Origin of the sequence: Stappia indica (assembly GCF_009789575.1) — a bacterium.
Classification (GTDB): domain Bacteria; phylum Pseudomonadota; class Alphaproteobacteria; order Rhizobiales; family Stappiaceae; genus Stappia; species Stappia indica_A.
On sequence record NZ_CP046908.1, the window covers coordinates 1,349,467 to 1,464,809 of the forward strand.

The window sequence follows — 115,343 nt, forward strand, 5'->3', positions numbered from 1 at the left end:
CCCGCGCGGCGAGGGCGTCGCCAATGACGCCGCCTACGATCTCGGCCAGGGCGCCGGCTTCTATGTCGATGCGACTGAGGCTCCCTGGGCGCCCCATTTCGCGATGGAAAGCTACGTCGCGCGCGAGCTCTTCGACCTCGTCGCGGCCGAGTTGCCCGTGTGGGAAGGCACCGTCGGCATCACCGGCCACTCGATGGGCGGCCACGGCGCCTTGACCCTTGCGATGAAGCATCCCGACCGCTTCCGCTCGGTCTCGGCCTTCGCTCCCATCGTCAATCCGCTCGAGTGCCCCTGGGGCGAGAAGGCCTTCACCGCCTATCTCGGCGCCGATCGCACGGCCTGGGCCGCCCACGATGCCTGCCACCTGGTGAAGCAGGCCGGCTGGTCCGGCGACATCCTGATCGACCAGGGCACCGCCGACGGTTTCCTCGACGAGCAGCTCAAGCCCTGGAATTTCGAGCGGGCCTGCCGCGAGGCCGGCGTCGACCTCACCTTGCGCATGCAGGGCGGCTACGACCACTCCTACTATTTCATTTCCACCTTCCTCGCCGACCATGTCGCCTGGCATGCGGCACGCCTGACCGGCTGAGGGCGGATGCGGTGAGCGACTACGACGTCATCGTCATCGGTGCCGGCGCGGCCGGACTTGCAGCCGGCGAACGCCTCGCCGCCAGCGGGCTGAGCTTTGCCGTGCTGGAAGCCAAGGAGCGGGTCGGCGGACGCGCCTGGACGGACCGGCATGTCTTCGGCGGCATCCCCTTCGACCGGGGCTGCCACTGGCTGCACAGCGCCTCGCGCAATCCCTTCCGCGAGGCGGCCGACCGGCTCGGCATGCGCTACATGGTGCGTGCCACCCGGCGCTCCGCCGATCTCTTCCTCGGCACGCAGAAGGCCGACGAGCAGACGGCGCGCGAGGCCTGGAACGCCGTCGAACAGGCCTTCGAGGCGGCCGCTGCTGCGCCCAGTGAGCCCGACCGGCCGGCGATTGCGGGCTGCGACACGTCAGGCCCCTGGTGGCGGCTTGCCCGTCACTGGCTGACGCTGCTCTCCGCGCTGCCGCCGGAGCGGATTTCGGCCGTCGATCTCGCGGCCTATGCGGACACCTACGAGAACTGGCCGGTCTCCGACGGCTACGGCGCGCTGGTCGCCCGCACCTCGGCGCATGTGCCCGTGCATCTCGGCGTCGCGGTGCGTAGCATCGACACGCGCGAGGCGCTCATCCGGGTCGAGACCAGCCGCGGCACCTTGCGGGCGCGCCATGTCATCCTCACCGTTTCCACCAATGTGATCGCCAGCGGCGCGATCCGCTTCCTGCCCGCCCTGCCGGCGGAGATCGCGGACGCGGCCGCCGGATGCCCGACCGGCCTTGCCGAGAAGGTCGCCTTCCTGCTCGATGCCCCGCTGGCTGAGTTCGGCGAGAACGTCTATGTCGACACGCTCGATCCCGACCGGCCGGATCGCCCGCCGGTGAACTTCGTCGCCAACCATCTCGGCTGGCCGCTCGTCGTCGGCCAGCTCTGCGGCGAAACGGCAGAGGCGTTGGAGCGCGAGGGCGAGGCGGCCATGACCGCCTTTGCCCTGGAGGCGCTGAAAGACATGCTCGGCAGCGGTATCGCCCGGCGGGTCCGCGGCGCAACCGCCACCCATTGGGGATCCGACCCGCATGTGCTCGGCGCCTATTCCTGCGCCCTGCCCGGCCATGCGGGCGCGCGCGCAGTGCTGCGCCGCCCGGTCGGCGACCGGCTTTTCATCGCCGGGGAAGCGGTCTCGGAAGCCGCATTTTCCACCGCCCACGGCGCCCGCGAGACCGGTCTTGCGGCAGCCGCGCAGGTGATTGCGGCGCAGCCGTAAACCATCCGAGCGCCAATTCGTCACCGGCGACGGCGGAACGGCTGATTTCCGCCGCGCGCGCATTGACATCGCTTGGGCGCGTCGCCAATTCGAAGGGGTGGTGCAGACACCGGCTTTCGTTGAAAGGCGGGGGCAATCTCCCTATAACCCGACAAGGCCCGCGTGGCGTGTCGACGAACAACCGGAAACGGCACCGTGCCGTTTCCCCAGTGAAGGATGTCTTGATGCCTTGGAGCAACCAGAACGGTGGCGGCGGCTGGAAGGGCGGCGGGGGCGGTGGCCCCTGGGGCGGTTCCGGCGGTGGCGGCCCTTGGGGGGGCGGCCCGCAGCGTGGCGGCGGTGGAGGCGGTAACCCGCCGGACCTGGAAGAACTGCTCAAACGCAGCCAGAACACGCTGAAAACCGTGCTGCCCGGCGGCGGCAATCTCGGCTTCAAGGGCATCCTGCTGGCGCTGATCATCGCAGCCGGCATCTGGCTCGCAACCGGGTTTTACCGGGTCGATCAAGGACAGGTCGGCGTCGAACTGGTCTTCGGCGAGGTCGCGGGACAGACGTCTCCGGGCCTGAACTACAACTGGCCCTATCCGGTCGGCAGCGTCTATACGCCTGAAGTCCTGCGCATTCGCGAGCTCACCGTGGGCCTGCGCGAAAGCGTCAGCGGCACCCGCGTAACCAGCCAGGACGTCGTCGAGGAAAGCCTGATGCTGACTGGCGACGAGAACATCGTCGATGTCGATTTCAAGGTGCAGTGGCGCATCCGCAATACGCCGGAAGGCGTGTCCAACTTCCTGTTCAACATCCAGGATCCGGACGGCACGGTGAAGGCCGTCGCCGAGAGCGCCATGCGCGAGGTCGTCGGCGAGAGCAACGTCGACGCCATTCTCGGTGAGAACCGCACCCCGATCCAGGTCGCCGTGCAGGAGCTGATGCAGACCGCGCTGGACAGCTACGGCGCCGGCGTCGAGGTCACCGAAGTGCAGATGCAGAAGGTCGATCCGCCGCAGCAGGTCATCGAGGCCTTCCGCGACGTGCAGGCCGCGCGTGCCGACCAGGAGCGCATCCAGAACGAGGCCCAGGCTTACGCCAACCGCGTCGTGCCGGAAGCCCGAGGCGAGTCCGCCCGCATCCTCGAAGCCGCCAATGCCTATCGCGAGCAGACGGTCGCCGAGGCCAACGGTCAGGCCCAGCGCTTCGTGAAGATCCTGGACGAGTACCAGAAGGCTCCGGACGTGACCCGCGAGCGTCTCTACCTGGAGACCCTCGAGCAGGTGCTCGGCCGCAATACCAAGATCATCATCGACGAGAGCGCCAGCGGCTCGGGTGTCGTGCCCTACCTGCCGCTCGACCAGCTCAACCGAAACCAGGGCGCCGCCCGTAGCGGAGGCAACCAGTGATGAAAAACGGTCTTTTCGGGATCGGCGGCATCCTCGTCGCCGCAGCCGCCCTCGTCTTCTATCTGTCGGTCTTCATCGTCAACCCGGCCCAGCAGGTGCTGGTGCTGCAGTTCGGCGAGATCAAGCGGGCAGAGCAGGAACCGGGATTGAAGTTCAAGATCCCCTTCGTCCAGAACGTGGTCTATTTCGACAAGCGCGTGCTTGATCTGAACATGCCGCTCATCGAGCCGATCCTGTCGGACAAGAAGCGCCTGGTCGTCGACGCCTTCGCCCGCTATCGCATCACCGATCCGGTGCTGTTCTACCAGACGGTGAACAATATCGGCGAAGCGAACCAGCGCCTGTCCACCTTCCTGCAGTCGAGCCTTCGTTCGGTGCTCGCACGCGCCACCTTCGTGCAGATGGTGCGTGACGACCGTTCCGGCCTGATGGACCAGATCCGACAGGACGTCGCCTCGCGCGCCGCCCCCATCGGCATCGAGGTGGTGGACGTGAAGATCCGCCGGGCCGACCTGCCGCAGACCAACTCCGACGCGGTGTTCCGCCGCATGCAGACGGAGCGTCAGCGCGAGGCGACCGAGATCCGCGCGCAAGGTGCCGAGCAGGCGCAGCGCATCCGCTCGCGTGCCGAGCGCGATTCCACCGTCATCGTCGCCGAGGCCAATCGCGACGCCGAGGTGATCCGCGGTGACGGCGATGCCGAGCGGAACCGGATCTTTGCCGACGCCTATACCCGCGATCCGGAGTTCTTCAGCTTCTATCGCTCGATGCAGGCGTATGCGGAAGGTCTCAAGGCCGGCGACACCTCCATGGTCCTGTCGCCGACTTCCGAGTTCTTCCGCTACTTCCGCGATCCCAGCGGCACTCCGCGCGCGCCGGCGCCCGCCGCCTCCGGCGACGCGCCCGTCGCCCGGGGTCCGCTCGCCCAGTGAGCGATCTCTGGGTCGCACTGGGCCTCGTCCTGGCTCTCGAGGGAGCGCTTTACGCGCTCGCCCCGGGAGCCATGAAGCAGGCGATCCGGCAGATGCTGGAATTGCCGGAAGGGATCCTGCGGACAGGCGGACTGATTGCCGCCATAATCGGCGTTTTCATCGTCTGGCTTGTCCGCGGTTAGCCCTTGCGCGAAACTTAGCCCTTGCGCGAAACACGGACGCAGACTTTGCCAGGGCCGGCCGGGGCGCATACCGCTCCGGCCCGCCGCCAGTGATCGCGGGGTGCGCCCCCCGAACCCAGATGGAGGACAACGGCCGATGGCCCTGTTGAACACCCACCAGCGTCAGGCCAGCCCGTCCGGCACGACCGGCTCCCGCCCTGTCGCGCGCCGGCTTGCCGCCGCCGCCCTTGCCCTTGCCCTTGCCGTGCCTGCCACCCTCGCCGACCACAGCGCGGCCCGGGCCCAGGCGCCGGAGTCGATCCCCGATCTTGCAGAATCGCGGCTCGACGCGGTCGTCAATATCTCGACGGCGCAGAACGTCACCGCGCAGCGCTCCGTGCCGCTGCCGCAGGTGCCGGAAGGCTCGCCCTTCCAGGAGTTCTTCGACGAGTTCTTCAACCGGCAGAACCGCGACAACAATCGCCCGCGCCGGGTGCAGTCGCTCGGCTCCGGCTTCGTCATCGATGCCGAGGAAGGCATCATCATCACCAACAACCACGTGATCGAGGGCGCCGACGAGATCACCGCCAATTTCAACGACGGCAGCAAGCTCGCCGCCGAGGTGATCGGCCGTGACAGCAAAACCGACATTGCCGTGCTCAAAGTGAAGCCGGAGGCCCCGCTCAAGGCCGTCTCCTTCGGCGATTCCAAGAGCCTGCGCGTCGGCGAGTGGGTGATGGCGATCGGCAACCCGTTCGGCCTCGGCGGCACGGTCACCACCGGCATCGTCTCGGCCCGGAACCGGAACATCAATTCCGGTCCCTACGACAACTACATCCAGACCGACGCCTCCATCAATCGCGGCAATTCCGGCGGCCCGCTGTTCAACCGCAACGGCGAAGTGATCGGCATCAACACCGCGATCATCTCGCCCTCGGGCGGCTCCATCGGCATCGGCTTCGCGATCCCTTCCGAGACCGCGACCAAGGTCATCGCGCAGCTGCGCGAGTTCGGCGAGACCCGCCGCGGCTGGCTCGGCGTACGCATCCAGGAAGTGACCGAGGAAATCGCCGAAAGCCTCGGCATGGACAAGGCCGAGGGCGCACTGATCGCCGGCATCACCGAGGGTGGTCCGGCCGAGGACGCAGGCTTCGAGGCCGGCGACGTGGTGCTGGAGTTCAACGGCTCCCGCGTTCCGGCCATGCACGACCTGCCGCGCATGGTCGCCGACACCCCGGTCGGCGAGGAAGTCTCGGTCATCGTCCTGCGCAAGGGCGAGGAAGTCACGCTCCAGGTCACGCTCGGCCGTCTCGAGGAGGCCGATGCCTCCGCTGCCGCCGACAGCGTGGCTCCCTCCGACGAGGCTCCGGCCAACGACACCCCGACGGTGCTCGGCATGACCCTGTCGGCGCTCACCGAGGAGCTGCGCACGCAGTACACCATCGGCGCCGACGTCAAGGGCGTGGTGGTCACCGCCGTCGAGGAGAGCTCGGGCGCGGCCGAAAAGCGCATCACCGCCGGCGACGTGATCGTCGAGGTGGCGCAGGAGACCGTCTCCTCGCCGGCCGACATCACCGCGCGCGTCGAGGCCCTGAAGGGCGAAGGCCGTCGCCTCGCCCTGTTCCTGATCTCGAACGCGCAGGGCGAGGTCCGCTTCATCCCGCTCACCATCGAGCCGTAAGGCGAGCGGAAGGGCCGAAGGGCCCTGCCCGAACGAAAAACAAAGGCCGCGGGCATGCCCCGCGGCCTTTTTCGTGCCCCGACGAAGAGTTCAGATCAGCCGGCGGCGAACTCGCTCGCCCGGTACCCCTGGAAATACAGCAGCGCGGTCAGGTCGCCATGGTCGACCCGCGCATCGGCCGCCGCCGCAACCGCCGGCTTGGCGTGATAGGCAACGCCCAGCCCCGCCCGCTCGATCATCGCCAGATCGTTGGCGCCGTCGCCGACGGCAATCGCCGCCTCCGCCGCCAGCCCCTTCTCGGCGAGCAGTTCCTCCAGCCGCTGGCGCTTGGCCTCGCGTCCCAGGATCGGCTCGCCCACCTTGCCGGTCAGCCGCCCGTCGGCAATGCCCAGCGTATTCGCCCTGTTCTCGTGGAAGCCCAGCTGTTCGGCGATCTCCGCGGTGAAGGCGGTGAAGCCCCCCGAGACCAGCGCGCAATAGGCGCCATGCGCCCGCATCGTGCCGACCAGCGCGCGCGCGCCCGGCGTCAGGGTGATCTGGTTCTGCAGCACCTCGCCGATCACGCTCGCCGGAAGGCCCTCCAGCATCGCCGCGCGCTCGCGCAGGGCCGGCTCGAACTCCAGCTCGCCCCGCATCGCCCGCTCGGTGATCGCGGCGATCACGTCCTTCTTGCCGACGGCGTCGGCCAGTTCGTCGATGCATTCCTGGCCGATCATGGTGGAATCCATGTCGGCGATCAGCAGGCGCTTGCGTCGGCCCTCGTGCTTCTGCACAAGGACGTCGACAGGCGCATCGGCAAGCACTTCGCGCAGCCGCGCGTCGAATTCGCCCGCCTGCTCCGGCCTGCCGCCGAAGGCAAGGTCGCAGGCGATGCCGGCGGCCAGCCAGTCGGCCGCGGAGCCTGCCGGCAACACATGGAGCGCCCGCGCGACGAGCATCTCGTCGAGGGCAGGGCGCGAGGGATTGGCGACGAGGGTTGCGACGAGCGACATCGTGAAGCGCCTTGAAAGGGAATGAGGAAGACGTGGCGAAACCGGTGACGTTGATAGCCGGACCCACGGCGAGCGGCAAGTCGGCGCTGGCCCTGGATCTGGCGGAGCGCGATGGCGCCTGGGTCGTCAATGCGGACAGCATGCAGGTCTATGCCGATCTCGACGTGCTGACCGCGCGCCCCTCGCCGGCGGATCTTGCCCGCGCGCCGCACCGTCTCTACGGCCATGTCGATGCGGCCGAGCCCTGGTCGGTCGCCCGCTGGCTGGAGGACATCGGCAAGGTGCTGGACGAGGCGCGCGATGCCGGCCGGCCGCTCGTCATCGTCGGCGGCACCGGCCTTTACTTCCGCGCGCTTGCCGGCGGGCTGTCCGCCGTTCCGCCGATCCCGGAAGACATTCGCGCCCGCCTGCGCGCCGAGGCCACGGACGCGCCCGCTGGCGCGCTCCACCGAAGGCTGGCCGAGGCCGACCCGCTGGTCGCCGCCCGGCTGGAGCCCGGCGACACCCAGCGCATCTTGCGCGCCCTGGAGGTGATCGAGGCGACGGGCCGCTCGCTCGCCTATTGGCAGCAGCAGCAGGGCCCGGTCCTGGTCGGCCCGGAGGCCGCGCGCGTGGTGCTCGCTCCGCCCCGCCCCTGGCTGCACGAGCGCATCGCCCGCCGCTTCCGCATGATGGTGGAGGCCGGCGCGGTGGACGAGGCGCGCCGCCTCCTCGCCCGCAAAATCGACCCGGACCTGCCGGCGATGAAGGCCATCGGGGTACGGGATCTCGGCCCCCTTCCCGCCTCTCTCGACGGGCTGGACCAGGCCATCGAGAAGGCCACCGCCGAGACCCGCCGCTATGCCAAGCGCCAGGAAACCTTCTTCCGCGGCCAGCTCGGCGACTGGCCGCGCCTCGACCCGGCCGACACCGCCGCCTGGCAACGCCTTCTGCGCGGGCACTCGTAATTTTACACCCCTTGATTGAATCGCCATCATTTGCGCATAAACTTCTCGTAAACGAAGTCAGGCCTGTAGCGCTCCCGCGCGAATCCTTGCAGGCACTGTCCGGTACATCCCATCATGTGCCCCAGGCTCGACGCGGCGCAGATCGCGCGACAGCCATTCTTCCGGAGGACGGGCCGCAAGGTCCCGATCCCGCCAGACCGTCTTTTACGGACAACGCGCCGCCCCATCGGCGCCGGACCCGCGAGGAGAGAGACATGGCGGACAACGCGATTCTCAAGACGCCGCGCCTGCGTCTGTCGACCTTCAGTGACGCCGACGCCGGCGACCTCCACGCCCTGCATTGCGACGAAAGCGTCAACCGCTTCCTCGCTTCGCACGAGGCGATCCGCACGCGCGAGGATGCCGAACAGCACCTGCGCGACTATATCGAGGGCCAGGACCATCGCGGCTTCAGCCAGTGGAAGGCGACGCTGCTCGACGGTGGCTTTGCCGGTCGCGCCGGCTTTTCCGTCTATCCCGAAACCTCGGAAGTGGCGCTCAGCATCTGCCTGAAGCCGAATTTCTGGGGCAAGGGCTATGCATCCGAGCTGGCCCGCGCCTTGGTGCCCTGGTTCTTCGAGAACACCTATTTCACCCATCTCATCGCCTTCGTCGCCGCCGGCAACGATCCTGCCCGCCGCATGGTGGAAGGCATCGGTTTCTCGCAGCGCCAGCGCACGGTGATCGACGGCAACGCCTTCGACTGCCTGCAGGTGCTCTCGCCGGCCCTTGCCCGCTACGCCCGCGCCAGCGCCTGAGCGAAGCTGACGGCCAGGACCCATGCCGGGTGAGCGCAATAGCTCTCAGCTTTCGCCGCGCGCCGAATATCGGTGATGCGGTGGCAGCCTGGGGCGGTGCGCGCGATCTTCCTCATCCCCCCAACCAGCGCTTTCTTGGTACGGACACTGAAAAGTCGGTAGCGTTGCGCTTATTTCAGTTGTTGCGTTTATTTCGATTACCGACGACAGTGGGCAGAGCAATGGCCCGAACCAACTCCGCAACGAGCTGGCTCTTTGCCGACCGACAGGAGGGATGTGATGCTTGCGCTGATGGACCAGACGCATGAGCCGTTTGTCGCCGACGAGGCGGAAGCGGTCATTGCCCGAACTGCCGCCGATCGCCTGAAGGCTCTCGCCGAAGCCAATGAGAGCATAAAAATCACGGTCGACGGCAAGGAAGACAGCAAGATCATCGTCCCCCTTCCCGCACGTGCCGTGGCGCTGATCTATGAGGTGCTGGAAGCGATGGCGAACCGCACTCCCATGTCGCTCATACCGCATGATGCGGAACTGACGACGCAGCAGGCCGCCGATTACCTGAATGTCTCGCGGCCCCATTTAATACGGCAACTCGAGACCGGAAAGATCGAGTTCCGCAAGGTGGGCAGTCATCGCAGGGTTCGGTTCGCTGACCTGATCCGGTATGAGCGCGACTGCCGGGAAGAGCAGAAGAAAGCCCTCACACGCCTTGCTGACGAGGCGAAGCGGCTTGGGCTTGAATGATCTCGACATTCACTGCGTTCATCGACGCCAACGTATTCTATGGCGCGAGGCTGCGAAGCCTCGTGCTTTTCGTCGCACAGACGAAGCTCTTTCGCGCCAGGTGGTCGGAGCGGATCCATGACGAATGGGTACGGAACCTCCTCGAAAATCGCCCCGATCTTCAGCCGGATGATCTGGCGGCGACTCGCGCTGCAATGAATGCCTCCATCCCCGACTGCGTGGTGGAGGGATACGAGCCGCTCATAAAAAGTATCGACCTGCCGGATCCCGATGACCGCCACGTTCTCGCCGCCGCGATCGTCGCGCATGCCAGCGTGATCGTGACCTTCAACGAAAAAGACTTTCCTCGCGAGATATTGGACGTATTTCAGCTACATACCAAACATCCCGACGAATTCCTCCAGGATGTCTTTCACCTCTCGCCGGAACAGTTCGTCAACGCAGTCAGGAATGATTTCAGCCACTACGTCGCTCCGCCATTGGCTTACAAGGACTACCTGGCCAGTTTGGCGAAGGCGGGTGTTCCGCAACTGGCGAAGGAACTCGAAGCTTTCGAGGTCCTCATGCCCTCGAACGGCCATGGCAGGTAATCGGCAAAAGGCCTCACGGTTTCGCAGCCGCTCGTCCAAAGCCTGCCTGTAGAGCATCGCCAACAGACGCAAAAAGCCCCCGGCGGAGCGATCCGCCGGGGGCTTTTTTCTCGCGTTGATCCGTACCTGCAGACAGCGGCTCAGACGGCGCGCAGTTCCTGGTGGTCCGGCTTGCTCTGGCGGGCGATCAAGCGGTTGAGCGCCGAAATATAGGCGCGGGCCGAGGCCACCAGCGTGTCGGTGTCGGCGCCCTTGCCCGTCGCCATGCGGCCGTTCGCCTCGAGCCGGACGGAGACCTCGGCCTGGGCGTCGGTGCCTTCCGTGACCGCATGCACCTGGTAGAGCGACAGGCGCGCATCGTGCGGCACGATGGTCTTGATGGCGTTGAACGTAGCGTCGATCGGGCCGTCGCCGGTGCATTCGCGGGTCTCGTGACGTCCCTCGACGTCCAGCGTCAGGATCGCCTTGCCGGCCGAGCCGGTGCCGGCGATCACGGTCAGCGCGATCACCTTGATCTGCTCGCCCTGGGTCGCGATCTCGTTCTCGACCAGGGCTTCGATGTCCTCGTCATAGACATGCTTCTTGCGGTCGGCGAGGTCCTTGAACCGGCGGAAGGCGTCCTCGAACGCGTTGTCGCCGATCTCGTAGCCCAGCTCTTCCAGCTTCTGGCGGAACGCGTGGCGGCCGGAATGCTTGCCCATCACCAGCGAAGTGGCCTTCACGCCGACATCCTCGGGACGCATGATCTCGTAGGTCTCGGCATTCTTCAGCATGCCGTCCTGGTGGATGCCGCTTTCATGCGCGAAGGCGTTCTTGCCGACGATGGCCTTGTTGAACTGGACCGGGAAACCGGACACGGCCGAGACCAGCTTGGAGGCGCGGGTGAGATAGCGCGGCTCGACCGAGCAGCTGTAGGGCAGCACGTCGGAGCGGGTGCGGATCGCCATGACGATCTCTTCCAGCGCCGCATTGCCGGCACGCTCGCCGAGGCCGTTGATCGTGCACTCGATCTGCCGCGCGCCGCCGGCGACGCCGGCCAGCGAGTTGGCGACGGCGAGGCCCAGGTCATTGTGGCAATGCACGGAGAAGATCGCCTTGTCCGCATCCGGCACCCGGGCGCGGATCTGCTCGAACATCGACTTGTACTCGTCCGGCGTCGCATAGCCGACCGTGTCCGGCAGGTTGATCGTGGTGGCGCCGGCACGGATCGCCGCCTCGACGCAGCGGCACAGATACTCGATCGGCGTGCGGGTGGCGTCCATCGCCGACCATTCCACGTCGTCGATCAGGTTGCGGGCCCGGCCGACCGTGTCGGTGATGATGTCGAGCACCTGCGCCTCGGTCTTCTTCATCTGGTGCTCCAGATGGATCGGCGAGGTGGAGACGAAGGTATGGATGCGGCCGCGCTCGGCATGGCGTACCGCCTCGCCCGCCCGGTCGATGTCGGCATGGATGGCGCGGGCGAGGCCCGCAATCACGGAGCGCTTGGTGCGCTTGGCGATCTCGGAGACCGCCTCGAAATCGCCGTTGGAGGCAATCGGAAAGCCGGCCTCGATGATGTCGACACCCATGTCGTCGAGGATCTCGGCCACCTGCAGCTTCTCCTCCAGCGTCATGGAGGCGCCGGGCGACTGCTCGCCGTCGCGCAAGGTGGTGTCGAAAATGAAGATCTGATCCTGGGCAGACATTATCCGTTTCCCTTCGGGTCGGGCCCTGCGCCGCTCGCGTGTTTATGGGGCGCGGGCCGAAATGCATTCGATCGGTGAAGGTTTCGTCCCCTGAGCGCCCGCCTCCGTTCCGCTGGGAGGCAGCCGGTGCTCAGGGGCAGATAAGGAGAAGGAGGCCGCCGCGACGCAGGGCTCCGCCGCGCGCCGTGCGCGCGTCGATCGCAAAAGCGGCATATGTGCCAGCGGCGATCATGCGGTTCGTCCAGTCCTTGCGTCTCGCCCGTCCGTTGCGGGCCGGTGGCATGGGATCCGCGCCAAGCTTGCGCAAGATTTCCCGAAAGAGGCGTTAATGCACCAAGTTGGTACCCGATCGCCTGCGCCCTTGCAAGATCCTTGCGCGGACTTTCACGTCTCCCGTGCGGCAGGCTTTCGCACGGGGCGAACAGGGCGGGGTCGCCCCCGCCCTGCGTGCAGTCTCAGATGCCTTCCGGGCCGCGCTGCAGGGCTGCAACGCCGGAGCGCGACACCTCCACCAGGCCGAGCGGCTTCAGGATGGCGATGAACTGCTCCACCTTGTTGGTCCGCCCGGTGATCTCGAAGACGAAATGCTCCGCCGTCGCGTCGATCACCGTCGCGCGGAACGCGTCCGCCAGGCGCAGGGCCTCCAGCCGCTTCTCGCCGATGCCGGCAACCTTGATCAGGGCCAGTTCCCGCTCCAGCGGCTTTTCGAAATTGCGCCGCCGCGCCTCGACCGTCAGGTTGGTCACAAGGTGCACCGGCACCAGGCGCTCCAGCTGGTGGTGGATCTGCTCGATGACCATCGGCGTGCCGGTGGTCACGATGGTGATCCGCGACAGGTGTTTCTCGTGCTCGGTCTCCGAGACGGTCAGGCTGTCGATGTTGTAGCCCCGGCCCGAGAACAGGCCGATGACGCGGGCAAGCACGCCCGGCTCGTTGTCGACCAGCACCGAAAGCGTGTGGCTCTCGACCTGCTCGAGCACCTCGGCCATGAAATAGGCGGAGGGCGCATTGAGGTTCTGTGCGTTCATCTCGTTCGTCTCCGCGATCTCAGACCAGGGCCTTGCCGGCCGCGTCGATGGCGTTGGCCACCGCCTCGTCGTTGGCCTCGTCCGGCAGCAACATCTCGTTATGCGCCTTGCCCGAGGGGATCATCGGGAAGCAGTTGGCAAGGTTCGCCACCCGGCAGTCGAAGATCACCGGCTTCGGCGTCTCGATCATCTCCTGGATCGCATCATCCAGGTCCGCCGGCTTGTCGACGACGATGCCGTGGCCGCCGAAGGCCTCAGCCAGCTTCACGAAGTCCGGCAGGCTGTCCATGTAGGAATGCGACAGCCGGTTGCCGTGCAGCAGCTGCTGCCACTGGCGCACCATGCCCATGTACTGGTTGTTGAGGATGAAGACCTTGACCGGCAGGCCGAACTGCACGGCGGTCGACATCTCCTGGATGTTCATCAGGATCGAGGCATCGCCCGCAATGTCGATGCACAGCGCGTCCGGATGCGCCACCTGCGCGCCGATCGCCGCCGGCAGGCCGTAACCCATCGTGCCGAGGCCGCCCGAGGTCAGCCAGCGGTTGGGTGCCTCGAAGCCGAAGAACTGCGCCGCCCACATCTGGTGCTGGCCGACTTCCGTGGACACGAAGGTCTTGCGGTCCTTGGTCGCCTCGTACAGCCGCTGGATGGCGTATTGCGGCATGATGATGTCTTCCGACGGGCGGTAGGCGAGCGAGTTACGCCCGCGCCAGCGGTCGATCGTCTCCCACCACGACTTCAGCGCCGGCGCGTCGAGCTTGTGCCCGCCGGTCCGCCACAGCCGAACCATGTCCTCCAGCACATGGGCGACATCGCCGATGATCGGAATGTCGACCTTCACCGTCTTGTTGATCGAGGACGGGTCGATGTCGATATGGACCTTGAACGACTTCGGCGAGAAGGCGTCGATGCGGCCGGTGATGCGGTCGTCGAAGCGCGCGCCGATGCAGATCATGACGTCGCAGTCGTGCATCGCCATGTTGGCTTCGTACGTACCGTGCATGCCGAGCATGCCCAGCCAGTTGTCGCCCGAGGCCGGATAGGCGCCGAGACCCATCAGGGTCGAGGTGATCGGCGCGCCGGTCAGCTGCACCAGCTCGCGCAGGAGCTGGGTCGCGGCCGGGCCGGAATTGATGACGCCGCCGCCGGTATAGAAGATCGGCTTCTTCGCCCGCGACAGCAGCTCCACCGCATGGCGGATCGGCTCGATGTCGCCCTTGACCTTCGGCCGGTAGGACTTGTGGGCGATGTTGGTCGGCGGCTCGTAGATGCCGGTGGCGAACTGGATGTCCTTCGGCACGTCGACGACGACCGGGCCCGGACGGCCGGCGGTCGCGACATAGAAGGCCTCGTGCAGGATGCGCGGCAGGTCCTCGATCCGCTTCACCAGCCAGTTGTGCTTGGTGCAAGGACGGGTGATGCCGACCGTGTCGCATTCCTGGAACGCGTCGCTGCCGATCAGGTGCGTCGGCACCTGGCCGGTGATGCAGACGAGCGGAATGGAATCGAGCAGCGCGTCGGTCAGCGCGGTGACCATGTTGGTCGCGCCGGGACCGGAGGTGACCAGCACGACGCCCGGCTTGCCGGTCGAACGGGCATAGCCCTCGGCCGCGTGGCCGGCGCCCTGTTCGTGGCGCACCAAGACGTGCTGGATGTCGTCCTGCTGGATGATCTCGTCATAGATCGGAAGCACGGCACCGCCGGGATACCCGAACACATGCTTGACCCCCTGGTCCTTGAGTGCCTGCAGCACCATTTCGGCGCCGGTCATCTCGCGCTTCATCGTTCCTGTCCTCGATCTTCGCGGCGTCCTCGCCCCGAACCGTCCGTTTCGTCTTCCGCCACGTCGTCCCGCGCAAGTCAGGTCCGGGCGCCCTCCGGCATGCGGCCAATAAAAAAGGCCTCCGGTGGAGGCCTTGCGCGCGCTGAGCTGTCTGGGAAACCGAGTGTTACCTCGTCCCGGCCGCGCGCGCCCCGCATACAAGAATGAGCCCGATGCTCTTCGTCACGTCAAATCCGTCCTGTCCGGCGGTGTTGCCAATGTGCCTGCCCGCGCCCCCTCGTGAGGCGCCTTCGGCAAGCGTGTCGGTCGAAAGATGCTCATGACAGGGTCATGTCGCGACTTAGCCGATCCGACGCCGCGCAAACTAGACGCGCCTCCTGCCCCGGTCAAGCGCATTATCCGGAAATTTCGCAAAGCGCCCCGCGGACTTGCCGAATATTGCAAGACCGCCTGCGCGCCGGTCTGGCGCCTCCAAGTCAAGGAGCCGTCCCGCCCCCTCTCCGGCAAAAGATATCCCCAGGCGGAAAGGGCCGTTTTGCGCGGCAAAGCCTTGTGGCGGCCTTGCTTTTTCACCGCCGGCGAAAAGACCCTTGCATCCGCCTCCCCGTCTCTGTATACACCCGTCTCACAGCGGACAGCGACACACGCTTTCCGCTTCGGGACACTGTTGCAGAGACCTTGGGCAACCACGGTATCCGGCACACAAGTCCCGAACAGCCGAAATGGCTAGTGGGTGTATAGCTCAGTTGGTAGAGCAGCTGACTCTTAATCAGCCGGTCCTGGGTTCGAATCCCCGTGCACCCACCACTTCCTTCCCTTGTCTGTCATCGACGCTCCGCACGGAACCGCATCGCCGGTTTCGTTTGACCTGCATGTTCTCGCAGGATTGACGGGCTGTCGCTGGCCGCGAACATGACAGAGACAATTTTCGCTGTCCGCACGCATTCTCAAACCGTTTTCAGCCCATTGATGAAACAGATCTTTTCCTCGCCCGCCTATACCGTCACCGAGCATATCCCCGCCGAGGCGCGCGAGGATGTCGTCATGGTGACGCTCGCCAACCGGATGCCGGAAGACGGCCCGCGCCGCCCCTTCGCTCATCACATCCTCGCCCCGCTCGGCTACCGCACGCTCAACCTCGTGCCGGCGAGCAACGACTGGTACCAGTCCGAGGGCATCGAGGAGGCGCTGGACGCCGTGCGCAAGCGGAGCCGGGGCGAACACACGGTCGGCTTTGCCGCCTCCATGGGCGCCTTCGGCCTGGTGAACTATGCCGATCTGCTCGGCCTCGACGCCGCGCTCGCCTTCAGCCCGCAATTTGCGCTGGAGCGCAGCCTCGTGCCGTTCGAAACGCGCTGTGAGGACGACGCCATACGGATGGGACCCTTCCCCCGCCACCGCATCACCACCCGGCCGCAACCCGAACGCCTCGTCGTCTACTACGACGACGAATACGATCTCGACACGCAGCAGGTCGACCGCATCGCCGAGCATCTCGACTTCACGCGGGTCCCCTGCCCCGGCGCCGTGCACAACGTCCTCGGCACGTGGTACCGTCAGCGCCAGCTGCAGGAGAAGGTCCGCGAAGCGATAGAGGCCGTCAGCCCCTCCCGCTCCTGCCCCGACGTTTTTCCCCGCGCACGGGTTGGTTGAAGCGCGGCTTCGTTCCTATATGCTCCGTCAACCCCGGGTTCCGGGCGGCATCGTCCGTCCTGCGCCCTCGAACCCGCATTCGCATGCGCGTTCGTCCTTTTCCCTCAGTCATCCGGCCCCTTCATGGCACCCATCCTTTCCATTTCCGGTCTGTCGAAGACCTATGACACCGGCTTTCAGGCGCTGAAATCCGTGTCCCTCGACATCGAGAAAGGCGAGGTCTTCGCCCTTCTCGGCCCCAACGGCGCCGGCAAGACGACGCTCATCAGCATCGTCTGCGGCATCGTCAACGCCTCCTCGGGCAGCGTCACGGTCGACGGCAACGACATCGTCCGCGACTACCGCGCCGCCCGCTCCCTGATCGGCCTCGTGCCGCAGGAGCTCACCACCGACGCTTTCGAGACGGTCTGGGCGACGGTCTCCTTCAGCCGCGGCCTGTTCGGCAAGCCCAAGGCCCCGGCCATCGTCGAGAAGGTCCTGCGCGACCTCTCCTTGTGGGACAAGAAGGACAACAAGCTCGTCACCCTGTCCGGCGGCATGAAGCGCCGTGTGCTCATCGCCAAGGCGCTCGCCCACGAGCCGCGCGTCCTGTTCCTCGACGAGCCGACCGCCGGCGTCGACGTGGAGCTGCGCCGCGACATGTGGCGGGTGATCCGCGAGCTGCGCGACACCGGCGTCACCATCATCCTCACCACCCACTACATCGAGGAAGCCGAGGAGATGGCCGACCGGGTCGGCGTCATCAACAAGGGCGAGATCATCCTGGTTGAGGACAAGGCCGAGCTGATGCGCAAGCTCGGGCGCAAGCAGCTGACCCTGCATCTGGCCGATCCGCTTGCGGCCGTGCCCGCCGGGCTTTCCGCGCACAGCCTGGAGCTGTCCGCCGACGGCAGCGAGCTGGTCTACACCTACGACACCCAGGGCGAGCGCACCGGCATCACCGCCCTGCTGCAGGACCTCAACGCCGCCGGCATCCGTTTCCGCGACCTGCAGACCCGGCAGAGCTCGCTGGAAGAAATCTTCGTCAGCCTCGTCAGGACGCCGTCATGAACATCCATGCCATCAAGGCGATCTACAGGTTCGAGATGGCCCGCACGGGCCGCACCCTGTTCCAGAGCATCGTCTCCCCCGTCATCTCCACCTCGCTCTATTTCGTGGTCTTCGGTGCGGCCATCGGCTCGCGCATTTCCGAGGTCGACGGCATCAGCTACGGCGCCTTCATCGTGCCGGGCCTGATCATGCTGTCGCTGCTGACCCAGAGCGTGTCGAACGCCTCGTTCGGCATCTACTTCCCGCGCTTCACCGGCACGATCTACGAGGTGCTGTCCGCCCCCGTCTCCTATCTGGAGATCGTCATCGCCTATGTCGGGGCGGCGGCCACCAAGGCGATCATCGTCGGGTTGATCATCCTGGCGACGGCCGCGCTCTTCGTGCCGCTCGAGATCCAGCATCCGGGCTGGATGCTGCTGTTCCTGCTGCTGACGGCGGTCACCTTCGCCCTGTTCGGCTTCATCATCGGCATCTGGGCGGATAATTTCGAGAAGCTGCAATTCGTGCCGATGCTGATCATCACGCCGCTCGCCTTCCTCGGCGGCAGCTTCTACTCGATCTCGATGCTGCCGCCGTTCTGGCAGAAGGTGACGCTGCTCAACCCGGTGGTCTACCTGATCAGCGGCTTCCGCTGGAGCTTCTACGGACAGGCGGATGTCGACGTCGGCGTCAGCCTCGCCATGACGCTGCTGTTCCTGGGGCTCTGCCTGGCGGTGATCTGGTGGATCTTCCGCACCGGCTACCGGCTGAAGTCCTGATCCGAAAATCCGGCGCGGGCCGCCTCGCGGCCCGCCCGTCAGCGCTTGGCGCTCAGACCGCGACCGCCGCCTTGATATGCGGGTGCGGGTCGTAGCCGACGAGCTCGAAATCCTCGAAGCGGAAGGCGAAGAGGTCGTGCGCCGCCTCGTTGATCCGCATTGTCGGCAGGGCGCGCGGTTCGCGCGACAGCTGCTCGCGCGCCTGGTCCAGGTGGTTCAGGTAGAGATGCGCGTCGCCGAACGTGTGGATGAACTCGCCCGGCTCGTATCCCGTCACCTTGGCCACCATCATCGTCAGCAGCGCGTAGGAGGCGATGTTGAACGGCACGCCGAGGAACACGTCGGCCGAGCGCTGGTAGAGCTGGCAGGACAGCCGGCCGTCGGCGACATAGAACTGGAAGAAGGCGTGGCACGGCGGCAGCGCCATCTCGTCGACCAGCGCCGGGTTCCACGCAGAGACGATCAGCCGGCGGCTGTCCGGCGTCTTGCGGATCTGCTCCAGCAGCTTGGAAATCTGGTCGATGGAGCTGCCGTCCGGCGCCGGCCACGAGCGCCACTGATAGCCGTAGACCGGCCCGAGGTCGCCGTTCTCGTCGGCCCACTCGTCCCAGATCCGCACCCCGTTTTCCTTCAGGTAGCGGATGTTGGTGTCGCCGGCCAGGAACCACAGCAATTCGTGGATGATCGACTTCAGGTGCAGCTTCTTGGTCGTCACCATCGGGAAGCCGTCGGCAAGGTCGAAGCGCATCTGGTGGCCGAACACGGAAATGGTCCCCGTGCCCGTCCGGTCGGTCTTCTTCACACCCTCGTCGAGGATGCGCTGCATCAGCTCGTGATATTGCCGCACGCTGCCGTCCGCCTGCCGATTCTCATGGAAGGCCATGGTTGCCCGGCCAAGGCCCCAAGGGCAAGCTCACCGGTGCCCTCGTCCCTGCAATCCACCGGCAGCCGTTGCCTCGGCAGGGCTCAGTTTCCGGCGGCGAGCCCCGGCCAGTTGGCCTGCGCCTTGTCGATGAAGCCGGGGATGTCCTTGCGCCAGCGCGTCTGGATGTCGTCGTTGTAGTTGAGATAGAGCCGCCCCTCGACGATGTCCCAGTTCTTCGGATCGCCCTTGGCGAGCTTGCCCTGCGCGATCGCCCAGGAGCAGTAGCCGCCATAGGCCGGGGCGTATTTCTCCGGCTCGGCGAGGAACGCATCGCGGTTCGCCTCGCTGGCAAAGCGCCATGTCGCGCCGCGGTAGTCGGTCGTGATCTCGGGCGATCCCTCGACTGGGCGCCCTTGCGTGAAATAGGCGACAGGGTCGTAGCCGCCGACCGCGACGCCCTCGACGATGCCGGTGAACACCTGGCCCGTGTCGCTGCTGCCGAGCCCGAACCAGCCGGCGCTCGCCGTTCCCGCCGCCAGCACCACGGCAGCCCCTGCCAATATCACGCGCCTGCGCGAAACTCCGCCCGAACGCTTCCGTGCCATCTGCCTGTCCTCCGCGCTGCCCCGCACCCTCGCCCCGCTGCCTCGCCCCGCTGCCTCGCCTCGGCAGCCCCATTTCTAGCGCAGGCGCCGGCTCCCCCGCCAATGACGTCGTCTCACAAGCCCGCGATGGCGCGAGGCGGCGCCGTTGCGTTGCGCGCCGTCCCGCCCGCGCCTCGCCCTGCCCCCAGGTTTTCCAGCCGGATTGCCGTCAGTTGGCGCAGGCCTCTTTTCAGCCGGCCATCCTGCCCCTATATTCGTTTTGCCGGTGCAAGCCGGCTATGGCGATAAACGGACTTCGGAATAAGCCTATCGGACCCGGGGGCGGTACCCGGCGCCTCCACCCAAGCCCGCCGCACGATCCATCGATCGGCGGGTTTCGGCGGGGGCGAAATAGGATCGACGAGGGTGTAAAGGTCGTTCTTTTGCTCGGCATGGTTCCGCCGTTATCGGGCCGTCTCAATAGTTGCAAATGACAACTATGCTATGGACAACGCTGTCGCCGCGTAATGCGGTGCCGGTAGTCCTTTAAGTCCTGGCGGTTAGCCCCGTCAGGCGGGGTCCGGAGGCACCTGGCAACAGAAGCCTCCACTCGATTTCCGCCAGCTTCGGCCCGCCCGGATCCGCTTGTCGGACAGGAGGCAGGGGCCTTGAGGCCGGCGCAAGCGGCGTCCAGCGGGCGGCTCACGCGAAAAAAAGCGGGGCAAGCGGCAAAAGGCCGGTGGCGAGCGCGGATCGGCGCTTTTCATTCTCCCCTTCGCACGCCATGTTGGGCGCGACCCGATTCTCACGTTCAGTAAGTGCGATGGCCGAAGACCTGATCCGCTACGATATCGTCATTCAGGACGCCCTGCGCGGTGCCGTCCGCAAGATCCTCTCCGAGGTCGGCCGCGTCGGCCTGCCCGGCGAGCATCATTTCTATATCGCCTTCGACACCAATGCGCCGGGCGTGCGCATTTCCTCGCGGCTGCACGAGCGGTATCCGAAGGAAATGACCATCGTCCTGCAGCACCAGTTCTGGGACCTGACCATCGGCGAACACGCCTTCGAGGTCGGCCTGTCCTTCGGCGGTATCCCCGAAAAGCTGTTCGTCCCATTCTCGTCCATCAAGGGGTTCTTCGATCCTTCGGTGCAGTTCGCGCTGGAGTTCGAGCCGGGCAAGACCGCCGAGGAACTCCCCGAGGAACTGGTCGAGGCAGCCCGCGAGCAGGAGCGCGCGGAGGCCGCCCTGTCGGCCGTCGAGGAAAAGACGAGCGACGCAAAATCGGACAAGATTTCGCAAGTTCAGCACAAAAATTTGCAAAATTCTGATCAAGCCGAAAAGCCGGAGTCCAAGGAGGACAAGTCCGGCGAGCCGGGCGGCGCCGACGTCGTCTCGCTCGACGCTTTCCGCAAGAAAACCTGAGAAACGGCCACACCGCGCAAGCAGCATCGGCCGCAAGGGGACGGATGATGAGCGGGGATATCGTCAATCTGAGGCAGGCGCGCAAGACGCGCGCTCGGCGCGAAAAAGACGAGAAGGCAGCGCAGAATCGCAGCCTTTTCGGGCGCAGCAAGGCCGAGAAATCCCGCGACCGCATCGAGGCCGAAAAGGCACTTGTCCACATCGAGGGACACCGGCGGACGCCCTCGGACAGTGCCCCTGGCGGCACCGGCGAGGACGACTAATCCCCATGTTGGCCAAACGCTCCCTCACCCTGCACGGCCACCGCACCAGCCTGGCGCTGGAACCGGAGTTCTGGGAGGTGCTGGAGGAAATGGCCGAGAGCGAAGACGTCAGCCTTCCTGCGCTCGTTGCCCGCATCGACGATGCCCGCGAGATGGAGGCCGATGGCGGCGACCTGCCCTCCTCGCTCTCTTCGGCCTTGCGCGTTGCCGCCCTCGCCCATTGCCGGGCCAAGGCCGGCGCGGCCTGATTCAGGCTTTCATCTCAAAGAGTTGATCGTGATCATCGGTCCGGCGTCGGACCGACGAAGACCGGCGGATCGAGCGGCGGCAGCAACTGCATCGGTTGGCCCGCGCCCGGGTTTCCGCTCGCCGTTCCGGTGCTTGCCGGATCGTCCAGAGCCCGCCGGATTCGCTCGCCGAAACTCGCGGCCGGTGTCCGAGAGGCGGGCGTCTGCGCCGGGGCCGCCTGCTGCTGGCGGCGCTCCTCGGCCCGCCGCTGCTCCGCCCGTCGACGCTCTGTAGCGCGGCGCTCTTCCTCGGCCTTCCTCGCCTCTTCCTTCTTGCGGGCCTCTTCCGCCTTGCGAGCCTCTTCGGCCTTGCGGTTTTCCTCGGCCGCGCGCTCGTCCTCGAGCTTGCGCGCCGCATCCTCGTCCTGCTGCTGCTGTTGCCGCTCCTGCCGGCGCTTTTCCTCGCGCAAGCGCCGCATTTCGCGCATCAAACGGTCGCGCTCGGTGATCTCCGCCTGCAGGTCCTCCACCCGCTGCACCTCCTGCTCGAAGGCCCGCAGGGTCAGGAAGGCGGTGAAGGGCGCGATGTCGATGGTGCGCTGCGGCTCGGCCAGCGGCCCGGCGAAGACGAGGCCCACCTGCGCCTCCGCGCCGGTCACCGCTTCCTCGCCCGGATCGACCCGCAGCGAGAAATCGCTCTGCAGGGTCAGTGCCTTGAGGTCGGCCTGGGCATTGCCGAAGATCGAGGCCTCACGATTGTCGACCCGCGCATTGCTGATCCGCATGACGCCGCCGGCAATCGAGGCGCTGGCCTCCAGCTCTGCGAAAGGCAGTACGCCGGCATCCAGATGGCTGGAGAAGGCGGTTCGGATCGCCTCGTCGTTGAGGTCGAGCCCGGCATCGACGGCCCGGATCACCAGCGCGAAGGCCTCCGGGTTGAGGCCGCGGATCTCCCCGTTCTCGACCCGAAGCGTCCCCCCGCCGGTGAGGCCCGAAACGATCCCGGCAAGCGAGCGGCCGCTGCCCTCGATATCGAGGTTTATGCTCGCCGCACCCGTGGCGAGCGGGCGTCCCGCCCGCCGCCATACCAGCTCTTCCAGCCGCGCCCCGTCGACCCGCAGCGAGGCGGTCATCCCCGCCTGCCCGGCCGACCGTTTCAGCGTGTAGGCACCCGTCAGCTCGCCCCCGGCAAAGCCCGCCTTGCCGACGTCGAGCGACAGGGCGTCGTCCTTCATCGAGACCCGCGCCGTCACGTTGCTGGCCGGCGGCAGCGGGGCCAGGACCATGCGCTGCGTGCTGACATCGAGCGACAGATCCACGCCGGAGACGACCGGCGGACCGAACGCCGCTTCGGACCAGTTCCCCCCGGTGGAGGCTGCCAGCTGGTCCGAGCCCAGCAGCAGGTCGCTGATTTCGGAAATATCCAGTTCGGACAAGGAGATGGTGCCTCTGACCTGTGGGTCGAGGCTGGCCAGCGCCCGGCGCAGGTTAACGCGCAAATCCGCATCCAGCCGCAGCCCGGCAAACGTGCCGGAAAGGCCCGACAGGGTGAAGCGATCCCCCTCGCCCTCCAGTGTCGCCGCCAGGTCGACAGCGCCGGCCGAGGCATCGAGCGACGGCAGCCGCCCGGTCAGCAGTGCCAGCGGCATCAGATCCGGCGCCTGTGCGGCGAGATCGGCCGCGTAGCGGCTGTCGCCGCTTTCCGGCAGGGTGAGCCGGCCAACCGCCGTCAGGGCCGAAGGGCCGAGATAGAGCCGGGCGTGCCCCTCCAGCCCCTCCTCGGGGATCCCCGCCGCGCCGATTTCCACCCGCGCCGCGCCGAGGCTGCCGACCGGCAGCATCGTCACGCCCAGCTGGGCCACCAGATCGGCCGCCTCGTCCGCGCTGAAGCTGGCCTCGAAGTCGACGCTTGCTGCCCGCCAGCGGTCGAGCCGCCCGTCGAGGCCGAGATTGATATCCACGTCGGTGCCGCCTGCCGTGCCGCGGGCGACAAGGCTTGCCTGGGTGCCTGCGCTGTCGCTGCCCCCGCTCGCCTCGCCCTGGAAGGTCAGCGTCAGCCTGGCCGGGGCGAAGGCGCCCGGCCGGCCCGCGAACGCGCGCACCATGCGGTTTTCCGGCGCCAGCGCCATCGCCAGCGCTGCGACGCCGTCGAGCCGCTCGGCATCCACATCGACCTCCAGCGCGCCGGAGGGCGCCGTCGACAGCCGCTCTATCCGCCCCTTGGCGCCAAGGCGCGCGCCCGAAAGATCCGCGACCTGCGCCTCGTCGATCACCAGCGTGTCGTCCCGGTACGAGGCCCGCAGCCGCGTCGCGGAGGCCGACAGCGTGCCGAAGGTCACCTCCTCGGCAAAGAGGCGCAGCGCCAGCTCCGTTCCCGTGCCGGCGATGCCGGCGGCAAGTCCCGCCTCGGTCCCCAGGAACAGGCGGGCAAGTTGTCCCACCTGGTCGCCGTCGATGCGCCTTGCGTCGAGATCGGCCTCGAAGACCGGGCTCTCCCCCTCCTTCGCCGACCACGAGATCGCGCCTTGTCCGCGGTCCTCGCCGATCTCGAACGCGAAATCGGTCAGCGACACATGCCCCCCCGCCGCGTCCATCCGGCTCTCCACGGCGAAGGGCACGGCCGCGATCCCGCGAGCGCCGTCCTTGCGCCACCAGTCGGCGAACGCGACCGGCTGGGCGACGGACGCTGCGAAACTCCCGCGGAAGGTCGGCTCCGGCTGCAGGCCCAAATCCCCGCGCACGAGAAATTCTGTCCTCCCCGGCATCCGGCCGGACAACTCGGATATCCTCCATCCGCTCGCCAGCCGGTCGGCCTTGAGCAACACGTCCTGCGTCAGCCCGCCGCCGGACACGACCGCGGGGATAGCGAGCTCGACGCTGCCATCGATGGGCGGATGCGGCAGTCCGCGCAAGGCCGCCAGCAGCTCCAGCCCGGTCTCGGCGGCAGCGAGCGGCTCGGCCGGGCCCCGCCCGGCGATACGGTCGAGATCGATCTGCCGTGCAGCTGCCTTGACGTCGAAGCGATACGGCTCCGCCAGCGTCAGGTCCGCGCTGCCCTCCAGCGTTACCGGCCGGTCCTCGGGACCATAGCGGAAGTTGGCTCCGCTCAGCGCCAGCCGGGCGATGTCGAGCGCGAAACCGCCCTCGCTGCGCCAGGCGCGGCGCGCCTCCTCCTCCGGCGTGACGGAGGCGAGCGTGTAGGTGCCCTCGTAGCCCGGCCGGCTGTCCGACAGGGTGAGCGTGCCGTCCATCACCAGATCGACCGGCACCGAGACCGGCGTCACGCCGGCGCGCAGGCGCAAGCCGCCGGCAGGGTCCCGCCGTCCGGTCGCCAGCACCACGGTTGCCCGCTGGCCCTGGAAGCTCGCCATGCCGTCCAGCTTGAACGGCCCCAGCATCGAGCGGGCCGTGACCAGGAGGTCGATGTCCTCGATCTTGTGGCTCTGGCCGTTGCGTGCGTCGATCACGGTCAGCTCGCCGTCGCGGATCGTCGCCTGCTCCAGCATCACGAGATCCGGATCGACCTCGGAGATCAACCCGTTCCGGGCCCTTGCGGTAAACCAGTCGAGCCGCCCCTCCTCGTCGATGGACAGGCGCAGGTTCGGCCGGTCCATGGCGAGGTCGATGATCCGCACCTCGCCCTTCAGCAGCGGCGGCAGCTCGATGCGCATCTCGAAGCGCTGCACCGCCAGCAGCGGATCCTCCGGCTCGCCCACCCGCACGTCGGAGAAGGTCAGGGTCGGCGTCGGCAGCAGGCGCATCTCCGCCTCGCCCATCACCGCCACCCGGTGACCGAGCAGCTGCTCGCCATAGCGCTCGAACGTCGTGCGATAGGCCGTCCAGTCGACAAGAAACGGCCCGACGAGCGCGGCCAGCAGCACCGCGATCACGGTCACGCCTATCGTGATGTAGATCGAATTCAGCGCCCTGGCCTCCCGTTTGCGCGCGCAGTCTGCGGCTGTCAGTCCAGCCGGACGATCTTGCCCGGATTGAGAATGTTGTCGGGATCGAGAGCCTTCTTGATCGCCGCCATCATGTCGAGGCCGGCGCCATGCTCGCGGGCAAGATACTTCATCTTGCCCTGCCCGACCCCGTGCTCACCGGTGCAGGTGCCGCCCATCTCGATGGCACGCCAGTTGAGCCTTTCGATGAAGGCCTCAGTCTTGGCGATCTCCTGCGGATTGTCGACATCTACCAGCACGAGGACGTGGAAATTGCCGTCGCCGACATGGCCGACCAGCGGCGCGAGCAGGCCATTGGCCTCCACATCCTTGTAGGTCTCGCCGATGCACTCCGCCAGCCGCGAAATCGGCACGCAGACATCGGTGGAGACGCCCTTGCAGCCGGGCCTGAGGCCGAGCGCCGCCCAATAGGCATCGTGCCGCGCCTTCCACAGCCGGGTGCGATCTTCCGCCCTGGTCGCCCAGACGAACTCGCCGCCGCCGCTGTCGCGGGCGATCTCGCCGAAGATCTCGCTCTGCTCGCGCACGCCCGCTTCCGTGCCGTGGAATTCCAGGAACAGCGTCGGCGTTTCCTGCAAGTCGAGCTTGGAATAGGCGTTGCAGGCGCGAATCTGGTTGGCGTCGAGCAGCTCGATACGCGCCACCGGCAGGCCGGACTGGATGGTGGTGATCACCGCGTTGCAGGCGGAGTCGAGGTCCGGGAACGGACAGACGCCGCCCGAAACGGCCTCCGGAATGCCGTAAAGGCGCAGCGTTACCTCGGTGATGATGCCGAGCGTGCCTTCCGAACCGACCATCAGACGGGTGAGATCGTAGCCGGCCGCCGTCTTCTTGGCCCGGCCGCCGGTGCGCACGATGCGCCCGTCCGCCGTCACCACGGTCAGCGCCAGCACCACGTCCTTCATCGTGCCGTAGCGCACCGCGTTGGTACCGGAGGCGCGCGTTGCCGCCATGCCGCCAAGGCTCGCATCCGCACCCGGATCGATGGGGAAGAAGAGGCCCGTGTCGCGCAGGTACTCGTTGAGCTGGGTCCGGGTCACGCCAGCCTCGACCACACAGTCGAGATCCTCGGCATTGACCTGCAATACCCGGTTCATCTGCGACACGTCGAGGGAGATGCCCCCGGCCGGCGCGTTGACATGTCCCTCCAGCGAGGAGCCGGTGCCGAAGGGAATGATCGGCACCTTGTGCTGCGCGCAGACCTGCACCACGTCCGCGACCTCTTCGGTCGAGCGGGCGAAGACCACCCCGTCAGGTGCCTGATTCGGCAGCCAGGTGGTCGTGTGGCCGTGCTGCTCGCGCACCGCGGCGGAGGTGGAGAAGCGCTCGCCGAACCGCTGCGCCAGGATCTTGAGGGCGAGGTCGATCCCTTCCTCGTTGCGCTGTACCGACGCCTGAAGGCTTGCAAGGCTCATGGTTCTCTCCCGCTCGAGCGATGGCCGACGTCTCGGGCGCCTGCGGGCACCTTGCGCGCATTTGCGTGTCCTGCCGGTCTCGGACTAGTCTCCCTTTTGAATCTGAAGTTCGTCACAGGTCGCAGCTCGCTCTCAACGCACTTCAGATTCAAGAGGAAGACTAGCAAGTTTATGTTTCTAGTGTGGTTTTCGAATTTGAAATACGCTTCCACGGTCGCTGCCGAGAACAGGGCGTAATTCAAATTCACCACACTAGGTTTGGCGCAGACTAGCAAAAACAGCAATCCCGGCCAAAGACTTCCGCCCGTTTCAATCGCTGCCGGAACTGGCCGGCCAGCCGAGAGGACGGAAGGAGCTCCATGTCACAGCCGAGCCGCCAGCCAGCCCCCTTCACCGGATCGATCCAGGAGGTCAGGAGCGAGTGGCTGGACTATAACGGCCATCTCAACATGGCCTATTACAATGTCCTCTTCGACACCGCGCTGGACGAGGCCTTCATCCACCTCGGCCTTGGCCCGGACTATGCCCGCGAGCGCGGCGCCTCCTTCTTCACCGCCGAGACGCATCTTTGCTACCTGCGCGAACTCAACGGGGGAGATCGCGTGCGCGCCACGGTGCAACTCGTTGATTTCGACGCCAAACGGGCGCATCTCTACCAGGAGCTCCACCACGCGGACGACGGTTTCCTCTCGGCCACATCCGAGCAGGTGTCCCTGCATGTCGACCTTGCCGCCCGCAAGGTGGTGCCATGGCCGCAGGACGTGCTGGAGCGGCTGGAGGAGATGAGGGAGAGCCATGCGGTGCTCGGCCGGCCCGAGCGGTCCGGGCGACGTATTTCCCTTGAAAGACGCTGACGAAAGACGCTTGAGGCTCAAGGAGCCAGGCGGACGGCTGGACGAGCGATGACCGGTCTGCTGACGCAATTGAAACGCCTGCCCGTGCTGACCGCGGGCTGGATCAAGCCGAACATCCGGCTTTTCCGCTCCACGCGGCTGCCGCTGGTCTGGGCGCTCGCCATCGTCATCGGCGTGCTCACTGCGATCGCCGCCATCCTGTTCCGCATGGCCATCGGCGCCTTTCAATGGCTGTGGCTCGGCACCTCGGCGGAAACGGTGATCACCGCGGCCGCCACCGTGCCCTGGTGGGTGATCCTGCTGGCGCCGACGCTCGGCGGGCTGTGCATCGGCATCTTCCTGCAGACGATCCAGCCCAAGCAGCGCACCGGCGGCGTACCCGACGTGATCGAGGCCCGCGTCCAGGGCGGGCGCGGCCTGCCCTTCTGGTCGGGCATTTCCTCCGCCTTCCTCACCTCCGCCTCGCTCGGCTGCGGCGCCAGCGCGGGCCGCGAGGGGCCGGTCGTGCACCTTGGCGCGACCATCGGCACCGCGCTCTGCCAGACGTTCCGCCTGCCCGATGCCGCCCGCCGCATCCTGCTCGCCTGCGGCGTCGCCAGTGCGGTCTCCGCCTCGTTCAATGCGCCGATCGCCGGCGTTCTTTTCGCCCACGAGGTCATTCTCGGCCACTATGCAATGACCGCCTTCGTGCCCATCGTCATCGCCTCGGTGCTCGGCACGCTGATGTCGCGCCTGTGGTTCGGCGACATCGCCGCCTTCTCCATCCCCGAATACCAGATCACCTCCCTGCTGGAGATGCCGGCCTTCGCCCTGCTCGGCCTCACCTGTGCGGCCGTTGCGGTGATCTTCCAGTTCTCGCTGATCGGCACGGACTGGGTGGCCCGCAACATCTCCATGCCGCTCTGGCTGCGCCCGGTCATCGGCGGGCTGGCGGTCGGCGCCATCGGCATCGTCTTTCCCGGCGTGCTCGGCGTCGGCTACGAGGCGACGGACCTTGCGCTGCGCCAGGAGCTGCCGCTCGTCACCATGCTGGCGCTGCTGGTCGCCAAGACGGCGGCGACCTCGATCACGCTTGCCTCCCGCTTTGGCGGCGGCATCTTCTCCCCGGCCCTCTATCTGGGCGCGATGGCCGGCGGCGCCTTCGGCCTGATCGCGGCTGCCGCCTTCCCCGAGCTTGCCTCCTCGCACGGGCTCTATGCGATCCTCGGCATGGGTGCCGTTGCGGCCGCTGTCCTCGGCGCGCCCTTCTCCACCACGATGATCGTGTTCGAGCTGACCGGCGGCTATGCGCTGTCCATCGCGCTGCTGATCGCCGTTTCCATCGCCACCGGCCTGACCCAGGCGGTGCACGGGCGCTCCTATTTCCACTGGCAGCTGGAAATGCGCGGCGTGATGCTGAACGAGGGCGCGCACAAGTGGCTGGTTCGGATCGTCCACGTCTCGGATTTCGTCGAGCGGCTGCCGGACGATGCGGAACCGCAAACCCACGATCCGGAGACCGGCGGTCCCAGCCTGAAGCTGGACGACACGCTGGAAGCGGCGCTGAAGATCTTCGACGAAAGCGGCACCAACAAGCTGCCGGTGGTGGATGCGGCCGATCCCGCCAAGGTCATCGGCCACGCCACCCATGTGCGGGCGCTGCGCTTCTTCAATGCCGAGCTGATCAACAACCAGGTCGAGGAGCACCGCTGAGCGGCGCTCCCCCACCCCTTATGGCGTCCCTTACAGCGGCGCCGTCGCCTGCTCGAGCCAGGCCCGCGTCGTCTCGTCGACCAGCGGCGCCAGCTCGCGCAGGACGCGGGCGTGATAGGCGTCGAACCACGCCCGCTCTTCCGCGCTGACCATCTCCGCCGCCACCGCCCGTCGGTCGATCGGGGCGAGCGTCAGCGCCTCGAAGCCGAGCATCGCCCGCTCGCCGCCCTCGATGGCGGCCGGCGGCGTCACCAGCTCCAGATTCTCGATCCGGATGCCGTGGCTGCCGTCGCGATAGTAGCCCGGCTCGTTGGAGACGATCATCCCCGGTTCCAGCGGCGCATGGCCGGTCTTGGCGATGCGCTGCGGCCCCTCATGCACCGACAGATAGGAGCCGACGCCATGGCCCGTGCCATGGTCGAAGTCGAGACCCGCCTTCCACAGGGCGATACGGGCGAGCGCATCGATCTGCGCGCCGCTGGTGCCGACCGGGAACCGCGCCGTGGCGATAGCGATGTGCCCCTTCAGCACCAGCGTGAAATGGCGCTTCTGGTCCTGCGGCACCTCGCCCACGGCAACGGTGCGGGTGATGTCGGTGGTGCCGTCCTCGTATTGGGCGCCGGAATCGATCAGGAACAGACTGTTTGCCGGGATCGGCAGATTGCTGCCCCGGTCGACCCGGTAATGGCAGATCGCGGCATTGGGACCGGCTGCCGAAATGCTGTCGAAGGAGATTTCCTTCAGCTTGCCGGTCTCGGCCCGGAACGCCTCCAGCCGCTCGGCAACGGCGATCTCGTCGAGCCCGCCGGCAGCCGCCGCTCCGTCCAGCCAGCTCAGGAAGCGGGCAAAGGCCGCCCCGTCGCGCAGATGCGCGGCGCGCGCCCCGGCGATCTCGGCCGCGTTCTTCACCGCCTTGGCCTTGGTCACCGGATCCGCGCCATGCTTCACCTTGCCGCCGGCGGCGAGCACCGCGCTCGCCAGCGCATCGCCCGCCCAGTCGGGATCGACCAGCACCGTTGCGCCCGCCGCTCCGAGCGCACCGAGCGCGCCCGTCAACCCGCCCGGCTCGCCAATGTCGGCCAGCGCCTCCAGATGGTCGCGCGAGGCATTGGTGAGTTTGCGGGCGTCGATGAAGATCTGCGGGCGCCCCTCGTGCGGCAGGATGGCGAAGGACAGCGGCAGGGGTGTGTGCGACACGTCGCTGCCGCGAATGTTGAACAGCCAGGCGATGGAGTCGGGCTGGGTCAGCACGAAGGCATCGCCCCCGGCGCGGCGCACCTCCGCGGCCATCCGCGCGATCTTTGCTTCCGCCGCCTCGCCGGCAAATTCTTGTCCGTGCACGCGCACCTGGCCGAGCGGCGGCTCGGGCCGGTCCTCCCACACCGCATCGAGCGGATTGCCGTCCACCGCCACAAGCTCCGCTCCGGCCCTGGCGCAGGCCTCGGCAAGCCGCTTGGCACCGTTCACCGTGTGCAGCATCGGGTCGTAGCCGAGCTTCTGGCCCGGCTGCAGCTTGTCCGCCAGCCACTCGGACGGCGGCGTCTCGATCAGGTGCATCGGATGGAAAACGCCGGTGTCCACCTGCTCGCGCACCTGGATCGTGTAGCGCCCGTCGACGAAGATCGCGGCCTCGCCAGCCAGCACCACGGCCATGCCGGCCGATCCGGCAAAGCCGGTCAGCCAGGACAGCCGCGCGTCGCTGGGCGGCACATATTCGCCCTGATGCGCGTCGGCGCGCGGGATGAGGAAACCGTCGAGGCCCCTGCGGGCCAGCTCGCGCCGCAGCGCCGCGCAACGCGCGGAACCGACGGACGGGTCGATGACATTGTCGAAGGACTGGAACATGCGACGACGCTAGCGCCAAAGCCGGCGGCGCGAAAGGGCGTTGAGTGCACGCCCGGGCCGCTTTTGCACATGCGGAAGGCAGGCTTTCGCCGAGGATTTCGGCATCTGCTCTGCTGCATTGCAAAATAATGAATTCGCACATGCAGCAATCGCAGCACTGCCATGCACTTATGGCGCTTTTCGCATGGCCCGGCACTCCCCATACTCTGTCTCGAGAGTTTGAGGGAGGAAGCTCTATCTAGAGACCTCGAACCGGAGATAAGACCATGGCCATTGCCACCACGACCACCACCGCCATCTCGGGCGTATCGCGCAGCTCTTCCAAGAGCGTGTTCCGCAAGGCGCTCGACTCGATGATCACCGCTCGTGAGCGTCAGGCTCGCCGCTATGTGAACGGCTACCTTCTGTCGCTCGACGACGCCACGCTCGCCGCCTACGGCTACGATCGTGCCGATCTGGAGCGCAACAGCTCGCTGACCTCCGCGTTCTGATACGCTGGTCACAGAGTTTCATTGAAAACGGGCCCGGCGGTTCCTCCGCCGGGCCCGTTTCTCGTTGTGCATCGGGATTTGGCAGGGCGTCAGCCCTCGTGGCGACCGCGCACCAGCGTCAGCGTCAGCCAGCCGTCGCGGTTCTGCCGGCGCACCAGGTGGAACCCTTGCAGGCCATAGGCGAACAGGATGCGCGGACCGTCCTCCACGCGCAGGCCCGACAGGACCAGCGTCGCCGAGCGGGTCATGCGCGCCGAAAGACCGGCAGCCATGCGCATCAGGGGCCGGGCGAGGATATTCGCCACCACCAGATCGAAAGGACCGGCCTCCGCGAAGATGCGGCTGTCGACGCCGGCCGCCGTCGCCGTGCGCACCAGGTTGCCGGCGAGATTGTGGACCGCATTGGCGCGCGCGGTGATCGTCGCCACCGGGTCGATGTCTGTCGCCAGCACCGGCTGGCGGGACAGCCGCGCCATGGCGATGGCCAGGACGCCGGTACCGGTGCCCAGATCCAGCATCCGCTCATAGGACCGGCGGGTCAGCAGCCGGTCGATCTCGATCAGGCAGCCCGCGGTCGTCCCGTGATGGCCGGTGCCGAAGGCGAGCGCGGCCTCGATCTCGATGGAAATGCCGGCGAGCGGACGCTTCGCGCGGTCGTGCGAGCCGTGGATGAAGAAACGGCCCGCCTGCACCGGCGACAGGCCTTCCAGGCTCTTCTCCACCCAGTTGATGTCTTCCAGTTCCACCGCCTCGACCGGCGCGGCAAAGGCATCCGCGCCCAGCCGGTCCTTGACCAGCTCGGCGGCTTCCCCCTCGCTCATGTCGAACAGCAGGATCTCGGCGGTCCAGTCCCGCCCGTCCGCCGACGCTTCGAAGACCGTCACCGGATTGCCGTCGTCCTCGAAGTCGCGCGACAGCAGCTCGTAGATGCGCTTCGCCTCGATCTCGGGGGCGGTGATGCGGACGCGGATGGTGGACATGATCTCTCCGGAGACAGGAAACGGCGCACGCCCTATAGCGCCCGAAAGCAGGGGGCATCAATCGCATTCGCGCTGGATGGGGAAACGCGCGCCGCTCAGTGCCGCTCGACGAAGCTGTCGAGCACCTTCTTGCGCCCCGCCTTGTCGAACTGGACTGTCAGCTTGTTGCCCTCGATGCCGACGATCTCGCCATAGCCGAACTTCAGGTGGAACACCCGCTCGCCCATGTCGAACGCCGACGGCGCATCGGACACCGACTTGGCGACCAACTCGCCCTCGATCATCCGCGGGCCTCCGGACTGCCCGCCCGACTGCCTGCCGCCGGCCGATCCCATCCGCCCGGCGAACCCGCCGCTGCTGGAGCTACCCTGTGCCTGCGAACGCTGCGCCCGCTGCCAGCCCGGCGTCGAGTAGCTCGACTTGAAGGGATCGCGCGTGTCGAAGCGGCTGGCGCCGTATCCCCCGCCGCCATAGCCGCCGTAATTGCTCGACGGCTCGACCACATCGACGTGATCGGCCGGCAATTCGTCGAGGAAGCGCGAGGGGATGGAGCTCTGCCACATGCCGTGGATGCGCCGGTTGGAGGCGAACCAGATCTTCGCCCGCCGCCGCGCCCTCGTGATGCCCACATAGGCGAGCCGGCGCTCTTCCTCCAGCCCCGCGCGGCCGCTCTCGTCGAGCGCGCGCTGATGCGGGAAGAGGCCCTCCTCCAAGCCGGGGAGGAACACCGTGTCGAACTCCAGGCCCTTGGCCGAGTGCAGCGTCATGATCGACACCGCGTCGTTGTTGCCGTCCGCGTCCCGGTCCATGACCAGCGCGACATGCTCCAGGAACCCGGCGAGCGATTCGTACTCGTCCATCGAGCGGACGAGCTCCTTCAGGTTGTCGAGCCGGCCCGGCGCTTCCGCCGAGCGGTCGTTGCGCCACATCTCGGTGTAGCCGCTCTCGTCGAGGATGATCTCGGCCAGCTCCGTATGCGACATAGCCGGCACCAGGTCGCGCCAGCGGTCGAAATCGGCCAGCAGCATGCGCAGCGTCGTGCGCGCCTTCGGCTTCAGTTCCTCGGTCTGGCACAGGTCCGAAGCCGCCTGCATGAGCGGGATGCGGTTCGCCCGCGCATAGGCATGAACCAGCTTCAGGCTGGCCTCGCCGAGGCCGCGCTTGGGCGTGTTGACGATGCGCTCGAAGGCGAGATCGTCGGCCGGCTGCACGACGCAGCGGAAATAGGCCATCGCATCGCGGATCTCCATGCGCTCGTAGAAGCGCGGGCCGCCGACCACCCGGTAGTTGACGCCGAGCGTGACGAACCGATCCTCGAACTCGCGCATCTGGAACGACGCGCGCACCAGGATCGCCATGCTCTCGAGGCTGTGCCCCTTGGACTGCAGCGACTCGATCTCGTCGCCGATGGCGCGGGCCTCTTCCTCGGAGTCCCAGGCGGCGGCGACGCTGACGCGCAGTTCCTCGCCGTCCGGGTCCACCACATCGGTGAACAGCGTCTTGCCCAGGCGCCCCTCGTTATGGGCGATCAGATGCGAGGCGGCGGCCAGGATATGGCTGGTCGAGCGGTAGTTGCGCTCCAGCCGGATCACCTTGGCGCCGGGAAAGTCGTGGTCGAAGCGCAGGATGTTGTCGACCTCGGCCCCGCGCCAGCCGTAGATCGACTGATCGTCGTCGCCGACGCAGCAGATGTTGCGGTTGCCCTGCGCCAGCAGCCGCAGGAACAGGTACTGCGCGATGTTGGTGTCCTGGTACTCGTCCACCAGCATGAAGCGGAAGCGGTTCTGGTACTCGCCCAGCACGTCCGGATTGTTGCGGAACAGCGTGATCACATGCAGCAGCAGGTCGCCGAAATCGGCGGCATTGAGGATCGACAGCCGCTCCTGATACTGCTCGTAGAGCGCCCGGCCCTTGCCGTTGCCGAAGGAGCGCGCCTCGCCCTCCGGCACCTGGTCGGGCGTCAGGCCGCGGTTCTTCCAGCCATCCAACTGGCTGGCGAAGGCGCGCGCCGTCCAGCGCTTGTCGTCCAGCCCCTCCGCCTGGATGATCTGCTTGATCAGGCGGATCTGGTCGTCGGTATCGAGGATCGAGAATCCGGATTTCAGGCCGACCAGCTCGGCGTGCCGGCGCAGGATCTTGACGCAGATCGAGTGGAACGTGCCGAGCCACGGCATGCCTTCCGCGCTGTCGCCGATCAGCCGCTCGATCCGCTCCTTCATCTCGCGGGCGGCCTTGTTGGTGAAGGTCACCGCCAGGATCTGGCTCGGAAAGGCCCGCCGCGTCGCCAGGATATGGCCGATGCGCGTGGTCAGGACGCGGGTCTTGCCCGTTCCCGCCCCCGCCAGCACCAGGACCGGGCCGTCCAGCGTCTCGACCGCCTCGCGCTGCTCCGGGTTCAGCCCGTCGAGATAGGAGCCGGGTTCGGGCGTCCGCGGCCCGAGCGCTGCACGCGCGCGCGCGGCAATGCCGCTGCCGCCGCCCGGCCGCTCCAGACCGCCGCCCCGCGCGTCATGCTCCGCCTGCCCCGGTGCGGAGCCTTGGGGGAACTGTCGGGTATCGGCAGGATGATTGGCCATGCGGGAGAGTGTCTCGACGGGTCTGGGTCACGGATCTGACATCGCGCGGACCGTTGGCACCCGCGATTCTGTTCTCTCTTTGGACCATATATAGCAGCTTGTCCCGTCAATTGGAGGGGCGCAATTGCTCGCGCCCCTCCCTCTTGGCTTTTGACGCCTTTGTTATTCGAAAAACGATCAGGCCGCGACGAGCGCCACCAGTGCCGGCGCGGGCTGCTCGAAGCGCAGCGTGTAGCGCCCGCCCTCGCCCCCGGCGACGATGGCCGCAAGCACCTGCCCGTCTGCGAGCTGCAGCTTGACGGCCTGCCGGAGCTCCAGCCGGGCCGAGGCGGAAACGGCGGCCTGATGCACATCCGCCTCGTCCACCCGCGCCCGGTAGCGACGCCCCAGCGCGGTGACGACGACCGCCTCGCGCATTTGCGCATGCACCTGCGCGCGCCGTGCCGCAAGATCGACCGCGATGTCGGCGAGGAAGGTCTCCACCTCGCCGGCGAGTTGCTGCGTCACCTCGGCAAGGCTGGAGGACACCGCGCTGACATTGCCGGCAAACTGCGCGGTGCGCTCGATCGCCGAGGTCACCGAGGTGACGTTGTCCGCCACCGCATCGGTGCCGTCCGAGGCGGCGATGACGGAGTTGGCGATCTCCTGCGTTGCCGCGCGCTGCTCCTCCACCGCGCCGGCGATGGTGGTTGTCAGCTCGCGGATATTGGCCATCACACCGGCGATCTCTCCGATCGAGCCGACCGCGCCGCGCGTCGAGGCCTGGATGCCGGTGACCTGCGCGGCGATGTCTTCCGTCGCCTTGGCGGTCTGGCCGGCAAGGTTCTTCACTTCCGCCGCGACGACGGCAAAGCCCTTGCCCGCCTCGCCGGCGCGCGCCGCCTCGATCGTGGCATTGAGCGCCAGCAGGTTGGTCTGTTCGGCGATGTCGCGGATCAGGTTGACCACCGAACCGATCTGCTCGGCCGCCTGCGAAAGCGAAGCGACATCGGCGTTGGTCAGTTGCGCCCGTTCGGCGGCCGAGGCCATCAGGTCGCTTGCCTTGGAGGTCTGCTCGGCGATCTCGCGGATCGAGGCGGACAGTTCCTCCGCCGCCGCCGCGACCACCTGGATATTGCCGGAGGCCGTCTGGGTGGCATGGCTCGCGGCGGACGCGTCGCACGCAGCTCCGCTTGCGCCTTCCTCCAGCGTCTCGGCCGAGGAGCGCATGTCGCCGGCCTTGGCCCCTGCCGTCGACAGCGTCGACGAGACGCTGCTGCGGAAGCCCGCGATCATCGTCTCGATGGCCGACTGCCGGTCCCGTTCGCGCAGGCGTTCCTCCTGCAGGCTGTGTTCCAGCTCGATGCGCTCGATGGCATTCTCGCGGAAGATCTCCACCGCCCCCGCCATCGCGCCGATCTCGTCCCGGCGCGCGACGCTCGTCACCTCGACGCCCGTGTCGTTGGCCGCAAGCCGGCGCATGACGCCGACCAGCTCCGCCAGCGGCGGCACGATGGAGCGGTAGACGCCGGCGAAGATCACCGCCATGACGACGACCAGCCCGGCAACGAGCCCGAGCTGCCAGAGGAAGGCGCGCTGGCCGTCCGCCGCCCGCTGCGAGGCTGCAACGAAGATCTGTCCGGCAACCTCGTCCTCCACCTCTTTCAGCAGGTCGATGCGCGCCGTGCTGACCGCGAACCACTTCGCTCCGCTGACCGCGGACACGTCCCCGCCGAACGGCGCGGAGACGGCGATCTGCCTCAGCCCGTCGATCTCCTTGGCGGCCGCGCCGGACAGAGCGGTTTCGTAAGCGGAGAGCATCTGCGGCGACGCGTAGCGGCGAAAGGTCTCGAGCGAGGCCTCCTGCATGGCGCCGAGGCGAATGAAATTGCGGTAGACGGCCTCGCCGAAGCTCCCCGAACCGAAGCCGACGGCGCCGGTGGCGCGCTCGAGGCCCGCTCGCTCCTTCGCCTGCAGCAGCGCAATATACGCAAGGACCGGGCGCAGCGTGTCGCCAGCGCTGATGAGCGTCGGCATGCCGCCGACCATGTCGAGCAGGTTGCCGATGACGGGCGTGTAATAGGCGCCGACGTCGGAGCTCTCCAGCCGCAGCGCGTCGATATCCGCGCGCACCCGCGAAAGGTCCTGAAGCGTCTTCGCCGCCGCGTCGCGGGCGCGAGTGAACCCGTCGGTCTCGATCCGGCCCGTCGCCTCGCCGATGCGGGCGAGATAGCGCGCGATCGCAGCGTCGGTCGCCTGGCGCTGGCCGGCGATCCCGTCGGCAAACGAGACGCCCTTCGACCCCACGAAGCCGGAAGACATCCCGCGCTCCTTCTGAAGCTGATGCACGGCCTCGGAAATCACCGGCGCAATGTCCAGCACCTCGGCGACGAAGCGTTCCTCGCGCACCTGCGCAAACCGCCCCGAAAGCTCGATGAAACTGACGAGCAGCAGACCGAGAAGCGGAAGGGCGCCGAGCAGAATGAGCCGCAAACCGATAGACCGGTTCACAAATCCAGAAAACATGTTCCACTCTCCAAATATCGAACGAAAGCTCATTTGAGAGCGATAGTCGATATTTGGAGTTGAAACTTTGTTACAGATACAAGACGAGATCGAATGAAGAGCAGAAAAACCGAATAAAAATCAAGATTACGTACTCGTACCTATGGATCTTATACTTAAGTCAATTTGACGCAGGTCAGCCTCCCGCCATCTCGATCCAGGCATCCTCGTCGATGACGTCGAGGCCCAGTTCCTCGGCTTTCTTCAGCTTGGAGCCGGCGCCGGGACCGGCGATCACGAGGTCGGTCTTCTTCGACACCGAGCCGGAAACTTTCGCCCCCATCGCCTCGGCGCGCGCCTTGGCCTCGTCGCGGCTCATCTTCTCCAGCGTGCCGGTGAAGACCAGCGTCTTGCCGGCGACCGGGCTGGCGCTCGCCTCCACCCGCTCCATCGACTGCGGCCGGATCTGCGCCAGCAGCGCGTCGAGTGCCCCGCGGTTGTGGTCCTCGGCGAAGAACTCGACCACCGCCCGTGCCACCGTCTCGCCGATGCCGTCGATGTCCATCAGTTCGGCGAAGGCATCGGAGGCGGGATCGGCCGCCGCCTGCATCGCCGTGCGGAAGGTCTCCCAGTCGAGATAGTGGCGGGCCAGCAGCTTGGCGTTGCCCTCGCCGACATGGCGGATGCCGAGCGCGAAGATCACCCGGTTGAGCGACATCTCGCGCCGCGCGTCGATGGCAGCGAAGAGGTTGGCAGCGCTCGTCTCGCCCCAGCCGTCGCGGTTCCTCAGCTTGATCAGCGGCGAGGCGGCATCCCGCTCCGCCAGCGTGAAGATGTCGGCCGGCTGGCGGATGCCGCCCTCCTCCATCGGCAAATCAAAGAAGAACTCCACCTGCTTGTCGCCCAGCCCCTCGATGTCGAGTGCGTGGCGCGAGACGAAATGCTTCAGCTTTTCCTTGGCCTGCGCCGGGCAGATCAGCCCGCCGGTGCAGCGGCGCACGGCGTCGATGCGCCCGCTCGAGGCATTGACGTCCCGCACCGCGTGGCTGCCGCAGGCGGGGCACGTGGTCGGGAAGGCAAAGGGCTCGGCATCCGCGGGGCGCTTGTCGAGGTCGACATCGACGATCTGCGGAATGACGTCGCCGGCGCGCTGGATCTGCACCGTATCGCCGACCCGGATGTCCTTGCCGCCGCGGATCGGCTCGCCATCCTGGCCGATGCCCTTGATGTAGTCCTCGTTGTGCAGCGTCGCATTGGAGACGACGACGCCGCCCACCGTCACCGGCTCCAGCTTGGCGACCGGGGTCAGCGCGCCGGTACGCCCGACCTGGATCTCGATGCCGCGCAGCACGGTGAAGGCCTTCTCGGCCGGGAACTTGTGGGCGATCGCCCAGCGGGGCGCGCGCGAGACGAAGCCGAGGCGCGACTGCAGGTCGAGCCGGTCGACCTTATAGACCATGCCGTCGATGTCGTAGCCGAGCAGCGCCCGCTCCTCCTCGATGCCGTGATAGGCGGCAAGGATCTCTTCCACAGTCTCGCAGCGGACCATGCGGGCATTGATCGAAAAGCCCCACTCGCCGAGCAGCTGCACCATCTCGTATTGGGTGGCGCGCGGCACCTCGCTCATCTCGCCCCAGGCATAGGCGAAGAAGCGCAGCGGCCGCGCGCGCGTCACTTCCGGGTTGAGCTGGCGCAGGGAGCCCGCCGCCGCGTTGCGCGGATTGGCGAAGACCTTGCCGCCCTGCTCCTCCATCCGCGCATTGAGCGCGCGGAAATCCTCGTGGCGCATATAGACCTCGCCGCGCACCTCGACGATATCGGGCGCAGTATCCGGCAGGCGCTGGGGAATGTCCTCGATGGTCAGGGCGTTCTGCGTCACGTTCTCGCCGACCGTGCCGTCGCCGCGCGTTGCCGCGCTCACCAGGCGGCGCTTCTCGTAGCGCAGCGACAGCGACAGCCCGTCGATCTTCGGCTCGGCCGTCACCGCGATCGCCCCCATCAGCGGATCGAGCTTCAGGAAGCGGCGGATGCGGCCGAAGAAATCGCGCACGTCCTCGTCGGCAAAGGCATTGTCCAGCGACAGCATCGGGATCGCATGGGTAACCTTGCCGAAGCCTTCGGACGGCGCAGCTCCGACGCGCAGCGACGGGCTGTCGGAGCGCACGAGATCGGGAAACCGCGCCTCGATGGCATCGTTGCGCCGCTTCAGCGCATCGTAGTCGGCATCGGAAATGACCGGCGCGTCCTCGCCATGATAGCGCCGGTCGTGACCCGCGATCTCCTCGGCCAGCCGTTCCAGCTCCAGCGCGGCCTCTTCCAGGGTCAGGTCTTCGACGGCGCGGGACGAGAGATCGTTATCGGACATGGGATCGCATCTTGCTGGCATCGGATATCGCGGAGCGGAAACGAGTGTTCGCCTCCCTCCTGGCGAGGGAGTATGGCGCCGCGGCCGTGCAAGGCAAAGGGCGGCGCTGCGGTTTTCCAGCCCTGGTTCGGCCGCTTAACCGCGCGGGGCGTCGGCCAGCAGCCGGTCGGCAGCCGCGCGGGCCTCGTCGGTGATCGTGGCGCCGGCCAGCATCCGTGCGATCTCCTCGCGCCGGTGGTCGACGTCGATCCGCTTCACCCGCGTCGCGACACGGTCCGCGCCGGCATCTTCCTTCAGGATGAGGAAATGCCCACCCGCCTTCGCCGCCACCTGCGGCGCATGTGTGACGGTCAGCACCTGCACCTTGCCCGCCAGCCGCGCCAGCCGGCTGCCGATGGCCTCCGCCACCGCACCGCCGACGCCCGTGTCGATCTCGTCGAAGACCAGCGTCGGTGCCGAGCCCTTGTCGGCCAAAGACACTTTCAGCGCCAGCAGGAAGCGCGAGAGCTCGCCGCCCGAGGCGACCTTCATCATCGGCCCCGGCCGCGTGCCCGGATTGGTCTGCACCCAGAACTCGGCCGTGTCGACGCCCTCGCGGGAGCGGGCTTGCGGGTCGCTCTCCAGGTTCACGATGAAGCGCGCGCGCTCGAGCTTGAGATCCGGCAGCTCGCGGCAGACCGCCTCCTCCAGCGCCTTGGCCGCCGCTTGCCGCCGCTTGGTCAGGGCTGCCGCCTTCGCATCATAGGCGCTGCGTGCCGCCTCGGCTGCCGAGGCCAGGCCGGCAAGCGCCTCCTCGCCGGCATCGAGCGCGGCAAGATCGGCCTCGAACCGCTCGCGCAGGGCCGGCAGGTCGTCGACCTGCACCTGGAACTTGCGCGCCGCCCCGCGTAAGGAGAACAGCCGCTCCTCGGTCGCCTCCAGCGCGCGCGGATCGAATTCCGTCTCGCGCACGGCCGCTTCGAGGCCCGCACGCGCGTCTTCCAGCCGGTCCAGCGCCTCGGCGAGGAAGCCGACCGGACCCGACAGCAACTCGGGGGCCTGCTCGGCCTTGCGCTCCAGCCGCCGCCACAGCGAGGCGATCTCGGTAATGGGAGAGGCCGTGCCGTTGAGCAGGTCGAAGGATTCGCCGAGGTCCCCGGCGATCTTCTCCACCTGCATCATCGACTGGCGGAGGTCGGCAAGCTCGGTTTCCTCGCCGACGACCGGCGCAAGCTTCGACAGTTCCTCGGCGGAGGCGCGCAGGTAGTCGGCCTCGCGCCGCGCCGCCTCGATCCGCTCCTCCTGTTCGGCAAGCGCGCGCGCTGCCTTGCGCATCGCCGCATGGGCGCTGGCGACCGCCGCGCACTCGGCCTCGCAGCCGCCGAAGGAATCGAGCAGCCGCCGGTGTTCGGCCGAATCGGTATAGGCCCGCGCCTCGTTCTGTCCGTGGATCTCGACCAGCAGTCCGCCTGCCTGCCGCAGCAGGGCAACGCTCACCGGCGCGTCGTTGATGAAGGCGCGGCTGCGGCCGTCCTCGGCCTGCACCCGGCGCAGGATGACGTCGCCGTCGGCCTCCAGGTCGTTCTCGCGCAGCAAGGCGCGCACCGGATGGGCCATCGGCACGTCGAAGGCGGCCGTCACCTGGCCCTGCGCCTGGCCGTGGCGCACGAGCCCGGCATCGCCGCGCCCGCCGAGCGCCAGGCTCAGGGCATCGAGCAGGATGGACTTGCCCGCGCCCGTCTCGCCGGTGAGCACCGACATGCCGGCGCCGAAGGCAAGATCGAGCCGGTCGATCAGGACGATATCTCGAATGGCAAGCGCAGCGAGCATGCGAGCGGGTGACCGGGTCGGACTGGACATGTGCGGCGAAGCGCACGGGAAACCGCATCAGGTGTAGCTGGAGGCACCCGGTGGCCGCAACGGCAAACTGGCACCGGTCGCCGGCAGGCCGGCAAGAGAGCATCTCTCTCGCGGCCTCTTGCGGGGCGGCAGGCGCGCTGCCGCCGGCGCGGATGCTGGTGTGGTGAAGACGAGCTTCAGATTGGGATGACTAGAGCGAAACGCTGTTGAAAGCGCGGCTGATCCAGCTGCCCGAATCCTCGCTCGGGCTGTAACCGCCGGTCTTCAGCAGGCTGAAGGCATCCTTGTACCACTGGCTGTCCGGGAAGTTGTGGCCGAGCACGGCGGCCGCGGTCTGGGCCTCGTTGACCACGCCGAGCGCATAGTAGCTCTCGGTCAGGCGGAACAGCGCTTCCTCGATATGGCGGGTGGTCTGGTAGTTGGTGACGACGACCTTGAAGCGGTTGATCGCCGCGATCTGGTGGTTCCGCTTCAGGTAGTAGCGGCCCACTTCCATTTCCTTGCCCGCCAGCTGGTCCTGCGCGGCGCGGACCTTGGCCGCGGCATCAGTGGCATATTCGGAATCGGGGAAGCGCTGGAGCAGTTCGCCATAGGCGGCGAGCGCCCGCTGGGTCATCTCCTGGTCGCGCGTCACGTCCGGGATCTGCTTGTGATAGGACTGGCCGATGATGTAGAGCGCATAGGCGCTGTCTTCGCTGCCCGGATACAGCGTCGTGAAACGCTTGGCGGCGGTGATCGCCTCCGGGAACTTGCCCAGAGAATAGTTCAGATAGGCAAGGTTGATCAGGGACTTGCGCGAATACTCGGAATAAGGATGGAGCTTGTCGACTTCCTGGAACTTCAGCCGGGCATCCGACAGCCGTCCCTCGTTGCGCAGCGACAGGCCCTCGTTGAACAGCACCTCCGCCGGGGTGTCGTTGGTGGCGAAGTCCTCGTCGTCCTTGGTCGAGGAACAGGCCGCCAGAGCAACCGCCAGCAGGGCGAGAGATGCGATCCGGGCCTTGCGCAGACCGCCGGTGACGGTTCTCCTCGCCTTGGAACTGGACACTGCCACCATCACGTCGACTCACTCCTCGAACTCGGCGCCGGTTCGGCCCCGTCCGGACAATCCGGACCGACCGGAAGGGGCGCCGCAAGGGCGTCCTGCGTCCCGATCAGCGCGTGTTCTAACGGAAAACACCCGGCCACGTCACGCCATGTGAGGGACATTTGTCGCTTTTTTGTGGCCTGTCGTTTTCGCCAAGGCGGTTTTCCGCCATTGCGAGGCCGGCCAGCGACATGTCCTGCTCAGGAGGCGCCCTGCGCCACGGCCATCATCGGCATGTCCATCAGGGACGGTGCCGGCCGCTCGAACGCGCCTTCGACGATCTCGAAGGCATCCTTGCCGGCGTTCTCGAACAGCTCGACCAGGATCGCGTGGTTCATCCGGTGGCCGCCCTTGTAGGAGCGGTAGAGCCCCAGGAACGGCAGCCCGGCCAGCGCCAGATCGCCGACGGCATCCAGCATCTTGTGGCGCACGAACTCGTCGCGCCAGCGGGTGCCTTCCGGGTTCATCACCTTGCCGTCGGAGATCGCGACGGAATTCTCCAGCGACGAGCCGAGGGCAAAGCCCATCGACCACAGCTTCTTGACGTCCTGCACGGAGCCGAAGGTGCGGGCGCGCGACAGCTCGTCGCGGAAGGTCTCCGGCGAAAGGTCCAGCACCATCGACTGGCGGCCGATCGCCTCAGCCTCGAAGTCGATGGTCACGTCGAAGCGGCAGCCGTCATGCGGGCGCAGCTCGCACCAGGCGCTTCCCTGGTCGACGCGCACGGCCTTCTTGACGCGGATGTAACGGCGCACCGCCTGCTGGCGGCGCAGGCCGACGGTGTCGATGGCGGCGACGAAGGCGTCCGAGCTGCCGTCCATGATCGGCATTTCCGGGCCGTCCATCTCGACGATGGCATTGTCGACGCCAAGGCCCCGCAGCGCGGCCATCAGGTGCTCGACGGTGGCGACGCCGCCGGCCTTCGGATCGCCGAGGACGGTGCAAAGGGCGGTGGCGGACACGGCGCGCCAATGCGCGGGGAACTCGACCTCGGAGCCGGTCTGCGGGTTGCGGTTGGTGAAGACGATGCCCGTGCCCGGATCGGCCGGCTGCAGCGTCACGTCCGCCCGGTTGCCGGAATGCACACCGATCCCCTGCAGGGAGACGGCGCCGGCCAAAGTCGTCTGCCGGTCGGAAGAGAGTTTCATCACCAGATCATCCTGTCTGCGAGACCCTGAAAAGCGGATGCGATGGCGAGACCGAAAGGCCTTGAGGCTGACGGGCATCTGCGCGCGAGTCGCGTACCCGTTGAATCGCAGGGTGAACATACAGGCTTGAAGGGAGGGATCAGAAATAAAGCTTTGTTACGATATGTAACGCTTCATTAAAAATGAGAGCTTTGAAAAACTTGGCAAAATCCGCCCGCTCCCCCGAGGGCGGGCGATCCGGTGAGGAGCCGGATCGCCCGTTGAGGGAGTGTCGCGGAAAACCCCGCCGTCAGTTGGCCTGACGACGCAGGAAGGCCGGAATCTCCAGCTGGTCTTCCTCGGACAGGGTCCGGGCCTGCGGGGCCTGGCGACCGGTCAGGTCGAGCTGGCCGGCAGCACCCTGCGCCGCCGGACGGGCCGGGGCCGGACGCATCGCCGGCTGGGCCTGCTGCTGCACCGGACGCTGCTGCGGGGCGGCAGCGCGCGGCTGGGCGGCGGGCGCCGGACGCGGAGCGGGCTGCTGCGGACGCGGGGCCGGGGCCATTTCCGCGGCCGGCACCGCCGGCATGTCGTCCTCTTCCTCGCGGCGGCTCAGGCCGTTGGCCAGGCGGCGAAGCAGGCTCATCGGGCGGCGGTCCTCGCCGTGATGATGCTCCTCTTCCGCCGCACGGGCGTGGACATGGGCGCGCATCTCGCGCTGTGCCACCGGCGGGAAGTCCTCGATCGAGGGCATGCGCGCGGGCTGCGAGACGGTTTCGGCGACCGGCGGGATGTAGGGCTCCACGACAGGCGCATCGGCGACCGGCTCGGCGAGATCCGCCTCGTCCAGGTCGGCCAGCGGGCTGTTGTCACCGATCATGCCCGGAGCCGGAGAAAAAGGGGCGATCTCGACCTCCGGATCGGTGGACGCCTGCACCGGCTCGGGGATCTCCAGCTCCTGCTCGATCTTCTCGAACGTGGCCGGGCGTGCCGGCGCGGCCGGACGCGAAACCGGAGCGGCTGCGGCGGGACGGGGACGGGCCACCGGCGCCGGATCGGAGATCGTCTTGAGACGCTCGGTCAGCTCGGCCATGCGCGCTTCGGCCGGAGAGGCCTCCTCGCGCAGTTCCTTGTCGATGCCGGTCGCCACGACCGACACGCGGATGATGCCGTCGAGGCTCTCGTCGAAGGTTGCGCCGAGTATAATGTTGGCGTCGGCATCGACCTCCTCGCGGATGCGGGTGGCTGCCTCGTCCAGCTCGAACAGGGTCAGGTCGTTGCCGCCGGTGATCGAGATCAGCAGGCCGCGAGCGCCCTTCATCGAGGTCTCGTCGAGCAGCGGATTGGCGATCGCCGCCTCGGCCGCCTGCATGGCGCGCTTGTCGCCGGACGCCTCGCCGGTGCCCATCATCGCCTTGCCCATGCCGCGCATGATCGAGCGCACATCGGCGAAGTCGAGGTTGATCAGGCCTTCCTTGACCATCAGGTCGGTGATGCAGGCAACGCCCGAATAGAGCACCTGGTCGGCCATCGCGAAGGCGTCGGCGAAGGTGGTCTGCGCATTGGCGATACGGAACAGGTTCTGGTTGGGGATGACGATCAGTGTATCGACCGCCTTCTGCAACTCGGTGATCCCAGCTTCGGCGATGCGCATGCGGCGCACGCCCTCGAACTGGAACGGTTTGGTGACCACACCGACGGTCAGTATACCCATCTCGCGCGCCGCACGCGCGATCACCGGGGCAGCGCCCGTGCCGGTGCCGCCGCCCATACCGGCGGTGATGAACACCATGTGCGAGCCGGACAGGTGGTCGTTGATCTCGTCGATCACTTCCTCGGCCGCCGCCGCGCCCACGTCGGGCTGCGAACCGGCGCCCAGGCCCTCGGTCACGGCAACGCCCATCTGGACGACGCGCTCGGCGTGATTGCTGGCCAGCGCCTGGGCATCCGTATTGGCGACGACGAAGTCGCAGCCCTGGAGACCGGCCTGGATCATGTTGTTCACGGCATTGCCACCGGCGCCACCGACGCCGAACACCGTGATTCTGGGCTTCAATTCCTGAAGATCAGGCATTTTCAAGTTGATGGTCATGGCTTCCTCGCGACCCTCGAGAGACCGTTGCCGGCTCTCACTCAAACCCTCAGTTCCCTCGTCATGCGCCGGGGGTTGTGCGACCCGGCGCTTCCCGAGGCAGTTTCCCGCCTCAGAAACTATCCCGGATCCAGTTGCCGACCCTGGCCAGCGTGCTCGATCCGAATGTCCATCTTGCGTGCGCGCCGCGCGGCTCGAACTGCTCGACCTGCGCAACCTGCGGGTAGATCAGCAGTCCGACAGCGGCGGCGAAGGCCGGTCCCTTGGCCGCTTCCGGCAGGCCGGCAACGCCTAGCGGGCGGCCGAGCCGGACCTGGCGGCCGAGAACCCGGCGACCCACTTCGCTCAACCCGGTGAGCTGGCTCGCTCCGCCGGTGAGCACGATGCGCTTGCCCACCCGCCCGGCGAAGCCGGAGGCGGTGAGCCTGTCGCGCACCAGTTCCATGATCTCCTCGACCCGCGGCACGATCACGCGCGTCAGCATCGAGCGCGGGATCTGGTGCGGCAGGTCGCTGTCCGCGTCGACCGGCGGAATGGAGATCAGGTCCCGCTCGTCCGCCTGGCTCGGCAGCGCCGAACCTTGCAGCGTCTTGATCCGCTCCGCATCGGCAAGGCGCGTCGACAGCGCCCTGGCGATGTCCATCGTGACATGGTGGCCGCCGACTGCGATGGCGTCGGTATGCACCATCTGCCCCTCGACGAAGACCGACAGCGTCGTGGTGCCGCCGCCCATGTCGACACAGGCGACGCCCAGCTCCGCCTCGTCCTCCACCAAGGTGGACAGGCCGCTGGCATAGGGCGTTGCGACCATCGTCTCGACGGTCAGGTGACCGCGATTGATGCAGAGTTCGAGATTGCGCACCGGCGCCACCTCGGCCGTCACCACCTGCATGTCGACGCCGAGCCGGCGGCCGATCATGCCGCGCGGATCGCGCATGCCGCGATTGCCGTCCAGCGTGTAGGCGATCGGCAGCGCATGCATGACCGCGCGCCCGTCGGCGACCGTGTGGGCGCTGCCGGCGGACAGCACGCGCTGGATGTCGGCCTCGGAGACGGAATCGGATGCAAGCCCGACGCTCGCGGTGATGATCTCGGAGTTCAGCCGGCCGCAGGTCACGTTGGTGATCAGCGATTCCACCGTCAGCCCGGCCATGCGCTCGGCCGCGTCCACCGCCAGGCGGATCGCCTGCTCGGCCGCGTCCATGTCGACGACGACGCCGGATTTGAGGCCGCGCGAGCGCTGGTAGCCGTAGCCCAGCACCTCGATGGAGTGGGTGCGGCCGGGCAGCACGCAATCGTCGTTGCGCGGGCTCAGCTTGGCGATCAGGCAGCAGACCTTGGTCGAGCCGATGTCGAGCACCGAGACGACAACGGCCCGGCGGCCGGGCAGCGGCCGCATCCGCGGCAGGTAGATCGGGGAGGACCGGCGGCTCATGCGTTGCCTCCCGAGCGCTTGGCGCCCCGCGACTTGGTTTCGGCGTTGCGGCGCTCGATCGCCTCGTCGCTCATGCGCACCACCACCCGGTCCGGCAGGCGGATGTCGACGACCGTGATGTCGCGGGTCAGCAGCCCGTTGTCGGCATCCATGCGGATCAGGTCGGCCAACGCCCGGCCGACATCCTTTTCCGGCAGCCGCACGGTGAGGCCGTTTTCCAGCAGCAGGTCCCAACGCCGGTCGGAGACGAGGCGCGCGGCGCGCACCCGCGCCCGCAGCTCCGGCACCTTCTCCAGCGCCGCCAGGATCTCCGCGCCGCGATACTGCGCGCCGTGTCCCACCAGCATCAGGAGGTTGGCATAGCGTCCGTCGACATCGTCGCTGATCACCTGGCCCTTGTCGTCGATCACCGACAGGCTGTTGCCGCGCTGCCAGAGCGCGAAGGCCTCGCGCTCGTCGATGCGCACCTGCAACGTACCCGGATAGAGCTTCTGCACCGACACGGTCTCGATCCACGGGATGCGGGCCAGCCGCTCGCGCGCCGCCGAGGCGTCGAACAGGGCGAGCGAGGTGCCCTGCTCGATCTCCAGCGCTTCCAGGATCTCGAACTCCGTCGTCTCGCGCTGGCCGGAGAGCTTAACGGCCGCGATCTCGAACCCGGCGGCCGAGGTAAGTGATTCGCTCACTGTGCGGGCGTAACCGCCGACGGCCAGGGCATAGAAAATGGTCGCGGACAGGAAGACCAGCGCGCCGGCCGTGCCCGTCCACTCGGGAAGATCCTGCAGGATGCCGGCCGCGCGCCACAGCGGGCGGCGGTGCAAACGGGGCACGCCGCGACCGCGCGGCGCCAGCGCCGCTTCGATCGGCAGGACCATGTCCTCACCCCGTTTTGCCTTCATCGTCCGCAACTTGCGTCCTCCACCAACCAGCTGGTCAGTTCTTCGTAAGAGTGGCCCGCATGTGCCGCGATCTCGGGCACGAGCGAGGTTTCCGTCATTCCGGGCTGAGTGTTCACTTCAAGACAGATCAGTTCGCCGCCGCCGCCGGGCTGTTCGTCGAAGCGGAAGTCGGCCCGCGTCACGCCCTTGCAACCGAGTGCCTGATGCGCCCGTAGGCTAAGTTTCTGTACTTCTTGGTAAACAAATGGTGAAATTTCCGCCGGCAGGATGTGTTGTGATCCGCCGGGCGCATATTTCGCGTCAAAATCGTAGAAACCGTGTCCCAGCGGCATCACTTCGGTGACCCCCAGCGCCACATTCCCCATCACCGCACAGGTCAGCTCGCGCCCCGGCACGTAGCGCTCGATCATCACGATATCGCCGTAGGGCCAGTCGTCGCGATAGAGCTCCTGCGGCGGGTGCGGGGCGTTGTCCTTGACGATCAGCACGCCGTAGGACGACCCCTCGCGCACCGGTTTGGCGACATAGGGCGGGCTCATCACATGTTCGCGAGCCGCCTCCAGCCTGTGGACGACCTTGTGCTCGGCGACCGGGATGCCGACCGCCTTCATCACCGCCTTGGCCTTCTGCTTGTCCATGGCCAGCGCCGAGGCCGCGACCCCCGAATGGGTGTAGGGGATGCCGAGGATCTCCAGCACGCCCTGGATGCAGCCGTCCTCGCCGAACGGCCCGTGCAGCGCGTTGAAGGCAACGTCCGGGCGCAGATCCGCCAGCACCGCGGCGATGTCGCGCTGCACGTCGATCCGCGTCACCCGGTAGCCGGCGCGCTCCAGCGCGGCCGCGCAGCCCTCGCCCGACTTCAGGCTCACCGAGCGCTCGGACGACCAGCCGCCCATCAGAACCGCGACATGCTTGCGTTCAGCCATCGCTTGCCGCCTCCGTGATCCGCTTGCCCAGGAACGGCTCGACGCTCTCGCCGCCGGCCCACACGCCGAGCCGCTTGATCTCCCATTCCAGCGCGATGCCGCTGGTCTCCAGCACCCGTGCGCGCACGGTTTCGCCGAGCAACTCCAGATCGTGGCCGGTCGCCTCGCCGGTGTTGATCATGAAGTTGCAATGCATGTCGGACATCCGCGCGCCGCCGATCTGCAGCCCGCGGCAGCCGGCCGCATCGACGAGCTTCCACGCCGAGTGCCCCGGCGGGTTCTTGAAGGTCGAGCCGCCGGTCTTCTCGCGGATCGGCTGCGCCGCTTCCCGGTGGGCGTTGACCTCGGCCATTTCCTGGCGGATCGCCTCGCGCTCGCGCGGCTCGCCGCGGAACAGCGCCTGCGTGAAGATCGTGTCGCCCGGCTGCTCGCTGTGCCGATAGCGGTAGGCCATGTCGTCACGGCTCAGCCGCACGACCTCGCCCGCCCGCGTCACGCCGGTCAGTTCCACCATCACGTCGGCCGTCTCGCTGCCATGCGCCCCGGCATTCATCCTGAGCGCGCCGCCGATGCCGCCGGGAATGCCGGCGTAAAAGGCAAAGCCGCCCTGCCCGGCTTCCGCCGCCGCCTCGGCAAGCCGCTTGTCGGGCACCGCAGCGCCGGCGCGGATCGCCCCGTCCTCCTCGACCTCGACCGCGCCGAAGCCCTTGGCCGCCAGCCGCACGACGACGCCCTCGATGCCGCCGTCGCGCACCAGGAGATTGGAGCCGAGGCCCACCGGCAGCACCGGGATCTCCTGCGGCAGAGCCTTCAGGAACAGCGCCAGATCGTCGGTGTCGGCCGGCTGGAACATCAGCTGTGCCGGTCCGCCGACGCGGAACCAGGTCACGGCCGACAGCGGCTGGTTCGGCGTCAGCCGTCCGCGCAGCCCGATCCGGTCGAGACCGTGACGGGCAACGAGGTCGGGCCAGCTCATGCCCCGCCCCCTGACTTGCGGGCGGCGATCAGCTTCTCGGGAAGGGCCTGCGCCCATTGCGAGATGTTGCCGGCGCCAAGGCACACCACGTAGTCGCCGGGCTCGGCGATGCGCGCCACGGTCGCCGCCAGCTCTTCCTCGCCGCCGATCGCATGCACGCTGCGGTGGCCGCTGGCGCGGATGCCGTCGGCAAGGGCCGTATGGGTGATGCCCTCGCGCGGGGCCTCGCCGGCCGCATAGACCGGCGCGCAGACCACGTGGTCGGCATCGTTGAAGCAGGTGGAGAAATCGTCGAACAGGCTCTCCAGCCGGCTGTAACGGTGCGGCTGCACCACCGCGACCACCTTGCCCGGCGCCACCGCCCGGGCCGCGGCCAGCACCGCGCGGATCTCCACCGGATGATGGCCGTAATCGTCGAACACCTCGATCCCGTCGGCGCTGCCGGTATGGGTGAAGCGCCGCTTCACGCCGCGGAACGCCGCCAGCCCCTTGCGGATCTGGTCGCCGTCGAGGCCGAGCTTCCAGGCGACCGCGATGGCCGCCGTCGCGTTGGAGACGTTGTGCAGGCCCGGCATCGGCAGCGTGATGTTCTCGATCACCTGGGTGGTGCCGGCGATGCGGTCGCGGATCTCCACCTTGAAGACCGAATTCGCGCCCTCCGTCGTCAGGTCGAAGAAGCGCACGTCCGCCTGCCGGTTCTGGCCGTAGGTGATGACCTGGCGATCCTCGATGCGCCCGACCATCGCCTGCACTTCCGGATGATCGAGGCACATCACGGCGAAGCCGTAGAACGGCACGTTCTCGACGAACTGCAGGAAGGCGTCGCGCACCCCGTCGAAATCGCCGTAATGGTCGAGATGCTCCGGATCGATATTGGTGACGACGGCGATGTCGGCCGGCAGCTTGACGAAGGTGCCGTCGGACTCGTCCGCCTCCACCACCATCCAGTCGCCCTGGCCCATGCGCGCATTGGTGCCGTAGGCGTTGATGATGCCGCCGTTGATCACCGTCGGGTCCAGCCCGCCGGCATCCAGCACCGCCGCGATGATCGAGGTCGTCGTCGTCTTGCCATGGGTGCCGCCGACGGCGATCGCCTGCTTGAAGCGCATCAGTTCGGCCAGCATCTCGGCGCGCCGCACCACCGGCAGGAAGCGCTCGCGCGCAGCCGCCAGCTCCGGATTGTCGCGCTTGATCGCCGAAGAAACGACGACGACGCGCGCTTCGCCGAGGTTGCCGGCATCGTGGCCGACCTTCACCTCGATGCCCTTGTCGCGCAGCCGCTTGACGTTGGCGCTGTCGGAAACGTCGGAGCCCTGCACCGTGTAGCCGAGCGTGTGCAGCACCTCGGCGATGCCGCTCATGCCGATGCCGCCGATGCCGATGAAATGAACCGGACCGAGGTCCTGGGGCATCTTCATGATGCGCTTCCTCTTTGATCGAGATGGGCCGCAAGGGCACTGAGCGGCGCTCTGCTTGCGACGTGTTCGACGAGATCGGCGAGACGGCCGACCGCGTCCGGATGTCCTGCGGCGCGTGCCGCCGTTGCCGCCGCTGCCAGACGCTCGGGCGCGGCCATCAGTTCGCCCAGCAGCGACGCCAGCCGCTCTGCATCGAGATCCGCCTGCCGCACCGGCCAGGCCCCGCCGGCCTTCGCCAGCACTTCGGCGTTGCGGCCCTGGTCGTTGTCCAGCGCATGCGGCAGCGGCACCAGCACCGAAGGGCGGCCGATCACCGCCAGCTCGCTGACGCTCGAGGCGCCGGAGCGGCACAGCACCAGATGGGCGCGCGCGATCCGCTCCGGCATGTCGGCGAAGAAGCTGGCGAGCTCTGCCCTGACGCCCAGCCGGTCGCAGGCCTCGCGCATGCGCGCCATGTCCTCCGGCCGGCACTGCTGGACCAGCTCCAGCCGCGCCCGCTCCTCGCCCGTCATGCGCTCCAGCGCGCCGGGCATCGCATCGCTGAAGAAGCGCGCGCCCTGCGAGCCGCCGAACACCAGCAGGCGGAAGGCGTCGCCCGGACCGGCTGCCTCATAGTCGCGCCCGCTCGCGGCGATCACCGCGTCGCGCACCGGATTGCCCGTACGCACGGACTTTGCCGCGAACTGGCTGTCGTCGCCGTCGACCAGCGGAAAGCTCGTCGCAACGGCCGTTACCCGGCCGGCCAGCATCCGGTTGGCCCGGCCCATCACCGCATTGGCCTCGTGCAGCACGCTCGGCACCCGGCCGAGAAAGGCCGCGAACATCGGCGGAAAGGTCGGGTAGCCGCCGAAGCCGACCACCGCATCCGGGCGCAGGCGGGCGATGAGCCGGCGCGACTGCAGGAGGCCCTTGCCGAGCTTGACTGCCGTGCGGGCGAGCGCCACCGGCGACTTGCCGGACAGCGTCGCCGAGGAGATCACATGCACGGCGCGCGCCGGAAAATCCTTGCCGAAGTCGCTGACGCGCGCATCGGTCGCCAGTTCCACCACATGGCCGCGGCGGCCGAGTTCGGCCGCCAGCGCCTGCGCGGGAAACAGGTGTCCACCGGTGCCGCCGGCCGTGAGCAGGATGGTGCGTGCCATGGACCCGCCGCTCACGACAGATGCGCGGGCGACAGGCGCGAAACCACCACGCTGTCGGAGCGCGAGGCCTGCGGCCGCCGGCGGGTCAGCGCCAGCACGAAGCCCATGGAGATCGCCATCGCCAGCAGCGACGAGCCGCCATAGGAGATGAACGGCAGCGTCATGCCCTTGGCCGGCATCAGGTTGAGATTCACCGCCATGTTGATCGCCGCCTGGATGCCGAACAGCACCATCAGGCCGGCCGTCGCCAGGCGCCCGAACGGGTCGCTGTCCTGCGCCGCATGGCGCAGGCCGCGCAGCACCACGAAGGCGAAGACCAGCAGCAGGAGCAGGCAGACGATGATGCCGAATTCCTCCGCCGCCACGGCGAAGATGAAGTCCGTATGGCTTTCCGGCAGGATCCGCTTGATCGTGCCCTCGCCCGGTCCCCGGCCGAACCAGGAGCCCGACACGAAGGCCTCGATGGCGCGGTCGATATTGTAGGTGTCGCCCGCGCCCGGATCGAGGAAGCGGTCGACGCGGCTCTGCACGTGCGGCAGCATCATGTAGGCGGAGACGAGACCGCCGAAGCCCAGCACGCCGAGCGGCACGATGGCGAGCCACGACAACCCGTTGAGGAAGATCAGCGCCGCGAAGACCAGCGCGATCAGCATGGTCTGGCCGAAGTCCGGCTGGGCCACCAGCAGCGCCGCCGACATCACGAAGAGCAGCGTCGACAGCAGCGTGCCCGGCACTTCCGGCCGCCGCCCGCCCTCCGCCATCAGGAAGGCGGCGAGCACGATCAGCGCCGGCTTGAGGAATTCGGACGGCTGGATCGAGAAGCCGGCCATGTTGATCCAGCGCCGCGCGCCCTTGGCCTCCATGCCGACGAACAGCGTCGCCACCATCAGCAACATCGAGATGATGAACAGCGCCAGCGCCGCCCGTCGCACGTAGCGCGGGCTCAGCGCCGAGATTGCCAGCATCAGGCCGAGCGCGGGCACCAGGAAGAAGGCCTGCCGCTTGATGAAGTGGTAGCTGTCGATGTTGAGCCGCTCGGCGACCGCCGGGCTCGCCGCGAAGGACAGCACGATGCCGCCGATCATCAGCACGATGAAGCCGGCCACCAGAAAGCGGTCGACGGTCCACAGCCACTCTGCGAAGGGGCTACGATCGGCACGGCTGACCATTACGCGACCTCCTGTCCGCCCTGCTGCGGGACTATCCCGCGCACGGCCTCGGCAAATGCCCGTCCCCGGGCCTCGAAATTGGGAAACTGGTCGAAGGAGGCGCAGGCCGGCGACAGCAGCACCACCGGCTCCTGCGCCCCGTCGCGCGCCGCATCGTGCGCCGCCGCGGCAACGGCCGCCTCCAGCGTGCCGGACATCTGCGTCTCGACATGACCGGCCAGCGTTGCGGCAAAGTCGTCCGCCGCCTCGCCGATCAGATAGGCCTTGGCAATCCGGCCGAACCATGGTCGCAGGCTCTCGATGCCGCCCGCCTTGGCGCGGCCGCCGGCGATCCAGTAGATCCGCGAATAGCTGGCGAGCGCCCGCTCGGCCGCATCCGCATTGGTCGCCTTGCTGTCGTTGACGAACAGCACCCGCCCGGCGCGGGCCACCATCTCCATGCGATGGGCAAGGCCGGGAAAGCTCGCGAGGCCCGCGCGGATCTCGTCGGTCGACAGCCCCAGGGCCCGGCATGCGGCGATGGCCGCGCAGGCGTTCTGCGCATTGTGCGCGCCGCGCAGCGACAGGATCGGCGCAAGATCGACGAACACGCTCTGCGCGCCGCCCTCGTCCAGCCAAAGCACGCTGGCTTCCGCATGGATGCCGTCCGCGACCGGATGGCGGGCGCTGATGCGCCGCACGGGCGTGCCCGAGCGCTCCGCCCGGTCGGCGACCGCCGCACTCAGGGCGTCGTCGACGCCGACCACGGCAAGACGGCTGCCCGCGATCAGCCGTTCCTTGACGCTGGCGTAGTGCTCCAGCGTGCCGTGCCGGTCGAGATGGTCCGGCGTGATGTTGAGCAGGATGCCGACCGACGGATCGATCGAGGGTGCAAGGTCGATCTGGTAGGACGAGCACTCGATCACGTGGATGCGCGAGAGTGCCGGTTCGGCCAGCTCCAGGATCGGCACGCCGATATTGCCGCCCATCTGGGCATCGCGCCCGGCGGATGTCAGGACATGGGAGATCAGCGCGGTCGTCGTCGACTTGCCGTTGGTGCCGGTGATGGCGACCAGCGGCGCATCGGGCGCGATCCGCCGGCGCTCGCGCAGGAACAGCTCCACATCGCCGATCACTTCGACGCCGTGTTCGCGGGCCAGCTCCGCGCTCCAGTGCGGCTGCGGATGGGTCAGGGGCACGCCCGGCGCCAGCACCAGGGCGGCGAACTGCGACCAGTCCTCCTGGCGCAGGTCCGCAACGATAAGGCCCGCCTTGCGCGCGGCCTCGCGCCCCGCCTTGCCGTCGTCGAAGCACACGGGCACGGCGCCGCCGGCGGCAAGCGCCCGCGCCGTCGCCAGCCCCGATCCGCCAAGACCGAAGACCGCAACGCGTTTGCCCTTGAATCCGCTGACCGCGATCATGCCCTCACCTCAGCTTCAGCGTGGCGAGACCGACCAGGGCGAGAACCACGGCGATGATCCAGAAGCGGATCACCACCTGGCTTTCGGTCCAGCCCAGATGCTCGAAGTGATGGTGGATCGGCGCCATCTTGAAGACGCGCTTGCCGGTGAGCTTGAACGAGGCGACCTGCACGATCACCGAGACGGCCTCCAGCACGAACAACCCGCCGATGATCGCCAGCACGATCTCGTGCTTGGTCGCCACCGCGATGGAGCCGATCATGCCGCCGAGCGCCAGCGAGCCGGTATCGCCCATGAAGATCGCCGCCGGCGGGGCGTTGAACCACAGGAAGCCGAGGCCCGCGCCGATCACCGCGCCGCACAGCACGGCCAGTTCGCCCGTACCCGGCACATGGTGGATCTGCAGGTAGTCGGCGAAGACCGCGTTGCCCGACAGATAGGCGATCAGGCCGAAGGAGGCCGAGGCGATCATCACCGGCACGATGGCGAGGCCGTCGAGGCCGTCGGTCAGGTTGACCGCATTGCCCGCCCCCACCACCACGAAGGCGGCGAAGGGAATGAAGAAGATGCCGAGGTTGAATGCCAGGTCCTTGAAGAACGGAAAGCCGATGGAGGTGCCGTGCGCGCCGACTTCCAGCAGCGTCACGCACCAGGCGGCAAACCCGGCGATCAGGAATTCCAGGCCCAGCCGGCTGCGGCCGCTGAACCCCTTGTGCGAGGCCTTGGTGACCTTGAGATAGTCGTCGTAGAAGCCGATGGCGCCGAAGCCCACCGTCACGCCGAGCACGATCCAGGTGTAGGGATTGGCAAGGTTCGCCCAGAGCAGCGTCGCGACGATCATGCCCGACAGGATCATCAGGCCGCCCATCGTCGGCGTGCCCTTCTTGGTCAGCAGGTGGCTCTGCGGGCCGTCCGCGCGGATCGGCTGGCCGCGGCCCTGCCGCAGGCGCAGCGAGGAGATGATCATCGGGCCGAACAGGAAGATGAACAGCAGCGCGGTCATGATGGCGCCGCCGGTCCGGAACGTGATGTAGCGGAACACGTTCAGTGCCGAGAACTGGTCGGCAAACTCGACGAGGAAATAAAGCATCGGCGTTCCTATTCGGCCCCGTCGTCGTCGACGGGGAAATCGCGTTTGAGGGCCTCGACCAGCGGCCCCATGCGGGTGCCGAGCGAGCCCTTGATCATGATGACATCGCCCGGGCGAATATCCTCGACGAGCAGCGGCTTCAGGCCCGCCGCCTCTTCGGAATAGGCGCCGCGCTGGTGCTTCGGCAGCAGCTCCCACAGCGCATGCATGCGCGGACCCACGCAGTAGACGAGATCCGCACCGGATTCGGCAACAGGCCGGTTGAGCGCCTCATGCAGCTGCAACTCGGCCTCGCCCAGCTCCAGCATGTCGCCGATCACCGCGATGCGGCGGCCGTTCCGCTCGATGGGGGTTTCCTTCAGGAGGTTCAGCGCCGCGCGCATCGAGGCGGGATTGGCGTTGTAGCTCTCGTCGATCAGCGTCGCGCGGCCGTTCGGCAGCTTCAGCGCCGCCTGCTCGCCGCGTCCCTTCGGCGCGCGGAAAGCGGCCAGCGCCATGCCGGCCCGGGCGAGATCGCCGCCGAGTTCCGCCACCGCCCCCAGCACGGCAAGGCTGTTGGTGACCAGGTGCACGCCCGGCGCGCCGACCTTGTAGGTGATCTGCTGGTCGAAGACGTGACCGGAGATCGAGCTGCAGCCCGTCTGCGCCGCAACGCGCTCGGCCTGCACGTCCGCCGGGCCCTGCCGCCCGAACGTGGCGATGCGGCGCACGCCGGCGGCCTTTGCCAGATAGGTCAGAAGGTCGAACTGGTTGTTGTCGCGGTTGAGCAGCGCCAGTCCGCCCGGCTCCAGCCCGAGGAAGATCTCGCCCTTGGCCTGGGCGATACGCTCGACCGAGCCGAAGAACTCCAGATGCACCGCCTCCACCGTGGTGATCGCCGCCACATGCGGGCGGACCATCTGCACCAGCGGCGTGATCTCGCCGGGATGGTTCATGCCGATCTCGAAGACACCGTATTCGGTGTCCGCCGGCATGCGCGCCAGGGTCAGCGGCACACCCCAGTGGTTGTTGAAGGAGGCGACCGGCGCATGGGTGCGCCCGGACGGCGACAGCGCCAGCTTCAGCATGTCCTTGGTGCTGGTCTTGCCGACCGAGCCGGTCACCGCGACGATGCGGGCACGGCTGCGGGCGCGCGAGGCCCGGCCGAGATCGCGCAGCGCCTCCAGCGGGTCCTCCACCACCAGATAGCGCCCCTGCGGCGGCAGCGCGCCGACCCGCTCGCGGGCGACGATGGCGAGCGCGGCCCCGGCCTCGCAGGCCTTGGCCGCGAAGTCGTGCCCGTCGAACCGCTCTCCGGCGATGGCGACGAAGGCCTCTCCCGCGGCAATGCTGCGGCTGTCGATGGAAACGCCGGTGACATGGGGTATGTCGGAACCGCGCAGCTCGCCGCCCGTCGCCTCGACCATCTCGTCCAGATACCACAGGGGCCGGTCGGGCTCGGCCGCGATCGGCTCGCCGACGACCGGCGCCGGCTTCACGACCTGGGCAGCGGGCGCCGTGAACGACGGGACCGCCGGCGCGACGAAGGCCGGATGCACGCTGGCCGCAACAGGCCTGGGCGCGACCTCGGGCTCCGGCGCGATGTCCGCCTCGAGCTCGGGCTCGTCCGCAGCAGCGAAGATCTCGTCCTCGGTCGCGGGCTCGTCTAGCGGTTCGGCGCCCGGCTCGTCCTGGGCGATCTCGTCGACCGGAGCCTCGTCCGCCGAAAGATCCTCTTCGGCCTCGTCGGCACCCTCGAGGAGTTCGTCGGCGTCAAGCTCGAGAACGAACTCCGTCTCGGAAGCCGGCTCATCGGTCTCGCTCTCCGCGTCGAAGGGCTCAGCGCCGTTCTCCTGCTCGCCCTCGCCCTCTTCCGCATCGGCCGGCAAGAGCTCGTCCGCCAGAAGATCTTCCTCGGTCAGCCGGATTTCCGGAAAGCCTCTGCTCTCCGACCCGTCCTCGGCCAGCAGATCGTCCTCGTCCGCAGGCGCATCTTCAGCCTGCGGCATCTCGGCCATCAGCTCGTCTTCGGCGGGCTCCTCTTCGCTCGGGCCCTCTTCGAGCACCTCGTCCTCATCGACCAGATCCTCTTCGGCGAGGTCTTCGGCCAGCAGCTCGTCTTCCGCAGCCTCCTCGGAAAGCGCGAAGTCCTGCGCCTCGTCGGCGTCCCGGTCGTCCTCTTCCTCGAACAGTTCGTCGAGCAGATCGTCCTCGGACAGTTCCAGGTGGAGCCCGTCCTCCTCGCCCGTCTGCTCAGCTGTCTCTCCGGCGATCTCCTCGCTCAGGTCAAAGCTCTCGGCGAGCGCCTGCTCCAGCGCATCGTCGAGATCGCGCGCGCCGTCGAGCCCCAGGTTGATGCCGCCGTCCTCGGCCGCGTCGAACAGCGCGCTTTCGGCCAGGGCCGCAATCGCCTCGCGGGCGACCTCGTGGTCGGAGAAGGGCAGCACCTCGTCGCCGACGATCTGCCCCGGCTCGTGCCCCTTGCCGGCGATGCACAGCACGTCGCCCGGCTGCAGCATGCCGATGGCCGCCTCGATGGCATCGCGCCGGTCGCCGATCTCCAGCGCCTCCGGCGCCCCGTCCATCACCTCGGCGCGGATCGCGGCAGGGTCTTCGCTGCGCGGATTGTCGTCGGTGACGATGACGATGTCGGCCTGCCGGGCCGCCGCCTGGCCCATCAAGGGCCGCTTGCCCGGATCGCGGTCGCCGCCCGCGCCGAACACCACAATCAGCCGCCCCTTGGTGAAGGGGCGCAGCGCCGCCAGCGCCGTGTCCAGCGCGTCGGGCTTGTGGGCATAGTCGACGAAGACCAGCGCCCCGTCGTCGGTCTCGCCGATCAGTTCCAGCCGGCCCGGCGCGCCCTGCAGATCTTCCAGCGCCGACAGCGCCACGCTGGTCGGCACGCCGCAGCAGATCGCAAGGCCCGCCGCGACCAGCGCGTTCGACACCTGGAACCGCCCGGCCAGCGGCAGGCGCACCTCGAAGAAGCCCTCGATCGTCTCGATCGACAGGACCTGCGCGAACCCGTCGTGGCGGATGTCGAGCAGCTTCAGGTCGTCGCCACCCTCGCCGACGGTGAAGACGCTGCGGCCGAGCTCATGCGCCAGTGCCAGGACGCGCCCGGCATAGGGCGCCGACGGCTCCAGCACCACCGGCTGGTCGCCCTCCAGCAGCGTATCGAACAGCCGCATCTTGGCCGCGAGATAGTCCTCGACATCGGCATGGTAGTCGAGGTGATCGCGCCCCAGATTGGTGAAGGCCGCAGCCGTCAGGCGCAGCCCGTCGAGCCGGCGCTGGTCGAGCCCGTGGCTGGAGGCCTCGAGCGCTGCATGGGTGATGCCGTCGTCGGCGAGCCGCGCCAGCGTCTGGTGCAGCGACACCGGGTCCGGCGTCGTCAGGCTGCCATACTGGGCGCCGCGGCTGGTCACCGTGCCGATGGTGCCGAGGCTCGCCGCCTCGAAGCCCGCATGGGCGAAGATCTGGCGGACGAAGACGGCGACGGAGGTCTTGCCGCTGGTGCCGGTCACCGCAACCAGCGTCTCGGGCTGGCGCTCGTAGAAGCGGGCGGCCATCAGCGCCAGCGTGCGGCGCGGATCGTCGCTGACGATGACGGGGCAGCAGCCCTCATCGGGGCCGAGCGCCGCAAGCGGCGTGTCGCTGCCCACCAGCAGGGCGCCGGCGCCGGCATCGCGTGCGGCCGTGATGAAACGGGTGCCGTCCGCCTTCGCGCCTTTCAGCGCGGCGAACACAAATCCCCTGGAAACCGTTCGGCTGTCTGCGGACAATCCGGCGATTTCGGTTTCGAACTCGGGCGCGGCGAGCACCTGTTCGCCGGTGAGGTCCTTCAGCAGCATGTCCTGCGCCAATATCCGTTGTGCGTCGTCGTCAGGACCGTAAGGGGAGCTTTGGTGCGACCCCGCCCCCTTGGCGATCCGGTCAGTAGGAAATCGATACCGTCTCCGTCTTGTCTCCGAACTTCGGCAAAACTCCGAGCATCGGGGCAACCCGTCGGATGATCGCCGAGGTGACCGGCGCGGTGTTCAGGCCCGCGGTCGCGCCGATGCCCTCGCGCTCGGACTTCGGCTCGTCGAGCACGACCAGGACCACGTAGCGCGGCTTGTCCATCGGGAAGGCAGAAAGGAAAGAATTGCGGCGCTTGTTGGATACGTAGCGGCCGTTCTCGATCTTTTCCGCCGTTCCGGTCTTGCCGCCGACCATGTAGCCCGGCACTTCCGCGCGCCGGCCGGAGCCCGACAGCACGTTGAGGCGGAACAGGTAGCGCATCATCTCGCTGGTCTGCGGGCTGACCACCTGCTTGGCCAGCTTGTCCGCCTCCTCGCGGGTGCGCGGCACGAAGGTCGGCGGGATCAGGCGGCCGCCATTCATCAGGGCCGCCGTCGCCACCGCCGTCTGCAGCGGCGTCACCGAGATGCCGTGGCCGAAGGAGATCGTGATCGCCGCCAGCTCGTTCCAGCGCGGCGGCAGCAGGGGCGTTGCCACTTCCGGCAGGTCCGTCTGCAGCCGCGAGGTCAGGCCGAGCCGCTCCATGAAGGCCTTCTGCTCGTCGACGCCGACCGACAGCATCATCTTGGCCGTGCCGATATTCGACGAATAGATGAAGGTCTCGGCGACCGACAGCATGCGTCCCTTGCCGTGGAAGTCGCTGATCGTCCGCCCGCCGACGCGCATCGGCCGCGTGGCGTCGAAACTGTCGTTCATCGTCACCTTGCCGCTGTCCAGCGCCATGGCGACGGTGAAGCCCTTGAACACCGAGCCCATCTCGTAGACGCCGCCGGACGCGCGGTTCATGCGGTCCTTTTCCAGCGCCTGGGCCCGGTCGTTGGGATCGAAGTCGGGGAGCGAGGACATGGCGACGACCTCGCCGGTCTCCGCGTCGAGAACGACGCCGATGCCGGCGATGGCCCGGTAGCGCTCCAGCGCCTTCACCAACTCGTCGCGCACCACATGCTGCACCCGCAGGTCGACCGACAGCTGCACCGGCTCCATCGAGCGGTCGCTGGCAAAGCCCAGCTCGCGCAGGTCGCCGAGCCAGGCCCGGTCGACCGCCAGCTCCATGCCGGAAATGCCCTGGTTGTCGACATTGACCGAGCCGACGATATGGCCGGCCGTCGGCCCGCCCGGATAGAAGCGGCTGTTCTCTTCCAGGAACCCGATGCCCGGAATGCCGAGATCGTGGATCTGCTGGCGCTGGCGCGGGGTCAGCTCGCGCTTCAGCCAGATGAAGCCGGCATTGCTCGCCAGCCGCCGGCGCACCGCATCGGTGCCCAGCTCCGGCAGCACGCTGGCAATGCCCTCCAGCGCCTCATCGACGTCGAGGATCTTGCGCGGCTCGGCGAACAGCGAGGCGGTCTTGATGTCGGTCGCCAGGATCTGGCCGTTGCGGTCCAAAAGGTCGGGGCGCGAGGCGGCGACGCTGTCCTGGGCCGAGATATAGGAGGCGGACTTGGACTCCTCGCTCATGCCCAGCATGATCAGCCGGCCGCCGATGGCCATGTAGACCACCGCGAACACCGCCATCGCCATGTGCACCCGCGCCCGCACGGCGCGCGTCGAGGGACCGCGCGGCACATGCCGCTCGCCGACCGTGCGGCGCTGCAGGAAGGAAACGGGCTGATCCGTAACCGCCATTGTCGCCCCCTATCGGACCGTCGGCGACGCGCCGGCGAAGCCGCCGAGCGTCAGGTTGCTGTCGATCGGCTCGAGCTGCACCGGTTTGATCGGCACATCCTCGATCCGGGTGATCTGCTCGACCGAGAGCGGCTGCAGCTGGAGGTGGTCGTTGTAGCGGTCGACCAGCCGCTGCAGGCGGCTCGGGTCGTTGAGCAGGCTCCATTCGGCGCGCAGCATCTGCAGCTGCGCCCGTTCGTCCTCGATCTGCCTCTGCAGCGCCGCGACATGCTCGGCCGAGCGTTCCGCGTCGTGCTTCATGTCGTAGACGGCGGCGGCAGCGGCCAGGACGCCGATGGCGAGGATGATGTTGGTGTAGCGGCTCATGGGCTTACTCCTCCCCGGCCGGCGCGGCGACCGACGGGGCGCCGAGTTCGCGGGGGTCGACTTCGCGTGCCGGGGCATCGAGACGGCGGGCGGCGCGCAGCTTCGCGGAGCGCGCGCGCGGATTGGCGGCAACCTCGTCCTCGCCCGGATCCACCGCACCGCGATGGAGAGGTTCGAAGGTCGCCGGCGGCACCTCGAGATCCGGCATGTGACGGGAACCGCCGGCGCGGGTACGGCTGCGCTCGGCGACGAATTTCTTGACGATCCGGTCTTCCAGGCTGTGGAAGGTGACGACGACGAGCCGCCCGCCCGGCTTCAGCGCGCGCTCGGCCGCAGCCAGCGCATCGACCACCTCGTCGAGCTCGCGGTTCACATAGATGCGCAGCGCCTGGAAGGTGCGCGTCGCCGGATGGATCTGCTTGCCCTTGAACGAGCGCCCGACCACCTTCTCGATCACGGCGGCAAGATCCGCGGTGCGCTCGAACGCCCGCTCCTTGCGCCGCTCGGCGATGGCCCGCGACACGGCGGAAGCGCGACGCTCCTCGCCGAGAATGCCGATCAGCCGGGTCAGCTCGCGCTGGGGCATGGTGTTGACGACGTCCGCCGCCGACAGCCCGCGCACTTCCATGCGCATGTCGAGCGGCCCGTCGAACCGGAAGGAAAAGCCCCGCTCGGCTTCGTCGAGCTGCATGGAGGAGACGCCGAGATCCAGCACCACCGCATCGACCTGCGGATGGCCGCAGGCCGCCGCATGGGCATCGAGCGCGGAAAACCGGCCCTCGACGAGCATCAGGCGGCCGCCGCTTTTGGCGACCATTTCCTGCCCGCCGGCGATCGCATTGGGATCCCGGTCGATGGCGATCACCTGCGCGCCCGCATCGAGCAGCGCCCTGGTGTAGCCGCCGGCACCGAACGTGCCATCGACGACAGTGGCGCCCGACACGTCGCCGAGCGCCTCCATCACCTCTTTCAGGAGAACCGGAACATGGCGGGGCGCCGCCTCGTCCTTTGCCTGCGCCGTCATTGGCCGCCTCCCGCACCCGCACGGGGAGAGGACAGCACCGACATGGCGCGCTTCATCGCGTCCGCGCGGTGGGCACGGAAGCGCTCGGGTTCCCAGATCTGGAACTTGTAGCCCTGGCCGACGAAGGTGACCTGGTCCGTCACTCCCGCGTGTTCGCGGATCATGTCGGAAAGCATCACGCGGCCGTCTCCATCGATCTTCAGGGTTTCGCTGGCGCCGTAGAGCGCCGTGGACAGGGCGTCGTGGTCCGCAGTCAGGGTGTCGAGCCCCTCCAGCCGCTTGGCGATCTCCGCCACGAGCTGATGACCGCCCGCATCCACCGCCATCTGGTGCAGGGAAGGGAAGCAGTAGAGACCTTCGAAACCGTCGCGCGTCAGGGCCTGGCGAAAGGAAGCGGGTACGGAAACCCGCCCCTTGGCGTCGAGTCGATTTGTGTAGTGCGACACGAAGCCGGACATCGATTCTCTCGCCCCATCGCCGGATGCGTCGCATCCGGCCACCGCCTAACTCCCGATCCCTGGAAACGCCGATGCGTAATGCAACGCCGACGGCCCGACCGCATGTCGGCCCGCACTGTCGAATTGTGAGCCGCTTGAGCCCCGTTGCAGCCTGTCGAAACGGGATGATCTGGGATAGCATGGGACCTTCTGGGCGTCAACGGAATCCAATGGTTTCTGCCCCCTCCCGGCCGGTGCGGCGAAACACCGGGGATCAGTTATCCACCGTTAAGCTTAATTTTGAGTTGCCGGCCGCTTGCATCCTGCAACGCCGTGGATTCGGGGTCTTTCGCGCCGCCGCCGCGGCCTAAGCGCAATGGTTCCAGCAACTTGCCCACAGGCGCAGCTTGTCCGCCGCGCCGGTCCCGGCCCGCGTTTCGCTTGGCCGGAATGACGAGCTGAAAGGCAGGAGCGTGCGGAACGGCGGACAGCCACGCCGACGAGAAGCTCACTCTTCGGCTGTCGTCCCGGTTTCGGCGCAGCCGAAGACCGGGAACCAGTAACCACGGAAGGTCGCGACCGAAGCGGTTGCGCTGCCGCCGGAAGGCCGGAGGCGGCCGCTCTCGCGCACCCATCCGCTCCGGCGGATACTGGACGCCTGGCTGCGCAGGCGTGACAGCCGTAGAGATGGCGATGCGCGCCCGTCTCATGCCTGCCGAGGGTGCCAAGGGGTCCCGGCTCTGCGCTCGCGCGCGGCCGGGATGACCTCCGAGGAGGAGGCACGACCTCGCATCCCCTCTGCCGTCACCCCGGCCGCAGGCGAAGCCGGAGAGCCGGGGCCTATTGGTTGCCAGAGCGGTTGCGGGGGCCCGCCGCCCTCTCCTTGCGTCATCCCGCACGCAGCGCAGCGGAGATGCGGGATCGGAGAGCCGGGGGCCTGTCGGATACGCCCCGGAACGCACGCCACCACCGCTGTGCCTCCCCGGTCCCGGCCCGCGTTTCGCTTGGCCAGGATTGTTTGTTTGCTTTGGTGGTGACCTCCGAGGAGGAGGCACGACCTCGCATCCCCTCTGCCGTCACCCCGGCCGCAGGCGAAGCCGGAGAGCCGGGGCCTATTGGTTGCCAGAGTGGTGGTGACAACACCCGAACCTCTCCCCGCGTCCTCCCGGGCAAGGCGCAGCCGCGACCCGGGATCGGAGAGCCACGGCGCCTGCGGACCGTGCCGGAGCACCCGCCGGCATCGCCATGTTCGTCGTCAGGACAGAAAGGGGAAAAGTGTCAGCCGGCCTGTAAGCCGGGTTCTGTATGGCGCGACATTGCTGCCGCACGTGACGGCCATTCATCTGGGACGCCCGTTGCCGGGCGCCTCGCGCAACCAACCCGGGCGGCTGGCCTGGAAAAGGGCCGGATTCCTCGCGGAATCCGCGCCGCCCCTATTCGGTTTTGCTCCCGGTGGGGTTTACCGTGCCGCTTCCGTTGCCGGTCGCGCGGTGGGCTCTTACCCCACCCTTTCACCCTTACCGCGGCCGCAGCCGCGGCGGTTTGCTTTCTGTGGCACTTTCCCTGGGGTCGCCCCCGCCGGGCGTTACCCGGCACCGTTTTTCCGTGGAGCCCGGACTTTCCTCCCCTGCGGCGTTTCCGCACTTGCAGGAGCGGCCGTCCAGCCGGCTGACGCGCGACTGGTATGCGTCGCAGGCCCCGCGGTCAAGCGCGACGCTTCACCGGGCCGGCCAGCGCGCCCGCCCCCACCCCCGCTACTGCCCCCGCCACTGCCCCCGCTACCGCCTCGGCACAGGCCTCCGCCTCGCCCTCCTGCGCCCCGGCAAACCCGACGACGAGACCGGAGGGGCTGCAGGCAATGCCGTAGGGCGACAGAGCGGCGACGCTGAAGCCGGCCGCGTTGACCTGTGCCGCCACCGCAAGATCGTCGACCGCGCCGGTAAACGTGAGCGCCAGCTGCACCCCGCCGACCGGGTCCGGCACCTCGGCCGCCGCGCCGAGCCGCTGGCGCAGGGCGCGAGCAAGCCCCCGCCCCCGCGCCTCGCAGGTTTCCTGCACCCGCCGCAGATGCGCCCGGTAGCGGCCCGAGGCGATGAAATCGGCGAGCGCTGCCTGCGTCGTCACATTGGCCAGCATGCCCGACACCCGCTGCGCCACCGCAAGGGGAGCGGCCAGATGCTCCGGCACCACCATGTAGGCGACCCTGAGGCCCGGCAGCATGCTCTTGGAGAAGGTGCCGAGATAGATCACCTCGCCCTCCGCGCCGAGCCCCTGCATCGCCGCGAGCGGCCGACCGGAAAACAGGAACTCGCTGTCGTAGTCGTCCTCCAGCACCACGCCGCCGCAGGCCCGCGCCGCATCCAGCACCATCGCGCGGCGCGCCAGCGACATGCGCGTGCCATAGGGATACTGGTGCGAGGGGGTGACATAGATCAGCCGCGGCGGCCGCCGGTCGGCGACGCGGCGCGGGTCCGCTCCCTCCCCGTCCACCGGCATCGGCACGATGTCGAGGCCTGCGGCGGTGAAGGCCGCGCGGGCCCCCAGGTAGCCGGGATCCTCCAGCCACGCCGCTTCGCCTGGATCGGCAAGGCTGTTGGCCAGCAGGTTGAGGCTCGCCTGGGTCGACGGGGTGACGATAATGCGCTCCGCCGTCGCCCTGACGCCGCGCTCGGCCGCCAGATAGGCGGCAAGCTCGCGGCGCAGCTCGGGCAGGCCGCGCGTCTCGCCGTAGCTCAGCACGTCGCCGCGCAGGCGGCGGGCCGCGCGGCGCAGCGTCCGCGCCCATTCGTCGGCCGGAAACCGGTCGAGGCTCGGCGTGCCCGGCTCCAGCTTGCCCCCGCGCCGGCGCCCGGTTCCGGACCAGGGATCGTTGCTCATCGCCCGTCCGCGCGCCGACAGCGCCACCGCCCTTGCCGCGATTGCCGGCGCCTCGCCCTCGCCCCACAGGGCAATGCTGGCGATCCTGGGCGCCGAGCCGCCGCGCACCGTGACGATGCCCTCCGCCGCCAGCAGCTCATAGGCCGCATTCACCGAATTGCGCGAGATGCCGAGCGCGGCCGCCAGCGACCGGCTGGAGGGCAGCCGCGCGCCCGCGTCGAGCCGCCCCGCACCGATGGCCTCGCGCACGGCGCGATAGACCTGTTCGGGCAGCGGCACGGCCGAGGAACGGTCGATGGAGATGAGGCCGGCAAGCATGACTGGATCCCCACAAATCCCGAAAGCGGATCTTCACTGGAACCAGTTTGATGGCACATTCCTCGCAGCAACGCAAAGGCACCGCGCAGCAAAGGCGCCGCGAAGCAAAGGCACCGCGCAGCAAAGGTGCCGTAAGCCAAAGGCGCCCCAACGCAAGAGACTTGCCACCGATGAGCGACACAAAGATCGACCAGACCGCCGCCCCGTCCTCGGACCCGGCTACCCGGCGCGCCCGCCGCGCCTCCCTGCCCCGTCATGCGAAGGTCCGGGTCGCCAAGCGCGAGGTCGCGGACCCGGCTGCAGCCTTCGAGGTGCTGGATCTTGCCCGTATCGCCCATGTCGGCTTTGTCGACGAGGGCCGGCCGATGGTCATCCCGATGCTGCACGCCCGCATCGAGCGCACGCTCTACATCCACGGCGCCAAGGCGACGCGCATCGTCAAGGGGATGCAGGACCGCGCGCCGGTCTGCCTCACCGTGACGCTGCTCGACGGCATCGTCGTCGCCCGCTCCGCCTTCCACCACTCGATGAACTACCGCTCGGTGGTGGTGCACGGCGCGGTCCGCCATGTCGTAGGCGACCGGGAGCGCGAAGCCGCGCTCGTCGCCCTCACCGACCGGTTGCTGCCGGGCCGCTGGGACGAGGTGCGGCCGATGACCGACAAGGAGCTCGCCGCCACCGGGGTGCTCGCCATCGAGGTCGAGCACATCACCATGAAGCGGCGCGAGGGGCCGCCGGTCGACGACGAGGCGGATTATGCCCTGCCCGTATGGGCCGGCGTCGTCGAGCTGGCCGAGACCGTCACTGCCGTCACGCCCGACGAAAGGCTCGCTCCCGACGTGCCGCTTCCGCGCTCGTTGCGCGGCCCTGGGGCGGCGGAAGCTCCCGCCGCGCCCGCCTCCTCACCGGGCCTCAGCCGCGGGCGAGGAGCAGCTTGACCTTGCTGCAGTAGCGACGGCTCACCGGGTTCATGCGCTTGGCGAAGTGGCCGGCATTGTAGCGCAGGATCGTGCCGCACAAGTCGCCGCCGGCGCGCTTGTGGGCGCCCGCCAGGTACTTCATGCCATAGGTGATGTTGGTCTTGGGATCGTAGAGCGCCTTGGCGCTGCCGCGGAAGCCGACGCCCCGCGCCGTCTGCGGCTTGATCTGCATCAGGCCGATCTCGCCGGCCCGGCCGCGAGCCCGCGGATTGTAGTTGCTTTCCACCCGCACGACGGCCTGGGCGAGTTCCACCGGCACGCCGTGCTTGCGTGCCTCGGCAGCAATCATCGCACTGTATTTCTCGGCGCGTGCCCCGGCCTCGAGGATCTTCGGATCGACCGTCGTGGTGGAGACCGTCGCCGTTTGGCATGCCCCTGCGGCAAGTGCCAGGAGGAGCGCACCGATGAGACGCGGCGCCTTGAAGTTGATCATGTGCCCGACCTTCAAATTGTTTGTCGTTGTTGAGAGGCCGGCTGTATGGCGGGACGGTACGACCGAAATCCGGCACGCACGATCACGAAATATTACAAAAACATCGATAAAATACGGCTAAAATGTGCAGAAATCCTCGTCATTGACGAAAGCAAGGCCATCATCCCGGCAAACATGGCCGGGAGATGGCAGCGATTTGCAGATGTTGCGATGCAGCAATCGGGGCGGAACCCAACGTCAGCCGAGCTGTGGAACCTTTTGCAAGAGCCGGTGCAGCGTGGCGATGGTCGACATGTCGGCGATGCCGTCGACCCGTTCGCGCCTGTGGTGGCGCTGGAAGGCGGCGACCGCCGCCCGCGTCCGCTCGTCGAAGACCCCGGTGATCGGCATCTCGAAACCGTAGAGCGCCAGCATCGATTGCAGCGCCTCGACCGGCTGGCCGCCGTCGCCCTGCTGGAAGAAGCGCCCGCCCGACACCGGCTCCGGATCGACCCACAGGCCGACCCCCGCCAGCGCCAGCCTGTCCCAGGGAAACAGCTCGCCCGGATCTTCCTTGCGCTCCGGCGCCACGTCCGAATGGCCGAGCACGTCCTGCGGCGCGATGCCGTGCCGGGTGCAGATGTCGCGGGCCAGCTCGATCACGGACTGCACCTGCGCCTCCGGAAAGGGACGGTAGCCGTTCTCGTGGCCCGGATTGACGATCTCGATGCCGATGGAGCGCGAATTGACGTCCCGCTCGCCCTTCCAGTAGGAGCGCCCCGCATGCCAGGCACGCCGGCTCTCCGGCACCAGCTGCAGGATCATCCCGTCCTCGTCGATCACGTAATGCGCCGACACCTCGGCGCGCGGGTCGCACAGCCGCAGCAAGGCCTCCTCGCCGCTGGTCATGCCGGTATAGTGCAGCAGCAGCAGGCTGACCGGACCAGCCCGTTCGTTGTGGTTCGGCGAAGGCCGCAGCCGCGCCGGCAGTCCGGTATCCGTCTTCACGCCCATCGGGGTCTTTCCATCATCTTTCGCCCGGCGCCTGCGCCGGTCACATCCCCCGCTCCGCCGCGATCTTGGCATAGGCGACGTTCAGCGCCGCCAGCCGGTCGTTGGCGATGCGCACGAATTCCTCCGGCACGCCGCGGGCGATCAGCCGGTCCGGATGGGTTTCCGACACCAGCTTGCGGTAGTGCCGCTTGATCTCCTCGTCCGGCACGCTGCCGGCGATGCCCAGCACCCGGTAGGGGTCCTCCTCGCTGCGCACATGCCGGGCGAGGATCTGGTTGAAGGCCCGCTCGTCCAGCCCGAAGATCTCGGCGATGCGCTCCAGGTAGGCCAGCTCGTATTCGTGCACGATGCCGTCCGCCTTGGCGATGTGGAACAGCGCGTCGAGAATGTCCACGCGGATTTCCGGATCGTCGGGAAACAGCGCCGCCAGCCGCTCCGCATAGGTCTCGAAGCCGGCGACGTCCTGCTTGGCCAGGTTGAACAGCCGCGCGACGTTGCGCTCCTCGCCGGCCGGGATGTCGAAGACGTCGAGAAAGGCGATCTCCTCGTCGCCGGTCACCACGCCGTCCGCCTTGGCCATCTTGGCCGAGAGCGCGATCATGGCGACGGTGAAGACGACCGCACGGTCGCCCCGCCCGTCGCCGGAGGAGACGATGAATTGCACGATGCGGTCGACGATCTGGGCACCGCCCGCGCCGATTGCCGCCGCCACCGCACTGATCGCAGACCAGATGTTCATGTCGCGAATGCCGCCTCAGACAGACCGCGTGATGCCGCCATCGACGCGCAGGTTCTGCCCGGTGATGTAGCCAGCCCCGTCCGACAGCAGGAAGGCGACGGTGTCCGCCACTTCTTCCACCGTGCCGTAGCGGCCCATCGGGATGCGCGCGCGGCGGTCCTCCTTCTCCGGCAGGCTGTCGATGAAGCCCGGAAGCACGTTGTTCATGCGGATGCCATCGCCCGCATAGCGGTCGCAATAGAGCTTGGTGAAGGCGGCAAGCCCGGCGCGGAACACGCCCGAGGTCGGGAACGCCGCCTCCGGTTCGAAGGCCGCATAGGTGGAGATGTTGACGATGGCGCCGCTTCCCTGCGCCTGGAACTGCGGCGTCACCAGCCGGCACATCCGCACCACGTTGAGCAGGTAGTAGTCCATGCCCAGGTGCCAGTCCTCGTCGCTGATCGCCAGCACCTCGCCCTTCGGTCCGTGGCCGGCGCTGTTGACCACCGCGTCGATCCGCCCGAAATGCGCCATCGCCGCCTCCACGAACGAGGCAAGATCCTTCGGCTCCAGGTTCGACCCGGTATGGCCGAGCCCGCCCAGCTCCTGCGCCAGCGCCGCGCCCTTGCCGCTGGACGACAGGATGGCGACGCGCGCGCCCTCGTCCGCCAGCTTGCGCGCAACCGCCGCGCCCATGCCGCTGCCCGCGGCGGTCAGAAGTACGACCCGATCCTTCATGCTGTCCCCGACCTGTTCCCCATGACGCCTGCGGTACGGCATTCGCGAACGAACACCGACTCTTTCCAGCGTTTTAGCACAGACGACCGGCCTCGCCACACGGGGCTGTCGCCTGCCCTCGCGAGACCCGCCCCGGCGCGCCGAACGGCGCCGGGGCAGGAAACGGCGTCAGATCTTCGGCATCGGCCCGGTCATCGATGCGGCATCGACGATCCGGTCGAACGTCGCCGCGTCGATATGGCCCAGCGCCAGCGCCGCTTCGCGCAGGGTCGTTCCCTCGTGATGGGCGTGATGGGCGATTGCCGCTGCCTTGTCGTAGCCGATCTCCGGCGTCAGGGCGGTGACCAGCATCAAGGAGCGGTTCACCGTCTCGGCCAGCCGCGCCTCGTCCGCCTCCATGCCCGCAACGGCGAAGCGCGCGAAATGCTCCATGCCATCGGCCAGCATGCGGCAGCTCTCCACCACGTTGGCGCCCAGCATCGGCTTGTAGACGTTCATCTCCAGCAACCCGCCCGCACCGGCAAAGCTGCTGGCGACGTCGAGGCCGATCACCTGCACGCTCAGCATCGCCAGCGCCTCGCACTGGGTGGGGTTGACCTTGCCCGGCATGATCGAGGAACCCGGCTCGTTCTCCGGCAGCCGCAGCTCGGCAAAGCCGGCGCGCGGCCCGCAGGACAGCAGGCGGATGTCGTTGGCGATCTTGTGCAGCGACACCGCCAGCACCTTCAGCATGGACGAGGCCGCCACCATCGCGTCATGCGCGCCCATCACCGTGAACTTGTTCGCCGCCGCCTCGAAGGGCAGGCCGCAGCGGCGCGACAGCTCCGCCGTCACCTTGCCGTCGAAGCCCTCCGGCGCGTTCAGCCCGGTGCCGACGGCGGTGCCGCCGATGGCCAGCTTCATCAGCCCCTTCAGCGCGAAGGCCAGCCGCTCGTCGTTGTCGTCCAGCATGCCGACATAACCGGCGAACTCCTGGCCGAGCGTCATCGGCACCGCATCCTGCATGTGCGTGCGGCCGATCTTCACCAGGTCCTGCCAGGCATGGGCCTTTTCGGCCAGCGCGTCGCGCAGCACCTTTAACGCCGGCCGCACCCGGTTGGCGATCATCAGCGCCGCCGCCACGTTGAGCGCCGTCGGCACCACGTCGTTCGACGACTGCGAGCGGTTGACATGGTCGTTGGGATGCACCGGGTCCTTGGAGCCGATCCGACCGCCGGCCAGCTCGATGGCCCGGTTGGCGATCACCTCGTTGACGTTCATGTTGGCCTGGGTGCCCGAGCCGGTCATCCACACATGCAAGGGGAACTCGCCGTCGTGCCGCCGGCCGGTCACCTCCTCGGCGGCCTCGACGATCAGGTCGGCGCGCCTCTGGTCCAGCACGCCGATCTGCGCATTGGCCAGCGCGGCCGCGCGCTTGATCTCGGCCAGCGCATGGATGATCTCCAGCGGGAACGGGTCGCGCCCGATGGCGAAATGGTGGCGCGCGCGCTCGGTCTGGGCGCCCCAGTAGCGGTCCGCCGGCACCTCCACCGCCCCCATCGAGTCGGTCTCGGTACGCCTGTTGTCTGCGGTCATGGTCTGCTCCGTCTTACGCTGCGTCACATTCCGCCGGCAGGCAGGATGCGGACGCATGATTCAATGTCTGGAAACCTTGCGATGTCATGCTCCGTCCCCAAGACAGTTTCATGGATGAAGGCGGCGGCGTTGCGTCGCCGGGGGACAGGTCAGGTTGCGCAACCTAAAGACGTTGCTGGGCATCTTTGTGGGCATCACGATCGTTGCAGGTTTCGCCGGCACGATCCAGGTGGCGAATGTATTCTTTTCCAACGCGATTTACACCCGCGATGCCCAGGAAACGGCGCGGCGGATCGACCGCGACCTGAACCACCATCTCCTGAAGAACGACAAGGTCTCCGACGAGGAGATCGCCGCCTTCGCCGACGACAGCCTGCGTCGCTCCATCGACGGCGTCGACGGAACCCGCAACGCCGCAGCGCCCGCACCGGCCCGCCCAATCGCCAGTCCAGCCGCCAATCCGGCGAAGATCGACCGCGAGGCGTCCATCGCCGAATTCGTGGAAGAGCTCGACGGCAGCGACCTTGCCAGCACCGTCGCCGTCCTCCGCTTCGCTCCCGGCACGGTGTCGCTGTCGCAGGCCTCCGTGCTGCCGCGCGTCGACCGGCAGGTGCTCGACCGCCTCGCCCCGCGCATCGACGCCCTGCTGCGCGACCTTGCCGAAGGAACGCCGCGCCCCGTCGACGTTCCCTCCACCTTGTTCGGCACGCGATCGGACTCCACCCTGCTCGCCGTGCCGATCCGCAACGGCGACACGGTCGAAGGCGCCATCATCGTGGTCTACGACCAGGCGACGACCGGCCTGTTCCTCACCGAGGTGGTGCATATCGGCATCGGCATCCTGATGGCGATGATCTTCGCGGCCGTCGGACTTGCCGCGCTGTTCGTGTGGATGCGCTTCCGCGACCGGCTGAAGGCCAGCAAGACGATCCAGTTCCTCGCCCATCACGACGCGCTGACCGGCCTGCCCAACCGCACGGTCTTCTCCACCAAGCTGAACGAGGCCCTGCGGCTGGCCAGCGCCCGGGCCGCCAACATCTCGGTCATGCTGATCGACGTCGACAAGTTCAAGGCCATCAACGACACCTACGGCCACGCTGCGGGCGATCTCTTCCTGCAGGTGATCGCCGACCGGCTGAGCACCGTCTTCGGCAACCATCTGGTCGCCCGCCTGTCCGGCGACGAGTTCGCCGTGCTGATCGCCCGCGACCTCGACCGCAAGGCGGTGACCCGCCTCGCCTCCTCGATGATCGCCGCCACCCGCGTCCCCACCCGTATCGACGGCAAGGAGATCCCGATCTCGCTGTCCATTGGCGTCGCCCAGGCCTCGGAGGCCGCCTGGCGCGCCTCGCGCCTGCTGCATTGCGCCGACCTTGCGCTCTACCGGGCCAAGCATTCGGGCCGCTCCACCTATATCTGGTACACGCCGGACATGGACGCGGAGGCGCAGAAGCGCAAACTTCTGGAGAGCGACCTGCGCAAGGCGCTGGCCCAGGACGAGTTCCGCCTGCTCTACCAGCCGCAGTTCTCCCTGCGCGATCTCAAGCTGACCGGCTACGAGGCCCTGCTGCGCTGGGAGCATCCCGAGCGCGGCACCATCTCGCCGACCGTCTTCATTCCCATTGCCGAGGATGCCGGCCTCATCGAGGACATCGGCGCCTGGGTGCTGCTGCATGCCTGCCGCGAGGCCGCGCGCTGGCGCGACACCTCGCTCACCGTCGCCGTCAACCTGTCACCGGCCCAGTTCCGCCCCGGCCGCACGGAGGAGCGCGTTGCCCATGCGCTCAAGGCCAGCGGCCTGGCACCGGAGCGGCTGGAGGTGGAGATCACCGAGAGCCTGCTGATCTCCGAGACCGATGCCGTCGTGAAGACGCTGACGCAGATCCGCCAGATGGGCGTGTCCGTGGCGATGGACGATTTCGGCACCGGCTATTCGAGCCTCAGCTACCTGTCGCGCTTCCCCTTCGACACGATCAAGATCGACCGCTCCTTCGTCGCCACCGTCGGCAAGAACCCGACGACCGATGCGATCATTGCCTCCATCGTCGGCCTGGGGCGCTCGCTCGAGGTCACGATCACGGCGGAAGGGGTGGAGGACGAGACCCAGGTCGCGCTGCTGCGCATTGCCGGCTGCGACAAGGTGCAGGGCTTCCTCTTCGGCAAGCCGATGGACCTGTCCGACCAGTCCGCCAGCGATACCGTCGTTCTCGCCCAGCAGGCGCGGCGCGAGCAGTTGCTGCTGGCCGCCGGCGAGCCGGACCTGCCGCAACTCCCGTTCGAGACGGCCGGAGCGGCCGACGGCCCGCGCCTCGGCGATGCGGATATCGACGCCTTCGCCATGGACGCGGATGCGGTCGACACCGCTGCGCCGACCGAAGCGGAAGCAGCGCCGGAAGAAGGCCAGAGCCGGGCCGCCGGGGATCGGCACCGCGCCGTCGGCGCGGTCTGAGGCCGGCTGCTAGGTCGTGAACTCATAATTGTGCCGGAAACGGCGTCCGTTCGGGCAATGATATGCCAGGAGGAGCGCGATGGCCGGGGCAGGCCCCCCGGCCGAGCGATCCGACGCCGCAGATCGAAGCTCGAACGACGCCCTTCGGGTATGCCGGAACCCGCTGGCAACAGCGTCGCAAACCCTTGAAAACCTGATGGTTTCCTGCGGCCTTGCTCCTTGTATCCGATCGGGTTCGGGCATACCGTTTCTCGCCAGAATTATGAGTTCACGACCTAGATCGGCGCTACATCGCCGCTGCGGCGCGCGCGGCCTGGTCGTAATGGCCGGAGACGGAGCGCAGCGTCGCGGCCAGCCGCGACAGCTCCATCTCGTCCATGCCGAGCCCCTTCACCGGGCCGACCAGCAGCGCCTCGCGCAGCCGCCGGTACTCCATGCAGATCGCCTCGCCGGCGCGGGTGATCGCCACCGTCTTCTCCTTGCCGCGCTTGCCGGTTTCCACCAGCCCGGCGGCGGCGAGCTTCTTCAGCGCATAGGTGACGGTGTGCGTGTCCTCGATGTTGAGCACCAGGCAGATGTCGGCGAGCGACTTCGGCCGGCCGCGGTGGTTGACCGAGTGCAGCACCAAGGTGTCGAGCGGGCTCATGCCCGGCGCGCCGGCCGCCGCCATGCAGCGCACCATCCAGCGGTGATAGGCGTTGACCATCATGGTCACCGCGAACTCGACCTCCGAAAGCGCCGGCATCGCGCCGGAGGCGAGATGGGCGGCCGAAACGACCGGCCCGATGCCGCCGCGCGCAATGTCTTCGGACTGGCTGCTGTCTGTCATGGATGTCCTGCCTGAATTGTTCTGGCCAAAGGCTACGGCGGAGAGCGGCGACTGGGCAACCGTCCTTCACGCCAAGATCAGGCCAGCGGATGGCGTCGCGGCACCAGGCCGGAGTGGAACCAGGTCACGAAACTCTCGATCGAATAGACCGGCACCCCGGTCGCAGCGCGAATGTCGGCAGCGTAGGGCACCATGTTGGTGCATTCCAGCACGATGGCCCCGACATCCGGGTCGCGCGCCAGAAGCGCCTGCGCCGCCTCCACGTTGTCGGCCCGTGCCGCCGCGACGTCGAGCGCCTCCTCGTTGTCGAGGATCGCGCGGGTGAACTCGCGCCCGCCTTCCGTGCCCATCACCGGCGTGTCGGCGGGGCAGCCGGCGGCCGCCAGATGCGCACCCGTCAGCGATCCGGCCGAGATCGTCAGGATGCCGGCGCGCTTGCCCGGCGGCAGCAGCCGGTCGACCAGCGGCACCTGCATCAGGGACGACGCGGCCACCGGCACGCCGAGCGCGGCCTGCAGGTCGCGCTGGAACAGGGAGAGAAAACCGCAATTGGTGGTGATGCCGTCGACCCCGTCGGCGACGAGCTCGCGCCCGGCCGCGATGAAGGCGTCGAGCAGCCCGCTTGCCCCCTGCCGCACCGCCCGGTCGGGCGTCGCATCGCGCACGATGCGGTAATGCACCGGGAACGGCCAGGTCAGCGCATTGCCCATGTCGCCGGGGATGCGGGGAAAGCGCGCCTCCAGCATCAGGATTCCCACCGCCGCGCCGTAAAGCGCCTTGCCGCCACGCACCGTCATCTCGTTCCTCCCGAAACGGCGTTGCTGCCCCGCCTGCCGAAAACCCTGCGTCAACCTTGGCAAGAACGCCCCCTGTCCAGGAACTGTGCACCGGAAGGACTGCAATTCAAGGACCTTGCGCAGACTATTGAGGACATTTTGTCGATAAATTGTTGACAACAGAACCTGACCCCATGACACTTGTCACAATTGGCCGGGGAGAGGCAGAGTGCAGCAGCACGACAGCGGGCGTTTGCGGATTGTGGTGATCGGCGCGGGGATCGTCGGCGTCAGCGCCGCGCTCCGCCTCCTTGCCGACGGTCATGAGGTCACCCTGCTCGACCGCGCCGGCCCCGGCGAGGGCACGTCCCACGGCAATGGCGGCGTGCTCGCTTCCTGCGCCGTCGTGCCGGTCACCGTACCCGGCCTGCCGGCCAAGGCGCCGCGCATGCTGATGGACCCGGACAGCCCGCTGTTCCTGCGCTGGTCCTACCTGCCGCGCCTGCTGCCCTGGCTGTCGAAATACCTCTCCCATTGCAACACGGGCGAGACCGAGCGCATCGCCCGCGCGCTGCTGCCCATCGTCGGCAACAGCCTCGAGGAGCACCGATCGCTCGCCGGCGACACGGCGGCCGGACGATGGATCGCCCCGTCCGACTATCTCTACGTCTACCGCGACCGCGCCGCCTTCGAGGGCGACGCCTTCGGCTGGCGGCTGCGGCGCGAGGCCGGCTTTTCCTGGCAGGAGATGGAAGGCGCCGCGCTCGGTGCCTACGACCCGCTGCTGGGCGAGGCCAACCGCTTCGCCGTCCGCCTTCTCGATCACGGCGTCATCCGCGATCCGGGCCGCTACGTGAAGGATCTCGCCGCCGAATTCGAGGCGCGCGGCGGCACGCTCCTGCGCGGCGCGCTGCAGGGCTTCGTGACCGAGAACGGCCGCCTCGCCTCCCTTGCCACCGACGGCGGGCCGCTCGCCTGCGACCGGGCGGTGCTGGCGACCGGCGTGTGGTCGGGGCCGCTGGCCGACCAGCTCGGCATTTCCGTGCCGCTGGAGAGCGAGCGCGGCTACCATCTGGAGCTGGAGGCGCCGAGCGCGATGCCGCGCGCGCCCTTCATGTTCGCCTCCGCGAAATTCGTCGCAACGCCGCTCGACGGGCGCATCCGCCTTGCCGGCGTCGTCGAGTTCGGCGGCCTTGCCGCGGGACCGGCAAAGGCGCCGTTCGAGCTTCTGGAGCGCCAGCTGCGCCGGGCCATGCCCGCGCTGCGCTGGGACGCCACGCGCCAATGGATGGGTCACCGGCCGGCGCCGGCCGATTCCATCCCCGTGATCGGGCCGTCGCCGGCATGCGGCGACGTCCTGATGGCTTTCGGCCACCATCATATCGGCCTGACCGGCGGTCCCAGGACCGGTCGCCTCGTCGCCGACATGATCGCCGGCCGCAAGCCGAATATCGACCCCGCCCCCTATTCGCCTGCCCGTTTCGCTGTCTAGAGTGAGGCATTGGGCACTGGGCTGCGGGAACACCGACCAGAGACCTGGAGTGCCGCGAGATCCGGAACAATCGGATCCCGGCCGATGGAGGACCGAACATGACTGACCTGCTGAAGAGCACCACCGGCATCGTAACCGCGGCGCTTCTTGCCGCCGCAGCCGCCTCCCCGGCGCTTGCCGCCGAGAAGTGGGACATGCCGCTCGCCTATCCGGCGACCAACTTCCATTCCGAGAACGCGGCCGCCTTCGCCGCCTGCGTCACGTCGGGCAGCGGCGGCGAGATCGAGATCGTCACGCATCCGGGCGGCTCGCTGTTCGGCGGCGCCGACATCAAGCGCGCCGTGCAGACCGGCCAGGTGCCGATCGGCGAGCGCCTGCTCTCCGCCCATGCCAACGAGGACGCGATCTTCGGCGTCGACAGCATTCCCTTCCTCGCCACCTCCTTCGACGATTCGGTGAAGCTGTGGACCGCCGCCGAGGGCGCGGTGGAAGAGGCGCTGGACGGCCAGAACCTCGTCCTTCTCTACAGCGTGCCGTGGCCGCCGCAGGGCCTGTACTTCAACAAGGAAGTCAATTCCGGCTCCGACATGAAGGGCATCAAGTTCCGCGCCTACAACGCCGCCACCGCCAAGCTCGCCGAGCTGACCGGCATGCTCCCGGTGCAGATCGAGGCCGCCGAGGTCTCCCAGGCCTTCGCCACCGGCGTTGCCGAATCGATGATCTCCTCCGGCGCCACCGGCTACGACAGCAAGCTGTGGGAGAACGTCTCGCACTTCTACGAGGTCGACGCCTGGCTGCCGCGCAACTCGGTGATGGTCAACAAGGACACCTGGGCCGGCCTGTCGGACGACATGAAGAAGGTCTTCACCGACTGCGCCGCCAAGGCCGAGGCCGACGGCCTGCAGAAGGCCAAGGACTACACCAAGCTGACGCTGGACGGCCTGGCCTCCAACGGCATGAAGGTGCTGAAGCCCAGCGACCAGCTCAAGGCCGACCTGGCGGTCGTTGGCGAGGCCATGACCGACGAGTGGCTGAAGGCTGCCGGCGACAAGGGCAAGGCCATCGTCGACGCCTACAAGGCCAACTGAGCGGCGGGATCTCCCGCCTCCGTCACCGACGGTTCGGGCGCGCCGCCCTGCGGCAGGCGCGCCGGGTCTGCCGCAGTCTCCCGATCGCGGCAGAACGCCGTCCCTGACAGCCGGGCTTCCGCCCGTGCCGGCCTGCCGGCCTGCCGGCTGCCGGACCGCTCCTTGCGGCCCGGCAGCCGGCAGTCGCGCCGTGGCCGGTCCGAGACACACACGGAACACGACCATGATCGCATTCGGGCGCGGACTTCGCCGCCTTCTGGACGGTCTGTATCTGGCCGGCGGCATGCTCGCCGCGCTGGCGCTGGTCTCCATCCTCGCCATCATCGTGGCGCAGATGGTTGCCCGCTGGACCGGCCTCATCTTCCCGGGCGCTGCCAGCTATGCCGGCTACGCCATGGCCTCGGCCTCCTTCTTCGCCTTCGCCCACGCGCTCAACCGCGGCGCCCATATCCGCGTCAGCATCCTGCTCAACGCGCTCGGCAGCCGCCGCCGCTGGCTCGAGGTCTGGTGCTTCGGCATCGGCGCCGCCCTCACCTGGTACCTGTCCTACTACGCGATCAAGGCCGTCTACTGGTCGCACAAGCTGCATGACGTCAGCCAGGGCCAGGACGCCACACCCCTTTGGATCCCCCAGTCGGCCATGGCCGCCGGCGCGGTCCTTCTCGCCATCGCCATGACGGATCACCTGGTCCGCGTTCTCGTCCTCGGCTCGTCGGGCATCGTCGCCGACACGGTCGAACAGAGCCACGGGGAGTAAGCCGCCATGGAAACCTTCGCTCCCATCATTCTCTTCCTCTTCGTGCTGTTCCTGCTGCTGGGCACCGGCGTATGGGTCGGCCTTGCCCTGCTCGGCGTCGCCTTCGTCGGCATGGAGCTGTTCACCTCGCGCCCGGCGGGCGACGCCATGATCACGGTGATCTGGGCCGCCTCCTCGTCCTGGACGCTGACCGCCCTGCCGCTGTTCATCTGGATGGGCGAGATCCTCTACCGAACGCGCCTGTCGGAAGACATGTTCCGCGGCCTTGCCCCGTGGATGGCCCGCCTGCCCGGCGGCCTGCTGCACACCAACGTGGTCGGCTGCACGGTCTTTGCCGCCGTCTCCGGCTCCTCCGCCGCCACCCTGACGACGGTCGGCAAGATGTCGGTGCCGGAACTGCGCAAGCGCGACTATCCGGAAAAGATGGTGATCGGCACGCTGGCGGGCGCCGCCACCCTCGGCCTGATGATCCCGCCCTCGCTGACGCTGATCGTCTACGGCGTCACCATCAACGAATCCATCACCAAGCTGTTCATGGCCGGCATCCTGCCGGGCCTGGTGCTGGCCAGCCTGTTCATGGGCTATATCGCGGTCTACGCGAAGGTCTCGAAGGACTACAAGCCGCAGCCCGAGCCGCAGATGAGCTTCCGCGAAAAGCTCGCCAACTCGCGCTTCCTGCTGCCGGTGATCGCGCTGATCATCGTCGTCATCGGCTCGATGTATACCGGCCTTGCCACCGCCACCGAGGCCGCGGCCCTCGGCGTCATCGGTTCGCTGCTGCTTGCCGCCGGCCAGGGCTCGCTCACCTGGAAGACCTTCGGCGAGAGCCTGATGGGCGCCACCCGCACCTCGGCGATGGTGGCGCTGATCCTCGCCGGCGCCGCCTTCCTGTCGCTGTCCATGGGCTTCACCGGCCTGCCGCGCGCACTGGCCGCCTGGATCGCCGACATGCAGCTCTCGCGCTTCGAGCTGCTGATGGCGCTGCTGGTCTTCTACATCGTCATCGGCTGCTTCCTGGACGGCATCTCCTCCGTGGTGCTGACCATGGCGGTGGTCGAGCCGATGATCCGCGCCGCCGGCATCGACGCCATCTGGTTCGGCATCTTCGTCGTGGTGGTCGTGGAGATGGCGCAGATCACGCCGCCCATCGGCTTCAACCTGTTCGTGCTGCAGGGCATGACGCGGCACGAGATGACCTATATCGCCCGCGCCGCCCTGCCGATGTTCGCGCTGATGGTGGTGATGGTGTTCATCCTGATCGCCTTCCCGGAGCTGGCGACCTGGCTGCCCGAGAACATGCGCAACCGGCCGTAAGGTGCGGCTTCGCAAGGACTTCCCTCGCCCGCCCCGTTTGCGGGCGAGGGAAATTGCAAAAACAACATTGACATTTTCTCGATAAATTGTTGACGTAGCGCCAATCCAATAACCGGCTCCCCGCGCAAAGCGGACGGCGGCCGGACCGACCAGCGGAGAAACGCATCATGACGAGCGGCAAGTGGGACTTCTGGATCGATCGCGGCGGCACCTTCACCGACATCGTCGCCCGTGATCCCGAGGGCGGCATCCGCGCCCACAAGGTCCTGTCGGAGAACCCGGAAGCCTATCGCGACGCCGCCATCCAGGGCATCCGCGAGCTGATGGGCGTCGCCTCCGGCGAGCGCATCCCGGCCGAGCGCATCGCCACCGTCAAGATGGGCACCACCGTCGCCACCAATGCACTGCTGGAGCGCAAGGGCGACCGCACCCTGCTGGTCACCACCCGCGGCTTCCACGATGCGCTGGAGATCGGCTACCAGGCCCGGCCCGACATCTTCGCCAAGGAGATCGTCAAGCCGGAACTGCTTTACGAGCGCGTCGTCGAGGTCGCCGAGCGCGTGCGCGCCGACGGCACCATCGAGGCCGAGCCGGACCTCACTGAGGTCGAGCGCGACCTCAAGGCCGCCTATGACAGCGGCATCCGCTCAGCCGCCATCGTCTTCATGCACGCCTACGCCTTCCCCGAGCACGAGAAGAAGGTCGCCGAGATCGCCCGCAAGGTCGGCTTCCCGCAGGTCTCCGTCAGCCACGAGGTCTCGCCGCTGATGAAGCTGGTCGGGCGCGGCGACACCACCGTGGTCGATGCCTATCTCTCGCCGATCCTGCGCCGCTATGTCGAGCAGGTGGCGAGCGAGCTGCAGATCGAGGGCACCGACTGCCGGCTGATGTTCATGCAGTCTTCCGGCGGCCTCACCGCCGCCGACCTCTTCCAGGGCAAGGACGCGATTCTCTCCGGTCCCGCCGGCGGCGTCGTCGGCGCCATCGAGACCTCGAAGATGGCCGGCTTCGATGCGGTCATCGGCTTCGACATGGGCGGCACCTCCACGGACGTCTCCCATTACAACGGCGAATACGAGCGCGCCTTCGAGACCGAGGTGGCGGGCGTGCGCATGCGCGCGCCGATGATGATGATCCACACGGTCGCGGCCGGCGGCGGCTCGATCCTCCACTACAAGGACGGCCGCTTCCAGGTCGGCCCGGATTCGGCCGGCGCCAATCCCGGCCCCGCCTGCTACCGCCGCGGCGGCCCGCTCGCCGTCACCGATGCCAACGTCATGGTCGGCAAGCTGCGCCCCGACTTCTTCCCGAAGATCTTCGGACCGGGGCGCGACGAGCCGCTCGACCGCGATGCGGTGGTGGCGAAGTTCGAGGAAATGGCCGCCCGCATCGGCGACGGCCGCTCGGCCGCCGAGGTCGCCGACGGCTTCCTGAAGATCGCCGTCGAGAACATGGCCAACGCCATCAAGAAGATCTCCGTCCAGCGCGGCTACGACGTCACCGAATATGCGCTGACCTGCTTCGGCGGCGCCGGCGGCCAGCACGCCTGCTCGGTCGCCGACAGCCTCGGCATGACCACGGTGATCGTCCACCCGCTGTCGGGCATCCTGTCCGCCTACGGCATGGGCCTTGCCGACATCCGCGCCACCCGCCAGCAGGCGGTCGTGCGCCGTCTCGAGCCGGCGATGCTGGACGACCTTCAGGCTCTTGCCGACCGCCTGTCGGCCGAGACCCGCACCGAGGTCGCCGGCCAGGGCGTCGCGGATGCCGGGATCCGCAACCTGCCGCGCGCCCTGCTGCGCTATGAGGGCACGGACACGCCGATCCCGGTCGCCTATGTCGCCGGCGACATCGACGCCATGGTCGGCGCCTTCGCCGATGCGCACCGCGCCCAGTTCGGCTTCGTCTACGAGAACAAGCCGATCGTCGTGGAAGCGCTCGAGGTGGAATCCGTCGGCGGCGGCTCCGGCATCGACGAGCCGGACCTGCCGGTCGTCTCCGGCACGCCAGAGCCGGCCGACACCGGCGCCATCTTCGCCGAGGGCGAGTGGCGCGAGGCGGGCTTCTTCGCCCGTGCCGGCCTCAAGCCCGGCCACAGGCTCTCCGGCCCCGCGCTCATCGTCGAGCCGCACCAGACCATCGTCGTGGAGCCGGGCTGGCAGGCGGAAATCACCGCCAAGGACCATGTCGTCCTGCGCCGCGTCGAAAAGCTCGCCCGCGCCGAGGCCATCGGCACCAAGGCCGACCCGGTCATGCTCGAGGTCTTCAACAACCTCTTCATGTCCATCGCCGAGCAGATGGGCGTGACGCTGCAGAACACCGCCTATTCGGTGAACGTCAAGGAGCGGCTCGACTTCTCCTGCGCGGTCTTCGACGCCTCCGGCGCGCTGGTCGCCAATGCCCCGCACATGCCGGTGCATCTGGGTTCCATGGACCGCTCCGTCGAGACGGTGATCAAGCTCAACGCCGGCCAGATCCGCCCCGGAGACGTCTTCGCGCTCAACGCCCCCTATAACGGCGGCACCCACCTGCCGGACATCACCGTCGTCTCGCCGGTCTTCGACGATGCGGGCAAGGAGATCCTGTTCTGGGCGGCAAGCCGCGGCCACCATGCCGATGTCGGCGGCTCGGCCCCCGGCTCCATGACCCCGCGCGCCACCACGGTGGACGAGGAAGGCGTGCTGATCGACAACTTCAAGCTCGTCGATCAGGGCCGTTTCCGCGAGGAAGAGCTGGTCGAGGTCCTCACCGACCATCCCTGGCCGGTGCGCAACGTCACGCAGAACGTCGCCGACCTGAAGGCGCAGATCGCCGCCAACGAGAAGGGCGTGCAGGAGTTGCGCAAGATGGTCTCCCACTTCGGCCTCGAAGTGGTGCAGGCCTATATGGGCCACGTCCAGGACAATGCCGAGGAGAGCGTGCGCCGGGTCATCGAGGCGCTGACCGACAGCGAGTACGAGTACCCGACCGACCAGGGCTCGGTGATCCGCGTCCGGATCACCGTCGACAAGGCGAAGCGCGAGGCGACCGTCGACTTCACCGGCACCAGCGACGTGAAGCCGAACAACTTCAACGCGCCCGAGCCCGTCACCCGCGCGGCCGTGCTCTACTGCTTCCGCGTCATGGTCGAGGGCCACATCCCGATGAACGCGGGCTGCCTGCGGCCGATCCACATCGTCATTCCCGACGGCTGCATGCTGAAGCCGGCCTACCCGGCCGCCGTCGTCGCCGGCAATGTGGAGACCAGCCAGCACGTCACCAACGCCCTGTTCGGCGCGCTGGGAGCCATGGCCAACAGCCAGGGCTCGATGAACAACCTGACCTTCGGCAACGCCACCTACCAGTACTACGAGACCCTGTGCTCCGGCTCGCCCGCCGGTCCCGGCTTCAACGGCACCGACGGCGTCCATGTGCACATGACCAACTCGCGCCTCACCGATCCGGAGGTGCTGGAATTCCGCTATCCGGTGCTGCTGGAGGACTTCCACATCCGCGAGGGCTCGGGCGGCACGGGCAAGTGGCATGCCGGCAACGGCACCAAACGCACCATCCGCTTCCTGGAGGAGATGGAACTGGCGATCCTGTCGTCCCACCGCACCATCGCCCCGAAGGGCGGCGACGGCGGCGGCGATGGTCAGCTCGGCAAGACCCTGGTGCGCCGTCTCGGCGGCAGCATTGAGGAACTCGCCGGCTGCGACCAGACGGTGCTGAAGGCGGGCGAGGCGGTCACCGTCATCACCCCGACCGCCGGCGGCTGGGGCAAGGCCTGACACCGGCGGACGTCCCCCGCACCATCCGAACACCACCTGACGGCCGCGCCCATGGCGCGGCCGTCTTGGCATCCGGCACCACTGCCGAATTCCGTCGAATTTTATTCAAATTTAGCCGTTGCGACTCAGAGGAAACTAAGTATTCAATTCAAACAAATCTCGAAGTGATCTGACTTTACGTGTCTCGCATCAGGAAAATTTAAGAGCTTACGCAGCCTGATGGAGGCGCGACCCTTGCTGTTGGTCGTTCTTTCATTCGTCGAGGAATTCCTGCAATGCGCGATGTTCGTGCCGGCTCCTCCCGCCTGCGTTCCGTGGCCGCCAAGATCCTCGGCCTCGTTGGTTTTCTAAGTCTGATGATGCTGATGATCGCCGCCGTCGGGCTGGTGCAGATGCGTCAGATCGGCACCGAGCTTGAAGAGATCGCGGACGAGACGATCCCCCTGACGACCAATGTCAGCAAGGTGACCGTCCACCAGCTCGAGCAGGCTCTCCTGCTCGAACGTCTCTTCCGTGCCGCCGACCTCGAGGCCGCGCCCGCGTCCGGGACGACCGAAGACCTGTCGCAGCGCGTGCTGTCGCTGGCCGCGCAAGTCGATGAGGAGATCAGGGCGGCGGAGGAGATCGCCTTGAAGGGGCAGACCCTTGCCGCCACCCCGGAGAACGCGGCCAAGTACCAGACCATCCTGACGACCCTGAAGCAGATCGAGGCCGAGCACCGGGCCTATGGCCAGAAGGTCGAGCGCATCGTCGACCTGCTGAAGGCGAACGACATCCCGGCAGCGACGGCCCTGGCGGCAGAAGTCGAGATCGAGCAGGAGCGGCTGGACCACGAACTGGTGGGCCTGACGCAGGATCTCGACCGCTTCGCCATGGCGGCCAGCGCACTGGCCAAGCAGCACGAGCAGCAGGGTCTGGTGATCATGAGCACCACGACGCTGGTCGCGATCCTGGCAGGCATGGCGATTGCGAGCCTGCTTGCCGTCTTCGGCATCAGCCGGCCCCTCCGCAGCGTCGTCACCGCCCTCAACCGGCTTGCCATGGACGACACCTCGGTCACCGTTTCCGTCCGCTCGCGCGACGAGGTCGGGGAACTCGCCCGCGCCTTCGAGGCGTTCCGCGAGAAGACCATCGAGATCAAGCGCCTGCAGGAGCAGGCCCGCGAGGAGGAGGAGCGCATCGAGATCGAGAAGCGCGAGGCGACCCTCCGTCTGGCGGACAGCCTGGAATCGACCCTGAAGACGGTCTCGAACGGCATCGCGGAGGCCGTCGGGGAGCTCCAGCAGGCGGCCGGCATGATGGCCCGCAACGCCGAGGTGACCTCGGACAATGCCGGCGCGGTCGCGGCGGCGGCCGAACAGTCGGCAACCGGCGTCCAGTCGGTCGCCAGCGCGGCAGAGGAGCTGAGCGCCTCCATCGGAGAGATCAGCCGGCAGGTCACGGCCGCCCTGTCCGCCGCAGACCAGTCCACCAGCAATGCGCAGCGCTCCAGCAGCACGGTCAGCAGTCTGGCCGATGCGGCACGGCGCATCGACGATGTGGTCAAGCTGATCAACGACATCGCCTCCCAGACCAACCTGCTGGCGCTCAACGCGACGATCGAGGCCGCACGCGCCGGCGAGGCCGGCAAGGGCTTTGCGGTCGTCGCCGGCGAGGTCAAGGCGCTGGCCAACCAGACCGGCCGCGCCACCGAGGACATCAGCGCCCAGGTGCAGGACATGCAGAACGGCGCCACCCGCACCTCGGAGGCCATCGGATCCGTCGTTCGGTCCATCGACAGCATCAACGGCCAGATCTCGGCCATTGCCACGGCCATCGAGGAGCAGAGCGCGGTGACGGCGGAGATTGCCCGCAACGTCAACGAGGTGGCCGCCGGCAGCACCGAGATCACGCGCACCATCGGATCGGTCCGCGAGCGGGCGGTCGATTCCAGCGCCGGAGCGCGCCAGGTCCTGACCAGCGTCGAGACGCTGGCCTACCAGTCCGGCACGCTGCAGAAGGAACTCGACGCCTTCCTGCGCAACATTCGCGCCGCCTGACCGGCAATACCGGCGCACGGAACGCAAAAGGGCGGCGCCGCAAGGGGCCGCCCTTTTTCTTGCGCAAACAAGCGCAAAGACGCGCGGTTAGCGCTGGCAATGCGCCCGGCGGCCTCCCATATGACGAGCGTTGATCTCGACCTGATCCCAGTGGAGGAAATCCCCTATGCAAGCTGCCGCCAGCCGGATGCGCAAGACGACAGCCGTTATTGCCCTTGGAATTGCCGCGCTTTTCGCCGCCGTCGATTTTGCCGAAGCGCGCCGGGCCGGCGGCAGCGGCTTCGGCAGCCGCGGCGCCCGCACCTTTTCCGCCCCCGCCCCGACCAACACCGCGCCCGGCACGGCCGCACCCGTCCAGCGCACGATGACGCCGCAGCCCGCACAGGGCCAGCAGGCGACGCCGGGCGCCGGTGCCCGCCAGCAGCAGGCGGCCCAGCCCTCGCGCGGCCTGTTCGGCGGCATGGGCGGCGCGCTGCTCGGCGGCCTGCTGATGGGCGGCCTGCTCGGCATGCTGTTCGGCGGCGGCATGGGCGGCTTCGCCGGCTTCCTCGGCCTGATCCTGCAGGTCGCGCTGATCGGCTTCCTCGTCGTGCTGGCGATGCGCTTCTTCGGACGGCGCCAGCAGCCGGCGGCAGCCGCGTCCGGCGGCGCTGCGCCGAGTTTCGGCGGCACTGGCCCCGACACCACCCGCACCCCGTTCAGCTTCGGCGGCATGGGCGGCACCGGCAGCACGGGCAGCGGCTCGGCCGCCCCGTTCCAGGCTCCGGTCATGGAAACCCCGCTCGACCTGGAAGAAGCCGACTTCGACCGCTTCGAGCAGATGCTCGCAGAAGTGCAGGAGGCCTATGGCCGCGAGGACTATGCAGCGCTGCGCCGTCTCGCCACGCCCGAGGCCATGTCCTTCCTCGCCGAGGAGCTGGGCGAGCTCGCCTCCGCAGGCAGGCGCAACGCCGTCTCGGACGTGAAGCTGCTGCAGGGCGACCTCTCGGAAGCCTGGAGCGAAGGCAGCGACGATTACGCGACCGTCGCCATGCGCTTCTCCGCCCTTGATGCCGTCCTCGACCGCAATTCCGGCCGGGTGATCTCGGGCAGCCTGGAAGAGCCGCAGGAAAGCACCGAGCTGTGGACCTTCCGCCGCCAGCAGGGCGGCGAGTGGATGCTCGCGGCCATCCAGGGCACCGAATAGGCGCCCGCCGCGATCCTTGCGCCTTGCGAAAGACCTGAGAAACCGCCCCCTTCGGGGCGGTTTTTCTTGGCGCAGCTTCCCGGCCTCCGCCGCCGGATCGGGCCGCGCCAGAGGAAAAATTATCCGCCTATCCAGGAAAATGGCGCGGCTGTATCGTCCTGCGCCGGCGATTGGGCCGCGCTTGATCCTGGGATTAGACCATGACTGCAAAAACACTTCTGGCCGCCGTGGCCGTGCTGCTCGTCGCCACCGGCGCTGCTGCCGCAAACGAGTGGAAGTTCGATCTGGAAAACCGCTCGACGGCCAACGTCACTTCGTTCCGCACCCAGGAAAACGGCGCGTGGAGCGACAACTGGCTGGACGAGATCATCGTGCCGGGCGACACGTTCGAGATGGACTTCGGCACCGATGAGGGCAATTGCACCGTGCGCACCCGCATCGACTTCACCGACGGCACCTATGTCGATGCCGACATCGATTATTGCGACATGAAGACGATCACCGTCCGCAACAAGGACGTGGTCTGGAAGTAACCTGTCCGCTCGCGAGAGCCTTGGGAAGCGGGCCGTCCCATGGGGCGGCCCGCTTTTTATTGCAGCAACAGAACCGGTCCGGGCAGCGCCTCCGCCGCTCCTACCGGCCGGTGGCCGCGAACATCCAGTTGAGGATCAGCCGCCAGTCGGTCATGCGGATCGGCGTGCCGTGGGTGCCGGTCTCGAACAGCGCGAACCGCGCCGGATAGTCGGACTTGCGCGCCTTCAGCCGCTCGTAGAACGCGGCCTGCTTCTTCCAGTCGTAGACCTCGTCCCAGCTGCCGTGGCCGAAATAGATCGGCAGCCGCCCGCCCCGGAACGTGCCGCTCGACAGGAACGCATCGTCCCAGGTCGAGCCCATCAGCAGCATGCCGCCCATCATCGCCGCCGCGCCGCTGTCGCGCGCCAGCTCCCAGCACAGGAAGCCGCCCATCGAGCCGCAGGCGACATAGGCCCGCGCCTGCGGCGCCTGGCGCGTGTAGTGCTGCATCAACGCCTTGACGTCGCCCGCCCCGCGCCCGTCGAAATTCTTGACGTCGAGCGTGATGTAGATGCCGGCATTGCGCACCATCAGGTTCTTGATGCGGTTGAAGTTGCCGCCGAAGCTGACGTCGTTCATGCCCTGGAAGCGGTTGCCGCCCTGCCCGTGCACGTAGATGACGATGCTGCGCGCGCCGCGCGGCTCGCCGACGCGCATGTAGCTGATCGTGCGCCCGTTCGCCTTCAGCGTCAGGTCTTCCTGCGAGCCGCTCGGCTTCATCGACACGTATTCGCCGTAGACCTCCCGCTCCCACACCTTGTCGCGGCGGTGGATGTCGCGGCGCTTGTCGTAGTCGACGATGACGAACGGATCGTCCGCCTTGCCGGCCAGAAGGCCCGGATAGGAGAACAGCCGGTCCTTGAACGGCTCCAGCCGGTAGGCCGCAGCCGGGCTCGCACCGAGCGCGACTGCCAGAAGAACGAGAACCGCGACGACGAGCGGCGGGACGGGCAGGATGCGGGTCGCAGTCACGATGTCGGTTTTCTCCTCGAAGGCCTGCAGATGTGTCGGCTCAGGTCTCTGCCCGGGTTTCCAGTCAGGGCGATCATTCACCAGCCCTTGCCTGTTTCGCAAGGGCGACCAGGCGCGTGCGCAACTCGCCCGCGCTCGCCAGCGGCGGATCGAAGTCGAGACGCGCCACCTTGTCGCCGTCGACGAGATCGAGCCCCGCCGGGTCGAGCGAGGACAGGCGCCAGGCGCCGCTGCCGGCCTTCGCCAGCTTCTCCGCATAGAGCGCGACCGCGTCGAGGTGATCCTCGTTCATGTGGTCGACGGCCCCCGCCTCCGCGCCGGCCAGATCCGCCAGGGCCGGCCCCGACAGCAGCAGGTCCTCCGCCGTCAGGTGATAGGCCTTGCCGAAGCCGCCGTTGAGGCTCGCACGCTCCGGGCGCAGGCGGAAGAACGCGAAATCGGGAAAGTCGACATAGAGCTTCGCCTTGGGATGGCGCAGCAGGTAGCGGCGGCGCACGGCCGCATGCGCCGGATCGGCCGGGTCGATCCGCTCCGCGCGGGCAACGATGGTCAGGCGCGGATGGGCCAGCGGGTCGCCCTTGCCCGGCTCGCCCACCAGCAGCGAGCAGCGCGGGTCGGCAGCGACCGCGCTCGTGTGCTGCGACAGGCGCGAGACCAGCATCGCCGGCGTGCCGTCCATTTCGGTGGCAAGGCCCACGCGCGAGACGAACGGCATCCCGTCTTCAGGGTCGATGACCCCGAGCGCACCGAAGCGCGCCAGGCGCACCAGCCGGCGCGACAACAGCCTTGCTTCGTCGTCGGTGGGGCGGATCACCTGCGGTCGATCGTTTTCAGCCACGGAACGCCTTTCCATGTTCGGGAGTTATCCTTGCGTGAACTGGCTACCGCTGCATCGCGTGGCTCTCGCCCTTTTGCCTGCGCCACCGGCGGAAAGCAATGGTTCCCATGGCGTCCGGTTCCCGCCGCTTCGGCACTCGGGCAAGGGCGGCATCGACCCGCCGGGCCTTGCTCTCGCCACAAAAGAGGCAATGGTAAAGAAGGGTTAATCTCTTTCGAAAGGAGGCCTGTCATGGCCGCATCCGCCGCATATCGCACAGGGCGACTGACTTCCTGGGCCGTCCGGGGGGCGCTCGTTGCCGTGCTCGCCCTCACCGCCCAGATCGCCGCGCCGGGCCGTGCTTCGGCCGAGCAGATCGGCCGCTCGGCCGTCAGCGACAACATCATCCTGGCCCAGGGCCGAAGGTACGACGAGAAGGACAACCACGACGGTTACCGCCCCTATCGCCGCATCAAGCCGGTCCCGGGCAACATGCCCAACTACCGCGGGAACCGGCCCAACCGCGGCTGGCACGACGACCGGCGCTGGCGTGACGACCGCCGCTGGCGCGACCGTCGCGGCTATCGCCACCGCAACAACGGTGCCGCCATTGGCGGCGCGGCGATCTTCGGCCTTGCCACCGGCGCGATCCTCGGTTCGGCGCTGAGCGGCGGCGGACGGGAATATATCGATCCGCCGGTCCGTCGCGGCGGCTACGCGCCCTGGACGCCCGAGTGGTACTCCTACTGCTCGCGCAAGTACCGGAGCTTCAATCCCGAGACCGGCTATTTCCTTGCCTATTCCGGCAAGTACCGGTTCTGCCGCTGATTAGGGACAGGACCCATCAACATGGCCGCAATGGTCGTCAGATTGACGGGTCCTGCCCCCCCAGGGCGGATGGGGCGCCGGAACCTGAACGCCAGATGAACGGGCATCTCAGACCCCGTTCAATTGCGCAGTGGCATTGTCGCCCCATCGGAACATCGAAGCCACTGGAAGGAACGACCCCATGGCCCTCAAGCAAATCTCTGCCCGCGTCCTTGCCGTCGCGCTTGCCGGCGCCCTGCTCGTGCCCTCGCTCGCGCCGTCTGCCGAGGCCCGCGACGGCCGTCGCGGCTGGGGCAATGGCGGCGGCTACAAGCACCACCGGGTCCACCGCCCGCATCGTCCGAACTACGGCTATCGCCATCACCGCGGCAATCGCGGCAACGATGCCGGCGCCGCTGTCGCTGCTGGCGTGATCGGCCTTGCCGCCGGCGCGATCATCGGTTCGGCGCTGAGCGCTCCGGAGCGGGTCTACGAGCCGGAATACATCTATCGCGATCCGGCGCCGGTGGGCGGAAACGTCTATATCGACCCGGCCAATCGCGGCAATCCGATCTACACCCCGGCTGCCCCGGTCGTGGTGGGCGGCGGCCTGGAGCCCTACACCCCGGAGTGGTACCGCTACTGCTCTTCCAAGTACCGGAGCTTCAACCCGAACACCGGAACCTACACCACCTACTCGGGTCAGCAGCGCTTCTGCCAGTAATGGCAAGAGGTTGAACCTGGCCCCCTCCCCGAACGGCCCGGCTCCTCCCGCCGGGCCGTTTCGCGTTTCGGTCACAGAGCGCCGCGCATAGCAGCCACAGCGTGCAATTACCTGAAAAAACTTGCAGTCTCGGCGCGGCTGGTGATGATCGTCCCCCGCTGAGGAGGAACCCATGCTGTCTGCCCTGGAACTCGCCCGCGCCCTCGACGCCGGGACGCTGGATATCGACGCGCTCTACGACGACATCGCCGCGCGCATCGCCGAGCAGGAAGGCGCGATCCGTGCTTTCGTCTGCCATGACGTCGAGGCCGCCCGCCGCGCCGCCCGCTCCGCGCGCGGTCCGCTCATGGGCCTGCCGCTGGCGGTGAAGGACAATATCGACACGGCCGACTTTCCCTCGCGCTACGGCTCGCCGATCCACGAGAACCACCAGCCGGCAGTGGATGCGGTGACCGTCGCCCTTGCCCGCCGCGCCGGTGCAGCCGTTCTCGGCAAGACCGTCACCACGGAATTCGCCTTCTTCCAGCCCGGGCCGACGCGCAATCCGCACAATCTCGAGCACACGCCGGGCGGCTCGTCCTCCGGCTCGGCCGCAGGTGTTGCCGCCGGCTTCTTTCCGCTCGCCATCGGCACCCAGACCGGCGGCTCGGTCGTTCGCCCCGCCTCCTTCTGCGGCGTCGTCGGCTTCAAGCCGTCCTTCGACCACCTGCCGACAGTCGGCATGAAGTACTTCTCCTGGACGCTGGACACGCTCGGCCTGTTCGGCAAGGGCGTCGTCGACGTCGCCTTCGCCGGCAGCGCGCTGTCCGCGCGCGACTGGCGGGTCGACGCCATGGTGCCCATGCCGCCGCGCATCGGCGTGGTCGAGCCGCAACCCTGGGCCCAGGCCGACGAAGACATGCAGGGCGCGCTGGAAACCGCCGTTGCCCGCGCCACTCGCGCCGGGGCCGCCGTTTCGCGCATCTCGCTGCCCCCGGTCTTCCGCGAGGCCTTCGCCGCCCACCAGACCATCCAGGATTTCGAGGCGACGCGTGCGCTCGCCGCCGAGGTCGACGCCGCGCCCGAGCTGATCAGCCCGGTCCTGATGCGCACGCTGGAGGACGGCGCGGCCATCGAGCCGGCCGCCTATGACGCCGCGCTCGAGGTCGCGCGGCAGGCACGCCACGCCTTCGCCGAGGTGATGTCGCAGGTCGATGTGCTGATGATGCCGTCGGCGCCGGGCGCCGCGCCCGCAGGCCTTGCCTCCACCGGCTCCTCGGTGTTCAACCGGGTGTGGACGCTGATGGGCGGGCCGTCGGTCAACGTGCCGGGCCTCGCCACCACAGGTGGCTTGCCGCTCGGCATCCAGCTGATCGGCCCCTACGGGCGCGACCGCGCCACGCTGCTCGCCGCCCGCTGGCTGGAGGAGTGCCTGGCGAAGGCCCGCTGACGCCGCCCTTCTTCCGGGGACAGGCCGCCACTGCGGCCGGGGACAGAACGGGGATAGACAGAAAAGAGAGACCGGCGGGGGCGTCAGCCCCCGGCGATCTCCACCGGCAGCTTCATCTTGCGAGCCATGGCGATGAACTCGCCGCGCGCCGCTTCCAGCGTCAGCGCGCCGTATCTGCGCGCCGACTCGCTCGCGCTCGCCGACGACAGGCGCATCTTCTTGCCGCGCATGCGCACCAGCTTTCCATAGGCCTCGTCGGAGACGCCGGCGATCCGCGCCAGCACGAAGAGCGGATGCTCGTCGTCGCGATAGAGCAGCGGCACCACCACGTTTTCCGGCCAGCCGATCTTGCCCGCCAGCACCTTGCCCAGATCGAAGGCCCGGTCCTTGTCGGCGAAGACCACCACCGCCTGGTCGATCGGGACCGTGCCGGCGATCGCCCCTTCGATCAAAAGGTCGATCTTCGACTTGGCGCCGCCGATCTCGCGCATGCGGATCTCGACCTCGCGGGCCGCGTGCTCCGCCATCGCCTTGGTCAGCACCGGATTGGCATTCGTGTCGCGCACCTGCTGCGCCAGCTCCTTCGACAGGAACGGCACCAGCTTCGCCGCCACCGGCTCCGGCAGGTCCTGCCGCAGGGCGAGCGCGCTCTGCAGCTCGGCATCCTTGCGCGAGCGCGCCAGCAGCAGGTCGAAGGAGTCCGCGCCGATCCGCGCCGTCTCGTTGCCCAGCAGCGCGCACAGCACGCCGCTGTCGCCCTTCTGCGCCAGCACCCGGCTGAGCACCGGCTTGATGCCCTCCCGCTCGCACATCACTTCCAGATGCCGCACCGGGATCCCCTCCTGTGCGACCTCGGCCAGGTCCTCGTCGGTCAACAGCCCGCCGCCTTCCAGCACCGGCCGGGCGACGGCCAGCTCGGTATCCTTCGCCAGCGCCTTCAGCAGGTCGCGCGGCGCCTCGGTCTCGGCGCGCATCCGCGAGGCCATCGCCTTGCGGACCGACGTGTCGAGCCGGTCGAGCACGCGCAGCACCACATCGCCGAAAACCGGACTGACCCGGCTTCGCTCCTGGTCGTCGGCCTTCAGAAACAGCTCGGTGAGCGCGGTGATCAGTTCGCCGATGTTTTCCGGCGAACCGCTGCGGGCCAGCCCGGTCAGTTCCGCAGTTTTCATACCCAGTCCTTCCACAGCATGTGGACTCAACGGTAAGCCGATCCTGTTTCCCTCCAGTTAATCCTCAGTCAAACTGTGTATTTGTCTTCAAACGACTGAAGCATCTTGTCTTTTTCCGTCAGCATCGCCCGTTGGCACAGGATCCGGACGCTGATACCGCACCGCAACATGACTTTTTGCGCCGGATCGCACCCTCGCGCTGGACTGCATTTTCCCCCGCCAAACGACGATTGGCAGCAGGGCCGAAATCGCCGGTTGCGCTCGCCATTCCTGACGAGGCCTGCGGGAAGCTGCGTGGCTGCGACGCAACGCAGCATCTTTTTCGCTTTGCCGGCTGGCTCCGGTAACTTATCCTTCATGTATCGAGAGACTGCGGGAGGCCACGACATGACACTTGTCCGCAATATTAATCTCTTGGCCGTGTGTGCGGCATTCGCCTTCGTCGGCGCCATCGTCGTCGGCGTCTTCTGAGGCGAAAAGGACCAGACAGGGGCATGCAGGTCGAGGCCCGAGCCACCTCCGTCGGACGGAGGAAGCAAGGGACCTCGCGAATTCCGGATTTGTAGAGCCGCGTATCGAAATTCGGCGATTTCGGAACGGAATTTTGCAAAATTCGTCGCAAAATTCGCGCAGCCCCGAACGACGATCTCAAGAAACCGGATGCCGGGGACAACCGGCATCCCCCGATCCTCGGCTGCGGCCGGCGATCCACCAGTTTCGGCGCCCGGGCCTTGCCCGGGCGTTTGCATGTGGAGCCTGTGCCCAGGCGCCCGGCATTGCTCGAAGCTAGCGCTTTTGCGCGAGAATCTCCGTCCTTCGGGTGTCTTGCGGAAAGATTCTGTAAGCTTGCCCCGCTATGTTGCCACTAGGGTGGTGAAGGGCGCGCGGCGCGACGACCGCGCCATGGCGTACGGGGCATCGGGGGGACAGAGTCCATGAGCAAGGTCTCGCAGCGGATCGCAGGCGGCCGCAGGGCCGGAATTTTTGCGAGCGCGGTCGCAATCGCCGCAAGCGCGGCCCCCGCTGCCGCCCAGGGCGCAACGGCCATGGAGATGGCGGCCGATAAACCCTTGGTACGCCTTGGACTTGAGCTGCGCGCGGGCCTTGCCGACACGCTCGGTGCGGCCGCCGCGATGCCCTCGATGATATCCGCCGCCATTGCCGGCCGGGCCGGGGACAACCCCGACTGGCTGCTGGCGACGCTCGCCGTGCTCGTCGCCTCGCTCATCGCCGGCAGCTTCGCCCTTCTTGCCGGCGAACGCTGGCTCTTCGCCCGGCAGCTGCCGGTCCGTCCGCCCGAAGCGACGCGCGCGGCCCGCATCTCCCGCCTGATCGCCCGCGCCTTCGCCATGCTGCTGGCGATTGCGCTGTTTTATGTCGTGGCGCTTGCGGTCGCCTTCGTCCTGGCCTCCCATCACGCGGCGGGCCGGGTCACCCTGCTCATTGGGCTTCAGAGCGTTGGAATCCTTCTGCTTTTGCGCGTCGTTCTGACCGCCGTCCTGGCGCCGGGGAACGGGGCCATCCGCATGCTCGCGCTCGATGATGCCAGCGCGACGAGCCTCTACCGCTGGCTGATGGCGACCGGCGCGGTCGCTGCCCTCACCATTGCGCTGCACGAATGGCTGGATGCGATGGACCTCGATCCGGGCGGCCACCGGCTGCTGGCGATCCTCTCCGTCGGCCTCACCTGCCTGCTGCTCTCGGCCGTCGCCGTCGCCCATCGCCGCGCCCTCGGCGGGCTGCTTTCCGGCGGCTCCTCCGGCGGGGACAGCGACCGCCACCGGGTGCTCCGGCGGGTCTGGCTGCCCCTGCTTCTCGTCTATTTCCTCGCCGCCTTCATCGTCTCCTCCGGCCGGCTTTTGCTGGAGCGCGAGGCCGCCATCGGCCTTGTCGGCGCGCCGGTTCTGGCCGGCCTGATCTGGGCCGCCGCCTATGGCCTGATGGTGCTCGCCATCGACCGTCTCCTGCTTCCGCGCCTCGACAGCGACGCGCAGCAGACGCGGCGCAGCGAGGATTTGGTGCGCGCCGAAGAGGCTGCCGGCGAGTTCCCGGACCGCGAGGCGGTCGCAGCCCAGGCGGCAGCCGAGGCCGCGGATGCGGAAGGACAGCGCTCGCCCTATCGCGCCCTGCTGGACCACGGCGCGGCGATCCTGTCGGCGGTGATAGCTATCGGCTATGTGCTGTCGCGCTGGGGGATAGATCCGCGCGACGAGACCTCCATCGTCGGCAACCTCTTCGAGATCGGCGTCGTCACCTTCATCGCCTATATGTGCTACCGGGCGGTGGAACTGACCATCGACCGGCAGATTGGCCGGGAGCGCGGCCAGTCGGAAGGGCACAGCGAGGACATGGAGATCGGCGGCGTCGGCGAAAGCCGCCTGGCGACCCTGTTGCCGATTTTCCGCCATTTCCTGCTGATCACCATCGTCGTGATCGGCGGCATGATCGTGCTGTCGCAGGTCGGCATCGACATCGCCCCGCTCTTTGCCGGTGCCGGCGTCGTCGGCCTTGCCGTCGGCTTCGGCTCGCAGGCGCTGATCCGCGACATCTTCTCCGGCGCCTTCTTCCTGATCGACGATGCCTTCCGCAAGGGCGAGTATATCGATCTGGGCAGCGTCAAGGGCACCGTGGAAAAGATCTCGATCCGCTCCATGCAGCTGCGCCACCACAACGGCCCGCTGAACACCGTGCCCTTCGGGGAAATCAAGTACGTGAAGAACTTCTCCCGCGACTGGGCGGTGATGAAGCTGGCCTTCCGCGTCACCTACGACACGGACGTGGAAAAGATGCGCAAGCTGATCAAGAAGTTCGGCGAAGGCCTGATGCATCATCCCGATTACGGACCGAAATTCCTCCAGCCGGTGAAGTCGCAGGGCGTCACGGCGCTGGAGGATTCGGCGATGATCGTCCGGGTCAAGTTCATGACCCGTCCCGGCGACCAGTTCGAGCTGCGCAAGGTGGTCTATTCCGGCATCCGCGACCTGTGCGAGGCCAACGACATCCACTTCGCCCATCGCGAGGTGACCGTGCGCGTCGCCCAGGACCCGTCCGATCCGCGCCATTTTTCCGACGCGGAAAAGCAGGCGATCGCCGGCGCCGTGCGGCCTGTTCTGGAGCAGCCAGCCGCGACGAACCCGCTGACGGATGCCTCGGAATCCCGCTGAAAACAGCGGATCTTCAGACGCGGCAGCGTGCCATCGGCGATCAGCCGTTCTTCCGGCACCTTTGCGCCGCGCCGGGGATAACCCGGGCGCCCCGCGCGTACGCCGGGACAACTCCCAGCGCAATTCGCCATGTGGACGGCGACCCTGAACACCGACCCGCCCCTTGCATCCATTGCGATAGAGGTATAAAGATATCTTTATATCTTCCTGCGAGATTGCATTTCGAGCAGGGTCGCCTTTCGAGGATGCGATGACCACCAACGCGAACACCGCCGGCACGACTGCCGCCTCCGCCACCGGGGCGGGCGAGCCTCTGCTCAGCGCCGAGCAGCTGCTGGCCGGCCTGCGCACGGTCGGCGAGGATACGCGCCTGCGCCTCCTGGCCCTGCTGGCCGATGGCGAGCTGACCGTCAAGGACGCGACCGTCATTCTCGGCCAGAGCCAGCCGCGAATCTCTCGTCATCTCAAGCTCTTGACCGAGGCCGGCCTCGTCCAGCGCTTCCCCGAAGGCGCCTGGGTGTTCTACCGCCTCGGCGACGGCCCGATGGGCGACCTCGCCCGCCTGCTGCTGTCCCGGCTCGACCCGCAGGACGCGGTGCTGGCCGGCGACCGGGTGCGCCTTGCCGCCACCCGCCGCGCCAAGGCCGAGGCTGCGGCTGCCTTCTTCGCCTCCCGCGCCAAGACCTGGGACCAGGAGCGCTCGCTGCATGTGCCGGAAGCGGCCGTGGAGCAGGCCCTGCGCGAGATGGTCGGCGAGCGGCCGTTCCGCTCGCTGCTGGATCTCGGCACCGGCACCGGCAGCCTGATCTCGCTCTTTGCCGGCCAGTACGAGCAGGCGGTCGGCCTCGACGCCAGCCACGACATGCTGACCGTCGCCCGCGCCAATCTCGCCCGCCAGGGCCTGCGCAACGTGCAGGTCCGCCAGGGCGACATCTACGCGCTCAACATTCCGGCCGAAAGCCACGACCTGATCACCCTTCACCAGGTGCTGCACTTCCTCGACGACCCGGGCCGGGCCATCGAGGAGGCGGCGCGGGTGCTCAGGCCCGGCGGCCGGCTGCTGATCGTCGACTTCGCCCCGCACGAACTGGAGTTCCTGCGCGACGAACACGCCCATCGCCGCCTCGGATTTTCCCGCGACCAGATGGACCGCTGGCTGCACGCAGCCGGCCTCGAAGTGATCGAGACCCGCGACCTCAACCCGGAAGCGGGCGAGGCCGACCGGCTCACGGTCACCATCTGGCTCGCCCGCGATCCGCGGATCATTTCCGATCTTCCAGAACTTAGCCTGACCCAGGAGGTCGCCTGATATGTCATCGCCCGAGAGATTCCGCCGTTTCGAGCTGGACCAGGGAACCGGGGTTTCCGTCTCCTTCGAGTTCTTTCCCCCGAAGACCGACAAGATGGAAGCCTCGCTGTGGTCGGCCGTCCAGCGGCTTGAGCCGCTCGGACCGTCCTTCGTCTCCGTGACCTACGGCGCCGGCGGCTCCACCCGCGAACGCACCCACCGCACGGTCGAGCGGATGCTGACCGAGACGCGCCTGGCCCCGGCCGCGCACCTGACCTGCGTCGGCTCGTCCCGCGACGAGGTCGACGAGATCGTGCGCGCCTATCACGAGATCGGCGTGCGCCACATCGTGGCCCTGCGCGGTGATCCGCTGGAGGGGCTCGGCGCCATCTACCACCCGCATCCGGACGGCTACGCCTATGCCTCCGATCTGGTCGCCGGCATCCGCCGCGTCTCCGACGATTTCGAGGTGTCCGTCTCCGCCTATCCGGAGCGTCACCCGGAAAGCCCGGACTGGTCGGCCGAGATCGACAACCTGAAGCGCAAGGTGGACGCCGGGGCGACCCGGGCGATCACCCAGTACTTCTTCGATAACGATCTGTTCGAGACCTTCATGGAGAAGGTGCGCGCGGCCGGCATCGACATTCCGATCGTTCCGGGCATCCTGCCGATCGTCAATTTCGAGACGACCATGGTGTTCTCCGCCAAGTGCGGCACCTCGATCCCGCACTGGCTGGCGCGGCGCTTCGCCGGGCTCGACCAGGACGCGGAGACGCGCAAGCTGGTCGCCTCGGCGGTCGCCTGCGAGCAGGTGCTGGACCTGGTCGACCGCGGCGTCACCAACTTCCACTTCTACACGATGAACCGCGCGGACCTGACTTTCGCGATCTGCCACATGCTGGGCCTGCGCCCGGCTCCCCTGGAACAGCAGGCGGCCTGAGACTGATCATGCAAGACAAGACCAAGACCGCGGCGTCGGCCCTGACCGCTGCCGCCCGCGACCGCATCCTCGTCCTCGACGGCGCCATGGGCACGATGATCCAGGCCTTGAGGCTGGACGAGGACGGCTATCGCGGCGACCGGTTCAAGGACTGGACGCAGGACGTGAAGGGCAACAACGACCTGCTCAACCTGACGCAGGGCCCGGCGATCCGCGACATCCACGTCGCCTACCTGGAGGCCGGTGCCGACATCGTCGAGACCAACACCTTCTCCTCCACCACCATCGCCCAGGCCGACTACGCCATGGAGGAGCTGGCCTACGAGTTGAACCTCGTCGGTGCCCGGCTCGCCCGCGAGGCCTGCGACATCGTCACGGCCCGCGATCCTGCGCGTCCGCGCTTCGTCGCCGGCGCGCTCGGCCCGACCAATCGCACGCTCTCCATCTCGCCGGACGTCAACAATCCGGGCTATCGCGCCGTCACCTTCGACCAGATGAGGGAAGCCTATGCGGAGGCCGTGCGCGGCCTCATCGATGGCGGCTCCGACATCCTGCTCGTCGAGACCATCTTCGACACGCTGAACGCCAAGGCCGCCCTCTTCGCCATCGACGAGGTGCTGGAGGAAAAGGGCGTGAGCCTGCCGGTGATGATCTCCGGCACGATCACCGACCTGTCCGGCCGCACCCTGTCCGGCCAGACGCCGGAGGCCTTCTGGTATTCGGTGCGCCACTCGCAGCCGTTCTCCATCGGCCTCAACTGCGCGCTCGGCGCCAAGGAAATGCGCGCCCATGTGGCGGAGCTGTCGCGCGTTGCCGACACGCTGGTCTGCGCCTATCCGAATGCCGGCCTGCCGAACGAGTTCGGCGAGTATGACGAAAGCCCCGAGGCGATGGCCGAGCTGGTCGGCGAGTTCGCCGCGAGCGGCCTCGTCAACATCGTCGGCGGCTGTTGCGGCACCACGCCCGACCATATCCGCGCCATCGCGCAGGCCGTTGCCGGCCATGCTCCGCGCAAGCCGGCGGAGCCGCCGCGCCACATGCGCCTGTCGGGCCTGGAGCCCTTCGTGCTCACGCCGGAGATCAACTTCGTCAATGTCGGCGAACGCACCAACGTCACCGGCTCGGCCCGTTTCCGCAAGCTGATCAAGGAAGACAACTACCCGACAGCGCTGGAAGTCGCCCGCCAGCAGGTGGAGAGCGGCGCCCAGATCATCGACGTCAACATGGACGAGGGCCTGCTCGACTCCAAGGAGGCGATGGTCACCTTCCTGAACCTGATCGCCGCCGAGCCGGACATCGCCCGCGTGCCGGTGATGATCGACAGCTCCAAATGGGAGGTGATCGAGGCCGGCCTGAAATGCGTCCAGGGCAAGGCGGTGGTGAACTCCATCTCCATGAAGGAAGGCAAGGACGCCTTCATCGCCCAAGCGAAGCTGGTGCGCCGCCACGGCGCGGCGGTCGTCGTGATGGCCTTCGACGAGCAGGGCCAGGCCGACACCCAGGCCCGCAAGACCGAGATCTGCCAGCGCTCCTACGAGATCCTGGTGAACGAGGTCGGCTTCCCGCCCGAGGACATCATCTTCGACCCGAACATCTTCGCCGTCGCCACCGGCATTGCCGAGCACGACAATTACGGCGTCGATTTCATCGAGGCGACCCGCTGGATCCGCCAGAACCTGCCGCATGCGCATGTGTCGGGCGGCGTGTCCAACCTGTCCTTCTCCTTCCGCGGCAACGAGCCCGTGCGCGAGGCGATGCACTCGGTGTTCCTGTACCACGCGATCGCGGCCGGTATGGACATGGGCATCGTCAATGCCGGCCAGCTCGCCGTCTACGACGACGTCGATCCGGAGCTGCGCGAGCTCTCCGAGGACGTGGTGCTGAACAAGCGCTCCGATTCCACCGACCGGCTGCTGGAGATCGCCGAGCGCTTCCGCGGCAAGGGCGGCAAGCAGCAGGTGCAGGACCTTTCCTGGCGCGAGCGCCCGGTCGAGGAACGCCTGTCCCACGCGCTGGTCAGCGGCATCACCGACTATATCGAGGAAGATGTCGAGGAGGCCCGCGCCAAGGCCGAGCGCCCGCTGCACGTCATCGAGGGGCCCTTGATGGCCGGCATGAACATCGTCGGCGACCTGTTCGGCGCCGGCAAGATGTTCCTGCCGCAGGTGGTGAAGTCGGCCCGCGTGATGAAGCAGGCGGTCGCCTACCTGATGCCCTACATGGAGCAGGAGAAGCTGGAGCAGGGCATCGTGGACATGCCGAGCGCCGGCAAGATCCTGCTCGCCACCGTCAAGGGCGATGTCCACGACATCGGCAAGAATATCGTCGGCGTCGTGCTCCAGTGCAACAATTTCGAGGTGATCGACCTCGGCGTCATGGTGCCGGCGGCGAAGATCCTCGAGACGGCGCGCAAGGAGAAGGTCGACGTGATCGGCCTGTCGGGTCTCATCACCCCGTCGCTGGACGAGATGTGCCACGTCGCGGCCGAGATGGAGCGCGAAGGCTTCGACCTGCCGCTCCTGATCGGCGGTGCGACGACGAGCCTGATCCACACGGCGGTGAAGATCCACCCGAACTATCGCCGCTCGCAGGCCGTCTACGTGACGGATGCCAGCCGCGCGGTCGGCGTAGTCTCGAAGCTCTTGAGCAAGACGGATCGCGACGGCTATGTCGAGGCCCTGCGCGCCGACTACGCCAAGGCGGCGGAGGGGCACTCGCGCTCGCGCGGCCAGTCCCGGCGTACCAGCCTGGAGGACGCGCGCAAGAACCGCTTCCGCCCGTCCTTCGACAGCTACCGGCCGCAGCGCCCCTCCTTCCTCGGCATCCGCCCGATCGAGGTGCCGCTGCAGGATCTGGCCGAGGTCATCGACTGGACGCCCTTCTTCTCCACCTGGGAGATCAAGGGCACCTATCCGGCGGTGCTGACAGACAACCGCTACGGACCGGCCGCCAAGGCGCTCTACGACGATGCCCGCAAGATGCTCGACGAGATCGTCCGCGACAAGCTGGTGCAGCCGAGGGGCGTCGTCGGCTTCTGGCCGGCGGCCGCACGCGGCGACGACATCGTGCTCTACGAGGACGAGGAGCGGACCCGCGAGCGCACCGTGCTGCACACGCTGCGCCAGCAGATGGCCCGCGCCGAAGGCGCGCGTGCCAACGTGGCGATGGCCGACTTCGTCGCAGCCGAGGACAGCGGCATCCCCGACTGGGTCGGCGGCTTCGCGGTGACCTCCGGCCATGGCGAGGAGGAGTTCATCTCGCGCTACGTCAAGGCGGGCGACGACTACAACAAGATCCTCGCCCAGGCCCTGTGCGACCGCCTCGCCGAGGCCTTCGCGGAGAAGCTGCACCAGATCGTGCGCACCTCGCTATGGGGCTATGCCCCGCAGGAGAAGGCCAGCGTCGAGGAGCTGATCGGCGAGACCTACCAGGGCATCCGCCCGGCACCGGGCTATCCGGCCCAGCCGGACCACACGGAAAAGGGCACCCTGTTCGACCTGCTGGACGCGACGCAGACGGCCGGGATCGAGCTGACGGAAAGCTACGCCATGTGGCCGGGCTCCTCGGTGTCGGGGCTCTACTTCGCCCATCCCGACAGCCACTATTTCGGCGTCGGGCGCATCGAGCGCGACCAGGTCGAGGACTATGCCCTGCGCAAGGGCTGGGACATCGCCACCGCCGAGCGCTGGCTTGCCCCGATCCTCAACTACGATCCGCACAAGCTGGAGGCGGCGGAGTAATCCGCCCCCTTGCAGCCGGAGCACAAAACAAGACGGGCGGGACCATGGTCCCGCCCGTTGTCGTTGAACGACGTGTCCCCAGCCTGCCGATCAGGCGACCCGGCCGTGCCACTGGCTCAGCAGCAGGCGCGCGGACTGCGGCTTGATGCCCTGGAAACGGTCGAGGATGCGCGCCCGGTCTTCCGCCTGCAGGCGATAGCGCCACGGCCCCATGTTCAGCAGTTTTTCCACTGTCGGGAGCGCAAGGCCGGACGCCTTTGCAACGATCAGGAACGGGTCCGTGTCGACCCGCACCATCCAGTGCTTGGCTTCCTCGATGCCGATGTCGCCGATCATCGCGAAAGTGGCGACCGCCTCCGGGAACCGGTCCTCCTCGGCGAAACGCACCAGCGTGTCCTCGTCGATGCCGGGGCCGCGGGCCAGCGCATAGACGCGGCCGATCGCGGTCTCGAAGTCGTAACGGCCAAGCCAGAACTCGTTGGACAGCTTCTGCGCGGCGACACGGGCGGCACGCGGGACCTCGCCGCCCTCGGACGTGCCGGTCTCCAGCAGGCGCATGCGCACCCGCTCGCTCGCCAGCGCCGCCAGTGTCGACACCGCGCGCTCGTCGAGATCCTGACGGTCGGCAAGCGCCATCTGCAGGTCCTCGTCGAGGCCGGAAGACTGAATGAGACCGAGAACGCCGCGGGCGGACAGGCTTGCCCCGCCGTTGCGCGCAACCGTACGGTGCACGGCCGAACTGCCGCTCTCCACCAGCACGTCGGTGACCATCTCGGACAGGATCTCGCGCGCCGCGATCGCCACCTTGTGGTCCTCGCCGCGCTTGAGCGCGATCTCGACGAGGTCGGTGTCGCGCAGCACCGTGGACTGCTCCAGCACCGGACGCGCGACCTCGATCTCGTCGCCGGCCAGACGGCGGATCGTGCCCTCGGGCGCCCGGCGCAGCGAGGCCAGACGGCCGGCGATGAAGGCGCGGGCCTGCATCTCCACCATGTCGGACAGGCGTACCAGCACCGAATCGTAGACCTCGATCTGCTCGTCCGAGCATTTCTCGGACGTCAGCGAGAACAAGGTCGCGACATTGCGTGCAAGCTCGTTGCGCCGCGCCATGTCCGGTTCGTTCGCCAGCGCCTCGAAATTCACGAGCTCGGTATTTGGCATGTTCGACATTGCTATTTCCCCGACCGAGAATCCTGGTTTCGTCGTGGATAGCATGAGCCCCTTAAACAAAACATCGACACGAACAGGTCATTACTTACCTATATTTTAGAACAATACTTGCTGAATTCGAAGTAAATTTGATTAAAAATTGAACCATGGCGGGATGCGGCAAATCGCAGGCAGACGAAGGCCGCACACCGTGGGATAAACACCCCAGATACGCATCAGCCCGGAGGTGAAGGTGAGCGAAAGAGCTGTGGACGAAACGCCGGCGCGGCCCGGTGAGGAAGCCTTCGACCACGACCCGGCACAGGGACCGTTCGACGCCGGTCTCGTCTTCATCGGACACGTGGAAACGCCCTGGGCGACACGCGCCGAATGTCCGCGCAACGGTCGCGCCACCGACGCCGTCTGCCGCGTCCGCCTCAAGCCGGAATACCGTAAGGGGCTGAAGTCGGTGGAGGAATGCAGCCACCTCATCCTGCTCTACTGGATGCACAAGGCCAGGCGCGACCTTGCGGTGCTCGCCCCCGGTTTCGCCGACGAGACCCACGGTTGCTTCGGCCTGCGCGCACCGGTCCGGCCGAACCCGGTATCGCTGTCGGTGGTTCAGTTGCTGGAGATGACGGAGGACGGGTTTCTCGTGCGCGGGCTCGATTGCCTGAACAGCACGCCGCTGATCGACATCAAGCCCTATTTCGCGACGACCGACGCCGTGCCGGAGGCGCGGGTGCGCTGGCGCGAGCGCCTGAAGGACGTCGAGGCGGTCAGCCCGCCGGGCGGCGCCTGAACGACAGGGCCCGCAGCCGAACCCACTCGCCCGCCCCGCGCACCGCCCGCGCCGCCGGCCGCTCGACGATGACGGTCAGCACCAGCGCCGCAAGCGCGACCGCGGCAAGAATGACGAGCGCCGAGACGCCGGGCCCGAGCGCAGGCGCGAGCAGGAAGAAGCCGGCATAGCCGATGTGCTGGTGCAGCAGGTAGAACGGATAGGTGGCCCGCCCGGCCACCGCTACCGGGCCGACGGGCAGCCACGGCACGTCCAGCCGCGTTGCCAGCGCCAGCACGAGGAGCGAGACGGCAACGATGCCGGCAACCGCAATCGGAGAGAACGGCGCGCCGCGATAGAGCTCGACCAGCCCTCCGGCGAACAGGATCGCCGCGGCAGTGGCCTGCACGAAGGCCGCCGCGAGAACGAGGCTCGCCCCCGCCTCCCCGCGCTCGCGCGCCCGCAGCATCATCCCGAAGGCGAAGAAACCGGCAAAGTCGGTCAGAAGAAGCCGGCGGAGAACGTCGCTGCCGATCACGGCCTGATCGAGCGCGGCAACCGCCAGCCAGACAAGGGCAATGGCAACCTGGTGACGCGACCACAGGCCGACGAGCATCAGCAGCCCGACCCAGCCATAGAACAGGATCTCGGCGACGATGGACCAGTAGGCCCCGTCCATGAAGGGCTGGCCGAGAAACGGCGACAGCATCGTCAGGTTGGCGAGATATTGCGGCAGCGACAGGGGAAAGCCGAGCGCCGGCACGGCAAGGGTGACCAGCGCGGTCAGCGTCATCGCCACCACATAGACGGGCCACAGCCGCGCGATGCGGGCAACGGCGAAGGTGAAAGGATCGCGCCCTTCCGTCGAGATCGAGATGACATAGCCGGAAATGGCGAAGAAGACCGAGACGCCGAGATAGCCGAACCGCGCCCACTCTCCCGGAGAGCCTGCCCCGGCAACCGGCCCGGCCTCGCCGGTGACCTGCATGCGAAAGCCGTAGTGGAACCAGGCGACCGCCGCCACAGCCGCCACCCGCATCAGATCGAGACCCGGCCGTCTTGCGGCAGCGCTCATCAACTCCACTCCCCTCGCCTCAGGCACAGAGTATCGCCGGGCCCCGGTTAAGGGGAGTTGAAACGACGGGGCGCTCCCTGATCAGCAACAATCGCATTGAAGGCCGCACGCGATAAGCTTATCCAATGGCGATGATCACGCTTCGCCAGCTGCGCTATTTCGATGCGCTTGCCCGTCACCTGCATTTCGGCCGCGCCGCCGAGGCCGTCGCCGTATCCCAGCCGGCGCTGTCCATGCAGATCCGCGAGCTGGAGGCGATCCTCGGCGTTGCGCTGGTCGAGCGGCGGCCGGCCGGCGTTCGCCTGACGGCGGAAGGACAGGAGATCGCGCGCCGGGCCCGGCGCATCCTCGCCGAAACCCGAGATCTGCTCGATTACGGCCAGCATGCCAGCCAGGTGATGAGCGGCACGCTCCGTCTCGGCATCATTCCCTCCATCGCCCCCTATCTCCTGCCGCGCATCCTGCCGGCGCTGATCCGGAGCCACCCTGAAGCCGAACTGCAGCTGCGCGAGACGCTGACCCAGGCGCTGGTCGGCGAGCTGTTGCAGGGCGAACTCGACGTCATCCTGGCCGCCCTGCCCGTCGCCGGCGCAGAATTCGAGACCCGGCCGCTGTTCCAGGACCGCTTCCTGCTGGCCGTGCAGTCGCGCCCGGACCTCGACGAACGCCAGCGCGTCGACCCGCGGACCGTCAACGGCTCGTCCCTGCTGCTGCTGGAGGAAGGCCACTGCCTGCGCGATCAGGCGCTGAACTACTGCGAGGGATTGCAGCCGACCGCCCGTTCGGGCTTCGGCGCCACCAGCCTGTCGACGGTGATGCAGATGGTCGCGGCCGGCTACGGCGTGACCCTGCTGCCCGAGCTCTGCGCCTCGGTGGAAGTGCGCGACGAACGGGTGGCGCTGCTGCGCTTCCAGGAGCCGCAACCGCAACGCACCGTCGGGCTGGTCTGGCGGCGCTCCTCCCCGCGCAAGCGCGACTTCGAGGCGCTCGGTGCCTGCATCCTGGAGGCGCTGGAGCCGAGCGGCCAGCCGCTCCTGCCGCCGGTGGTCGGTGAGGATCCTCGCGCCGGACAGCGCCCCGATGCCTGAGCGGAGCGTGCTGCCATGATGTTGGGCGGGAAAGCCTCAGGCGGCACGCGCCGCCAGAAGGAGATGCGCAAGGCGCTGCGGGTGACCGCACCGCGCATCCCTTTCGCGGATGCCGAGCCGGTGCTGGCCGGGGCGCTCGCCCCGCATCTGCGGCACATGCCGCCCTCCGTCGCCGTCTGGCTTGCCCTCGTCGCCCATGTTCGCCACGCCCATAGCGACTACGACGCGCTGCTCGAGGAAGGCTACGAGCGCGACGCGGCCCGCTATTTCGCGCTCCCCTCGATCAACGACACGCTGCTCGACTGGGGCGCGACACGACAGGTCAGCGCGGACGAGGACGAGATCAGCGGGGACTGAGGGCGAACCCTCAGCGGTAGATCCAGTGCTCGGGGATATGCGCGGTGACCGCCTCGCCGGGGCGGATGACGCCGGGCCGTTCCACATAGGCAACGAGGCCGCGGCGGCGACGCGCCGTCTTGGGGAACAGCAGGTCGATGCCCTCGCGGTCGGGATAGTGCTCGCCGATGGAGGCTCCGGCGATCCGGCAGGGCATGTTGTCGCCGTCGACCCTCAGCACCGCACCGCCGGCGAAGACGAGACGTGTGCGCGGCGGCATCAGCGACAGGCGCGGCAAGCCCTCCAGAAGGACATTGCCCCCGATCCACTCCGCCTCGATGCGCGGCAGGCCCATGTCGGCGGCGACCTCGGCCAGTTCCTCCACGGACAGGATCGACACCTGCCGCTCGTTGCACATCTCGGTGCCGCGCGGATACCAGGGCTCGCGCGAGCCCGAGCGGCGGGTGTAGCCGGTGTGGCGCCCTCCGGGGATGCCCTCGAAGCAGAGCTTCAATGCCGCCGTCCAGGTGGTGCGGAAGTCGTCCGGCGTCTGGGTGGCGAGCACCTTGACCGTGGTGGCGCCGAGCTTGCGCGCCGGCACGCTCTGCAACTCATCCATGTGCTCGCGTCCGAACAGATCCGCCATCGCTTACCTTCCTGCCTCATCGCCCGCAGGCAGAACCTGCGCGGAAACACGAGGGATACAATGAGTCCTGCGGGCAGGAAAGCCGCGCTTTTCCGACCGGCGGACGGCAGAAACGAAAACGGCGGCGCGAACCCGCACCGCCGTTTCCTGTCATGGGCGTGTGTCGCTGGCGCCTCAGCGCGTCAGCGGCTTGTACTTGATGCGGCGCGGATCGGCCGCATGGGCGCCGAGACGACGCACCTTGTCCTTCTCGTAGTCCTCGAAGTTGCCCTCGAACCACTCCACATGGCTGTCGCCCTCGAAGGCGAGCATGTGCGTGGCCAGGCGGTCGAGGAACATACGATCGTGGCTGATGACCACGGCGCAGCCGGCATAGTTCTCCAGCGCATCCTCAAGCGCCGCCAGCGTCTCGGTGTCGAGGTCGTTGGTCGGCTCGTCGAGCAGCAGCACGTTGGCGCCCTGCTTCAGCACCTTGGCAAGGTGCACGCGATTGCGCTGTCCGCCCGAGAGGTTGCCCACCTTCGCCTGCTGGGCCGGGCCCTTGAAGTTGAAGGACGAGCAATAGGCGCGCGAATTGATCTCCTTGCCGTCGAGATAGATGATCTCGTGGCCGTCGGAAATCTCTTCCCAGACCGTCTTGTTCGGGTCGAGCTTGTCGCGCGACTGGTCGACATAGCCAAGGTGCACGCTGTCGCCGATGGTGACGGTGCCCGAATCCGGCTTTTCCTGGCCGGTCAGCAGCTTGAACAGGGTCGTCTTGCCGGCGCCGTTCGGGCCGATGACGCCGACGATGCCGCCGCGCGGCAGCTTGAACGTCAGGTCCTCGATCAGGAGGCGGTCGCCGAAGCCCTTGGAGACGTTCTCCAGGTCGATGACGTTGTTGCCGAGCCGCTCGCCGACCGGGATGAGGATCTGGTCGATGGTCGGCAGACGCTCTTCCTGCTTGGACAGCAGATCCTCATAGGCGCGGATACGCGCCTTGGACTTGGTCTGGCGACCCTTCGGCGACATGCCCATCCACTCGCGCTCGCGGGAGATCGCACGCGAGCGGGCCATGTCCTCGCGGCCCTCCTGCTCCATGCGCTTGGTCTTCTTCTCCAGATAGACCGAGTAGTTGCCCTCGTACGGAATGCCCTGGCCGCGGTCGAGCTCCAGGATCCAGCCCGTGACGTTGTCGAGGAAGTAGCGATCGTGGGTGATGATCAGCACCGAGCCCTTGAACTCGCGCAGGTGCCGCTCCAGCCAGTGCACCGTCTCGGCGTCCAGGTGGTTGGTCGGCTCGTCGAGCAGCAGGAGGTCCGGCTCCGACAGCAGCAGCTGGCACAGCGCCACGCGGCGACGCTCGCCGCCGGACAGGTTTTCGACCTCGGAATCGGACGGCGGGCAGCGCAGGGCCTCCATCGCCATCTCGACCTTGCTCTCGAGGTTCCACAGGTCCTCGGCATCGATGATGTCCTGGAGCTTGGCGCCCTCGTCCGCCGTCTCGTCGGAATAGTTCATCATCAGTTCGTTGTAGCGGTCGACGATCGCCTGCTTGTGGGCAACGCCCAGCATGACGTTCTCGAGCACCGTCTTGGTCGGGTCGAGATGCGGCTCCTGCGGCAGGTAGCCGATGCGCGCGCCTTCGGCCGCCCACGCTTCGCCGGTATACTCCTTGTCGAGGCCGGCCATGATCTTGAGGAGCGTCGACTTGCCCGCGCCGTTCGGGCCCAGGATGCCGATCTTGGCGTCCGGGTAGAAGGACAGGTGGATGTTGTCGAGGACCTTCTTGCCGTTATAGGCCTTCGACAGACCGTGCATGTGATAGATGAACTGGCGCGCCATAGGTGCTTGCCGCTCCATTCTGGACATGAGGGGAAACTGGCCGCTTCTTAGTCGATGGCGGCCTTCGGGGCAAGGGAAAGTCCCCGGACGCAAGCCCTTTCGGCCCCCCCGGCCTCCATTCGCGCCCCCTCTCCGCCCGCCTTGCCACCCGCTTGGCCACCCGCTTGGCCACCCGCTGTGCAGATGTGCCGGATCGGCACGACGGCCGCCTCGTCGGCGTTTACCTCCCGTTCACCGTCGACCAGCATTCTGGCGACGGGCTGGGCCCTCAGAAGGATTCAAGTCATGCGTATCCCGAGACCGGCCGGACTTGCCGGCGTTCTTGCTCTTTCCCTGCTGGTCGCGGCCTGCGGCTCGAACCGTTTCGAGCGCGGCGTGACGGGTGGTGCCATCGGCGGTGCAGCCGGCGCAGGCGCGCTGGCGCTGGCCGGCGGTCCCGTTCTGGTCGGCATGGCGGCCGGCGCCGTCGGCGGCGCTGCCATCGGCGCGCTGACCAACGAGTGCCAGATCGACCTCGGACCGCAGCGCCCCAACAACTGCTGAGGCGGCATCGGCGCTCGCCGAAGCAGGCTTTCCCCGCACACAGAAGCACGTTCCCGGGACCGGCATGTCGAAGGACAGGGCCGGTCCCGCGCTTTCGCGCGTCCGCCGGTTGCTGGTGCGCCGACCCACCAACGCATCGCAACGCCTTGATATCATGAAGTATCTTCTCGCGAGTTCCGCTGCAGACCTGCACGTTCTTAAAGCAACAACATTGTAAAAAATTACTATTGCAACGAAATGCTTTGATTTCGCATCCGGCGGAGTCATATTTTCGCCAGAAAAGAGAGACCAATAAAGCCGGCAAGGCCGAGGCAACGCCCAGCAGAAACGGGACGGACAGAAGTTTGCTTGTTCCGAAAAACAAAAGGCAGGCCTTCTCCAGGCGCGGGAAGGCGAACATCCTTTTCCTGCATGTGCCGAAATGCGGCGGATCCTTCGTGGAGCAGGCCTTCCTGCCCTGGATCCTGAAATGCCCCTCGCGCCGCATTCGCGATGCCCGCGGCCACCTTACCTATCGCGAATACGCAAAGGTTTTCGACCGGCACCGGGTCGACCTGTCCGCCATGCATGTCTTCACCGTCGTGCGCAATCCCTGGGACTGGCACGTCTCCTGGTTCCACTATCTCAAGGAAGACCTCGGCCGCGGCCGATCGGGCATGCCCACCGAGGTGGAGCTGTTCCAGAACTACGGCTTTTCCGACTACCTGCGCTGGCTGGCGGACGACGAGGCGCCGACCTCCCCCACCCGCTACATCCGCAAGCAGCAGCTCGACTACCTGACCGACGCGGCCGGCACGCTCGCCGTCCAGCGCATCCTGCGGCAGGAACGGCTGGCCGACGACCTTGCCAAGATGGCGGCGGAGCTGGACCTTGCCGTCACCGTTCCCGAGCGCCGCGCCAATCCGTCGTCGCACGGCCACTACCGCGAGTATTACGACGACTTCGGGATCGAGCTGATCGCCAGGCGTCACAAGGACGACGTCGAGACCTTCGGCTATACGTTCTGAAGCAATTCGCGGCGGGCTGCGGACTTGCAATTCGCCGCCCAAGCTGCGATGCCTCAGCCCTTCCGTCCCTCTTGCGAGTTCACGATCCCCAATGGGCTTCAACCTGATCCGCTTCGCCCTCGACCCGCACTACCGGGCCGTCAAGCGCTGGAAACTCGCAAAGGGCGACGAACGCCTGCTGACCGATGTGCCGTTGGACGGGAATTCCCTGGTCGTCGATGCCGGCTTCTACAAGGGCGACTTTTCCGCCCGCATCTCCCAGAAGGGTTCGCCGAAGGTTCTGGCCTTCGAGCCGGCGCCGGAATTCTGCGAGCGCGCCCGCCCGCTGCTCGCCGCCATGCCGAACGTCACGCTCGACTGCGCCGGCCTGTCGGATTTCAACGGCACGGCGAAGCTCGTCTACGACAATGACGGCAGCAGCACCCAGCGGCAGCAAGAAGGCGAGAGCGTCGAGGTCCAGCTGCGACGCGCCTCGGACATCGTGCGTGCGGCCGGCCGGCCGATCGACCTGATGAAGCTCAACATCGAGGGCGACGAATACCCGGTCCTGGAGAATCTGATCGCGGAAGGCCTGATGGGCGAGGTGCGCCATCTCGTGGTGCAGTTCCACCTGATCGACGGGACCAGCCGCGAGCGCTACGCCCGGATCGCCGAAGGTCTGTCGAAGACCCACGATCTTGCCTGGCGCTACCCGTTCGTCTGGGAACGCTGGGACCTGCGCGACAGCGTCTCGCCAAGTAGATAGAGCCGGCGGCGAATGCCGTCGCTGAAGCGCAGCCGGCGGCCGTCGAGATGACCGACCGTGCGCGGATGGCCGTAAGGGCCGTAGATGTAGCCGCCGCCGACATAGCGGCAGACCCCGCCTTCCAGCCCGACCGAACGCCCGTCCGGCCCCTTCAGCAGCGGCAGCACCACCTCGCGATACCGCACGATGTCGAGGATATGCGGGTTGTTGGACCGCCCGCTGATCCGGCAGATCGGAAACTCGGCATCGCCCGCCGGCTCCAGCCCGAGATCGAAGGCGGCCGGCCGGTTCCGCCGCTTGTTGAAGCGCAGGTAGTCGATGCCGCGCGCGCGCATCTCGTCCACCATCCGGTCGAGGGAATGATGGATGCGGCTCTTCACGAAGACGAAGTCGTGCTCCAGCTGCATCGCATAGGCGCCCTCGCAGACCTCCAGCGAGCGGCAGAAGCCGTCGAGCATGCCGTTGGTCTGCACCAGCTCGAAGGGAATGTCCGGCAGCCCGTCGTGGATCGTCGCGACCCAGGGCTCGAACATGTCCGGGTTCGGATTGGGATCGATGAAGATGCGGGTGACGATGCGGTGACGGCTGTCCTTGCCGAAGACATCGAAAAACGAGCGCACGGCATGGTGGGCGAGGCAGTGGGACGGATCCCGCGATGCCACGTTGGTGAAGACGTTGAGGTTGAAGACCTCGGACTTCATGCGGACTCCATGCTTGCTTTCCCGCTGCGCCGACCGTAAGCGTGGCGCGTCCCGACCCATTTCGCAGCCTTATAGGTGGCCCGACGTGTCAAAGCCAGTCCCGCGACGCTGGATGAAGCGGCTGGACGCCGTGCTCATGCCAGCCCCCTACCGGGCGCTGGCGAGCCGTGTGATGCTGCCCGCCTGGCCGCGCGCGCGCCTTGCGGAAAGCCGCATCGAGCGCATCGGCGAGGAACTGACCTCGACCCGGCTGGGCGCTGATCGTGCCGGCTGCCTGCGCGTTTCCGGCCCGCTCGACATCGATCCGCTCTCCGGTCTTCTCTTCGACGACGCCCGCCTGGTCGCCCCGCAACCGGGCGAGGAGCTTCTGCCCTGGCCGCAGGCCCGGCCCGACGTGACCCGGCGGCTGCGGATGAACCCGGTGCGGCGCGAGCCGCTGACCGTGCTGCATCACGGCAGCGGCGGCACGCTCGCCGCCTTCTGCTCGGACGTGCTGCCGCGCTTTTTCGCGCTCGACCATTTCGCCCTGCCCCAGGACCTGCTCGTCGTGGTGCCGGTCTCCATGGGCATGACCGACCATTTCCAGGACGCGCTCACCGACGGTGTGTTCCGGCCGCGCCCGGTCGAGTTGATGCGCCAGGGCCGCGTGACCCGCACCGATGCGGCCTATGTGATCGAGCGACCGCTTGCCCATGCCGGCATCCTTGCCCGGATCGCGGCCAAGCTCGCGGCGGTCTATCCGTCGGACGGCGCATCGGGAGAACCGAGCGATCTCATCCTGTGCGACGGCGGAGCCCCGCGCGCCGAACGGCTGCTGGCCGGGCACGCAGAGCTTCGCAAGGCGGTGGCCGACAACCGCCTCGACATCGTCGATCCGTCCGATCTTCCCTTGCGCGCGCTCGTGCAGCGTCTGCGCCGCGCCCGCACGCTGTTCGCCCCGTCCACCGGCGAGCTGTCCGCGGCCGTATTGGCCAGCGGTTCCCTGCAGCGTCTCGTCGAGATCGCCGACCCGTCGCGCCGGCCCGATCCGCGCCCGGCACTGATCGCCGACGGGCTCGGCCTCGCTCTGGAGCACCTCAGCGCCCGGTGATACCGGCAGGCGTGCGGCCCAGGCCGTGGACTCATAATTGTGCCGGCAACGGCGTCGCAAAACCTTGAAAACCGAATGGTTTCCTGCGGTCTTGCTCCTTGTATCCGAACAGGTTCGCGCAGACCGTTTCTCGCCAGAATTATGAGTTCACGACCTAGCCGCGTTCGAACAGCGCCAGATGCAGCCGGTCGGCCACCCGCCGCAGCGGCCTCAGCGCCTGCGTGAGCCGGCGATAGGGCGCGCGTGCCGGCGGGCGGATTGCCTGCG

Annotated in this window: 91 protein-coding genes, 1 tRNA gene, 2 other RNA genes and 1 pseudogene (2 of these 95 only partly in view); 45 read left to right on the forward strand and 50 right to left on the reverse strand. The window is 67.8% G+C overall.

Translation table 11 applies throughout. The features are described from left to right. The 6 genes from fghA to GH266_RS06480 form a co-directional block, all read left to right on the forward strand. Window positions 1-589 carry the 3' portion of an S-formylglutathione hydrolase gene (gene fghA / locus GH266_RS06455; RefSeq protein WP_158196072.1) on the forward strand. Its footprint begins 254 nt before the window's first position, so only the last 589 of its 843 coding nucleotides appear in the window; its start codon lies off the left edge, out of view; it ends in the stop codon at window positions 587-589. A gap of 11 nt (window positions 590-600) precedes the next feature. Next, a complete protein-coding gene (locus GH266_RS06460) occupies window positions 601-1,851 on the forward strand; it encodes a flavin monoamine oxidase family protein (protein ID WP_158193166.1) in 1,251 nt (416 codons plus the stop codon). A gap of 224 nt (window positions 1,852-2,075) precedes the next feature. After that, window positions 2,076-3,245 (forward strand): FtsH protease activity modulator HflK, encoded by a 1,170-nt coding sequence (hflK, locus tag GH266_RS06465; protein ID WP_158193167.1) that lies wholly within the window; start codon window positions 2,076-2,078, stop codon window positions 3,243-3,245. Then, window positions 3,245-4,177: a protease modulator HflC gene (gene hflC / locus GH266_RS06470; RefSeq protein ID WP_158193168.1), complete on the forward strand. Its 933-nt coding sequence runs from the start codon at window positions 3,245-3,247 to the stop codon at window positions 4,175-4,177. The genes hflK and hflC overlap by 1 nt, the downstream gene beginning before the upstream one ends. Continuing rightward, window positions 4,174-4,359, forward strand: a complete 186-nt coding sequence (locus GH266_RS06475; protein ID WP_158193169.1) for a DUF2065 domain-containing protein — start codon at window positions 4,174-4,176, stop codon at window positions 4,357-4,359. The genes hflC and GH266_RS06475 overlap by 4 nt, the downstream gene beginning before the upstream one ends. A 136-nt stretch (window positions 4,360-4,495) precedes the next feature. Further along, window positions 4,496-6,019 (forward strand): DegQ family serine endoprotease, encoded by a 1,524-nt coding sequence (locus tag GH266_RS06480; protein WP_158193170.1) that lies wholly within the window; start codon window positions 4,496-4,498, stop codon window positions 6,017-6,019. 95 nt (window positions 6,020-6,114) lie between these two features. On the opposite strand, the gene serB is transcribed toward GH266_RS06480, so the two are convergent. Beyond that, complete coding sequence (gene serB / locus GH266_RS06485; RefSeq protein ID WP_158193171.1) at window positions 6,115-7,011, reverse strand: phosphoserine phosphatase SerB; 897 nt, start codon at window positions 7,009-7,011, stop codon at window positions 6,115-6,117. 32 nt (window positions 7,012-7,043) lie between these two features. On the opposite strand from serB, the gene miaA reads away from it, so the two are divergent. From miaA to GH266_RS06505, 4 genes are all read left to right on the forward strand, one after another. Beyond that, window positions 7,044-7,958 carry a tRNA (adenosine(37)-N6)-dimethylallyltransferase MiaA gene (gene miaA / locus GH266_RS06490; protein WP_158193172.1) on the forward strand — a complete coding sequence of 305 codons (915 nt, stop codon included), beginning with the start codon at window positions 7,044-7,046 and terminating at the stop codon, window positions 7,956-7,958. A 254-nt stretch (window positions 7,959-8,212) separates the two neighbouring features. Beyond that, window positions 8,213-8,755 carry a GNAT family N-acetyltransferase gene (locus GH266_RS06495; protein WP_158193173.1) on the forward strand — a complete coding sequence of 181 codons (543 nt, stop codon included), beginning with the start codon at window positions 8,213-8,215 and terminating at the stop codon, window positions 8,753-8,755. A gap of 279 nt (window positions 8,756-9,034) precedes the next feature. Beyond that, a complete protein-coding gene (locus GH266_RS06500; protein ID WP_158193174.1) occupies window positions 9,035-9,499 on the forward strand; it encodes a helix-turn-helix domain-containing protein in 465 nt (154 codons plus the stop codon). Beyond that, window positions 9,496-10,089, forward strand: coding sequence for a PIN domain-containing protein (locus GH266_RS06505; protein ID WP_158193175.1), 594 nt, complete (start codon window positions 9,496-9,498; stop codon window positions 10,087-10,089). Before GH266_RS06500 ends, GH266_RS06505 begins: the two co-directional genes overlap by 4 nt. Before the next feature lie 140 nt (window positions 10,090-10,229). On the opposite strand, the gene GH266_RS06510 is transcribed toward GH266_RS06505, so the two are convergent. The 3 genes from GH266_RS06510 to GH266_RS06520 all read right to left on the reverse strand — a co-directional run bounded on the left by GH266_RS06510 (window position 10,230) and on the right by GH266_RS06520 (window position 14,591). Then, window positions 10,230-11,777, reverse strand: a complete 1,548-nt coding sequence (locus GH266_RS06510) for a 2-isopropylmalate synthase (RefSeq protein WP_158193176.1) — start codon at window positions 11,775-11,777, stop codon at window positions 10,230-10,232. Between the two features lie 455 nt (window positions 11,778-12,232). Further along, complete coding sequence (gene ilvN / locus GH266_RS06515; RefSeq protein WP_158193177.1) at window positions 12,233-12,805, reverse strand: acetolactate synthase small subunit; 573 nt, start codon at window positions 12,803-12,805, stop codon at window positions 12,233-12,235. A gap of 19 nt (window positions 12,806-12,824) precedes the next feature. Next, window positions 12,825-14,591 (reverse strand): acetolactate synthase 3 large subunit, encoded by a 1,767-nt coding sequence (locus GH266_RS06520; RefSeq protein WP_158193178.1) that lies wholly within the window; start codon window positions 14,589-14,591, stop codon window positions 12,825-12,827. Between the two features lie 731 nt (window positions 14,592-15,322). Between GH266_RS06520 and GH266_RS06525 the strand changes: the two genes are divergently transcribed. From GH266_RS06525 to GH266_RS06540, 4 genes are all read left to right on the forward strand, one after another. Beyond that, window positions 15,323-15,398: transfer RNA gene (locus tag GH266_RS06525), tRNA-Lys, on the forward strand. Window positions 15,399-15,560: 162 nt separating this feature from the next. Further along, window positions 15,561-16,244 carry a hypothetical protein gene (locus tag GH266_RS06530; RefSeq protein ID WP_158193179.1) on the forward strand — a complete coding sequence of 228 codons (684 nt, stop codon included), beginning with the start codon at window positions 15,561-15,563 and terminating at the stop codon, window positions 16,242-16,244. 123 nt (window positions 16,245-16,367) lie between these two features. Further along, window positions 16,368-17,294 (forward strand): ABC transporter ATP-binding protein, encoded by a 927-nt coding sequence (locus GH266_RS06535; RefSeq protein WP_158193180.1) that lies wholly within the window; start codon window positions 16,368-16,370, stop codon window positions 17,292-17,294. Beyond that, complete coding sequence (locus tag GH266_RS06540; protein ID WP_158193181.1) at window positions 17,291-18,052, forward strand: ABC transporter permease; 762 nt, start codon at window positions 17,291-17,293, stop codon at window positions 18,050-18,052. The genes GH266_RS06535 and GH266_RS06540 overlap by 4 nt, the downstream gene beginning before the upstream one ends. Window positions 18,053-18,104: 52 nt before the next feature. Here GH266_RS06540 and GH266_RS06545 read toward each other — a convergent pair whose 3' ends face one another. Both GH266_RS06545 and GH266_RS06550 read right to left on the reverse strand, forming a co-directional pair. Beyond that, a complete protein-coding gene (locus GH266_RS06545; RefSeq protein ID WP_158196073.1) occupies window positions 18,105-18,899 on the reverse strand; it encodes a thymidylate synthase in 795 nt (264 codons plus the stop codon). Between the two features lie 119 nt (window positions 18,900-19,018). Then, window positions 19,019-19,522, reverse strand: a complete 504-nt coding sequence (locus GH266_RS06550; RefSeq protein WP_158193182.1) for a YHS domain-containing (seleno)protein — start codon at window positions 19,520-19,522, stop codon at window positions 19,019-19,021. A gap of 222 nt (window positions 19,523-19,744) precedes the next feature. On the opposite strand from GH266_RS06550, the gene ssrA reads away from it, so the two are divergent. The 4 genes from ssrA to GH266_RS06570 all read left to right on the forward strand — a co-directional run bounded on the left by ssrA (window position 19,745) and on the right by GH266_RS06570 (window position 21,435). Further along, window positions 19,745-20,112: a transfer-messenger RNA gene (gene ssrA / locus GH266_RS06555) on the forward strand. 212 nt (window positions 20,113-20,324) lie between these two features. Next, window positions 20,325-20,924, forward strand: coding sequence for an SspB family protein (locus GH266_RS06560; RefSeq protein WP_158196074.1), 600 nt, complete (start codon window positions 20,325-20,327; stop codon window positions 20,922-20,924). A 47-nt stretch (window positions 20,925-20,971) separates the two neighbouring features. Continuing rightward, entirely contained in the window at window positions 20,972-21,187 is a 216-nt protein-coding gene (locus GH266_RS06565; RefSeq protein ID WP_199270461.1) for a DUF4169 family protein, read from the forward strand. Between the two features lie 5 nt (window positions 21,188-21,192). Further along, the gene (locus GH266_RS06570; protein WP_158193184.1) at window positions 21,193-21,435 is read left to right on the forward strand and encodes a ribbon-helix-helix domain-containing protein; all 243 of its coding nucleotides are present in this window, start codon (window positions 21,193-21,195) and stop codon (window positions 21,433-21,435) included. 32 nt (window positions 21,436-21,467) lie between these two features. On the opposite strand, the gene GH266_RS06575 is transcribed toward GH266_RS06570, so the two are convergent. Together GH266_RS06575 and GH266_RS06580 are read right to left on the reverse strand one after the other, a co-directional pair. Beyond that, window positions 21,468-25,310 carry an AsmA family protein gene (locus GH266_RS06575; RefSeq protein WP_158193185.1) on the reverse strand — a complete coding sequence of 1,281 codons (3,843 nt, stop codon included), beginning with the start codon at window positions 25,308-25,310 and terminating at the stop codon, window positions 21,468-21,470. 65 nt (window positions 25,311-25,375) lie between these two features. Further along, window positions 25,376-26,791, reverse strand: coding sequence for an FAD-binding oxidoreductase (locus GH266_RS06580; protein ID WP_158193186.1), 1,416 nt, complete (start codon window positions 26,789-26,791; stop codon window positions 25,376-25,378). Between the two features lie 359 nt (window positions 26,792-27,150). On the opposite strand from GH266_RS06580, the gene GH266_RS06585 reads away from it, so the two are divergent. Beyond that, a complete protein-coding gene (locus GH266_RS06585) occupies window positions 27,151-27,645 on the forward strand; it encodes a thioesterase family protein (RefSeq protein WP_067217269.1) in 495 nt (164 codons plus the stop codon). Between the two features lie 48 nt (window positions 27,646-27,693). Then, a complete protein-coding gene (locus GH266_RS06590; RefSeq protein ID WP_158193187.1) occupies window positions 27,694-29,337 on the forward strand; it encodes a chloride channel protein in 1,644 nt (547 codons plus the stop codon). A 30-nt stretch (window positions 29,338-29,367) separates the two neighbouring features. Here GH266_RS06590 and GH266_RS06595 read toward each other — a convergent pair whose 3' ends face one another. Continuing rightward, window positions 29,368-31,182, reverse strand: coding sequence for an aminopeptidase P family protein (locus GH266_RS06595; protein WP_158193188.1), 1,815 nt, complete (start codon window positions 31,180-31,182; stop codon window positions 29,368-29,370). A gap of 266 nt (window positions 31,183-31,448) precedes the next feature. On the opposite strand from GH266_RS06595, the gene GH266_RS06600 reads away from it, so the two are divergent. Then, on the forward strand, window positions 31,449-31,673 hold the full coding sequence (locus tag GH266_RS06600; protein WP_158193189.1) for a hypothetical protein: 225 nt from the start codon (window positions 31,449-31,451) through the stop codon (window positions 31,671-31,673). 89 nt (window positions 31,674-31,762) lie between these two features. Here the strand turns inward: GH266_RS06600 and GH266_RS06605 are convergent, their stop codons facing one another. The 25 genes and pseudogenes from GH266_RS06605 to pdxR form a co-directional block, all read right to left on the reverse strand. Beyond that, window positions 31,763-32,653 (reverse strand): 50S ribosomal protein L11 methyltransferase, encoded by an 891-nt coding sequence (locus tag GH266_RS06605; RefSeq protein WP_158193190.1) that lies wholly within the window; start codon window positions 32,651-32,653, stop codon window positions 31,763-31,765. Window positions 32,654-32,748: 95 nt separating this feature from the next. After that, on the reverse strand, window positions 32,749-35,229 hold the full coding sequence (locus tag GH266_RS06610; RefSeq protein ID WP_158193191.1) for an ATP-dependent helicase: 2,481 nt from the start codon (window positions 35,227-35,229) through the stop codon (window positions 32,749-32,751). Window positions 35,230-35,406: 177 nt separating this feature from the next. After that, window positions 35,407-37,734 (reverse strand): methyl-accepting chemotaxis protein, encoded by a 2,328-nt coding sequence (locus GH266_RS06615; RefSeq protein ID WP_158193192.1) that lies wholly within the window; start codon window positions 37,732-37,734, stop codon window positions 35,407-35,409. A 175-nt stretch (window positions 37,735-37,909) separates the two neighbouring features. Continuing rightward, window positions 37,910-40,078 (reverse strand): NAD-dependent DNA ligase LigA, encoded by a 2,169-nt coding sequence (ligA, locus tag GH266_RS06620; protein WP_158193193.1) that lies wholly within the window; start codon window positions 40,076-40,078, stop codon window positions 37,910-37,912. Between the two features lie 135 nt (window positions 40,079-40,213). Further along, window positions 40,214-41,887, reverse strand: a complete 1,674-nt coding sequence (gene recN / locus GH266_RS06625) for a DNA repair protein RecN (RefSeq protein WP_158193194.1) — start codon at window positions 41,885-41,887, stop codon at window positions 40,214-40,216. A gap of 220 nt (window positions 41,888-42,107) precedes the next feature. Further along, window positions 42,108-42,974, reverse strand: coding sequence for an outer membrane protein assembly factor BamD (locus GH266_RS06630; protein WP_158196075.1), 867 nt, complete (start codon window positions 42,972-42,974; stop codon window positions 42,108-42,110). 230 nt (window positions 42,975-43,204) lie between these two features. Next, a complete protein-coding gene (gene lpxC, locus GH266_RS06635) occupies window positions 43,205-44,152 on the reverse strand; it encodes a UDP-3-O-acyl-N-acetylglucosamine deacetylase (protein ID WP_158193195.1) in 948 nt (315 codons plus the stop codon). A 289-nt stretch (window positions 44,153-44,441) separates the two neighbouring features. Continuing rightward, on the reverse strand, window positions 44,442-46,223 hold the full coding sequence (gene ftsZ / locus GH266_RS06640) for a cell division protein FtsZ (protein ID WP_158193196.1): 1,782 nt from the start codon (window positions 46,221-46,223) through the stop codon (window positions 44,442-44,444). A 112-nt stretch (window positions 46,224-46,335) separates the two neighbouring features. Continuing rightward, window positions 46,336-47,622, reverse strand: coding sequence for a cell division protein FtsA (gene ftsA, locus GH266_RS06645; protein ID WP_209001621.1), 1,287 nt, complete (start codon window positions 47,620-47,622; stop codon window positions 46,336-46,338). Window positions 47,623-47,654: 32 nt separating this feature from the next. Next, window positions 47,655-48,533, reverse strand: coding sequence for a cell division protein FtsQ/DivIB (locus GH266_RS06650; protein ID WP_158193198.1), 879 nt, complete (start codon window positions 48,531-48,533; stop codon window positions 47,655-47,657). A 20-nt stretch (window positions 48,534-48,553) separates the two neighbouring features. After that, window positions 48,554-49,483, reverse strand: coding sequence for a D-alanine--D-alanine ligase (locus GH266_RS06655; RefSeq protein WP_158193199.1), 930 nt, complete (start codon window positions 49,481-49,483; stop codon window positions 48,554-48,556). Beyond that, window positions 49,476-50,459, reverse strand: a complete 984-nt coding sequence (gene murB / locus GH266_RS06660; RefSeq protein WP_158193200.1) for a UDP-N-acetylmuramate dehydrogenase — start codon at window positions 50,457-50,459, stop codon at window positions 49,476-49,478. The genes GH266_RS06655 and murB overlap by 8 nt, the downstream gene beginning before the upstream one ends. Continuing rightward, window positions 50,456-51,877 (reverse strand): UDP-N-acetylmuramate--L-alanine ligase, encoded by a 1,422-nt coding sequence (murC, locus tag GH266_RS06665; RefSeq protein WP_158193201.1) that lies wholly within the window; start codon window positions 51,875-51,877, stop codon window positions 50,456-50,458. The genes murB and murC overlap by 4 nt, the downstream gene beginning before the upstream one ends. After that, window positions 51,874-53,019: an undecaprenyldiphospho-muramoylpentapeptide beta-N-acetylglucosaminyltransferase gene (gene murG / locus GH266_RS06670; RefSeq protein ID WP_158193202.1), complete on the reverse strand. Its 1,146-nt coding sequence runs from the start codon at window positions 53,017-53,019 to the stop codon at window positions 51,874-51,876. The genes murC and murG overlap by 4 nt, the downstream gene beginning before the upstream one ends. A gap of 11 nt (window positions 53,020-53,030) precedes the next feature. Beyond that, window positions 53,031-54,188 carry a putative lipid II flippase FtsW gene (gene ftsW, locus GH266_RS06675; RefSeq protein WP_158193203.1) on the reverse strand — a complete coding sequence of 386 codons (1,158 nt, stop codon included), beginning with the start codon at window positions 54,186-54,188 and terminating at the stop codon, window positions 53,031-53,033. After that, on the reverse strand, window positions 54,188-55,588 hold the full coding sequence (gene murD / locus GH266_RS06680) for a UDP-N-acetylmuramoyl-L-alanine--D-glutamate ligase (RefSeq protein WP_158193204.1): 1,401 nt from the start codon (window positions 55,586-55,588) through the stop codon (window positions 54,188-54,190). Before murD ends, ftsW begins: the two co-directional genes overlap by 1 nt. A gap of 4 nt (window positions 55,589-55,592) precedes the next feature. After that, the gene (gene mraY, locus GH266_RS06685) at window positions 55,593-56,678 is read right to left on the reverse strand and encodes a phospho-N-acetylmuramoyl-pentapeptide-transferase (RefSeq protein WP_158193205.1); all 1,086 of its coding nucleotides are present in this window, start codon (window positions 56,676-56,678) and stop codon (window positions 55,593-55,595) included. A gap of 8 nt (window positions 56,679-56,686) precedes the next feature. Continuing rightward, window positions 56,687-58,675: a UDP-N-acetylmuramoylalanyl-D-glutamyl-2,6-diaminopimelate--D-alanyl-D-alanine ligase gene (locus GH266_RS23455; RefSeq protein ID WP_342354298.1), complete on the reverse strand. Its 1,989-nt coding sequence runs from the start codon at window positions 58,673-58,675 to the stop codon at window positions 56,687-56,689. Window positions 58,676-59,038: 363 nt separating this feature from the next. Then, window positions 59,039-60,511 (reverse strand): annotated as a pseudogene (locus GH266_RS23460) (UDP-N-acetylmuramoyl-L-alanyl-D-glutamate--2,6-diaminopimelate ligase); the annotation flags it as partial. A gap of 82 nt (window positions 60,512-60,593) precedes the next feature. Next, entirely contained in the window at window positions 60,594-62,306 is a 1,713-nt protein-coding gene (locus GH266_RS06695) for a peptidoglycan D,D-transpeptidase FtsI family protein (RefSeq protein WP_158193207.1), read from the reverse strand. Between the two features lie 9 nt (window positions 62,307-62,315). Continuing rightward, window positions 62,316-62,672: a cell division protein FtsL gene (gene ftsL, locus GH266_RS06700; protein WP_158193208.1), complete on the reverse strand. Its 357-nt coding sequence runs from the start codon at window positions 62,670-62,672 to the stop codon at window positions 62,316-62,318. 4 nt (window positions 62,673-62,676) lie between these two features. Next, window positions 62,677-63,696: a 16S rRNA (cytosine(1402)-N(4))-methyltransferase RsmH gene (gene rsmH / locus GH266_RS06705; protein ID WP_158193209.1), complete on the reverse strand. Its 1,020-nt coding sequence runs from the start codon at window positions 63,694-63,696 to the stop codon at window positions 62,677-62,679. Beyond that, the gene (mraZ, locus tag GH266_RS06710; protein WP_158193210.1) at window positions 63,693-64,154 is read right to left on the reverse strand and encodes a division/cell wall cluster transcriptional repressor MraZ; all 462 of its coding nucleotides are present in this window, start codon (window positions 64,152-64,154) and stop codon (window positions 63,693-63,695) included. Before mraZ ends, rsmH begins: the two co-directional genes overlap by 4 nt. A 1,253-nt stretch (window positions 64,155-65,407) precedes the next feature. Beyond that, window positions 65,408-65,805: RNase P RNA component class A (gene rnpB / locus GH266_RS06715), an RNA gene on the reverse strand. Between the two features lie 32 nt (window positions 65,806-65,837). Further along, window positions 65,838-67,328 carry a MocR-like pyridoxine biosynthesis transcription factor PdxR gene (gene pdxR / locus GH266_RS06720; RefSeq protein ID WP_158193211.1) on the reverse strand — a complete coding sequence of 497 codons (1,491 nt, stop codon included), beginning with the start codon at window positions 67,326-67,328 and terminating at the stop codon, window positions 65,838-65,840. A 170-nt stretch (window positions 67,329-67,498) separates the two neighbouring features. Between pdxR and GH266_RS06725 the strand changes: the two genes are divergently transcribed. Next, on the forward strand, window positions 67,499-68,266 hold the full coding sequence (locus tag GH266_RS06725; protein WP_158193212.1) for a pyridoxamine 5'-phosphate oxidase family protein: 768 nt from the start codon (window positions 67,499-67,501) through the stop codon (window positions 68,264-68,266). Here GH266_RS06725 and GH266_RS06730 read toward each other — a convergent pair. The 5 genes from GH266_RS06730 to GH266_RS06750 form a co-directional block, all read right to left on the reverse strand. Continuing rightward, entirely contained in the window at window positions 68,241-68,741 is a 501-nt protein-coding gene (locus tag GH266_RS06730; RefSeq protein ID WP_158193213.1) for a lytic transglycosylase domain-containing protein, read from the reverse strand. The two genes, GH266_RS06725 and GH266_RS06730, sit on opposite strands and share 26 nt — an antisense overlap. 237 nt (window positions 68,742-68,978) lie before the next feature. Next, window positions 68,979-69,734: a peptidoglycan recognition protein family protein gene (locus GH266_RS06735; protein WP_158193214.1), complete on the reverse strand. Its 756-nt coding sequence runs from the start codon at window positions 69,732-69,734 to the stop codon at window positions 68,979-68,981. 40 nt (window positions 69,735-69,774) lie between these two features. Next, window positions 69,775-70,473 (reverse strand): J domain-containing protein, encoded by a 699-nt coding sequence (locus GH266_RS06740; RefSeq protein ID WP_158193215.1) that lies wholly within the window; start codon window positions 70,471-70,473, stop codon window positions 69,775-69,777. A 15-nt stretch (window positions 70,474-70,488) separates the two neighbouring features. Then, a complete protein-coding gene (locus tag GH266_RS06745) occupies window positions 70,489-71,190 on the reverse strand; it encodes an SDR family oxidoreductase (protein WP_097173643.1) in 702 nt (233 codons plus the stop codon). 168 nt (window positions 71,191-71,358) lie between these two features. Beyond that, window positions 71,359-72,765, reverse strand: coding sequence for a class II fumarate hydratase (locus tag GH266_RS06750; RefSeq protein WP_199270462.1), 1,407 nt, complete (start codon window positions 72,763-72,765; stop codon window positions 71,359-71,361). A gap of 154 nt (window positions 72,766-72,919) precedes the next feature. Here GH266_RS06750 and GH266_RS06755 point away from each other — a divergent pair, with 154 nt between their 5' ends. Then, window positions 72,920-75,214 (forward strand): putative bifunctional diguanylate cyclase/phosphodiesterase, encoded by a 2,295-nt coding sequence (locus GH266_RS06755; protein ID WP_209001557.1) that lies wholly within the window; start codon window positions 72,920-72,922, stop codon window positions 75,212-75,214. A 286-nt stretch (window positions 75,215-75,500) separates the two neighbouring features. On the opposite strand, the gene GH266_RS06760 is transcribed toward GH266_RS06755, so the two are convergent. Both GH266_RS06760 and GH266_RS06765 read right to left on the reverse strand, forming a co-directional pair. Then, on the reverse strand, window positions 75,501-76,043 hold the full coding sequence (locus tag GH266_RS06760) for a winged helix DNA-binding protein (RefSeq protein ID WP_158193217.1): 543 nt from the start codon (window positions 76,041-76,043) through the stop codon (window positions 75,501-75,503). 77 nt (window positions 76,044-76,120) lie between these two features. Further along, the gene (locus tag GH266_RS06765; RefSeq protein ID WP_158193218.1) at window positions 76,121-76,840 is read right to left on the reverse strand and encodes an aspartate/glutamate racemase family protein; all 720 of its coding nucleotides are present in this window, start codon (window positions 76,838-76,840) and stop codon (window positions 76,121-76,123) included. Between the two features lie 208 nt (window positions 76,841-77,048). Here GH266_RS06765 and GH266_RS06770 point away from each other — a divergent pair, with 208 nt between their 5' ends. The 8 genes from GH266_RS06770 (at window position 77,049) to GH266_RS06805 (ending at window position 88,998) form a co-directional block, all read left to right on the forward strand. After that, the gene (locus GH266_RS06770; protein WP_199270463.1) at window positions 77,049-78,311 is read left to right on the forward strand and encodes an NAD(P)/FAD-dependent oxidoreductase; all 1,263 of its coding nucleotides are present in this window, start codon (window positions 77,049-77,051) and stop codon (window positions 78,309-78,311) included. Window positions 78,312-78,409: 98 nt separating this feature from the next. After that, window positions 78,410-79,399 carry a TRAP transporter substrate-binding protein gene (locus tag GH266_RS06775; protein WP_199270464.1) on the forward strand — a complete coding sequence of 330 codons (990 nt, stop codon included), beginning with the start codon at window positions 78,410-78,412 and terminating at the stop codon, window positions 79,397-79,399. Window positions 79,400-79,622: 223 nt separating this feature from the next. Next, entirely contained in the window at window positions 79,623-80,156 is a 534-nt protein-coding gene (locus GH266_RS06780) for a TRAP transporter small permease (protein ID WP_199270465.1), read from the forward strand. Window positions 80,157-80,162: 6 nt separating this feature from the next. After that, entirely contained in the window at window positions 80,163-81,470 is a 1,308-nt protein-coding gene (locus GH266_RS06785) for a TRAP transporter large permease (RefSeq protein WP_158193219.1), read from the forward strand. 167 nt (window positions 81,471-81,637) lie between these two features. Then, window positions 81,638-85,240, forward strand: a complete 3,603-nt coding sequence (locus tag GH266_RS06790) for a hydantoinase B/oxoprolinase family protein (RefSeq protein WP_158193220.1) — start codon at window positions 81,638-81,640, stop codon at window positions 85,238-85,240. A 275-nt stretch (window positions 85,241-85,515) separates the two neighbouring features. Further along, window positions 85,516-87,279: a methyl-accepting chemotaxis protein gene (locus tag GH266_RS06795; protein ID WP_209001558.1), complete on the forward strand. Its 1,764-nt coding sequence runs from the start codon at window positions 85,516-85,518 to the stop codon at window positions 87,277-87,279. 166 nt (window positions 87,280-87,445) lie between these two features. After that, entirely contained in the window at window positions 87,446-88,465 is a 1,020-nt protein-coding gene (locus tag GH266_RS06800) for a TIM44-like domain-containing protein (protein WP_158193221.1), read from the forward strand. A 200-nt stretch (window positions 88,466-88,665) separates the two neighbouring features. Further along, window positions 88,666-88,998, forward strand: coding sequence for a hypothetical protein (locus tag GH266_RS06805; protein ID WP_158193222.1), 333 nt, complete (start codon window positions 88,666-88,668; stop codon window positions 88,996-88,998). A 100-nt stretch (window positions 88,999-89,098) separates the two neighbouring features. Here the strand turns inward: GH266_RS06805 and GH266_RS06810 are convergent, their stop codons facing one another. Continuing rightward, on the reverse strand, window positions 89,099-90,010 hold the full coding sequence (locus GH266_RS06810) for an alpha/beta hydrolase (protein WP_244953779.1): 912 nt from the start codon (window positions 90,008-90,010) through the stop codon (window positions 89,099-89,101). A 73-nt stretch (window positions 90,011-90,083) separates the two neighbouring features. After that, the gene (locus GH266_RS06815; RefSeq protein ID WP_158193223.1) at window positions 90,084-90,863 is read right to left on the reverse strand and encodes a HugZ family pyridoxamine 5'-phosphate oxidase; all 780 of its coding nucleotides are present in this window, start codon (window positions 90,861-90,863) and stop codon (window positions 90,084-90,086) included. Between the two features lie 216 nt (window positions 90,864-91,079). Between GH266_RS06815 and GH266_RS23465 the strand changes: the two genes are divergently transcribed. The 3 genes from GH266_RS23465 to GH266_RS06830 all read left to right on the forward strand — a co-directional run bounded on the left by GH266_RS23465 (window position 91,080) and on the right by GH266_RS06830 (window position 93,787). Next, window positions 91,080-91,655, forward strand: a complete 576-nt coding sequence (locus GH266_RS23465) for a BA14K family protein (RefSeq protein ID WP_244953781.1) — start codon at window positions 91,080-91,082, stop codon at window positions 91,653-91,655. Between the two features lie 181 nt (window positions 91,656-91,836). Then, complete coding sequence (locus GH266_RS06825; RefSeq protein WP_158193224.1) at window positions 91,837-92,358, forward strand: BA14K family protein; 522 nt, start codon at window positions 91,837-91,839, stop codon at window positions 92,356-92,358. A gap of 172 nt (window positions 92,359-92,530) precedes the next feature. Next, window positions 92,531-93,787, forward strand: a complete 1,257-nt coding sequence (locus GH266_RS06830; protein WP_158193225.1) for an amidase — start codon at window positions 92,531-92,533, stop codon at window positions 93,785-93,787. 83 nt (window positions 93,788-93,870) lie between these two features. On the opposite strand, the gene GH266_RS06835 is transcribed toward GH266_RS06830, so the two are convergent. Then, window positions 93,871-94,959, reverse strand: a complete 1,089-nt coding sequence (locus tag GH266_RS06835; RefSeq protein ID WP_158193226.1) for a DUF2336 domain-containing protein — start codon at window positions 94,957-94,959, stop codon at window positions 93,871-93,873. A gap of 935 nt (window positions 94,960-95,894) precedes the next feature. Here GH266_RS06835 and GH266_RS06840 point away from each other — a divergent pair. The 4 genes from GH266_RS06840 (at window position 95,895) to metH (ending at window position 104,091) form a co-directional block, all read left to right on the forward strand. Beyond that, window positions 95,895-98,123 carry a mechanosensitive ion channel domain-containing protein gene (locus tag GH266_RS06840; RefSeq protein WP_158193227.1) on the forward strand — a complete coding sequence of 743 codons (2,229 nt, stop codon included), beginning with the start codon at window positions 95,895-95,897 and terminating at the stop codon, window positions 98,121-98,123. 250 nt (window positions 98,124-98,373) lie between these two features. Further along, window positions 98,374-99,432 (forward strand): ArsR/SmtB family transcription factor, encoded by a 1,059-nt coding sequence (locus GH266_RS06845; protein WP_158193228.1) that lies wholly within the window; start codon window positions 98,374-98,376, stop codon window positions 99,430-99,432. A 1-nt stretch (window position 99,433) separates the two neighbouring features. Beyond that, window positions 99,434-100,351 carry a methylenetetrahydrofolate reductase [NAD(P)H] gene (metF, locus tag GH266_RS06850; RefSeq protein WP_158193229.1) on the forward strand — a complete coding sequence of 306 codons (918 nt, stop codon included), beginning with the start codon at window positions 99,434-99,436 and terminating at the stop codon, window positions 100,349-100,351. A gap of 8 nt (window positions 100,352-100,359) precedes the next feature. Next, entirely contained in the window at window positions 100,360-104,091 is a 3,732-nt protein-coding gene (gene metH / locus GH266_RS06855; protein ID WP_158193230.1) for a methionine synthase, read from the forward strand. Between the two features lie 90 nt (window positions 104,092-104,181). Here the strand turns inward: metH and GH266_RS06860 are convergent, their stop codons facing one another. After that, window positions 104,182-105,261, reverse strand: coding sequence for a DUF2336 domain-containing protein (locus tag GH266_RS06860; protein WP_158193231.1), 1,080 nt, complete (start codon window positions 105,259-105,261; stop codon window positions 104,182-104,184). Between the two features lie 232 nt (window positions 105,262-105,493). Between GH266_RS06860 and tsaA the strand changes: the two genes are divergently transcribed. Further along, window positions 105,494-106,042 carry a tRNA (N6-threonylcarbamoyladenosine(37)-N6)-methyltransferase TrmO gene (tsaA, locus tag GH266_RS06865; RefSeq protein WP_244953782.1) on the forward strand — a complete coding sequence of 183 codons (549 nt, stop codon included), beginning with the start codon at window positions 105,494-105,496 and terminating at the stop codon, window positions 106,040-106,042. Here tsaA and GH266_RS06870 read toward each other — a convergent pair. Continuing rightward, window positions 106,020-107,096 (reverse strand): acyltransferase family protein, encoded by a 1,077-nt coding sequence (locus GH266_RS06870; protein ID WP_158193232.1) that lies wholly within the window; start codon window positions 107,094-107,096, stop codon window positions 106,020-106,022. The genes tsaA and GH266_RS06870 overlap by 23 nt on opposite strands. 125 nt (window positions 107,097-107,221) lie before the next feature. On the opposite strand from GH266_RS06870, the gene GH266_RS06875 reads away from it, so the two are divergent. Together GH266_RS06875 and GH266_RS06880 are read left to right on the forward strand one after the other, a co-directional pair. Then, window positions 107,222-108,184 carry a LysR substrate-binding domain-containing protein gene (locus tag GH266_RS06875; RefSeq protein WP_342354288.1) on the forward strand — a complete coding sequence of 321 codons (963 nt, stop codon included), beginning with the start codon at window positions 107,222-107,224 and terminating at the stop codon, window positions 108,182-108,184. 15 nt (window positions 108,185-108,199) lie between these two features. Next, entirely contained in the window at window positions 108,200-108,541 is a 342-nt protein-coding gene (locus GH266_RS06880; protein WP_244953783.1) for a DUF2293 domain-containing protein, read from the forward strand. Window positions 108,542-108,551: 10 nt separating this feature from the next. On the opposite strand, the gene GH266_RS06885 is transcribed toward GH266_RS06880, so the two are convergent. Further along, a complete protein-coding gene (locus GH266_RS06885; RefSeq protein WP_158193233.1) occupies window positions 108,552-109,166 on the reverse strand; it encodes an MOSC domain-containing protein in 615 nt (204 codons plus the stop codon). 174 nt (window positions 109,167-109,340) lie between these two features. Then, complete coding sequence (gene ettA / locus GH266_RS06890; protein WP_158193234.1) at window positions 109,341-110,990, reverse strand: energy-dependent translational throttle protein EttA; 1,650 nt, start codon at window positions 110,988-110,990, stop codon at window positions 109,341-109,343. A 285-nt stretch (window positions 110,991-111,275) separates the two neighbouring features. Between ettA and GH266_RS06895 the strand changes: the two genes are divergently transcribed. The 3 genes from GH266_RS06895 (at window position 111,276) to GH266_RS06905 (ending at window position 113,285) form a co-directional block, all read left to right on the forward strand. Then, window positions 111,276-111,533: a hypothetical protein gene (locus tag GH266_RS06895; RefSeq protein ID WP_067217391.1), complete on the forward strand. Its 258-nt coding sequence runs from the start codon at window positions 111,276-111,278 to the stop codon at window positions 111,531-111,533. A 344-nt stretch (window positions 111,534-111,877) separates the two neighbouring features. Further along, window positions 111,878-112,540, forward strand: coding sequence for a sulfotransferase family 2 domain-containing protein (locus GH266_RS06900; protein ID WP_158193235.1), 663 nt, complete (start codon window positions 111,878-111,880; stop codon window positions 112,538-112,540). A 91-nt stretch (window positions 112,541-112,631) separates the two neighbouring features. Continuing rightward, window positions 112,632-113,285: an FkbM family methyltransferase gene (locus GH266_RS06905; RefSeq protein ID WP_158193236.1), complete on the forward strand. Its 654-nt coding sequence runs from the start codon at window positions 112,632-112,634 to the stop codon at window positions 113,283-113,285. Here the strand turns inward: GH266_RS06905 and GH266_RS06910 are convergent. Further along, window positions 113,228-113,986, reverse strand: a complete 759-nt coding sequence (locus GH266_RS06910; protein WP_158193237.1) for a hypothetical protein — start codon at window positions 113,984-113,986, stop codon at window positions 113,228-113,230. The genes GH266_RS06905 and GH266_RS06910 overlap by 58 nt on opposite strands. Before the next feature lie 85 nt (window positions 113,987-114,071). Here GH266_RS06910 and GH266_RS06915 point away from each other — a divergent pair, with 85 nt between their 5' ends. After that, window positions 114,072-115,076, forward strand: coding sequence for a glycosyltransferase 61 family protein (locus tag GH266_RS06915; RefSeq protein WP_158193238.1), 1,005 nt, complete (start codon window positions 114,072-114,074; stop codon window positions 115,074-115,076). A gap of 154 nt (window positions 115,077-115,230) precedes the next feature. Here the strand turns inward: GH266_RS06915 and GH266_RS06920 are convergent, their stop codons facing one another. Continuing rightward, a protein-coding gene (locus tag GH266_RS06920) for a glycosyltransferase family 10 fucosyltransferase (protein ID WP_158193239.1) crosses the window boundary here: on the reverse strand, window positions 115,231-115,343 show its end. 925 nt of this gene lie beyond the right edge of the window; the window shows 113 of its 1,038 coding nt (coding positions 926-1,038); the start codon falls outside the window, past its right edge; the stop codon is at window positions 115,231-115,233.

What these genes read in the sequence shown, in the direction of transcription:
- hflK (WP_158193167.1), top strand. Translation starts at nt 2,076, where the DNA reads ATGCCTTGGAGCAACCAGAACGGTGGCGGCGGCTGGAAGGGCGGCGGG.
- hflC (WP_158193168.1), top strand. Translation starts at nt 3,245, where the DNA reads ATGAAAAACGGTCTTTTCGGGATCGGCGGCATCCTCGTCGCCGCAGCC.
- GH266_RS06480 (WP_158193170.1), top strand. Translation starts at nt 4,496, where the DNA reads ATGGCCCTGTTGAACACCCACCAGCGTCAGGCCAGCCCGTCCGGCACG.
- serB (WP_158193171.1), bottom strand. Translation starts at nt 7,011, where the DNA reads ATGTCGCTCGTCGCAACCCTCGTCGCCAATCCCTCGCGCCCTGCCCTC.
- GH266_RS06495 (WP_158193173.1), top strand. Translation starts at nt 8,213, where the DNA reads ATGGCGGACAACGCGATTCTCAAGACGCCGCGCCTGCGTCTGTCGACC.
- GH266_RS06500 (WP_158193174.1), top strand. Translation starts at nt 9,035, where the DNA reads ATGCTTGCGCTGATGGACCAGACGCATGAGCCGTTTGTCGCCGACGAG.
- GH266_RS06505 (WP_158193175.1), top strand. Translation starts at nt 9,496, where the DNA reads ATGATCTCGACATTCACTGCGTTCATCGACGCCAACGTATTCTATGGC.
- GH266_RS06510 (WP_158193176.1), bottom strand. Translation starts at nt 11,777, where the DNA reads ATGTCTGCCCAGGATCAGATCTTCATTTTCGACACCACCTTGCGCGAC.
- ilvN (WP_158193177.1), bottom strand. Translation starts at nt 12,805, where the DNA reads ATGAACGCACAGAACCTCAATGCGCCCTCCGCCTATTTCATGGCCGAG.
- GH266_RS06520 (WP_158193178.1), bottom strand. Translation starts at nt 14,591, where the DNA reads ATGAAGCGCGAGATGACCGGCGCCGAAATGGTGCTGCAGGCACTCAAG.
- GH266_RS06530 (WP_158193179.1), top strand. Translation starts at nt 15,561, where the DNA reads ATGAAACAGATCTTTTCCTCGCCCGCCTATACCGTCACCGAGCATATC.
- GH266_RS06535 (WP_158193180.1), top strand. Translation starts at nt 16,368, where the DNA reads ATGGCACCCATCCTTTCCATTTCCGGTCTGTCGAAGACCTATGACACC.
- GH266_RS06540 (WP_158193181.1), top strand. Translation starts at nt 17,291, where the DNA reads ATGAACATCCATGCCATCAAGGCGATCTACAGGTTCGAGATGGCCCGC.
- GH266_RS06550 (WP_158193182.1), bottom strand. Translation starts at nt 19,522, where the DNA reads ATGGCACGGAAGCGTTCGGGCGGAGTTTCGCGCAGGCGCGTGATATTG.
- GH266_RS06560 (WP_158196074.1), top strand. Translation starts at nt 20,325, where the DNA reads ATGGCCGAAGACCTGATCCGCTACGATATCGTCATTCAGGACGCCCTG.
- GH266_RS06565 (WP_199270461.1), top strand. Translation starts at nt 20,972, where the DNA reads ATGAGCGGGGATATCGTCAATCTGAGGCAGGCGCGCAAGACGCGCGCT.
- GH266_RS06570 (WP_158193184.1), top strand. Translation starts at nt 21,193, where the DNA reads ATGTTGGCCAAACGCTCCCTCACCCTGCACGGCCACCGCACCAGCCTG.
- GH266_RS06580 (WP_158193186.1), bottom strand. Translation starts at nt 26,791, where the DNA reads ATGAGCCTTGCAAGCCTTCAGGCGTCGGTACAGCGCAACGAGGAAGGG.
- GH266_RS06585 (WP_067217269.1), top strand. Translation starts at nt 27,151, where the DNA reads ATGTCACAGCCGAGCCGCCAGCCAGCCCCCTTCACCGGATCGATCCAG.
- GH266_RS06590 (WP_158193187.1), top strand. Translation starts at nt 27,694, where the DNA reads ATGACCGGTCTGCTGACGCAATTGAAACGCCTGCCCGTGCTGACCGCG.
- GH266_RS06595 (WP_158193188.1), bottom strand. Translation starts at nt 31,182, where the DNA reads ATGTTCCAGTCCTTCGACAATGTCATCGACCCGTCCGTCGGTTCCGCG.
- GH266_RS06600 (WP_158193189.1), top strand. Translation starts at nt 31,449, where the DNA reads ATGGCCATTGCCACCACGACCACCACCGCCATCTCGGGCGTATCGCGC.
- GH266_RS06605 (WP_158193190.1), bottom strand. Translation starts at nt 32,653, where the DNA reads ATGTCCACCATCCGCGTCCGCATCACCGCCCCCGAGATCGAGGCGAAG.
- GH266_RS06610 (WP_158193191.1), bottom strand. Translation starts at nt 35,229, where the DNA reads ATGGCCAATCATCCTGCCGATACCCGACAGTTCCCCCAAGGCTCCGCA.
- GH266_RS06615 (WP_158193192.1), bottom strand. Translation starts at nt 37,734, where the DNA reads ATGTTTTCTGGATTTGTGAACCGGTCTATCGGTTTGCGGCTCATTCTG.
- ligA (WP_158193193.1), bottom strand. Translation starts at nt 40,078, where the DNA reads ATGTCCGATAACGATCTCTCGTCCCGCGCCGTCGAAGACCTGACCCTG.
- recN (WP_158193194.1), bottom strand. Translation starts at nt 41,887, where the DNA reads ATGCTCGCTGCGCTTGCCATTCGAGATATCGTCCTGATCGACCGGCTC.
- GH266_RS06630 (WP_158196075.1), bottom strand. Translation starts at nt 42,974, where the DNA reads ATGGTGGCAGTGTCCAGTTCCAAGGCGAGGAGAACCGTCACCGGCGGT.
- lpxC (WP_158193195.1), bottom strand. Translation starts at nt 44,152, where the DNA reads ATGAAACTCTCTTCCGACCGGCAGACGACTTTGGCCGGCGCCGTCTCC.
- ftsZ (WP_158193196.1), bottom strand. Translation starts at nt 46,223, where the DNA reads ATGACCATCAACTTGAAAATGCCTGATCTTCAGGAATTGAAGCCCAGA.
- ftsA (WP_209001621.1), bottom strand. Translation starts at nt 47,622, where the DNA reads ATGCGGCCGCTGCCCGGCCGCCGGGCCGTTGTCGTCTCGGTGCTCGAC.
- GH266_RS06650 (WP_158193198.1), bottom strand. Translation starts at nt 48,533, where the DNA reads ATGGTCCTGCCGATCGAAGCGGCGCTGGCGCCGCGCGGTCGCGGCGTG.
- GH266_RS06655 (WP_158193199.1), bottom strand. Translation starts at nt 49,483, where the DNA reads ATGGCTGAACGCAAGCATGTCGCGGTTCTGATGGGCGGCTGGTCGTCC.
- murB (WP_158193200.1), bottom strand. Translation starts at nt 50,459, where the DNA reads ATGAGCTGGCCCGACCTCGTTGCCCGTCACGGTCTCGACCGGATCGGG.
- murC (WP_158193201.1), bottom strand. Translation starts at nt 51,877, where the DNA reads ATGAAGATGCCCCAGGACCTCGGTCCGGTTCATTTCATCGGCATCGGC.
- murG (WP_158193202.1), bottom strand. Translation starts at nt 53,019, where the DNA reads ATGGCACGCACCATCCTGCTCACGGCCGGCGGCACCGGTGGACACCTG.
- ftsW (WP_158193203.1), bottom strand. Translation starts at nt 54,188, where the DNA reads ATGGTCAGCCGTGCCGATCGTAGCCCCTTCGCAGAGTGGCTGTGGACC.
- murD (WP_158193204.1), bottom strand. Translation starts at nt 55,588, where the DNA reads ATGATCGCGGTCAGCGGATTCAAGGGCAAACGCGTTGCGGTCTTCGGT.
- mraY (WP_158193205.1), bottom strand. Translation starts at nt 56,678, where the DNA reads ATGCTTTATTTCCTCGTCGAGTTTGCCGACCAGTTCTCGGCACTGAAC.
- GH266_RS23455 (WP_342354298.1), bottom strand. Translation starts at nt 58,675, where the DNA reads ATGGCCGAGATGCCGCAGGCTGAAGATGCGCCTGCGGACGAGGACGAT.
- GH266_RS06695 (WP_158193207.1), bottom strand. Translation starts at nt 62,306, where the DNA reads ATGGCGGTTACGGATCAGCCCGTTTCCTTCCTGCAGCGCCGCACGGTC.
- ftsL (WP_158193208.1), bottom strand. Translation starts at nt 62,672, where the DNA reads ATGAGCCGCTACACCAACATCATCCTCGCCATCGGCGTCCTGGCCGCT.
- rsmH (WP_158193209.1), bottom strand. Translation starts at nt 63,696, where the DNA reads ATGACGGCGCAGGCAAAGGACGAGGCGGCGCCCCGCCATGTTCCGGTT.
- mraZ (WP_158193210.1), bottom strand. Translation starts at nt 64,154, where the DNA reads ATGTCCGGCTTCGTGTCGCACTACACAAATCGACTCGACGCCAAGGGG.
- pdxR (WP_158193211.1), bottom strand. Translation starts at nt 67,328, where the DNA reads ATGCTTGCCGGCCTCATCTCCATCGACCGTTCCTCGGCCGTGCCGCTG.
- GH266_RS06725 (WP_158193212.1), top strand. Translation starts at nt 67,499, where the DNA reads ATGAGCGACACAAAGATCGACCAGACCGCCGCCCCGTCCTCGGACCCG.
- GH266_RS06730 (WP_158193213.1), bottom strand. Translation starts at nt 68,741, where the DNA reads ATGATCAACTTCAAGGCGCCGCGTCTCATCGGTGCGCTCCTCCTGGCA.
- GH266_RS06735 (WP_158193214.1), bottom strand. Translation starts at nt 69,734, where the DNA reads ATGGGCGTGAAGACGGATACCGGACTGCCGGCGCGGCTGCGGCCTTCG.
- GH266_RS06740 (WP_158193215.1), bottom strand. Translation starts at nt 70,473, where the DNA reads ATGAACATCTGGTCTGCGATCAGTGCGGTGGCGGCGGCAATCGGCGCG.
- GH266_RS06745 (WP_097173643.1), bottom strand. Translation starts at nt 71,190, where the DNA reads ATGAAGGATCGGGTCGTACTTCTGACCGCCGCGGGCAGCGGCATGGGC.
- GH266_RS06750 (WP_199270462.1), bottom strand. Translation starts at nt 72,765, where the DNA reads ATGACCGCAGACAACAGGCGTACCGAGACCGACTCGATGGGGGCGGTG.
- GH266_RS06760 (WP_158193217.1), bottom strand. Translation starts at nt 76,043, where the DNA reads ATGACAGACAGCAGCCAGTCCGAAGACATTGCGCGCGGCGGCATCGGG.
- GH266_RS06765 (WP_158193218.1), bottom strand. Translation starts at nt 76,840, where the DNA reads ATGACGGTGCGTGGCGGCAAGGCGCTTTACGGCGCGGCGGTGGGAATC.
- GH266_RS06775 (WP_199270464.1), top strand. Translation starts at nt 78,410, where the DNA reads ATGACTGACCTGCTGAAGAGCACCACCGGCATCGTAACCGCGGCGCTT.
- GH266_RS06780 (WP_199270465.1), top strand. Translation starts at nt 79,623, where the DNA reads ATGATCGCATTCGGGCGCGGACTTCGCCGCCTTCTGGACGGTCTGTAT.
- GH266_RS06785 (WP_158193219.1), top strand. Translation starts at nt 80,163, where the DNA reads ATGGAAACCTTCGCTCCCATCATTCTCTTCCTCTTCGTGCTGTTCCTG.
- GH266_RS06790 (WP_158193220.1), top strand. Translation starts at nt 81,638, where the DNA reads ATGACGAGCGGCAAGTGGGACTTCTGGATCGATCGCGGCGGCACCTTC.
- GH266_RS06795 (WP_209001558.1), top strand. Translation starts at nt 85,516, where the DNA reads ATGCGCGATGTTCGTGCCGGCTCCTCCCGCCTGCGTTCCGTGGCCGCC.
- GH266_RS06800 (WP_158193221.1), top strand. Translation starts at nt 87,446, where the DNA reads ATGCAAGCTGCCGCCAGCCGGATGCGCAAGACGACAGCCGTTATTGCC.
- GH266_RS06805 (WP_158193222.1), top strand. Translation starts at nt 88,666, where the DNA reads ATGACTGCAAAAACACTTCTGGCCGCCGTGGCCGTGCTGCTCGTCGCC.
- GH266_RS06815 (WP_158193223.1), bottom strand. Translation starts at nt 90,863, where the DNA reads ATGGAAAGGCGTTCCGTGGCTGAAAACGATCGACCGCAGGTGATCCGC.
- GH266_RS23465 (WP_244953781.1), top strand. Translation starts at nt 91,080, where the DNA reads ATGGCCGCATCCGCCGCATATCGCACAGGGCGACTGACTTCCTGGGCC.
- GH266_RS06825 (WP_158193224.1), top strand. Translation starts at nt 91,837, where the DNA reads ATGGCCCTCAAGCAAATCTCTGCCCGCGTCCTTGCCGTCGCGCTTGCC.
- GH266_RS06830 (WP_158193225.1), top strand. Translation starts at nt 92,531, where the DNA reads ATGCTGTCTGCCCTGGAACTCGCCCGCGCCCTCGACGCCGGGACGCTG.
- GH266_RS06835 (WP_158193226.1), bottom strand. Translation starts at nt 94,959, where the DNA reads ATGAAAACTGCGGAACTGACCGGGCTGGCCCGCAGCGGTTCGCCGGAA.
- GH266_RS06840 (WP_158193227.1), top strand. Translation starts at nt 95,895, where the DNA reads ATGAGCAAGGTCTCGCAGCGGATCGCAGGCGGCCGCAGGGCCGGAATT.
- GH266_RS06845 (WP_158193228.1), top strand. Translation starts at nt 98,374, where the DNA reads ATGACCACCAACGCGAACACCGCCGGCACGACTGCCGCCTCCGCCACC.
- metF (WP_158193229.1), top strand. Translation starts at nt 99,434, where the DNA reads ATGTCATCGCCCGAGAGATTCCGCCGTTTCGAGCTGGACCAGGGAACC.
- metH (WP_158193230.1), top strand. Translation starts at nt 100,360, where the DNA reads ATGCAAGACAAGACCAAGACCGCGGCGTCGGCCCTGACCGCTGCCGCC.
- GH266_RS06860 (WP_158193231.1), bottom strand. Translation starts at nt 105,261, where the DNA reads ATGTCGAACATGCCAAATACCGAGCTCGTGAATTTCGAGGCGCTGGCG.
- GH266_RS06870 (WP_158193232.1), bottom strand. Translation starts at nt 107,096, where the DNA reads ATGAGCGCTGCCGCAAGACGGCCGGGTCTCGATCTGATGCGGGTGGCG.
- GH266_RS06875 (WP_342354288.1), top strand. Translation starts at nt 107,222, where the DNA reads ATGGCGATGATCACGCTTCGCCAGCTGCGCTATTTCGATGCGCTTGCC.
- GH266_RS06880 (WP_244953783.1), top strand. Translation starts at nt 108,200, where the DNA reads ATGATGTTGGGCGGGAAAGCCTCAGGCGGCACGCGCCGCCAGAAGGAG.
- GH266_RS06885 (WP_158193233.1), bottom strand. Translation starts at nt 109,166, where the DNA reads ATGGCGGATCTGTTCGGACGCGAGCACATGGATGAGTTGCAGAGCGTG.
- ettA (WP_158193234.1), bottom strand. Translation starts at nt 110,990, where the DNA reads ATGGCGCGCCAGTTCATCTATCACATGCACGGTCTGTCGAAGGCCTAT.
- GH266_RS06895 (WP_067217391.1), top strand. Translation starts at nt 111,276, where the DNA reads ATGCGTATCCCGAGACCGGCCGGACTTGCCGGCGTTCTTGCTCTTTCC.
- GH266_RS06905 (WP_158193236.1), top strand. Translation starts at nt 112,632, where the DNA reads ATGGGCTTCAACCTGATCCGCTTCGCCCTCGACCCGCACTACCGGGCC.
- GH266_RS06910 (WP_158193237.1), bottom strand. Translation starts at nt 113,986, where the DNA reads ATGAAGTCCGAGGTCTTCAACCTCAACGTCTTCACCAACGTGGCATCG.